Source organism: Erwinia sp. AnSW2-5 (assembly GCF_045107195.1).
GTDB lineage: Bacteria > Pseudomonadota > Gammaproteobacteria > Enterobacterales > Enterobacteriaceae > Erwinia.
This window is the reverse complement of sequence record NZ_JBJGXA010000031.1, coordinates 1-112,872: the sequence shown is the minus strand read 5'-3', so window position 1 is coordinate 112,872 and position 112,872 is coordinate 1. Positions and strand designations below refer to the sequence as shown.

Sequence of the window (112,872 nt, the reverse complement as noted above, 5' to 3'; positions counted from 1 at the left end):
ATTTTTCACTCATTAAAAGAATCCCGACCAATGAAATTGGCTTAAAAATTGTGCAAGGGGAGCGGTTGCGCAAAATTATAGTGATCTGAGGCACTAAAAACCAGCCCGCTGCACCCGGTATCCCCCTTTTTTCCTGGGGCATCGTGAGCATGTGTCAGAAAACGGTGATATTCTTTTGCCATCGCGTCAGATTCGCTGACGGGAATTTTCCAACCGATATCAATGCATGCCTCCTGCCTGCACGGCAGAAAGGTGGTGCTGACACAGGAGAGTTATCGTGTCTGAATTGTCTCAATTATCCCCGCAGCCACTGTGGGATATTTTTGCCAAAATTTGCTCCATTCCCCATCCTTCTTATCATGAGGAACAACTGGCTGCCCATGTGATTGCCTGGGCGACGGAGCAGGGTTTTTGGAATGAGCGCGACCAGGTGGGTAACATCCTGATCCGTAAACCTGCCACACCGGGTTATGAAAACCGTCAACCTGTGGCGCTGCAGGCGCACCTGGATATGGTGCCGCAGAAAAACAACGACACGGTGCATGACTTTACCAAAGACCCGATTCAGCCGTGGATCGATGGCGAGTGGGTGAAAGCACGCGGCACCACGCTGGGTGCCGATAACGGTATTGGTATGGCTTCTGCACTGGCCGTACTGGCCGACAACAGCCTGGAGCATGGCCCGCTGGAAGTGTTGCTGACCATGACCGAAGAGACCGGAATGGTAGGTGCCTTCGGCTTGAAAGCGGGCTGGTTGCAGGCCGATATCTTGATCAACACCGATTCCGAAGAGGAAGGTGAGATCTATATGGGTTGTGCCGGTGGTATCGACTTTACCAGCACACTGCCGCTGACCCGTGAAGCGGTTCCGGCCGGTTATCAGACGGTGAAGCTGACGCTGAAAGGCCTGAAAGGCGGCCACTCCGGTTGTGATATTCACGTCGGCCTGGGCAACGCCAACAAACTGCTGGCGCGTTTCCTGTTCTCCCATGCGGCGGATCTCGACCTGCGTCTGGTGGACTTCAGCGGCGGTACGCTGCGCAATGCGATCCCGCGTGAAGCGTTCGCCACGCTGGCAGTGCCTGTTGCCAGCCTCGATAAGCTGAAGTCGCTGGCAGCCAGCTATCTGTTGACGCTGCAAAATGAGCTGAGCCTGAAAGAGAAGAATATTGCTGTGGTGGTCGAGGATCTGGCCCACGCGGAGCAGGCTCTGAGCACGACCAGCCGTGATACGTTTATTGCCCTGCTGAACAGCACCCCGAACGGCGTGATCCGTCAATCAGACGTGATGAAAGGCGTGGTGGAAACCTCACTGAACGTCGGCGTGGTGACGTTTGAAGGCAATGAAGCGAAGATCAACTCGCTGATCCGTTCACTGATCGACAGCGGTAAAGAGTACGTGGTGGAAATGCTCACTGCGCTCGGCCAGCTGGCCGGGGCGAAAACCCTCGCCAAAGGCAGCTATCCTGGCTGGCAGCCGGACGCCACCTCACCGGTGATGGCGCTGGTGCGTGAAACCTATGAAAAACTGTTCGATAAAACCCCGAACATTCAGGTGATCCACGCTGGTCTGGAGTGCGGTCTGTTTAAAGAACCTTACCCAAAGATGGACATGGTCTCAATTGGGCCGACCATCACCGGGCCACACTCCCCGGATGAGCAGGTGCATATTGCCAGCGTTGGCCTGTACTGGCAGTTGCTGACCGCGCTGTTGAAGGCGATCCCGGTTAAGTAATTTCCGTGATGGCAGACGGGCGGACCGAAACAGAAGGTCCGCCCCTACAACAATCTCGATCCGCCCTGACCATCCCAACAACAATCTCGATCCGCGTAGGGGTCAGGCATGCCTGACCCGCCGTTATAACCCCAACAACAACTGCCGTTCCAGCTGCGGGTCCAGCAGCGTCACATGTAGTCCAACCAACCTTACGCCGCGCCCTGCCCGCCGCTCATCCCAGGTGCTTCGTGCCACGGCAATCAAATCGTCTTTATTCAGCACCGGCCAGACATGCTCCTGCGTGGTCTGCTGGAAATCGGTAAACTTCAGCTTAACCCCCTGACGGGCAATCTGGCGATCCGGTTTAATGTGATCCAGCCGCCGGGCCAGTTCGTCGTACAGCAGGTCGATAATCGCCAGACAGGCTTCCCAGCTGTGAATATCCTCTGATAGCGTGCGCTCCACACCGAGGGATTTACGCTCGCGGGTGGTGATCACTTCCCGGTCATCAATGCCATTACTGCGCTCCCACAGCACGCGGCCAAACTTACCAAATCGCCTCAGCAAGGTGACCAGATCGGTGTTCTGCACATCGGCACAGGTGTTCAACCCCATCTCTTCTAACTTACGTGCCGTGACTTTTCCCACGCCGGGAATTTTTGCCAGCGGCAGGGCAAGCAGGAAGTCAGGCATCTGCTGTGGCGTGATCACAAACTGGCCGTTGGGTTTATTCATATCGGAGGCGATTTTTGCCAGAAACTTAATCGGCGCAATCCCGGCTGACGCGGTGAGATCCAGCTCCTGCTGGATGGTGTCGCGGATCTCACGCGCAATGAGTGTGGCCGATCCCTGACAATGCAGGCTGTCAGTGACATCCAGGTAAGCTTCATCGAGCGACAGCGGTTCAATCAGAGCGGTATAGCGGGAAAAGATATCACGAATATGGATGCTGGCTTCTTTATAGGCGTCATAGCGCCCCCGGATCACCGTCAGGTGCGGGCAGAGCTTAAGCGCCATCGCCGTTGACATCGCACTGTGTACGCCAAATTTTCGCGCCGGGTAGTTCGCCGTGCTGATCACGCCGCGCTGTTTTTCACTGCCGCCAATCGCGATGGGAATATCGCGCAGGCTCGGGTTATCGCGCATCTCCACTGCGGCAAAAAAGCAGTCCATATCCACGTGAATGATTTTGCGCATAGCCCCCTCCGATAACACTGTATAAGTATACAGTCAAATTATCAGAGTTCAATACGTAGCGGGGCACGCATAAATTAAGGTTTTTATTCTTCGCTATCTTGATAAAAAAATAGACAATGCTAAGGTGACGCAGCGATAGCGGAATTATCCGATATTGTCAGTACAGACGCCTTCCGGCGTTGCTTTCAACCCCTACATTTCAAGGGAACCAGAATGGGCAAAATCGCACTGCTGTTTGCGATGATTTTTCTGCCAGCCGTTGTCTTCGCCAGCGTACCGGATTCGGTTACTCCATTGGCGCCGGTAAGCAAAGAGTTAAAGAAACAATTACTGGGTACTCCCGTGTACCTGCAAATATTCAAAGAAGAGCGCACACTTGAACTGTACGGCAAGATCGGCAACGAATTCCGTCTACTGAACAGCTACCGCATCTGCAATTTTTCGGGTGGTTTAGGGCCAAAGCGCGTCCAGGGCGACTTCAAAAGCCCGGAAGGTTTTTACAGCGTGGGGCTTTCCCAGTTAAAACCCGACAGCCGCTTTTATCGCGCAATCAACGTCGGGTTTCCGAACGAATACGATCGCCAGCAGGGTTATCAGGGGAAATATCTGATGATTCACGGCAACTGCGTGTCAATTGGCTGCTATGCCATGACCGATGCCTATATGGACGAAATTTATCACTATGTGGAAGCGGCACTGCGCAACGGCCAGCAACGCGTTGAAGTCAGCATTTACCCGTTCCGCATGACCGATAGCAACATGCAGCGCCATCGCTACTCCACCTACATCAATTTCTGGAAGCAATTGCAGCCGGGTTACGCGCAGTTCGTGCAGACCAAACAGCCTCCGGCAGTCAATGTCAGCGATGGCAAGTACGTACTGAGCCGCCCGATGACAGGCAACTCAGGCGCACAGGAATCAGCGCTCGCGCTCACCCAGGCAAAATAACGCCCATTCACCTGGCTCAATCTTGTGCCAGGTTTCATTCGCCGTCAGCGGCTGAGTGGCAACCACTGTGACCACGTCATTCGGCGTGGTCTGCTTCTGAAAATCAATTTCCACATCCTGATCCAGCAATTTGGCTTTGCCGAACGGCGCACGTCGGGTGATCCAGAACAGATTGGTCGAACAGAACGCCATCAGATAGCGACCGTCCGACAGCAGCATGTTAAACACCCCTTTTTCACGCATCTCCGCCGCCAGTTCCGCAATATAGCGGAAAACGGCTGGCCAGTTGCCCGGCGTACGCGGATAGCGCGTGGTCAGCTTATGCAACAGCCAGCAGAAGGCCAGCTCACTGTCGGTTTCGCCAACGGGACGATAAGGCCCGGTATCGAGGTTTTTATAGCCTTTAAGCTGCCCGTTGTGCGCGTAGGTCCAGTTGCGCCCCCACAGCTCGCGGGTAAACGGGTGGGTATTTTCCAGCGACACTTCACCCCGGTTCGCCTGACGAATATGCGCCACCACCGAACAGGACTTAATCGGATACTCCTGCACCAGTCGGGCAATCGGCGATTGAAAACTGGGCTGGGGATCTTTAAATGTGCGGCAGCCTTTCCCTTCGTAAAAGGTAATGCCCCAGCCATCTTTATGCGGACCCGTTCCGCCGCCGCGCTGCACCAGCCCGGTAAAGCTAAAACAGATATCCGTCGGGACATTCGCGCTCATCCCAAGTAGTTCGCACACAGGATTACCTCGTGAAAATAGATTCTATCCCCAATGGATTTCACGTTGCAGGAAGGCGGCAAACGAGTGAATCCCCGGGAGCTTACACGAGTAAGTGACCGGGGTTCACGAGAGCAGCCAACGCATCTGCGGCGTGAAAGATGAAGGGGATTATTTGACCATTTCTTTTTCGATAAGCAGCATCAGGATATGAATCACTTTGATGTGAATTTCCTGAATACGGTCAGCATAGCCGAAATGCGGCACACGAATTTCCACGTCAGCCACGCCATCCATTTTGCCGCCGTCTTTACCGGTCAGGGTGATCACTTTCATCCCTTTGGCACGCGCCGCTTCAACCGCTTTAATAATGTTGCCGGAGTTGCCAGACGTGGAGATCCCTAACAGCACATCCCCTGCTTTACCCACGGCTTCAATGTAGCGAGAGAAAACAAAATCATAGCCAAAGTCATTGCTGACGCAGGACAGGTGGCTGACATCAGAAATCGCAATCGCCGGATAGCCAGGGCGGTTTTCACGGTAGCGCCCCGTCAGCTCCTCAGCAAAATGCATCGCATCGCAGTGGGAACCGCCATTACCACAGGAGAGCACCTTCCCACCCGCTTTAAATGAATCAGCCAGCAGCACGGCCGCGTGCTGGATCGCCTCGATGTTTGCATCTTCACTAAGAAATTTATTCAGCGTCTCTGCCGCTTCGTTCAGCTCGGCACGAATGATGTCCTGATACATAGGGATGTCCTTTAAGGAAAGAGTTACTGTAGGAGTTTATCAAGTTGCCAGAGAGCCGGGAAGCGATCTCCCCGCCCCCCGGAGGGATTAACGCTTCGTGCCGCCGCTTTGTGAGCCAGGTTGTAATTATTATGTAAACAGATTGCACCTGAAGCCGTGGTAATCTAAACATATACCCAACAGGTCGGACCTCTTACTACTTACGGAGCACATGTTATGATGGTTCTCAGTATTGTGGCGACGATCGTGCTGATTGGCGCCCTGTTTTATCACCGTATCAATCTGCTGGCTGCCAGTGCTGCCTTGCTGTTCTGGACTGCTGTCCTCGGCTTTTCCGGTTTGTGGACGCTTTGGCTGCTGGTCCCGCTGGTGCTGATTCTGCTGCCGTTTACGCTTCTGCCAGTGCGCCAGGCGCTGTTCAGCAAACCGATACTGAACACTTTCCAGAAAGTGATGCCGCCGATGTCACGCACCGAAAAAGAAGCCATCGATGCTGGCACAACCTGGTGGGAAGGCGATCTGTTCCGCGGTACGCCAGACTGGAAAAAACTGCATGCCTACCCGCAGCCGCGACTGACGCCGGAAGAGCAGGCGTTTATTGACGGTCCGGTTGAAGAAGCCTGCCGCATGGCAAATGACTTCCAGATCACCCATGAAATGGCCGATCTGCCGCCGGAGCTGTGGGCGTATCTGAAACAGCACCGCTTCTTCGCCATGATTATCAAGAAAGAGTACGGCGGCCTGGAATTCTCGGCCTACGCTCAGGCAAGCGTGCTGCAAAAACTGTCTGGCGTCTCCGGGATTCTGGCGATCACCGTGGGTGTGCCTAACTCCCTTGGCCCCGGCGAACTGCTCCAGCATTACGGTACGGAAGCGCAGAAAGATCACTATCTGCCCCGCCTGGCACGCGGCCAGGAGATCCCCTGCTTTGCCCTGACCAGCCCGGAAGCGGGTTCCGATGCCGGAGCCATCCCCGATGTCGGCGTGGTATGCATGGGCGAATGGGAGGGTCAGCAGGTGCTGGGTATGCGCCTCACCTGGAACAAACGCTATATCACCCTTGCGCCTATTGCGACCGTGCTCGGCCTGGCGTTTAAGCTTTCCGACCCCGACCATCTGCTGGGTGAAACGGAAGAATTAGGCATCACCTGTGCGCTGATCCCCACCCAGACGCCGGGCGTGGAGATCGGCCAACGTCACTTCCCGCTCAACGTGCCATTCCAGAACGGCCCAACGCGCGGCAAAGACATCTTTGTGCCGATTGATTTTATTATCGGTGGCCCGGAAATGGCCGGACAAGGCTGGCGGATGCTGGTTGAATGTCTGTCAGTTGGCCGGGGTATTACTCTGCCTTCTAACTCTACCGGCAGCCTGAAAAGCATTGCGCTGGCGATTGGCGCATATGCGCATATTCGTCGTCAGTTCCGCCTGCCGATTGGCAAAATGGAGGGGATTGAAGAACCGCTGGCGCGCATCGCCGGTAACACCTGGGTGATGGATGCCGCCGCCACGCTGATCACCAGCGGCATTATGCTCGGTGAAAAACCCGCAGTGCTGTCTGCCATCGTGAAATACCACTGTACCCATCGCGGCCAGCGGGCGATTGTCGATGCCATGGATATTGCGGGCGGTAAAGGCATTATGCTCGGCAGCAGCAACTTCCTTGCCCGTGCTTATCAGGGCGCACCAATTGCCATTACGGTGGAAGGCGCAAACATTCTGACCCGCAGCATGATTATCTTCGGCCAGGGTGCCATTCGTTGCCATCCTTACGTGCTGGAGGAGATGGCGGCAGCGCAGAATAATAATGTAGCTGCCTTTGATAAAGCGCTGTTCAGCCATATTGGCCACGTAGGCAGCAATACGCTGCGCAGCCTGTGGCTGGGGCTTACCGGGGGCCGCACTAGCGCCTCACCAACCCGCGATGCCACCCAGCGTTACTATCAGCACCTGAACCGCGTCAGTGCCAACCTGGCGCTGCTGTCAGATGTCTCAATGTCCGTACTTGGCGGCAGCCTGAAACGCCGTGAACGTATTTCGGCGCGTCTTGGCGATATCCTGAGCCAGCTCTATCTGGCCTCTGCGGCGCTGAAACGCTATGAGGATGAAGGACGTAACGAAGCCGATTTACCGCTGCTGCACTGGGGCGTGCAGGACGCACTGAATCAGGCCGATACCGCCATCGACGACCTGCTGCGCAACTTCCCGAACCGCCTGGTAGCGGGTCTGGTGCGCGCGGTGGTGTTCCCGACTGGCCGCCACAGCCGGGCGCCATCTGACCGACTGGATCATCAACTGGCGCTTATTTTGCAGGTGCCATCGGCCACCCGCAGCCGCCTGGGGCGCGGTCAGTATCTCGCACCAAGCGAACATAACCCGGCAGGCCAGCTGGAAGAAGCGCTGCAGGATGTGATGGCCGCAGAGGTGATCCATGATCGCCTGTGTAAACAGCAGAAAAAACATCTGTCGTTTACCCGGCTGGATGCCCTGGCAGCTCAAGGTCTGGAGGCTGGATGGATCACACAGGAAGAAGCCGACATTCTGATCCGTGCTGAAGTCAGCCGTCTGCGCTCCATTAACGTCGATGAATTCGCCGCTGATGCGCTGGCAACTCAGCCGGTCAAAGCCCCGGCAACTGTGCCGCGTAAGATTGAAGCCGCGTAAAATCAACAGGGTGGCCAGAAATGGGTCACCCTTTTTTTATTCCATCATTAATACCGATATTAAATATTAGCGCGCTATTGATCCGATCCCTCTTTTTATTCCTCCTCCCCCGGTCTTAATTTTAAACTAATAAAACTCGCTTATATTTCCTGCTAAAGCACATCGCTTTCCTCTGGGGGAATAATAATGACTGAAACGCAGCAGAACTTGAGTAAAATCCCGGCGATAACCGCCATCTTCTGGTTAATCAAAATTGCGGCAACCACGCTGGGTGAAACTGGGGGGGATGCAGTGACCATGTCCATGAACCTCGGTTATCTGACAGGTACGCTAATCTTTGCAGTGATCTTTATTGCGGCCGTGATTGTTCAAATTAAATCGCCGCGTTTTAACCCCTACATTTACTGGTTTACTGTTATTGCCACCACCACAGTGGGGACGACGCTGGCCGACTTTGCCGATCGCTCTTTAGGCATAGGTTACCTGGGTGGCTCTATTATTCTCAGCATGCTGCTACTCACCTCGTTATTATGCTGGCGCGCAATGTGTGGCACCGTGTCGGTCTATTCCGTGAATAACCGACAGGCAGAGATCTTTTACTGGGTCACGATTATGTTTTCCCAAACGCTGGGGACGGCGCTGGGCGACTGGACCGCAGATTCGGCCGGAATGGGTTATCTGGGTGGGATCGTGATTTTTGTTGTAGCACTGGTGGCTTTGCTGGGGTGTTATCTGTTTACCCGCTGGTCACGCACGGCGATTTTCTGGGCCGCTTTTATCCTGACGCGTCCACTCGGGGCGGTGGTCGGAGACTTCCTGGATAAACCGCTGGCACACGGTGGGCTGGAGTTAAGCCGTTACGGCGCCTCCCTCACGCTGATGCTGTTTATTGCCGTCTGCCTTCTGCTGCTGCCACAACGCTCTGCGCAGCGCGAAACGGCGTAACAAAACGCGGCGATCTGAAAGGCAAAGGGCCAATCGTAAAAACGGTTGGCCCTTTGCTATTACCCGCCGTATTCTCAGCCGTTCTGGCGGATACGTGCAATCAATGCTTCCACATCCGGCACATGGTCAGCCAGCAGGATCAGGCTGCGTCCCAGAATAATCGCCTGGCGCACGCATTCGATGCGCATCGCTTCATCTTCGATCTTCTTGATATCTGCCACCTGCGACATCCCCACGGTACGGCGGATCAGCTCGGTGCCGCAGTAACCAATGGTATCTCTCCACACCTTACGCAGGAACTCACGGGAGTAGCCTGGCACGGCCAGCGCACGATCACGGCTCTTCTCTGCCGCCAGCGCCAGGAAGCCCTCGGTGAAACTCAGCCACACTTCACGCACATCGTTAAGACGATTTTCACGTGCAGCGGCCGCTTCACGCGGTGGCAGCAGCCCCGGTGCCGCGCAGTAGCTGATCAACAGATTGCCCAGTGCGCTACCGATGTCAAAGCCCATCGGGCCGTAGAAACCGAACTCCGCATCAATCACCTTCAGGCGGCCTTCCTTCACGAAGATCGAACCGCTGTGAACATCCCCATGCAGCAGGGCTTCAGCGTGGCCGTAGAAACGATGCTTCAGGCCGCCAACGGCGACTCTTAAGGCCTCATCATCACGCAGGGACTCCGCCAGCGGCTCCAGCGCACGCGGGTAGGCATTACGCTCATGAACTTCGTAGGGTTCATTGAAGAACAGCTCTTCGGTGATATCGCACAGCTCCGGGTTGGTAAAACGGATCACGTCCGCTTTTTTCTGGTACGGATGCTGGAAGAAATCAGAGGTATGGAACAGGGTTTGCGCGAGATACTCACCCAACTGCCCTGCCGCCTGCGGATATTCAACGCCGTTCACCAGCTCGGTACGCCAGATGGCATGGTCAGAGAGATCTTCCATCACCATCACCGCCAGTTCAGGATCGTAATGCAGGATGTTGACCGTATGCTGCGGGCAAAATTTGCCGTGCTCAATCAGCACTTCGGCTTCCAGCCGCGCACGGTCGAGGGTGAGAGGCCAGGATTCGCCCACGCAGCGCACATAAGGCAGCGCCTGTTTGACGATCACCCGGCTGACGCCTGCCGTATCAAAAATCTTGAACACCAGGTTGAGGTTACCATCGCCCACTTCCTGCGAATCAACCAGCGACTCGGGATTCGCCACGCCGCCAAACTGGCGAGCATATTCCACGGCATCCGCTGCGGTGAACGTACGGTATTGCGACATTGATCTGCCCCTCAAAAATAACCCATGTTTCGTTGTAATAAGCCGTTCAGACGTCTATACATCCGTTAGCCATGTTGGCACAATATGATGCATTAAAGCAACCAGGATTTAACTCATGCAAACACTCAGTACCACCAGCTTACAGGTTCGTGATAATCAGCTTTGGATCCTCGACCAGCAGGCCCTTCCACAGCAGAAAATCTGGTGCCCGACACCGGATGTTGCCGAGCTGGTGGGTCATATTAAAGCCCTGCGTGTGCGCGGCGCTCCGCTGATCGGGCTGTCTGCCAGTCTGTTGCTGGCCCTGCTGGCCGAAAACGGCATGGCAAAACCGCAGCTGGCTGAGGCGCTGGAGGTGCTGCGTGCTTCGCGTCCGACGGCGGTGAACCTGATGAATAACCTCGACCGCATGAAGCTGGCCCTGGCGCAGGACGATTTCGTCAGCGCACTGAGCACGGAAGCCCTGCGTCTGATCGATGAAGATAAAGCGCTCTGTGACAGCATTGCCGTGGCGGGTAGCGCCCTGATTACCCCCGGCAGCCGTTTGCTGACGCACTGCAATACCGGCGGGCTGGCAACCGCAGGCGTTGGCACCGCGTTAGGGGTGATTGCTCGCGGCTGGCAGGAAGGCACCGTTGCCAGCGTCTGGGTCGATGAAACCCGCCCGCTGTTGCAGGGTGGCAGACTGACCGCCTGGGAACTGGGTGAACTGGGTGTTCCTTATCGTCTGATCTGTGACTCGATGGCTGCCAGCCTGATGGCTCAGGGACAAGTTGATGCTATCTGGGTGGGTGCTGACCGCATCGCTGCCAACGGTGACGTGGCGAACAAGATTGGCACTTACAGCCTGGCGGTACTGGCGAAGTATCACAACATTCCGTTCTACGTGGCGGCACCGCATACCACGCTGGATCGCGAATGCCCGAACGGGGATGCCATTCCAATTGAGCAGCGTGCTGCCCGCGAAGTGACCGGTGTGGCCGGAAGTTTTGGGGATGTACAGTGGGCGCCAGAAGATGCGCAGGTATATAACCCGGCGTTTGATGTAACGCCTGCATCACTGATTAGCGGCTGGGTGCTGGATACCGGCGTCGTGACCCCTGCGCAGGTAGAAGCGGGTGAGTTTCAGCCACGACTTTAATGATAAATTTTCGGGCGAGGCATGCCTCGCCCCTACGTTTATGCCGTTACGGTAAACGCGGATACGCATCGGCAATGGTATCGCCGGTAAACTTCGCGACCCAACCTTCCTGATTGTCGAAAATACGGATGGCGGTGAAGTTCGGCGCTGATCCCATATCAAACCAGTGCGGCGTTCCGGCTGGCACCGAGATCAGATCGTTCTTCTCACACAGGATCTGGTAGATGTGGCCATCAAGGTGCAGACAGAACAGCCCCGCCCCTTCCACAAAGAAACGCACTTCATCTTCACCGTGGGTGTGCTCAGAAAGAAACTTGGTGCGCAGCACCTCTTTCTGCGGGTTATCCGCACGCATGCTGATCACATCCCAGCTCTGATAGCCCTTCTCTGCCACCAGACGATCAATGGCATGCTGGTAAGCATTGATCACCGTTGCTGAATCCGGGTTTTCGCCCAGGTCACGGTCCGCTTCCCAGCGCTCAAAGCGCACTTCTTTGCTGTGCAGCTTGTCGGCAATTTCTGCCGCATCGGTACTGTGCCAGACCGGTGTGGTCGCTTCGGTATCGGTAAAAATAGTCAGTGCACTCATGAGTTCAACAGCTCCTGGTTAATCTGATCAAAACCTGCAACCTGACGATGGCGGCTCTCAGTGTCCGCTTCGCCGCGTATTAACTGCACGGTGTTCCAGCCTGCATCCTGTGCGGCATCCAGCTCCTGATGAATATCGGATAAGAACAGCAAATCCTCTGCGGGCAACCCAATCTGGCTGGCGATGTTGCGATAAGAATCGACTTCACGTTTGGCACCCACGTGGGTATCAAAGTATCCGCTAAACAGCCCAGTGATATCACCGGCGTCGCTGTAGCCAAATAACAATTTCTGCGCAGCTACGGAGCCAGATGAATAAACATAGAGCGCCACGCCCTGCTGCTGCCACTGTTTTAATGCAGGCAGCACGTCGGCATACAGATGACCGGTAAAGCTGCCATTCTCATAGCCTGCACGCCAGATCATGCCCTGTAAGGCTTTCAGCGCGGTGGATTTACGATCCTGGTCCATAAAACCGAACAGCACCTGCACCAGTTCATCCGGTGTCGCCTGCGGGTTACCGACTTCAGCACGCAGATCGTCAAGCGCCTGGGCCACCGCCGGTTGCTGCTGATGCTCAGCAATAAAACCGGGAAGATGCTGACGCGCATAAGGGAACAGGACGTTATGCACAAAGCGAATATCGCTGGTGGTGCCTTCAATATCAGTGATGATGGCGCGGATCATGATTTCTCCAGAACGCGACGTTGTAATTCACACTGGAATAAAAACTCCAGCCCTTCAAGATGACGGCGCGCTTCATTGACATCTTTGCCCCAGCAGGTCAGCCCGTGGCCGCGCAGCAGGAAACCATAACGCAGCGGAGTATGGGCCGCAAACTGTTCAATACGCTGTGCCAGCGCGTCTATATCCTGATCGTTATCGAACAGGACAATCGGCACGGCATCAAGATGTGAGCTTTGCCCGGTCAGCGTCTTCTGCATCTCATAACCCTGCAACGTCAGCGCCGCACTTTTCTCCACGCGCGACAGCACGGTGGAATTGACCGTGTGGGTATGCAGCACGGCGCCCGCATCAGGAAACAGGCGGTAGATCAGCGTGTGCAGACCGGTTTCCGCCGAGGGCTTGCGCCCGGAGGGAACAAGATTGGTGGCAATATCGACCTGGATAAAGTCGTCACGCGTCAGGCTGCCTTTGTCTTTGCCGGACTCACTCAGCAGGCAGAACTGTGCGTCCTGGCGTACCGACATATTACCGCCCGTGGCCGGAGCCCAGCCGCGCGCGCCAATCCAGTGACAGGCAGCAACTAATTGATCTAACTGAGAGCGTTGCGTCATCTCTTTCCTTAGTGTGAAAGATGATAAAGGTAGATATAGACGTCTAAGCGTCTTGATTGCCAAATAGTAACATCGTGTTATATTGGCAGCAATACAGGACTCCGACATCATATTTCTGCGTTGCAAAAGGGTTATTACTGATGAGCCAGACGCCGTTCACCCCAGAGAGCAAACTGCCTGCGCTGGGCACCACCATTTTCACTCAGATGAGCGCGCTCGCGCAGCAGTACAATGCCATCAATCTGTCCCAGGGTTTTCCCGACTTTGACGGCCCGCAGTATCTGCAACAGCGCCTGGCGCATCATGTCAGCCAGGGCGCAAATCAGTATGCTCCGATGATTGGCGTTGCCCCGTTACGTGAAGCCATCGCGAAAAAAACCGCCGAGCTGTACGGCTACGCGCCGGATGTGAACACCGAGATCACCGTGACGGCTGGCGCAACCGAAGCCCTGTATGCCGCGATTACCGCGCTGGTGCGCCCGGGTGATGAAGTGATCTGCTTCGATCCGAGCTACGACAGCTATGCGCCCGCGGTGACGCTGGCTGGTGGCGTGATGAAGCGCATCGCCTTGCAGCCTCCGGGTTTCCGCCCTGACTGGCAGGCGTTTTCGGCCCTGCTGTCGCCAAAAACGCGGCTGGTGATCCTTAATACCCCCCACAACCCGTCAGCCACCGTGTGGCAGCAGAGCGACTTTGCCCAGCTGTGGCAGGCCATTCAGCAGCAGGAAATCTACGTTCTCAGCGACGAAGTGTATGAACACATCTGTTTCGATGCGAACGGCCACGCCAGCGTGCTGGCACATCCTGCGCTGCGCGCCCGCGCCATTGCCGTGTCTTCATTTGGTAAAACCTTCCATATGACCGGCTGGAAAGTGGGTTACTGCGTGGCTCCTGCGGCGATCAGCGCTGAAGTGCGCAAAGTCCACCAGTACCTGACTTTCTCCGTGAATACGCCTGCGCAGCTGGCTATCGCGGATATGCTGGAGCAAGAACCGGAACACTACCGCGAGCTGCCGGACTTCTACCGTGCGCGCCGTGACCGCTTTGTCAAAGCGCTGTCGGGCAGTCGTTTTGAACTGCTGCCGTGCGAAGGCACCTATTTCCTGCTGGCCGATTACAGCGCCATCTCCGATCTGGACGATGTGGCATTCTGCCAGTGGCTGACCAAAGAAGTGGGCGTCGCGGCCATACCGCTGTCGGTATTCTGCGCGGACGCCTTCCCCCATAAACTGATCCGCCTGTGCTTCGCTAAACAGGAAGCCACGCTGGACGCTGCTGCGGAGCGCCTGTGTCAACTTTAAACATTACCGTCCTTCAGCAACCGCTGGTATGGATGGATGGCCCGGCTAACCTGGCCTTTTTCGACGATCTGCTGGCCGACATCCAGGACCGTGACCTGATTATCCTGCCGGAGATGTTCACCACTGGCTTTGCAATGGAGGCGGCGGCAAGCTCGCTGCCCGAGAAAGAGGTCATCGCCTGGCTGCAGGCAAAAGCCGCCGCGACCCGTGCGATGGTGGCAGGCAGCGCCGCGATTCAGGTGGAGAAAGGTGCCGTGAACCGCTTCTTCCTCGTTGAGCCTGAGGGCAAGGTGCATTTCTACGACAAGCGCCATCTGTTCCGTATGGCCGGGGAACATGAACACTATCTGGCGGGCGATCGCCGTGAGGTGATCGAGTGGCGTGGCTGGCGTATTCTGCCGCAGGTGTGTTACGACCTGCGCTTCCCGGTATTCTCCCGTAATCAGAACGATTACGACCTGGCGCTGTATGTCGCCAACTGGCCTGCGCCGCGTGCGCTGCACTGGCAGGCGCTGCTACAGGCGCGTGCCATTGAGAACCAGGCGTATATCGCCGGATGCAACCGTGTGGGCACCGACGGCAACGGTCATCAGTACAGCGGCGACAGCCGAATCGTCAGCCCGCAGGGAGACATCTTAGCCCAGGGTGAACCGCACCAGGCTGCCCGTCTGGATGCCACGCTGTCGCTGGAGAACCTGCGCGAGTACCGCGAGAAGTTCCCGGCATGGCGTGATGCGGACAGTTTTAGCTTCTGATAACGCAGCGGGCGGACCGGAAAAGAAGGTCCGCCCCGACAAAAACGATGGGGGAACACTCTTGTTCGGGTTATGAACCGCGATAGGTGGACCACGACCACGGGGTGATCAAAAAGGGTAAATGATAATGACTGCCGGAGGCGGCAATCATGAAGTCGATCTGCGCGTTGACGTACAGGGTTTCGCGCCCGTCGGCGGCAAAATAGCTGCCGATATCTGCCGTCAGGCGATAGTGACCCGGAGCCAGCGGCTGCGGCGTCAGATCGCTAATGCGGCCGTCCGCGTTGGTGACACCAGAGGCCAGCGGCTGCCAGCCTGCCGTGCCCTGATGTTCAAGGGCAATCGTCACACCGGCTGCGGGTTTCCCCAGGGCGGTATCGAGAATATGCGTGGTCACTGTGCTCACCGGAACGTCTCCTCTAAGCGTAATAACGTGATGTCGCGTAGCTGTTGCAGGGCTTCGCGCTGTTCCTGCTGCGCATCGTTATTCAGACGGCGATGCAGTTCCGCGAGGATCTGCTCACCGCTGCGGCCTTTAGCGCGGATCAGAAACACCTGACCGAAGCGCTGTTCATAGGCGGCATTTCCTTCCTGTAATGCCTGCGCCAGCGGCAGGTCCGCAGAGTTAACCTGCCCCTGTTCACGGCTGGACAGGGCCGCCTCTTTGCCAGACCCGGCAGCCCGTTCGCCAATACGCGGATGGGCCGATAACGCCTGGGTTAACGCAAGGCTATCCCAGGTCTGTGTCAGCGACTCTGCGTGCGCCAGTAGCGCTGCCAGCGAAGCGTAAGGCCGGGCATCCACCAGTGCCGCAGCCCAGTCAGGCAGCGCGACACAGTGTTCAATACTGTGCTGCGCATCGGCAGCGCTCACCAGGTTGAACTGCGTCAGGTTCATGTTTATCACTCCACCAAACCGGGTCGGGCATGCCCGCCCCCTACGAAAGCCTGCCCCCTTACGAAGGCCTGGCCGTATGTCCGACCTCTACGACAACCTCTACGTACGCCTGAAGCGCCTGCGCCACATCTTCCACGTTGACGGATTCCGCCGGATGGTGGCTGATACCGCGATCGCAGCGCACAAACAGCATGCCCACCGGCCAGCGTTCAGCGATGGCAATCGCATCATGCCCGGCACCGCTCGGCAGCGACAGCGTGCGCCCCTGCACGGTAGTGACTGCGCGGCTCAGCGCCGCCTGCAAACCTTCATCACAACGCGTGGCCGGGATCTGATAATACTCTTCGGCGCTAAAGCTCAGGCCACGACGCAGGGCAATCGCTTCGCCCTGCACCAGCAGTTCAGACAGCAGTTCCGCCAGCGGCTGATCTTCCGGCCCGCGCACGTCCAGCGTCAGCGCTACCTCACCGGGGATCACATTGACCGCACCCGGATGGCACTGCAAGGTGCCCACGGTCGCCACCAGTTGCGGATTATGCGCCGGGGTGCGTTGCTCAATAAACACCATCCATTCGGCGGCGGCGGCCAGCGCATCTTTGCGGTGGCTCATCGGCACCGTACCAGCATGCCCGGCTTCACCAGTAAAGCGGCAGTTCAGACGACGTGCTCCGTTAATGGCCGTCACCACCCCCAGTGCCAGCTGCTCCTGCTCCAGGCAAGGTCCCTGTTCGATATGCAGTTCCAGGTAGGCAACGAAATCTTCGACGTCACGCGCGGCCTGCCACAGCAGATCCGGGTTAAAACCGATGTCTTTCATCGCCTGCCCGACGGTGATGCTGTTGCCGTCCGGGTGCGTCAGCCAGCTGTCTGGCCAGGTGCCCGTCAGGCCGCGGCTGCCGAGCAGCGTGATGCCAAAACGTGTGCCCTCTTCGTCGGCGAAACCGATGATCTCAATCGCCAGCGGTAAGCGCTCGCCACGCTCGTGCAGATACTGCACGGTTTCAATCGCCGCCAGCACGCCGAGCATGCCGTCGTAGCGCCCGGCATTACGCACGGTATCCAGGTGTGAACCCAGCAGCAGCGCCTGCGCATCCTGCCGCTCGCCTTCGTAGCGCCCGCAGATATTGCCGACGCTGTCCTGCCACACCTGCATCCCGGCGGCCTGCATCCATTTACCCACCATCGCATTGGCACGCAGATGCTCCGGCGAGAGGTAAACGCGAGTCAGATATTCCGGGGTTTCACTGATTTCTGCCAGCGCATCACAGCGGGCCATCACGCGCGCAGCGGCGGCGGCGGCGGCCGTGGCATTCATCAGGCACTCACTCATCCGCGGCTCCCGTTGTAGTGATCCCAGGCCGCCTGCATCGCTGCGCCCTGCGTACTGCGGAAACCAAGGTAATTCAGTACCGATTCCAGTGCGCTCAGGGTTTGCATCACGCAGTCTTTACGCGCGTTGTAGCCCATGGTGCCGATGCGCCAGACCTTGCCAATCAGTGGGCCAAATGAGGTGCCGATCTCAATGCCGAAATCTTCCAGCATCAGCTTACGCACCTGATCGCCATTCACTCCTTTAGGTATCATCACGCCAAGCACGTTATTCATTTTATGTTCGAGGTTGCCGAAGGTGTCCAGCCCCATTCCCTGAATGCCTTTCAGCAGCGCATCGCCGTGCAGCTTGTGGCGGGCAATACCGTTATCCAGCCCCTCTTCCAGGATCAGACGCGCACATTCACGGGCGCCAAACAGCGCCGAGGTGGCTTCCGTATGGTGGTTCAGCCGCTCCGGTCCCCAGTAATCCATGATCATGCCGAGATCGAAATAGTTGGAGTAGATCATCTCGTCGTCGCCGTCCTGGTGGGCATCGGTGCGGATCCCGGCTTCCACGCATTTGCGCTGGCGGATCACCGCTTCCATTGCCGGGCTGAGCGTGATCGGCGAGGTCCCGGACGGACCACCGAGGCATTTCTGCATCCCGGCGGAGACGGCATCTAATCCCCAGGCGTCGGTTTCCAGCACATTGCCCGCGAACGAGGCGGTGGCATCGGTATAGAACAGCACGCCGTGCTGGCGACAGATGGCACCCAGCTCTTCCAGCGGTTGCAGCATGGTGGTGGAGGTATCGCCCTGCACCGTCAGCAGCAGGCGTGGCTTCACTTTTTTGATGGCATCTTCGATCTGGTCCGGGGTGAACACTTCACCCCACGGCACTTCAATGGTGTGGACTTCAGCGCGGCAGCGGCGGGCAATTTCACACAGCAGATGGCCGAAACGACCAAACACCGGCACCAGCACTTTATCGCCAGGGCGGATCGCCGACAGCAGGATCGCTTCAATCCCGGCGCGGGAGGTGCCGTCAATCAGCATCGTCCACTGGTTTTCCGTGCGGAACACGCCACGATACAGCGCCATCACTTCGTTCATGTAGTGCGTCATCGCCGGATCGTACTGGCCCAGCAGCTGGCTGGACATGGCACGCAGCACACGCGGATCGGCGTTGATCGGTCCCGGTCCCATCAGCAAACGCTGCGGCGGGTTAATTTGGGTGAATGTAGATAAATCCATCATCGATTCCTGTATTGATATAACGCTTTAGAGGCCGCGCACCGAGGAGATAAACTGTTTTAATTCGGTACTTTGAGGATGAGCAAAAAGAGTTTTGCTGTCGCCCTGCTCCCACACCCGCCCCTGGTGCATAAACACCACGCGGTCACCGACTTCACGGGCAAAATTCATTTCGTGCGTCACAAGGATCAGCGTCATGCCCTCTTTGGCCAGCTGCTCCAGCACTTTCAGCACTTCGCCCACCAGCTCCGGGTCCAGCGCGGAGGTGATTTCATCACACAGCAACACCTTGGGTGACATCGCCAGTGCGCGGGCGATGGCCACACGCTGCTGCTGCCCTCCGGACAGATTGGCAGGATAGTAATCCATTCGGTCGCCGAGACCGACTTTTTCCAGCATCTGTGCTGCCAGTTCGCGGCACTCGGCTTCTTTCTTCTTCAGTACCCGGCGCGGTGCCAGCATCACATTTTCCAGCGCCGTCATGTGCGGGAACAGGTTGAAGTTCTGGAAGACCATGCCGACTGAGCGGCTGATATCGCGCGCCTGGGTATCCCGGTCGGTAATGGTCATCCCGCCCAGCTTGATGCTGCCTTCCTGGTAACCTTCCAGCCCGTTGATGCAGCGCAGCAGGGTACTTTTCCCCGAGCCGCTGCGGCCGATGATGGAGATCACTTCACCCATTTCGATATCGAGATCCACGCCTTTCAGTACGTGGTTGTCGCCATAATATTTCTGCACCTGATTAATGGTGATGAGCGGCATTGAATTTCTTCTCCAGATACTGGCTGTAGCGTGACAGCGGATAACACATCAGGAAGTAGCCGAGGGCGACTAATCCGAACACTTTGAAAGGCTGATAGGTGACGTTATTCAGAATGGTGCCCGCCTTGGTCAGCTCGATAAAGCCGATAATCGAGGCCAGCGCCGTTCCTTTCACCACCTGTACGGCAAAGCCCACCGTGGGGGCAATACCAATGCGCAGCGCCTGCGGCAGCACCACGCGAAAAAGCGTCTGACCAAAACTCAGACCGAGACAGCGGCAGGCTTCCCACTGCCCTTTTGGCAGGGCTTTGATGCTGCCATGCCAGATATCAACTAAAAAGGCGCTGGTGTAGAACGTCAGGGCCAGCGAGGCTGCCGTCCACGGCGAGACATCAATGCCGAACAGCGCCACGCCGAAGAAGGCAAGGAACAGCTGCATCAGCAACGGCGTGCCCTGGAACAGTTCGATATAGCAACGGATAATGCGGTTCGGCCAGATACGCCCGCTCAGGCGCACCATCACCAGCGGCATCGCCACCAGCGTGCCACCGAAGAAAGCGGTCAGGGAGAGCGCAATCGTCCAGCGCGCCGCCAGCAGCAGGTTGCGCAGGATGTCCCAGTCAGTAAAGGTTGTCATCATGGCTGCTCTCCAAACCACTTACGCCCCGCCGCCAGCAGCAGCTGACGCATGGCAATCGACAGCGCCAGATACATCAGCGTGGTCACCAGGTAGACTTCAAAACTTAAAAAGGTGCGCGACTGGATCAGGTTGGCGGCAAAGGTCAGCTCTTCATAGGAAACCTGCGACACCACCGATGAACCGAGCATCACGATAATGCACTGGCTGACCAGCGCCGGGTAAATGCGCTTCATCGACGGCGGCAGCACCACCTGAATAAAGGTCTGCGTGCGCGTCAGGCCCAGCACCCGCCCCGCTTCCCACTGCCCTTTTGGCGTCACCTGTATTCCGGCACGGATAATTTCCGTGCTGTAAGCGCCCAGGTTAATCAGCATCGCCAGCAGCGCCGCTTCCCCTGCCGTCAGTTTCAGCCCCAGATTGGGCAGGCCAAAAACGATAAAGAACAGCTGGACCACAAACGGCGTATTGCGGATCAGCTCGACATACCACCCCCAGATACGGCTCAACGTCGACGGCTTACCGCTGCGCAGCGCCGCGCCGAAGATGCCCAGCGCCACACCGCCCACCGTTGCCATCACCGTTAGCTGGATCGTCACCCACAGGCCGGAGAGAAGCTCCGGCCAGAAGGGCCACAGTGCAGGAAAATTCAGTTGCCCCATCATCAGTCAGCCCCAACTAGCCCAGGTCGGCTGGCAGCGGTGCTTTCAGCCACTGCTCAGAGAGACCGTTCAGGGTTTTATCCTGAATCGCCTGCTCAATCAGCGCATCGACTTTGGCCTTCAGCGCCGGTTCATTCTTCTTCATGCCGATAAAGCACGGTGAATCTTTCAGCATAAATTTCGCTACGGGGGCTTTGTCCGCGTTCTGGCGGGCAATCGCTGCCACCACCAGGTTGCCGGTCGCCACATACTCCACCTGACCCGACAGATAAGCTGACAGCGTGGTGTTGTTATCTTCATAACGTTTCACCTGCGCTTCTTTCGGGGCGATCTCGGTCAGTACCATATCTTCCACCGCGCCACGGGTCACGCCAATAGATTTGCCGCTCAGCGCTGCCGCATCTTTCAGCGTGCCGTCTTTCGGGCCAAAAACACCGAGGAAGAACGGCGCGTAGGCGCGGCTGAAGTCGATCACTTTCTCACGTTCCGGGTTTTTCCCCAGGCTGGAGATCACCAGATCCACTTTATCGGTTTGCAGATAAGGTACGCGGTTAGCGCTGGTGACGGGCACCAGTTGCAACTTAAGTTTCATCTGTTTCGCCAGGTACTTCGCCATATCGATGTCATAGCCCTGCGGCTGTAAATCAGTACCGACGGAACCAAACGGCGGGAAGTCCTGAGGGACCGCGATGCGGATAACACCTCGTTTTTCAATGTCCTGCAACTGATCGGCATGCGCCGTGATGGCCTGAGAAAACAGCACGGCACCTGCCAGTAATGCGAATAACCCTTTTTTCATCTTCACTTCCCCGGTTAATACATCATGAAACGAAAGATTCTTAAAGAATTTAATTGCAACTAATGTGCCAGCGCGTTATCCGTCTCACATTTTTTACGCGAGGGTAACGTCAGGGGAAATAAAAAGCGTGTTAAATCCACAAATTAAGCGCTACCAGGCATCATAAAACAGATTTTCAGTACAGGGTTCTCGGGCAAGAGAGGGAAACAGCGGCGGGAAAACGGGAGTGAAAAAGGGCGCCCTGCGGCGCCCCAAAATCATGCAATGCACCAGAATAGCGCCCCATTAGCGCTGTTCCAGTTCATCCAGCTGGGTGTAAAGGTCGGCAATCTGATGGATGCGCTGACGACCATCGCTTAACAGTTCGTGCAGTACGGCATTGGCCAGCAGGTTGATCAGACTGTTGGCCGCCGCGTAGCTGTCGAAGGCGGAGACGCTGTCCAGCGGCGCACACAGCTGCCAGCGCGCCAGGGCAATCACCGCCTGCGCCTGAGGTTCACACAGCGCCAGCACCGGAATGCCGTTGTGCTGCAACTGCTGCAACAACGGGCGGATAATGCGCGGGCGACGCCGGAACGCCATCACCACCACAATATCTTCCGGGGTCAGATCCACCAGCTCTTCAGAGAGCGTCTGCCCCGGCTGCGGCAGCACCTGCACCTGAGTTCTGGCCTGCAACAGCTGCTGGCGCAGGTGCAGCGCCACCGGGTAAGCGTTACGCATCCCAATGATAAAGATACGTTTACTGTTCGCCAGCGCCTGAACGACTTCGCCAAAATGCGCCGCATCAATGCCGTTCACCCACTGGGTAAGGTTCGCCATCTCCTGCTTATAGTGGCGGGCCAGCAGCGTGTTGCCCTGCACCGCATCACGGTTGTCGGTGAGCGGCATCCCGCTCTGACGCAGGGTGCGCAGTTCGTCGCGCATATCTTTATATTTTTCATAGCCCAGGCGCTTAAACAGACGGCTTACCGTGGCCTTGGATACACCGCTGAGGCGTGCCAGATCGGCACTGTTGTAGCTGATCAGGTCATCGAAATGATCGAAGGCAAAATCAGCGACACGTTGTTCCTGCGGCGAAAGCTGCGCGTACTGACTGCGCAGGCGTTCATCAAGCTGCATCATGCGATTAACCCTGTAACGTTTGTTTCATCCACAGAATGATATACAAATAACGTGCCTGTCTGTAGCGCACCGCGTTCAGAGATGACAATCGGTCTCTTTTTAGCAAAAAACCGGAGCCATACGACAGATATTCAATTGTTAACATTCTGCCGCTCGACAAACTGGAACGGCTATTGCTTTAGTCACCTATCTGCTATCCGAACGACGAGAATGGAATGAATCAAAGTAACATGGCCCCTTTGGGCATGGCGGTGACGCCACACCATCTGGCCAGTGAAAGCGCACTGGGTATTTTACGTGAAGGTGGCAATGCCATTGAGGCGATGGTGGCCGCTGCCGCGACGGTTGCCGTGGCCTATCCGCATATGAATGGTCTCGGCGGTGATGGCTTCTGGCTGATTGTGCCGCCGAAGGGCGAGCCGGTTGCGATCGATGCCAGCGGTGCCGCAGGATCGCTGGCGACGATCGACTTCTACCAGGGCAGCAGCCGCATTCCCCATCGCGGCCCGAAATCAGCGCTGACGGTGGCCGGTACGGTCAGCGGCTGGTCAGAAGCACTGAACATCTCCCGTGAGATGGGCGGCCAGCAGCTGCCGTTGCCGCGCCTGCTGGCAGATGCGATCCGCTATGCTGCCGACGGCATTCCGGTCACCGCCTCTCAGGCCGCAGCCACCGCCAGTAAACAGGCCGAACTGGTGGATCAACCGGGGTTTGCCGCCACCTTCTTACCTGATGGTGAAGTGCCGCCCTGTGGCAGCCGTTTTACCCAGCCCGACCTGGCAAATACCTTAATTCATCTGGCCGAAGCCGGGCTGGAGAGCTTCTATCGCGGCCCGCTTGCCCGTCAGCTCGCCAGTGAGATGTCCCGGCTGGGAATGCCGGTGACGCTGGAAGATCTGAACCGTCAGCAGGCCAAACGCCGCACGCCATTGCGCATCCGCCATCAGTACGGCGATGTATTTAATATGACGCCGCCCACGCAGGGCCTGGTGTCACTGGCGATCCTTGGCATCACCGACCATCTGAATATGGCCGACGCCGATGAGGCACAAACCATTCACCGCATTGTGGAAGCCACCAAGCTGGCCTTTGGCCTGCGCGACCGTTACATCACCGACCCGCAACATATGCGTGAACAGATGCAGACCCTGCTCGACAGCGATCGCCTGCAACAGATGGCGGCGCAGATCGATGTGAATCAGGCAGCAGCATGGGGCACCGGCAAAGGGCCGGGCGACACGGTGTGGATGGGCGTGATGGACAGCAGCGGGCTGGCAGTCTCCTTTATTCAGAGCATCTATCACGAATTCGGCAGCGGTGTGGTGATCCCCGGCACCGGTATTACCTGGCAGAATCGCGGCGCGGCGTTCAGCCTCGATCCCGATCACCTGCTGGCGCTGATGCCGGGTAAACAGCCGTTCCACACGCTGAATCCTGCGGCTGCGCGGCTGAACGATGGCCGGACGATGGTGTACGGATCGATGGGCGGCGACGGCCAGCCTCAGACTCAGGCGGCCATTTTTACCCGCCATGTGGTACAGGGCATGGGCCTGCAACAGGCGGTGAGTGCGCCACGCTGGCTGCTGGGGCGCACCTGGGGCCAGGCCTCCGATTCACTCAAACTGGAAGGCCGCTTCCCGGCGGAGACCGTTGCCACGCTGCGTGCGCTGGGGCATGAGGTGGAACTGTTGCCTGATTTCAGCGAAGTCGTGGGCCATGCGGGCGCGATTGTGCGCCACAACAACGGGATGCTCGAAGGGGCATTCGATCCGCGTAGCAACGGCAGCGCGGCCGGGTTTTAAAAGAGAGAGAGAGAGAAACGGAGATGAGCATGAAGCAAACTGCGCCCGACTGGGCAGCCTATGTGGCACAGATGGAACAGGTGCTGGCGCTGGAACTCGACGATGCGCGCCGTGCCGAGCTGCTGACCCAGTTCAACCGCATTGCCGGAATGGCCGCGCCGCTGATGGCCTTTCCGCTGGACGATCGCCTGGAAGTGGCGGGAGTGTATAAAGCATGAATCTGGCCGCACTGTCGATTGCCGAACTGACCCAATTGCTGACCAAAGGTGAGCTGAGTGCGCGCGAGATCGCCCTGCATACGCTGGCGGCGATCGCGCAGCATAACCCTGCGCTGAATGCCTGGACCCATATTACGCAGGATCGCATGTTGCAGGAGGCCGATCGGATTGATCGCCTGAAACAGGATAATCAGCCACTGCCCCCGCTGGCGGCGGTGCCTTACGCGGTCAAAAATCTGTTTGATGTCGCCGGGCACGCGACGCTGGCCGGGGCCAGTTTGTTTAGCGACCGTCCGGCTGCACGCCAGGATGCCTGGGCGGTGCAGAAGCTGGCCGCCAGCGGCGGACTGCTGTCCGGGATGCTGAATATGGATGCTTATGCCTACGGGTTCACCACCGAAAACAGCCATTATGGTGCCACGCGTAATCCACACGATCGTACGCGAATTGCTGGCGGATCGTCGGGCGGTTCAGCTGCCGCCGTGGCCGCCGGGCTGGTGAACTTTTCTCTCGGATCGGATACCAACGGATCGATCCGCGTTCCCGCCTCACTGTGCGGTATTTTTGGCCTGAAGCCGACCTTTGGCCGCCTGTCGCGCAGCGGCAGCCATCCGTTTGTCGCCAGCCTCGATCATATTGGTCCCTTTGCCCGCCGGGTCAGCGATCTCACCCACGTCTACGATGTGTTACAGGGGAGCGATCCTGCCGACAGCTTCCAGGCTGAGAAACCCATGCAGGCGGTCAGCCCTCTGCTGGAACGCGGCAGTGAAGGGCTGCGCTTTGGCGTGCTGGGCGGTTACTTCCAGCAATGGTGCGATGAAGACGCCCGCGCGGCGGTGGCGGTGGCTGCCAGCGCACTGAATGCCAGCGAAGAGATTGTGCTACCGGAAGCCGAACTGGCGCGCACATCGGCCTTTATTATCAGCGCCTCTGAGGGCGGCAATCATTACCTGCCCGCGCTGCGCCGTGCGCCTGAGCGTTTCGAGCCGTTATCACGTGAGCGCCTGCTGGCCGGAGCGATGATCCCCGCAGCCTGGTACGTTCAGGCACAGCGCTTCCGCCGCTACTTCCAGCAGCAGGTGCTGCCGCTGTTCGATCATGTCGATGTGCTGATTGCCCCCGCCACGCCCACCAGCGCCACGTTGATCGGGCAGGAGACCATGCACATCAATGGCAGTGACCTGCCCATCCGCGCCAGCATGGGCATGTTAACCCAGCCCATTTCGTTCCTCGGCCTGCCGGTGACCACGGTGCCGTTACGCACCCGCAGTGGGTTGCCCATCGGTCTGCAACTGATTGCCGCCCCGTTTAATGAAGCCGCCTGCCTGCGTGCCGCCAGGGCGCTGGAGCTGATGGGCATTACGCAGGCAGCCCCTGCAAGCATGGAGCGTTAATGATGAAAAGTGAACATATTGACCGCCCGCTGATCCTCGCCGAAGTGACGGCGGCGTTTTATCGTTACGAAGAGGCATTGATCAACAATGACATCGCGGTGCTGGATGAGCTTTTCTGGCACGACGAACGCACGGTGCGCCTCGGTGCCGGAGAGAATTTGTACGGTATTGATGCGATTCGCGAATTTCGTGCTGCGCGCCCTTCAGCCGGGTTATTTCGTCAGTTACAGAATACGGTGATCACCAGCTACGGCGATGATTTTGCCGTGTGCAGTACGGAGTTTACCCGCGAGGGCAGCGATAAAATAGGGCGTCAGCAGCAGACCTGGGTCAGGCTTCCCTACGGCTGGCGCATCGTGGCGGCACAGGTCAGTTTGATGAACTGACGGACTAAGAACAGCGAGGCGCGCCTCGCTGTCTGCATTACGCCTCCGGTGCCGGGTGGGTCTTCACCCAGTGGTCAGCGATTTGCTGGCGGGTACAGATCCACACCCCTTCATGCTGCTGGATATGGTCAAGGAAACGTTGCAAGGCGCGGAAGCGGCCAGGACGGCCCAGCAGGCGACAGTGCATCCCAATCGACAGCATTTTCGGCGCGCTTTCTCCCTCTTCGTACAGCACATCAAAGCTGTCTTTCAGGTAGGTGTAAAACTGCTCGGCGGTGTTAAACCCCTGCGGCGTGGCAAAACGCATGTCATTAGTTTCAAGGGTATAAGGGATGATCAGATGCGGTTTCACCGTGCCATCCTGACAGGTGACCTGCGTCCAGAACGGCAGATCGTCGCCATAATAGTCGCTGTCGTAAGTCAGGCCACCCTGCTCTACCACCAGCCTCCGGGTGTTCGGGCTGTCGCGCCCGGTATACCAGCCCGTTGGCGTCTTGCCAAACAGATCGGTCAGGGTATCCAGCGCCTGCTGCATATGCTGGCGTTCTGTTTTTGCATCCATGCTCTGATAGTGGATCCAGCGCCAGCCGTGGCTGACCACATCGTAGTCGGCAGTTTTGATCGCTTCAACAATCTCCGGGTGCCGTGCCAGCGCCATCGCCACGCCAAAGACGGTCAGCGGCAGGCCACGTTTTTGAAATTCGTTATGGATGCGCCAGAACCCGGCACGTGAGCCATATTCATACAGCGAATCCATCGACATATGGCGCTCAGGATAGCTGGCCGCGCCAATGATATCGGAGAGAAACTGCTCGGAGCCTGCATCACCATGCAGCACGTTATTTTCGGCGCCCTCTTCGTAGTTGAGGACAAATTGCACCGCGATCTTCGCCTTACCCGGCCAGGCCGCATGAGGCGGATTACCCGCGTAACCGCGCAGGTCACGGGGATAGTTTTTGTTGAAGCTGTACTCTTTTTTTTCCGGTGTATTGCTCATCGTCTCAGTCCTTAACGTCGCAAAAAGAAATGGGACCCGACTTTTCAGTTTAGGCGCTCAAACTGTCCCGACAGGTTTTTTCGTATCGGATAGTCAAGATCGCCGTGCTTGCTGGTGTTCAGCCCTAACGCCACCAGCGACTCCACCATTTTCACGGCGGCCGTCACGCCATCGATTACCGGCACGCCCAGTTCACGCGTCAGCGATTGCGCCAGATCGGCCATGCCACCGCAGCCGAGCACGATGGCACCGCAGCCATCTTCGCGGATGGATTGTATACAACGCTGGCGCACTTTCTCCTGCGCCAGACCGCTGCCATCTTCCAGTGCCAGTACCGGCAGGTCGATGGCGTGCAGCGCCGCGCAGTGATGTTCAAAGCCATATTGCTGAAGCAGATGGCGGGCAATAATCAGGGTACGCGGCAGCGTGGTGACAATGGAAAAGCGTGTGGCGACCAGCGTGGCCATATGCATCGCGGCTTCCGCAATCCCGACGACCGGTCCCTGCGCCAGCTCGCGTGCGGCCAGTAATCCCGGATCGCCGAAGCAGGCGATCACATGGCCGCAAACGCCCTGTTCACGGCCGATTTTGATCTGCTCCAGCACGCCAATCGCGGCGATGGCCTCATCAAAGTGCCCTTCAATAGAAGGTACGCCCTGGGACGGGCACACCGCCAGGATCTCGGTATTCCCGGCCGCCACCGCGCGTGCCGCGGCACCGATGGTTTCCGTCATCGCCAGGCTGGTGTTGGGGTTGATCACCTGAATAACCTGTTTGCCACTCATCATCATGCTCCTTTTGACGCAAACAGCCGGGAAAAGTCCGGCAGCGTTTCGCCGCTGCGTTCAAAGCGCAGACTGGCGACGATATGATCGAAATGTTGCCGTAGTGCGTCAGTCAGCTGGGTCAGCGATTTTTCCCGTAGCAGCACCACCAGCCGATCGTGATCGTCACAGCGGCAGCCCTGCTGCCAGGGCGCGCCATACGCCGCCACCACCAGCGAGGAGCGCTGGGTCAGACGCGTCACGATTTCGGTCAGCACCTGGTTGCCGGAAATCGCCTGTAACTGAATATGAAAGGCCGCTGAGAGGCGGATCGCCGCTGCGCCATCGTGATTTTCATGGGCCTGCTGCTCCTGGAGATTGAGCTTCTCCAGTGCGGCAAGATGCGGGGCCTGGCAGTGCATCAGCACCCCGGACAGGTTCGCGCACTCAATCAGGCTGCGAGTACGGAAGATATCCTGCGCCTCCTCAACGGTTGGCGTGGCAACATGCGCACCACGTTTGGGCGTCAGGGTGATCATTTGCACTGCGGCGAGGCGTTGCAGCACCTTACGAATGCCGGTGCGGCTGACGCCAAACACCTCGGAGAGCGCCTCCTCCGGTAATTTACTCCCCGGTGGTAACTGATGTTCCACGATTGCCGTCATCAGCGCCTGGTAGATAGGCTCATCCTTGTCACTCAGGTCGGAGGCCGTTTTCAGCCCGGTTTCACTCTTCATTCCCTACTCCGGTAAACATCATTTCCGTCAAGAATCGTACACAGGAAAACTCACTTTTGTATACATGAAATTACATTCTGGCCTGGATCCTGCAATGTCTCCTGTAACCCGGTTTATTGATAACTGTATTCAGAGGAGCAGGTTTCATGCCAAATAGTCATGGTTCTTCCCCGGCAGCGGCGTCAGACGCCACCGCCAACTACAGCCCACGGCTGTGCAATGAAGATCTGGCGCCAACGCGTGACCAGAACTGGAGTTGGTACAATATCTTTTCTTTCTGGATGTCGGATGTACACAGCATGGGGGGCTATGTGGTGGCCGCCAGCTTCTTCACGCTGGGCCTTGCCAGCTGGCAGGTGCTGCTGTGCCTGCTGGTCGGCATCTGTATTGTGCAGGTCTGTGCCAACCTGGTGGCGAAACCCAGTCAGATGGCGGGCGTGCCTTACGCGGTGATCTGCCGTCAGGCGTTCGGTGTGTTTGGGGCCAATATCCCGGCGGTGATCCGCGGGTTAATCGCCTTTGCCTGGTACGGTATTCAGACCTACCTCGCAGCGAATGCGCTGATGCTGGTCTCGCTGAAGTTCTGGCCTGCGCTGTCGTCGCTGACGCACGCTTCCTGGCTGGGATTATCGCAGCTGGGCTGGATCTGCTTCGGGATTATGTGGCTGTTGCAGGCGATGGTGTTCTGGCACGGGATGAGCGCGATTAAGCGTTTCATTGATGTTGCCGGCCCGGCGGTGTACGTGGTGATGGTGGCGCTCGCGGGATGGATTGTATACAAAACCGGGTTTGACGGGATCTCCTTTACCCTGGCAAGCAAGGCGCTGACGGGCGGCGAGCAGGCGTGGCAGATGCTGACCGCCACCGCGCTGGTGGTATCGTACTTCTCTGGCCCGCTGCTCAACTTCGGTGATTTCTCGCGCTACGGTAAAAGTATGGGTGAAATCCGCCGTGGTAACCGCTGGGGTCTGCCGTTTAACTTCCTGCTGTTCTCCATCGTTACCGTGGTGATTGTTTCGGGGACGCAGTCGCTGTTTGGCCGCATGATCATCGATCCGATTGAAACGGTAAGTATGGTGGGTAGCGATCTGGCGGTGGCGATTGGTCTGCTGACGATGATCACCGCCACTATCGGCATCAACATCGTCGCTAACTTTGTTTCTCCGGCGTTCGACTTCTCCAACTGTTCACCGCAGAAGATCAGCTTCCGTACCGGCGGGATGATCGCAGCCGTCGGTTCCGTGCTGCTGACGCCGTGGAACCTGTTCCAGTCACCGGAGCTGATCCACTACACGCTGGATGTGCTGGGCGCGTTTATCGGGCCACTGTTCGGCATCCTGCTGGCGGACTTCTATCTGATTAAACGCAGCCAGATCTCCGTCGATGATCTGTTTGATGCCACGCCGAAAGGGAAATACTGGTATCGCGGTGGGTTTAACCCGAAAGCGATTGTGGCGCTGCTGCCGTCGGTCGCCATTGGCCTGGTGATCAGCTTTATTCCGTCGCTGCATGCGGTGGCAAACTTTAGCTGGTTTATCGGGGTGGCGCTGGGTGCTGGCAGCTATCGCTGGATTGCCCGTGGCGATGTCGAGAAGAGCACGACACAAAGCTATAACGCGAAAGTGGCGATGCAGAAAGAGTGATATAACGAGGGGGCCAGATAGTATCTGGCCCCGGTGTTTTCCTGTATTACTGCAAGCCTGTAACAGTTACGGAAAAAGGGTATGCAGAATTTTCTCACGATTTAATGTGAACACAGCAAGGTCAGCCTTTGTCATTTTATTAGCGTGAATAAATTTCTCTTTCTCTGCTAAAAAACGTTTATCTTCCGCAAAATACAGTGCGGTAAGATAATCACTGTCCCGGATATTTTTCGCTTCAGCGATCGCAATGACAGACTGGTAACACCCACTCTCTTTCTTACCCACTCTTTCTTTCAGCATACACTCCGGCAGTAATAGCACCGGACGCGGATCTTTTTTATTCAGGATCTCATACTGCGAAATGGCACGATCATATTGCCCGTCAGAGACGAGCAGGTTGGCATACATCCGTCTTACGTTAACATTATCAGGGTGGTCAGCAGATAGCGCCTCCAGCCTGTGCAGCACCTCAACACGCACCGCTCCCGATGATATGACATATTGCTTCATAAGATTCGATGCTTCGCCGGTGGGTTTATCGGCATAAACAGGCGCCGCTTGTAATCCGGATGCCAGCGTAGAGATAAGTAATGCGGTGAAGAGAAAGATCGGCTTTATCATCGTTCATCCTTGAAAGGCTTCAGCTTCATCATTTTTTCAAAATAAAACGAAAAAGGCCGATTCTTTCGAATCGGCCTTTCTCTGAATGTTTGGCGGAACGGACGGGGCTCGAACCCGCGACCCCCTGCGTGACAGGCAGGTATTCTAACCAACTGAACTACCGCTCCACCGATGTTCCCCGTCGAGAACGAGGCGAATATTACGGGGCAGCCTGCGCTGCGTCAACGCTTTTTCTGTGGAATTATCTCAACTGCTCTCTTTTTCACCGAAAGTGCGTTTTCGCCTGCTTTTTAATCACTTATACATCGATGACGTCTTCCGGGCGCCATAAACAACTGCCGCCTTTTTTCTGCACCAGATCAAGGCGCGACTCATGCGCGGCCAGCTCCTGCTCGCTGGCACGTACCACACGCAGACCCGAGGATGGCCGGGTGATGCGGTGAATGGTTTCGCCATCGTCCTGCTCCTCACGATCCCCCTCCATTGAGAAGGTCAGCGAAGTCTGCCCGCCGGTCATGATCAGGAAAACTTCTGCCAGTATTTCGGAGTCAAGCAGTGCGCCGTGCAGCGTACGTTTGCTGTTGTCTATCTCATAGCGTGAGCACAGCGCATCAAGGCTGTTACGCTTGCCGGGGAACATCTTACGCGCCATCGCCAGACTGTCGGTGATCTGACAGAAGGTTTCTGTTTTGGCAATGCCACGCTGCAGTTTGGCAAACTCATAGTCCATAAAGCCGATATCGAACGAGGCGTTATGGATCACCAGCTCTGCGCCATCGATATAGGCCAGGAAGTCATCCGCTACCTGAGCAAAAGTGGGTTTATCCAGCAGGAATTCGTCGGCAATACCGTGTACACCGAAGGCTTCCGGGTCCACCAGCCGATCGGGCTTGAGATACACATGGAAGTTATTGCCCGTTGGACGGCGGTTGATCACCTCAACGGCACCAATTTCAATAATGCGATGCCCTTCATAGTGGACACCGATCATGTTCATACCGGTGGTTTCGGTATCAAGAACGATGATCCTGTCATTAGTACTTTGAAAACTCACTATTCGTTACTCACTATAATTGAATGCGTGCCTGGCTTAAGGATGCTGCGGCGTGCTGAAAGGGATAGACGCGACACAGAATAGCACCTGCCACGCGCTCAAGTCATTCTTCACTGCTCAGAGCAACGCACCAGCGGCATTAAAATACCGCTGGCTTACAGCGTGGGATTGTTCAGATTAGAACCAGGCTTCCCACATCGCCCCGACGTTGAAGGAATCCAGGCGGGTGTCCTGACTGTCCGTGGTACGCGCCGTATGCTGGTTATCCACTTCCCCCCCGGTGACATAGAAACGCAGCATCGGCCTGAAGTCTGGTCCCATCGCAAAGGAGATATTTTGCGAAAGCGTCATCTTCCAGCCTTTGTTGCTCCCTCCCTCTTCGTAGTTAACACGCTGATAGCCGCCTTCAAGCCAGGTCGAATGCACCTCGTTCCAGAAATACATGGGACGGATAATTGCGGCGTAGTTTCTGCGGTTATCCTCACTCAGTTCGCTGTTGCGATAGTCCTGGAAGGCCAACAGATACCTGACGGTGGTCTGCGGGTTAAACGTGTAGACCCCATCGAAGCTGGTATAAATGGAACGCAGCGCGTCCGTTTTGTTGTAGACGCTGTTATCTGCGTTGTCTGAATAGCGGGTGATAAGCTGATTCATCGAGCGATCGGTGGTATGGCTGAGCACAACGGCACCCTGCCAGGCTTTGGTGCGTTCATCGCTTTCTATCGCTTTTGAGTCAAGCCCGTAGTTGGCGTACAGCGCCACATCAAGGGGGCCGACGGTGATGCCGTGGATTTTTGATGTCAGCGCATAATTGCCTTTCTCACCGGTGCCTGCTCCCCCTGTACAGGAAATTCGCGAAGGGTTATCGCCGTCTTCGACCACGCGTGCATCACAGGACTCCACCGCCCCCACAGCAGCCAGATCAAACAGCACACCGTTGAGATCGAGGTTCTTAATCCCTGCCCCCTGCCCGTCATGGCTCATCCACATGTAGTCATTAAGCTCCTGCTGTGGACGTTGATGGAAATCACGCCCGGCCCAGAGATAGGCATCCGGCTGCGATTCAAACAGGTTGGTGACGCCAACATAGGCTTTCTTTAAATTCAGCTCATCACTCCAGTGATCGATCATCACGTTGGCATCCCAGATGGCACCATTTTCCGCTTTGAAGGTTTTGGAGAGCTGATATTCCCCGCCGTAGCCTTCATTGCCCAGGCGGCCAATTCCCGACGAACCATTATACGAACCATCCACCGCGATATATTTTTGGTCACCGCTCTGGAAATGGGCACCATAGCGGGCGTAAGCGGAAAATTTCAGGCCGTAAGGGATCGCCATATCTGCGGAGGGCGTGGCGGCTACCGGGAGTGATTCTGGCGCAACAGGTGTTACGACGGCAGCGGGAGCAACCGCGGGTGCTGGCTGCGTTGCCGCATTCACTCTTGCTTCGCGCTCTGCCAGCGCTTTCTCCACCGCCTGCGCGACAATCTTATCTAACTGCTGCTGACTAATCATTTGCTCCGCAAGAGCAGAAAACGGGCACAGCGCGGCAATGACCGCCACCGTTAAGGGCAGTTTTTTAAATGTGTTCATTATTATCTCTATCTATTATTTTTTTCAGATAATAAGCACCCCTACGGCTTTGCCGGAATGATGCTTATTATCAACAGAGGGTGTTATTTATAAATAAAAAATAACGCGCTTAGTTTCCATTCGAGACAAACGCATAGTGCCCGGAGCCTGCTAACACTTTAACGTAACCACTGCCCTCAGAAATAAACTGAATATCCTTCACCGTATTTAATCTCGCACCACTTTCTTTTATGTCGTCGATATGACTGGCCGGAATATAAATGAAGGCTTGCGTGTTGGCGGGGATCGTCACATTCAGATGCCAGACCTGATTGACCACCTCAAAAGAGGCGCTAATCTCTCCACGAATAGTCGGAATGGTGATGTCAGCCTTTGTCAGACCCTGCAATACCGGTTTGATCTGAAACTGTTCATAAGCGGGTTTGAGGGGTTTCACGCCAAAAACCCCCTGAGAAACGACAATGACTGGTGCCGTCCCCCACGGATGAGAGTGGCTGACGGTAAGGTCGTCAGACTCATTCCAGGCTTCCATGGTAGAGCCTGATCCCTGCTCCATCATGTGCCGCCAGTTATGGCTATTTTGACGGAGCGTTCCATCACTGTTCAGGCCGGTTATCTGATTGATAGCTTCCATTCCCTGGCCGTTTTCTGCCATCGCACTCAGAGCAAACAGCGCGCTATATACACTGCCTTCCAGCATCTTTTTATCTGCCAGGAATGTCGCCGCATGGCGGGCCTCTTCAGGCGTCGCAAGACCGAACGCCACACCAAATGCATTCGCCTGGCTGGAGAGATGATGTTTACCGCCAATATTGTCTTTAAAGGCCTGAGCCCCTGCGTCATAAAAGCCCGAACGGAAGCCACGGGCTGAGGCATCCGCCAGCTGGCGATAATGCTGCTGGTCCTGACGTTCACCTAATGCCCCGGCGATGTCCGCCAGCGTCTGCGTTCCTTTAGAAAAGAACGCATTGGTCACATTGTGCGTATTGGAGAACTGATAACCGGCACGTAATGAGGCAGGCCAGTCCACAATGTCATGATCCGGTCCCGGCGCCCCATCGCCATAATTCGCCGTCACCCGCCCGGTTTTCTCATTAAAACCTGCGGTCAGCTTCGCCGGAATTTTACCTTTGAGCTGCGAATAATACGTGCGGATCAGACGATCATCGCCGGTGTACAGGTAATCATTCCAGGCATTGAGGATGTTGTAGACCTTCCATTCCATCGGCCAGGTCGAGTGGTCGATCAGCCATTCGGTGGAAAAACGCGCCAGCGGGTAACCCTTGTCGAGTTGGTAATTGCTCAACTGCTGGATGTAAGTATCCGCTTCGTAAGGCGCACGTTCGCGGTTAGGAGAATCAACGTAGAGATCGTGATTCAGTAGCTTGATTGACGCTTTTGAAAATGCCCAGATATCATTTAACGTTTTATTCGATGAGCTGAATGTGGCCGCACCGTCATCAAACGGATAACGTAACGCCTGCGTTGTTAGCATTTCACCCAACTGACTGGCAGTCAGTGCATCCGGCAATCCAGAAATTTCCGCATAACGGAAGACGCGGAAACCAAAATGTTCAAGCGTCTGTTTGCCGGGTTTTAGCTGCCATTTATCGAGGTTGTTAATTAACGCGGCAGTCTGCCATTTTACGGCGCCATCGGCGGTCAGTATCTCCCCCGTTTTGATCGTGACGTTGTTAGCGATCGACTGTCGGTTATCCAGGGTCAGCGTCATGCCACCGACGACAGTCGTTCCATAATCCAGCAGGAAGTGGCCTTTACCCAGTGATGTTACCTTACGCGGCTTCACCTCTGTCTGTGTCAGATTCTCTGCCGGGTAACCCGTCAGATTATCAATCGGTGACTGTACACGCGGTGCTGACCAGCTGGTGTCGTCAAAACCCGTGACGTCGAAACCGGCTGGGTAATTTTTGGCGACGATATTTTCATGGGGATAGCGGAAACCCACCCAGGATAACGCCTCCTGAGCATGAACGTCGCCTGCATAAGGGAATGCCGCTGTGCCATCCAGCACTTTCCAACGCTCATCAGTGGCAATCGTCTGCACCTCTCCATCCTGATAATGGATGCGCAGTTCCGCCATAAAGCTTTTCTTTTTACCATAGGTAAACGCCAGTGCACCCAGCGCATTCTCTTGCCCCTGGCGCAACAGTGCCGTGACATCAAAGGCGTTATAGAAGTGCTGGTTGTTGTAGCCCCTGACCGGCCCCAGCCCGGCAAACGTGCCGTTCACATTGACTTTATAGACATACTGCCGGGTATCTTCAGGTGTCTGACCTGTCGCGTAGAGGATCGCGCGGCTGATGGGTTTATTTTTTGCCCGGAAACTGTGGCGGAAGAAGGCCCAGTTGGGCTGCGCTTCAGACCAGATGGGTTTTGCCTGCCAGGCCGCTTTCAATGCGGTATCAAAGCGTGAGAGAGGGGCAAACGCCGATGCCTGCCCGTGCCGATCCCACACCTGCACCGACCAGTAATAACGGGTGGCACTGTTGAGCTGCGGCCCGCCATACGGCACCGCTGAGGATTGTGCAGACGGTGTTTTACCTGAATCCCAGACGATATTTTTTTCTGTGATCAGGCGGCCCGCCGAATCAATCACCGCGTCACGGCTCGCCACGATAATGCGATAAGCCGTTTGCTTTTCATTACGACCACTGCCTGACAGTACCCAGCTAAATGCCGGATGGGCTAAGTCCTCAACCAGCAAGGGCTTTTGTTGCAGTTCGGTCAGTAAACTGTTTTGCACGACGGATAAATCCGCCAGTGCGTGATGCGTGGTAACACAGAGGCTAATAAACAGAGTCAGGGACAGAGAGGTTCTTGTTTTCATCTTCCAACCTTTATTATTGAGCGACCTCCCTGTCGCGCATAATGTCATCGTTTAATACGACTCAGAGCGTCTCGCCGTTGCTGGCAATCACCTTCTTATACCAGTCAAAACTTTTCTTTTTCGACCGGGCAAAGGTGCCGCTGCCGTCATCGTTTTTATCAACATAGATAAAGCCGTAGCGTTTGCTGTATTGCCCTGTAGTAAAGGAAACACAGTCGATGCAGCCCCAGGGGGTGTACCCCATAACGTCAACGCCATCCTCAAGAACGGCTTTTTTCATTTGCTCAATGTGAGAACGAAGATAAGCGATACGATAGTCATCGTTGACCTCGCCGTTTTCATCTTTTACATCCACCGAACCGAAGCCGTTTTCAACAATAAACAGTGGCTTCTGATAACGCTCATACAGAATATTGAGCACATAGCGCAGACCCACCGGATCGATCTGCCATCCCCAGTCTGAGGCTTTGACATGCGGGTTAGGCACGCTGCCTTCGAACCCCGACAGGGCAGAGCCGCTGCCAGCCTGTTCACTGCTGACGGCATTGCTCATGTAATAACTCAAGCCGATATAATCGGCGCAACCCTCACGCAGGATTTGCGCGTCGCCAGGCTCCATCGCAATGTCATACCCTTTGCGCTGCCACTCTTTTAAGATGTATGACGGGTAATAGCCACGCATATGCACATCACCAAACAGGAAACGCTCCCGCATGGCTTCCTGGGCATACATCACATCATCGGGATGGCAGGAGAAGGGATACAGCGGCACCATGGCGATCATGCAGCCAATGTGTAATTCCGGGTTAATCTCATGCCCGAGTTTCACCACCTGTGCACTGGCAACAAACTGGTGGTGCAACACCTGGTACATGCACGCTTCCGGGTTCGGCTCCTGGGTGAAGATCACCCCCGAGCAGCAGTAGCCAAACAACGGGGTTTTCCAGTTGCGCTGATTGTTAATCTCATTGAACGTCATCCAGTATTTCACTTTATGCTGGTAACGCTTGATCACTGCCGCACTGAATCTGACAAACAGATCCACCACTTTGCGGTTTTTCCAGCCACCATATTCGGTGACCAGATGGTTGGGCATCTCGAAGTGTGAGAGCGTAATAACGGGTTGAATGCCATGCTTCAGCAGCTCATCGAACAGCGCATCGTAGAAACGCAGCCCTTCCTCATTCGGCTTCAGCTCATCGCCGCGAGGGAAAATACGTGACCAGGCAATCGAGGTGCGGAAACATTTGAATCCCATCTCGGCAAACAACGCGATGTCACCAGGGTACTGATGATAAAAATCCACCGCGTCATGATTGGCGTACAAAAGCCCCTCTTTTATGCCGTCGGTAATCACACGGTCCACGCCGTGTGCCCCGCTGGTCAGGACATCAACAATGCTCGGGCCTTTGCCACCTTTGTCCCATCCACCTTCAACCTGGTGTGCAGCAACCGCGCCACCCCACATAAACTCTTTTGGTAATTTATTGTTCATCATTCACTTCTTTTTCAGTCATTCAGACAGCGTTGACGTTAGCCATCACACGTTTTTCTGTTGGGATTTCTTCTTTAAATCCACCGAGCCAGGCGAACACCACGCCCAGGACGAAGGCGACGCTCACTGACAGCAGGAAGCCGAGGAATTGCGTCATATGCCCTTCTTTGAAGAACACCGGTAACACCGCAATACCCGGTATGCAGTAGCTCCATGACACCGCATTGAATGCACCAGCGATGGCGCCACCTATAGCTCCGGCCAGGCATCCGCAAATCATCGGGCGCTTAAGACGCAGTGCCACACCATAGATAGCCGGTTCCGTAATACCAAACAGAGCGGTGATCCCGGCAGAGAGTGCGACGCGTTTCAGTTCATCGTCTTTAGCTTTCAGATAGACACCAAAAACGGCGCCAGCCATGCCAAAGACCGCTGAAGCCTGTAACCCGGTAAAGGTGTCGTAGCCCAGCGTGGCATAGTTACCGACGGTGACCGGAGTAATACCCCAGTGAACGCCCAGGGTGACCAGTGGCATCCAGACGGCACCGACAACAAAACCGGCAATGGACGGGCTGAGATGGTACAGCGAGTTGTAAACACCACCGATGGCACCGCCTATCATGTTGCCGACAGGGCCAAATGCCAGCAGCGTTAAGGGCACCATAATCGCCAGGCAGAACATTGGGGTGAACATATTGCGGATGACGATGGGCAGGATGCGTTCAAAGAAGCGCTGCACATAAGACATGATCCATACCATCAGAATGACAGGGATCACCGAGGAGGTGTAGCTGAGGTACTGCACCGGCAAACCAAGGAAGGTTAGCGGATCAGCTGTCAGGGGAATACCTGCCACCTCGACCAGTACTTTCGCAATCTCCGGGTTATCCACTGCCGCTTTCATCAATGCCTGCAAGGCAGGATCGGCAGAATTAGCCAGTAAGATCTTGTTGGCCGTCAGCATATTGATGTAATCAGGTGAAACCAGGGCACAGGCGGCAATCACCGCCGTGAAAGGGTTCACATTGAATTTTTTCGCCGCGGTGAAGGCCACCATCACGGGCAGGAAGGTAAAGCCGGTCCAGGAAACAAAGTTAAGAATACGGTAGGTACCGCTGGCAGGATCCATCCACCCCAGTGCGGCGAACAGTGAAATCAGCCCCTGTAATACGCCACATGCCGCCAGTGGATAAAGAAAGGGCGCAAAGATGCTGGAAATAATATCCATCAAACGATTAACGACACCGACATTAGGTGCGCTGACCGCCACGCTTTCGTCAATATGCAGCAGGTTCTGTACTTCACGATAGGCATCGCCCACGTGATTGCCGATGACGACCTGCAACTGACCACTGGATTCAACTGCGGTAATCACACCTTTAACGCGCTTTAAGGTGTCTTTATCTACCTGCGAATAATCTTTGAGAACGAATCGTAATCTCGTGGCACAATGCGTGACACTGATCACATTATCATCACCACCAATCAGAACGACGATCTCTTTCGCCGATTCAGCATAGTTAATTGCCATCACGTGTCTTCCGTTGCCATTAGTTTAATTTAAGTCGTTAGCGCTTAAATATTTCGAAATTAATGGTAAAAAAAGACACTGTTAAAGTCACGTTATAACAAAAATACAGACTCGTCATTTGTCACAAGAAAGAAACACCCTGTGACATCTCCGGCGTCATTTTATTCGCCAGCTGGCGACCAATAGACTCAAGGATATAAATCACCGGAACCTGTGTCGTAATGTCATATTCATTCGCGATCAAGACTCTGGATACATGATAGGAAACATTGAAGTCAGCCATCAAAGCAAGAGTGGATTTGTTATTACTGGTTATGCTGACAATCTTGCATTGATGAATAAGAAACTGTTTGGCTAATTTAATAATTTCAGGGGTTTCACCCGACACTGATAAAACGATAGCCACCGCATTTTTATACATATCGGTGCTAACGGGATAGTAAGGATCGTCAATGTGGTTGCTAAACTTACCAATGTTGGAGAAGAAGCGTGCCCCGTACTTACCCAGCGTGCCTGAGCTGCCTGCGCCAACGAAGATTACACGCTCCGCTGCGACTATATGTTCTGCTGCGCTGATAATTAATTCATCGAAGTCATCATTATTAATACTTTTAAAGAAGCTGAGTATTTCATCAGCGCCATGTGGTAACAGTATTTTTTTATCCTGCTCCAGATACATTCTCAGGTAGGCTTTGAATTCAGAATATCCATTGAAGTTTATCTTCTTGCAAAAACGCAATACCGTTGCCGTCGACACCTCAGAACTGTTTGCCAGTTCTCTGATCGTCATATACATAACAGTATTCAAATTTTTAATCACAAAATTATAAACTCTATTCTCCAGCGCGTTTAAAGTGGATATCGTCTTGTTGGTAAACATTCATCAATCTCTTTATAGATGGCGAAAGAAACAGCAATTAACCCTGTAACAGGGTGTGACACACTAGTTTTTTTGGCGCTTTGTTCCCAATAGAAACCGTAATCAATATTCAATTTTGTGATTCAGAGCACAATTGGAGCAGGCCCGGTATTCATCGTTGATCCCATTTCACGGTGGTGCAGGCATTTTTTATACAGACCACAACCCGTTGAAGGCGTGAAGGCCGATCGCGCGAACGGGTCAACGGTATTTACGGTGCTCATCAGGCGCATTTATGGCAGACTTGGCGTTTTTCTACAGGGAGTCTACCAGAGATGCTTAAGCAGGTAGAAATTTTCACCGACGGTTCGTGCCTTGGCAACCCTGGCCCCGGGGGATATGGCGCGATTATGCGTTATGGCAAGCATGAGAAAACGTACAGCGCGGGTTTCCACCTGACCACCAATAACCGCATGGAAATGATGGCGGCGATTGTCGCACTGGAGGCGCTGACGCAGCCTTGTGCTGTGGTACTGAGTACCGACAGTCAGTATGTTCGCCAGGGGATTACCACCTGGATTCATAACTGGAAAAAACGCGGCTGGAAAACCACCGATAAGAAGCCGGTTAAGAATGTCGACCTGTGGAAACGCCTGGATGCCGCCCTCAGCCACCATGAGATCACCTGGAAGTGGGTTAAAGGTCATGCGGGTCACGTTGAGAATGAACGCTGCGATGAGCTGGCACGCACAGCGGCCGGTCATCCTACGGCCGACGATGTCGGCTATATTTCCGAGCTTTAACCGGTTTGATACGGGCGGGCAGGAAATGCGATCAACGGCCGCCCGCCGCATCAATAAACGTTCCGGTAATGTATGACGCCTCATCGCTGAGCAACCAGGCAATCGCGCGGGCGATCTCTTCCGGCTGCCCACCGCGCTGCATCGGAATGCCGGGTGCCACCCGGTCTACCCGCTGCGGTTCACCGCCGTCTGCGTGCATCTCGGTGTAAATAAAGCCCGGGCGCACGCTGTTCACTCTGATGCCCTGCGCCGCCACTTCCAGCGATAACCCTTTCGTCAGCGCATCCATCGCCCCTTTGGATGCTGCGTAATCAACGTATTCACCCGGTGCTCCCGTTCTGGCCGCCGCCGAGGAGACATTCACAATCGCCCCGCCGCTGCCGCCATGATGGTGCCCCATGCGCTTCACCGCTTCGCGGCAGCAAAGAAAACTGCCCGTGACGTTGGTGGCAAACACCCGATTGATACGCTCTGCCGTGAGCTGCTCCAGCGTGGCCTGCTGAAACAGAATGCCGGCATTATTGACCAGCGCGGTCAGTTGCCCTGGCTGGCGGTCGATGTCGGCAAACATCGCCATCACCTGCGCTTCCTCAGCGATATCGGCCTGAATGGCAAAGGCACTGCCGCCCTGCTGCTCAATCAGATCGACCACTTCAAGTGCGGCATCGGTGCGCCGGGCGTAGTTGACGGCGACCCGCCAGCCCATTTGTGCCAGCAGAATGGCGGTAGCCCGGCCAATGCCGCGACTGGCGCCTGTCACTAATGCGATTTTCATAAGGTGTTCCCATAGAAACAGAAAAGGGCTGACCGGAAAAGAAGGTCAGCCCCAACAGATTATCCGCCAGTGATAACGCTGCGGTTATTCGTATTCGCTCATTGGTACGCAGGAGCAGAACAGGTTACGGTCACCGTAAACATCATCCAGACGCTTCACCGTTGGCCAGTATTTATTCGCGCTCCCGGCCGGGAATACCGCCAGTTCACGCGTATAAGGATGGCTCCACTCGCCGACAATTTCCATCTGGGTATGCGGTGCATTCACCAGTGGGTTATCTTCCAGCGGCCATTCCCCCCCTGCCACCCGGTCAATCTCCATGCGGATCGCCAGCATCGCATCGATAAAGCGGTCCAGCTCGGTTTTGCTTTCTGATTCGGTCGGTTCCACCATTAACGTGCCTGCCACCGGGAAGGACATGGTCGGTGCGTGGAAACCGTAGTCGATCAGGCGCTTAGCAATATCCAGCTCGCTGATGCCGGTCTGCTCTTTCAGTGGGCGGATATCCAGAATACATTCGTGCGCCACGCGGCCATCACGTCCAGCGTAGAGGATCGGGTAAGCCGATTGCAGACGGTGAGCAATGTAGTTGGCATTGAGGATCGCCACCGAACTCGCCTGCTTCAGGCCTTCCGCGCCCATCATGCGGATATACATCCAGCTGATGGGCAAAATGGAGGCGCTGCCAAACGGTGCCGCAGAAACCGCGCCCTGCCCGGTCAGCATCCCGTCAATCTGCACCACGCTGTGGCCCGGCACAAACGGTGCCAGGTGCGCCTTAACGCCAATCGGTCCCATACCTGGCCCGCCGCCGCCGTGCGGAATGCAGAAGGTTTTATGCAGGTTAAGGTGCGAAACATCAGCGCCGATATAACCCGGCGTGGTGATCCCCACCTGAGCATTCATGTTCGCGCCGTCGAGATAAACCTGCCCACCAAACTGATGAACGATCTGACAGACTTCACGGATCGTCTCTTCATACACACCGTGGGTCGATGGATACGTCACCATAATGCAGGAAAGCGCTTCGCCCGCCTGTTCTGCTTTCACACGCAGATCGTGAAGATCGATATTGCCCTGTTTATCACACGCGACGACGACCACTTCCATGCCCGCCATCTGTGCTGAGGCTGGGTTAGTGCCGTGTGCTGAGCTTGGGATCAGACAGATATGACGGCCCGCTTCGTTACGGCTTTCATGGTAACGGCGGATCGCCAGCAGACCCGCGTATTCACCCTGCGCGCCCGAGTTTGGCTGCATACAGAGCGCATCATAGCCTGTCAGCTGTACCAGCCAGCGGGAAAGCTGGCCGATCATTTGCAGGTAGCCGCCTGCCTGTTCTGCCGGGCAGAACGGGTGCAGTTCGGCAAATTCAGGCCAGGTGATGGGGATCATCTCAGCCGCTGCATTCAACTTCATGGTGCAGGAGCCGAGCGGGATCATCGCCTGGTTCAGCGCCAGATCTTTACGCTCCAGGCTGTGCATGTAACGCATCATCTCGGTTTCACTGTGATGACGGTTAAATACCGGGTGGGTCAGGATCGCTTCCTGGCGGATCATCGCCGCCGGGATAGCCTGCGCGTCGGTATCCAGCGCGTCGATATCCAGCCCATGTTCATTCCCCAGCAGCACGGAGAACAGCGCCACCACATCTTCGCGGGTGGTGGTTTCATCCAGCGTGATACCCACGGCATTCAAAATGTCGCTACGCAGGTTCATGCCAAAGCTCAGCGCCCGATCCAGTACCGCCGCTTTGTCGCTGACTTCGACCGTCAGGGTATCGAACCAGGTCGCATGACGCAGTTTCAGACCGCGCTGCTGCAAGCCCTGCGCGAGGATATCGGTCAGACGGTGAATACGGCTGGCAATGCGCTTCAGGCCGACAGGACCGTGGAAAACAGCATACAAGCTGGCAATATTCGCCAGCAGAACCTGCGAGGTACAGATGTTGGAGTTGGCTTTCTCACGGCGGATATGCTGTTCGCGGGTCTGCATCGCCATACGCAATGCGGTGTTACCGGCGGCATCACGGGATACGCCGATAATGCGTCCCGGCATCGAGCGTTTATGCTCATCACGCGCCGCAAAGAAGGCAGCATGTGGGCCGCCGTAACCCATTGGCACGCCAAAACGCTGGGCAGAACCGAAAACAATGTCGGCACCCTGTTTACCCGGTGCCTGCAACAGCACCAGCGTCATCATGTCGGCCGCCACGCTCACAACCACTTTGCGGCTTTTCAGCTCGGTAATCAGGTCAGCATAATCATGCACTTCCCCGCCAGTACCGACCTGCTGCAGCAGCACGCCGAACACATCGTCCAGCTCCAGCACTTTTTCTGCTTTGTCCACCAGCACGTCAAACCCGAAGGTTTCGGCACGGGTGCGCACCACATCCAGCGTCTGCGGGTGAATATCGTCCGCGACGAAGAAACGGTTGGCGTGTTTCAGTTTGCTGACCCGCTTCGCCATCGCCATCGCTTCAGCAGCGGCAGTGGCTTCATCCAGCAAAGAAGCGGAAGCAATATCCAGCCCGGTCAGGTCCAGCGTCAGTTGCTGGAAGTTCAGCAGCGCTTCCAGGCGGCCCTGCGACACTTCCGGCTGATAAGGGGTGTAGGCGGTGTACCAGCCTGGGTTTTCCAGCATATTGCGCAGGATCACCGGCGGGGTCAGTACCGGGGTGTAACCCATGCCGATATACGATTTATAGCGTTGGTTCTGTGCAGCAATCGCTTTCAACTCGGCCAGCGCCAGATGTTCCGTCAGCGCATCACCCACAGCGGGCGGGCTGGGAAGCTGGATGTCGGCGGGCACAATCGAGGTAATCAGATCGGTCAGTGAGGCCGCGCCAATCGCATTAAGCATCGCGCCCTGCTGTTCCTGCGAAGGTCCAATATGGCGCTCGATAAATGCACCGTGATGTTCAAGCTGGCTGAGTTTCTGGGTCATGATCGGTCAATCCTGCATCGGGCATAGGGGGTAGGTAACAATGGCCGATTCGCTAAATGGCTTAGCGTTATCGGCGCATTGAGATAGCTATGGGATCGCTTATTCAATCAGTCCCTGATAGGCGGCCGCATCCAACAACGTCTCAAACTCGGTCTCATCAACCGCTTTGATACGGAACAACCAGCCATCGGTATACGGGGAGCTGTTGACCAGTTCTGGCTCTGAATCCAGACCGCTGTTCACTTCCACAATTTCACCACTTAACGGCGCATAAATATCTGAGGCCGCTTTCACTGACTCTGCCACGGCGCAGTCTTCGCCCTGGCTGTAGGTGTTGCCTACATCCGGCAGGTCAACAAACACCATGTCACCCAACAGCTCCTGCGCATGTTCGGTAATCCCAACGGTATAAGTGCCATCGGCTTCTTTACGCACCCATTCATGGCTGTCACGGTATTTCAGTTCTGCTGGTACATTGCTCATCAACATGCTCTCCAAAAATCGTCTTATCTTTATACGCCGCAGAGGTACTGCGGCGTGGAATCGCTATTTTGTTACCGGTTTACCGGCACGAACAAAAACAGGTTTGGTGACGCGCACCGGCATTTCGCGGTTGCGGATGTGTACCACGGCATGTTCACCAATGCCCGCTGGAACACGCGCCAGGGCGATGCTACAGCCCAGCGTCGGGGAAAATGAACCGCTGGTGATAATCCCTTCCTGCAGGTTGCCCTCAGCGTCGGTAAAGTGCACGGGTAATTCGTTACGCAGCACACCTTTCTCCGTCATGATCAGACCTACCAGCTGCTCCGTTCCCTTCTCGCGCTGAAACTCCAGCGCTTCGCGGCCAATAAACTGGCGGTCTGTGGGTTCCCAACAGAGGGTCCAGCCCATATTGGCGGCCAGCGGAGAAACCCCTTCATCCATCTCCTGGCCGTAAAGGTTCATTCCGGCTTCCAGACGCAGGGTATCACGCGCGCCCAGTCCAGCAGGCTTTACGCCCGCCGCCAGCAGCTGTTGCCAGAAGCCAACCACCTGCTCATTAGGCAGGGCAATTTCATAGCCAGATTCCCCGGTATAACCGGTGGTGGCAATAAACAGATCGCCGGACTGAACACCGAAGAAGGGCTTCATGCCGCTGACCGCCGCACGCTGTTCTTCCGTGAATAAGGTTTGGGCCTTTAGCTGGGCTTGCGGTCCCTGCACGGCCACCAGCGACAGGTCATCACGCTCTGTCAGCAGCACGCCGAAGGCCGCTGCATGTTCACCGATCCACGCCAGATCCTTTTCACGGGTGGAGGAGTTCACCACCAGTCGGAAAAAGTCTTCGCTCATAAAGTAAACAATCAGATCGTCTATTACGCCAGCGGACGCATTGAGCATCGCGGTGTAGAGGGCTTTGCCGGGCTGAGTCAGCCGCGCGACATCATTGGCCAGCAGATGGCGCAGGAATTCGCGGGTACGCACACCGTGCAGATCGACGATGGTCATATGGGAAACGTCAAACATCCCGGCATCAGTGCGCACCGCGTGATGTTCATCCATTTGAGAGCCGTAGTGGAGCGGCATCATCCAGCCGTGAAAATCGACCATGCGGGCACCACTTGCGTGATGCTGTTCGAATAACGGAGTCTGCTGAATCGGGGTTTGCTGAGTCATAGTTTTCCTGTGCCATCCGGTTGCTGACGAGTGTTTTTTACCGCCTGCTGCGGCCAACGCAATCGTTACCTTCGCTACGAACTTACCACTGAACCTGTCAATTAACCATAAGATAAACGAGGTCGAATTCGCTCTGAGCCAAAAAGGAGCAGCACCGATTTTCTGGTTTTTTTGGCTGAGAAAATGCGTTATCGCACACAAAAATGGCAACTGATGGGCAATAAGACAGTTCAAAGACAAAGTAATGACATTTTTCGCCCAAAAAATCACTTCAGGAAAACGGCGTTGTCATTAGTAAAAATAATGCGAAGTTGTGGGTGAAATTAGAATTTTTCAAACGATGTACAAAAAAGGGGCAACCGTTGCACTCTGATTGCGCAGCAGGAGAAACAGGGAATGACAGGCGTAAAAAAGGGGAGCCTCAGCTCCCCTGCTATTTCACTCAGCTTAACGCAACCACTCAGGCAGGTCGTGTAGCCCCATCGCCTGTTTGAGCAGACGCGGCTTCACGCCGGGCAGGTTATCCGCCAGCGCCAGACCGACATCACGCAGCAGTTTCTTCGCCGGGTTGTTGCCATCAAACAACTCGCGGAAGCCCTGCATACTGGCCAGCATCACGGCGGCACTGTGCTTGCGAGTACGCTCATAGCGACGCAGATAGAGGTGCTGACCGATATCTTTGCCCTGCTGTTGCAGGCGCTTAACCTCACCGATCAATTCAGCGGCATCCATAAAGCCGAGGTTAACGCCCTGCCCGGCCAGCGGATGAATGGTATGTGCCGCATCGCCCACCAGAGCAAGACGATGTGCCGCGAAGTTGCGCGCATAGCGCCCCATCAGCGGGAAGGTTTTACGCTCGCTTTCAAGCGTACACAAGCCCAGTTTCATATCGAACGCCACCGATAGCTGCTGGTTAAACACCGCTTCAGGCATCGCCTGTAACCGTGAAGCCTCCTGCGGCGACAGCGACCAGACAATGGAACAAAGATGTGGATCGCTCAGCGGTAAGAAGGCCAGAATGCCGTCACCGTGAAACACCTGGCGGGCGAGCGACTCGTGGGGCTGCGCCGTGCGGATATTGGCGACCAGCGCATGATGCTGATAATCCCAGAAGGTCAGCGGGATATCGGCTTTGTTGCGCAGCCAGGAGTTAGCACCGTCTGCCGCTACCAGCAGGCGGGCAGTCATCATGCTGCCATCCTGCAATGTGACAAAGGCTTCGTTATCACCAAACGCCACCTGCTGTAATTCAGCAGGGGCAACCAGCGTGATATCGCTGAGGCTTTCTGCCCGCTGCCACAGTGCCTGGTGGACCACCCGGTTCTCAATAATATGCCCAAGGTGCGCCAGCCCTTGCTGCTCATCATCAAAAGTAATATGACCAAAACTGTCACGGTCCCACACTTCCATGCCGTGATAGGCACTGGCACCTGAACTGAGGATCGCATCCCAGACGCCAAGATGCTGCAACAGGCGTTCGCTGGCGGCATTAATCGCAGAAACACGTAATGCCGGAGGAGCGGTATTGTCCAGCGGCGGCGGTATTTCACGCTCCAGTACCGCAACGCGCAATCCGCTGCCCTGTAAGCCACAGGCCACGGCCAGCCCGACCATTCCGCCACCGGCGATGATCACATCATAGGTTTGCATGACTGCTTTCTCCTCAACGCTTAACCCAGCCTAACGTGCGCTCGGCCAGCAAATTACGTAATGGCGGCAGATGATCCATCGCCATCAGCCCCAGGTTGCGCCCTGCAACCAGCGGCGTATATCGGTTTGCAAACAGTCGAACCAGCCCATCGGTAATGCCAATCGTGGCCTGCACGTCCGGCTGGCGTCGTTGCTGATAGTGGTGCAGCGTGGCATACGCCCCCACGCCATGCCCGGCACGCCATGCCGCCGCCAGCGTTTCTGCCAGCGACATCACATCACGGATGCCGAGGTTAAACCCCTGACCGGCTATCGGGTGCAGCGTTTGCGCCGCATTGCCGACCAGCGCCAGCCGATGGGAAATATGCTGTGTCGCGGTTTGCAGCTTCAGCGGGTAACTGTCACGCTGACCGACCTGGGTAATGCGCCCCAGCCGCCAGCCAAAGGCTTTCTGTAATTCCGCGAGGAAGTGCGTATCGCTCCAGCGATCCACCACGTCTTTCTGCGCCAGCGGATGGCACCAGACCAGTGAGCTGCGCCCCCCCGACATGGGCAATAATGCCAGCGGCCCATATTCGGTAAAGCGTTCAAACGCCTGTCCCTGATGCGGTAACTGGGTAGTGACGTTAGCGATCACCGCCACCTGCTGGTAATCCTCACTTTGCCACTGTACTCCGCAGGCTGCGGCCACGCGTGAGCGCGAACCATCAGCCGCCACCAGCAGCTCACCCGTCAGCCGCTCACCGCTTTCCAGTAATACGCTAACGCTCTCCAGGGTACGTTCCACCCCAGTGACTTTGTCCGGGCAGCGCAGCGTGATGCCTGGCGCCTTTTTCAGGCGGGCAAACATCCGCTGCCCCACTTCATGCAGCTCAACCACCTGCCCCAGCGCCGACACAGCATAGTCAGCCGCCGCCAGAGAGACAAAACTGGCATGCCCGCGATCGCTGACATGCACATCGGTGATCGCGGTAGCAGCCGATGCCAGCACCGGCCAGAGACCAATGGCGGCCAACTGCTGGCAGGTGCCTTCGGCCAGGGCAATCGCCCGTCCATCAAAGCCGGGATGCGCCCGGCTGGCAGGCTCCGTCCCTTCGACCAGCGTCACCGCCAGTTTTCCTTGCGTCAGGTGTGAGATCGCCAGTGCCAGCGTGGCGCCAGCCATCCCGCCCCCTGCGATAATTATGCTCATGAACGCTTCGCTGCCGCCATCAGTGCTTCAATATCATCGGCATCTTTCACCACCGTGTCCGTCAGGTTTTCGTTACCGTCGGCGGTAATAATGATGTCATCTTCAATGCGAATACCAATACCGCGATACTCTGCGGGCACATCAGCATCCGGTGCGATATACAAGCCAGGCTCGATAGTCAGCACCATGCCCACTTCCAGAATGCGGTCCCGGTCCACGCCGTAGTGACCCACATCATGCACATCCAGCCCCAGCCAGTGGCTCAGCCCGTGCATAAAGAACTGACGATGGGCATTTTCAGCAATCAGCGTGTCGACATCGCCGTGCAGGATCCCCAGCTTCACCAGCCCGCTGACCATCACGCTGACTGCCGCCGCTGTGACATCACGAATGCTGGTGCCGGGACGATACAGCTCAAGTGAGCGGTAAAGCGCCGCCAGCACGATGTCGTAGATGGCGCGCTGCGGTGCGGTAAATTTCCCCCCGACCGGGAAGGTTCGGGTGATATCGCCTGCGTAGCCCTGGAGTTCACATCCGGCGTCAATCAGCACCAGCTGTCCGTCACGCATCTGACTTTCGTTTTCGGTGTAGTGCAGAATGCAGCCGTTATCGCCCGCGCCAACAATGGTGTTGTAGGACGGGAAGCGGGCACCGTGGCGGTTAAATTCGTGATGAATTTCCCCTTCCAGCTGGTATTCATACATCCCCGGACGCGACTTTTGCATGGCGCGAGTATGAGCCAGTGCGCTGATGCGCCCGGCTTCACGCAGCACCGCCTGCTCTTCAGGGGATTTAATCAGACGCTGCTCATGCACCCACGGACGCCAGTCGGTCAGCGTGGCGGGCGCAGAGAGGTTCTGCCGTGAGCCACGGCGCAATGTCTCCAGCGCCTTGAAAACGATGGCGTCAGCAAAGTCATACTGGCCCTGAGCATGGTAAATCACATCCAGGCCGTTCAGCAGCAGATGCAGCTGATCGTCGATGTCATTCCACGGCAGAGCACGGTCAACCGCCAGGGCACCTGGTGCAGCATCCTGTCCCAGGCGACGACCAAACCAGATTTCTGCCGTCAGATCCCGTACACGGTTGAACAGGACACTGTGATTATGATTGTCGGCGCTTTTAATCAGCAGCAGCGCAGCTTCCGGTTCGTTAAACCCGGTGAAGTACCAAAAATCACTGTTCTGTCGGTAGGGATACTCGCTGTCATTACTGCGCGTTGCTTCCGGTGCGGCAAAGATCACCGCTGCGCTGGCCGGAGCCATCTTCGCTAACAGCGCCTGACGGCGGCGCAAAAATTCTTGCTGGGTCATTTGACCTCCTGAATGCTGTTCCGTTAAATCACCACTGGCTGACGGGATGGCACAGCCCTAGTGCAGCGTCGGCTTTTTCATCACGACATTGGTCGGTATCGCGCGGGTAAAGGTATCGTGACACAGCAGTACGGCGACGCGCACATACTCGATCACCTCTTCCAGCGATTGTTCGAGTTCTTCCTGATCTTCATCTTCATCATAACCGAGCTGCGCGATGGTACGCAGATCGTCGATGGCTTCACCGGTTTCCCCTTTGACCTGGCCAATTTTGGGCTGTGCAACGCCCAGGCCCAGCAGGAAATGGTTCACCCAACCGGCCAGTGCATCAGCACGGTCAAATACGGTGATATCGTCATCTTCAGGCAGATAAAGCTGGAACAGGAAGCCTTCATCTTCCAGTGAATTTCCGATCGCATCGTGCATCTCTTGCAACGGTTGCGTCAGCGTTTGTGAGAACGCCATGCCTTCGTTTGTCAGGTCGTGCACCAGCGTTTGCCAGCTGCTGGCATGGCTGCCGCCACAGATCAATCCACTGATCAGGCCATGCATTTCTGCAGGGGTCATTCCTACGCCCTGCTGCGTCAGTACTGAGGCCAGCGTGTTGTAGCCCGGCATTATGTTGGTTAGTGACATGAGTTTTGATCGTCGTTGGCTGGATAAGTTCGTGATATGCTACCACCAGGTGCCTCAACGATTCCAGAAAGGGGTTGTTTCTTATATTAGGCGTAGTTATAGTGGCGCCCCTCCCAAGCCCTTGAGCGGTAAGGGTGATTGCGGGCGCAGTAATCAGTCAGGATGGTGGCATGTCTGCACAACCGGTAGATATTCAAATTTTTGGCCGTTCATTAAGAGTAAATTGTCCGCCAGAACAGCAAGATGCGCTGAATCTGGCTGCCGAAGACCTCAATCAACGGTTGCAAGACTTAAAAGTTCGCACTAGAGTCACAAATACAGAGCAACTGGTATTCATTGCAGCACTGAACATTTGCCATGAACTTGCGCAGGAAAAAGTCAAAACCCGTGACTATGCGTCGAACATGGAACAACGAATTCGGATGCTACAACAGACCATTGAACAAGCATTGCTTGAGCAAGGTCGCATAACTGAACGTACCGGTGCGAAGTTCGAATAACACTTTAGCGTTACCTGTGATACAGTGACGGTGAAGTAAAAAATTCTCTGAGATGTTTGCAAGCGGGCCCGTCCCCTGAGCCGATAATTAATACCAAACAGAGTGTGACGCTCTGTAACCTGTGCGCAAGCTCGGTCCGTCCGAGAAGCCTGATGGTTACGACGGCATACTCACCTTGAACCATGGGTTCAAGGGTTACAGCCTGCGGCGGCATCTCGGAGAACCTCCCTTTTTTTGTGTTCCCCCCTCCCGAACGATTCGATTTTTCTCTAAGCTATCTGGCACGCTTCTGTACGATTTCATGGAGTCAGCCACGTGATGAACCCCACATTGATGCTCCGTCAGGATATCCGTAAGCACGTTCGCAATTTGCGGCGTGAGATTAGCGATGAACAGCAACAACTCGCCGCCGTGCAGGTTGCCGATCATGCCCTGAATTTTGCCCCGGTCCAGCAGGCGAAGAATATCGCGCTGTTTCTGTCCGTCGATGGCGAAATCAATACCCGACCGTTAATCGCCAAACTGTGGCAGCGAAAGCAGCAGGTTTACCTGCCGGTGCTTCATCCCTTCTCGGCGGGCCAGTTACTGTTTCTGCGTTACGACGAGCACACCGAGCTGAAGATAAACCGTCTGCGTATTCCTGAGCCGCCGCTGGATATCCGTAATCTGCTGCCATTAAGCGAACTGGATGTGCTGATCGTGCCACTGGTGGCGTTTGATGCAGGGGGGCAACGTTTGGGGATGGGGGGCGGATTTTACGATCGGACGCTACAGAACTGGCAGCAGCACGGCTTTATGCCGGTAGGTCTGGCGCATGATTGTCAGCAGGTGGACACCTTGCCGGTAGAGCAGTGGGATATCCCGCTTCCCGCACTCATTACACCTTCAAAGATATGGCAGTGGTAATACCCTTTATCTTACACACCACAGGTGTGTTGCCTGACCTCACAAACCCCGGTCACTGACTTCAGTCAGCTCCCGGGGATGTGTTCAGTTGTCGCCTTCCTGCGGCGCGAAATCTTGCGGGTACTCATTATCCATCTGGCTGAATCAATGCCTCAAAATTGAGGCATGAACAACACGATAATCAGTACAGCAGACGTGCGCGGACGGTGCCAGGAATGGCCTTCATCAGTTGCAGTGCTTTATCAGCCACATCCTGCGGGGCATCAACGTCGATGACCACGTAGCCCATCTGCGGCGTTGTTTGCAGATACTGAGCGGAGATGTTGATGCCCTGGTCTGCAAAGATCAGGTTGATCGCCGTCAGTACACCCGGACGGTTCTCATGGATGTGCATCAGCCGGCTGGCATTGGCACCGTGCATTGGCAGCGAGGCTTCCGGGAAGTTAACCGCTGACAGCGTAGAACCATTGTCAGAGTACTTCGCCAGTTTACCCGCTACTTCAATACCGATGTTCTCCTGAGCTTCCTGGGTCGACCCACCGATATGCGGTGTCAGGATCACGTTATCGAACTCACACAGTGGTGAATTAAACGGATCGCTGTTGGTCGCAGGTTCTTCCGGGAAGACGTCAATCGCCGCGCCCGCCAGGTGCTTAGTGGCCAGCACGTGGCACAGCGCAGGAATATCCACCACGGTGCCGCGTGAGGCGTTGATCAGCAGCGCGCCGGGCTTCATCAGCGCCAGCTCGTCCGGGCCCATCATATTCTGGGTGGACTGGGTTTCAGGCACATGCAGGCTTACCACATCGCTCATATTCAGCAGATCAGAGAGATGCTGTACCTGCGTGGCATTACCCAGCGGCAGTTTGCTCTCAATATCGTAGAAGAACACGTGCATGCCCAGGCTCTCAGCCAGCACGCCCAGTTGCATACCGATATGGCCGTAACCAATGATGCCCAGCTTTTTGCCGCGTGCTTCATAGGAGCCGACAGCCAGCTTATGCCACACACCGCGGTGTGCTCTCGCATTAGCAGCAGGAACACCGCGCAGCATCAGCAGCAGCTCACCGATAACCAGTTCAGCGACGGATCGGGTATTGGAGAAAGGTGCGTTAAACACCGGAATACCACGCTTCGCTGCCGCATTCAGATCAACCTGGTTCGTCCCGATGCAGAAACAGCCAACGGCGACCAGTTTTTCTGCCGCAGCAAAGATCTCTTCGGTGAGGTTGGTGCGCGAACGCAGCCCGATAAAGTGCGCATCACGGATGGATTCTTTCAGTGTTTCGCTATCCAATGCGCCCTTGTGAAATTCAATGTTGGTGTAGCCAGCAGAGCGCAGATTATCAACTGCACTCTGGTGAACGCCTTCCACCAGCAGGAATTTAATCTTGTCTTTCTCCAGTGATACTTTTGCCATTTCCCGACCCTATTTAGCAGACTTCAGATGTGGCTTAATCCCTATCATTGTTCCCGTTGACCGGCGTAATCGCTGTCGGCTGCAATGGGAAAACTGTGGGGATATAAGATAGCCTTCTGTCAAAATAACAAAATCTACGCTGGCGGCAATACAAACGATTGCCTGGCCTCTAGCATGGTGCCCCCGGCTCACAGAACATTGCGACAGAAAATCATGGTGCAACGTGAACCTTCAGGAGGATCGCGCCTCAGGCAGCCACTATGTGACATAAGTCACTAAATTTCGCCTGCAAAAGAAAAGATGTTTTTCGCATAAAAATAACCGGCATCCCTGGGATGCCAGACAGATCATTTCTGAATAGTTTGCACGCCGTTGGCTGTACCGATCAGCGCTACATCCGCACCACGGGCACCAAACAGGCCCACAGTCACGACGCCTGGCAGCGCGTTAATCGCGGCTTCCAGCCGGATTGCGTCAATGATCTTGAGATTATGGACGTCGAGAATAATGTTTCCATTGTCGGTTACCACGTTCTGACGGTACTCCGGCTGACCACCAAGCTTCACCAGTTCACGAGCAACGTACGCACGCGCCATCGGGATAACTTCGACCGGCAGAGGGAAACGCCCCAGCACATCGACCTGCTTGGATGCATCCGCAATACAGATAAAGCGATCGGCCACGGCGGCAATAATTTTCTCGCGCGTCAGCGCTGCTCCACCGCCCTTGATCATCTGCATCTGCCCGTTAATCTCATCGGCACCGTCAACATAGACTGCCAACTGGTCGACCTCGTTAAGGTCGAAGACATGAATGCCGTAGCCTTTCAGCTTCGCCGTGGAGGCTTCTGAGCTGGAGACAGCCCCTTCAATCTGATGTTTAATCGACGCCAGTGCATCAATGAAATGGGCAGCAGTCGAACCGGTGCCGACACCAACAATAGTGCCCGGAGTAACGTAATCCAGAGCTGCCCAGCCGACAGCTTTTTTCAGTTCATCTTGTGTCATGGTATGTTTAAAACCTGTGAGCCACTGTGTGCGCGTAGTATAAAGCAAGGCGGGGGAAAATCACCGCCCTGCACGGGGTTTGATTCACAGGATTGGAACACACCCCACAAAGTGGTTGATTCGTAAAGTGGCGTAAGCTATACCCCCAATCTATGGCATAGTGCATAACCACACCTGAAAGAGAGTAGAACGATTAATGAAACGCCCGGATTATCGAACGCTTCAGGCGCTGGATGCAGTGATCCGCGAGCGCGGCTTTGAACGTGCCGCGCAAAAGCTCTGTATTACCCAGTCTGCGGTCTCACAGCGCATTAAGCAGCTTGAGAATATGTTTGGTCAGCCTTTGCTGGTGCGAACCGTACCGCCACGCCCAACGGAACAGGGTCAGAAACTGCTGGCGTTATTGCACCAGGTAGAGCTGCTGGAAGAAGAGTGGTTAGGTGACGATAATAGCGGCACCACGCCGTTACTGCTGTCGCTGGCGGTGAACGCCGACAGTCTCGCCACCTGGCTGCTTCCTGCCCTAAAAACCGTGCTGACGGATTCGCCAGTACGACTGAATCTTCAGGTGGAAGATGAAACCCGCACCCAGGAACGTCTGCGTCGCGGTGAAGTGGTGGGTGCCGTCAGTATCCAGCCGCAACCGTTGCCCAGCTGTCTGGTCGATCAGCTCGGTGCGCTCGACTATCTGTTTGTCGGCTCAAAAGAGTTTGCAGCCCGCTACTTCCCGAATGGCGTAACGCGCTCTGCACTGCTGAAAGCACCCGCCGTGGCGTTTGACCATCTGGATGATATGCACCAGGCGTTTTTACAGCAGAACTTTGATCTGTCACCGGGCAGCGTGCCCTGCCATATCGTCAACTCGTCAGAAGCGTTTGTGCAACTGGCTCGTCAGGGAACCACCTGCTGTATGATCCCGCATTTGCAGATTGAGCGCGAACTGGCAGAAGGGGAATTGATTGATTTAACGCCGGGCCTGTTGCAGCGCCGGATGCTGTACTGGCACCGTTTTGCCCCGGAAAGCCGACTGATGCGTAAGGTGACCGATGCCCTGCTCGCGCATGGTCATCGTGTGCTGCGCCAGGATACAGAGTAAAAACTAAGGGCGACCGCTGGGTCGCCCTTGATGTATGTTCAGCCCGCAAAGATTACTGATTGCGCTGCAATTCAAATACCACATCAACCTGGTCGTCGAAATGGATACTCTGCTGCTCATAAGTCTGGGCGGCGGAGGTCATTGGTGCGGAATCAGCGGCCTTGTACATCCGCGCCATCGGCATTGGCTGATAGTTAGCCACGTGATAACGAATGCTGTAAACCGACCCCAGCTTAGTGCCGAAGCCCTGCGCCAGATCGCCCGCCTGCTTTGTAGCATCATCAATGGCTGCTTTGCGCGCTTTCGCTTTGTACTCTTCAGGATTAGCCACACCCAGCTCAACCGAACGGATTTCGTTCAGGCCTGACTTCAGCGCACCGTCCAGCAGTTCATTCAACTTGTCCAGCTGACGTAATGTGACCTGAACCTGACGCACCGCACGGTAACCTTTCAGCACCGATTTACCGTCTTTCAGGTAGTCATATTCCGGTTGCGTACGCAGGTTGGCAGCATTGATATCTTTCTTCTCAATGCCGTTTGTATTCAGAAAATCAAAATATTGCTGTACGCGAGTATCAGCCTGCTTTTTCGCTTCACCGGCATCTTTAGCCGAAACATTCACTTCAATGGCGAGTGTTGCGATATCCGGCGTAGCATCAACGCTCGACTGCCCGGAGGTCACCACGTGCGGGCCATTTGGTAATTCATCAGCCTGCACTGCTAAGGGTAAAGTACTCAATCCAATCATTGCGGCCAGGGCCAGTTTCGTTAGCTTCACTGCTTCCTCCATGAGGTCTGTCATTATCTTTATCGATAGTGCTACCATGATTCGGTAGCGAATTGTTCCGCCAAAATGCGGCGGTACAACATATTTTAGGGCATATTAGCACATTACACTATGACATCGATTATAGCAGTGAGTTCCCGTTACAAAAATGAGAAAGCCTGCAGCGCCAGTTTTAGGGCAATCGCCCACATCACCAGCCCCACCAGCAGATTGATAATCCGCTGGGCACGCGTGGTATTCAGCAGCGGAGCCAGCCAGGCGGCTAACAGCGCGAGGCCGAAGAACCACAACACAGAGGCGCTGGCGGAACCTAACGCGAACCAGCGACGTGCCTCTTCCGGCAGCTGCCCACCCAGGCTGCCCAGCACCACAAAGGTATCCAGATAAACGTGCGGATTCAGCCAGGTCACCGCCATCATGGTCGCCACAATGCGCCAGCGTCCCTGCTTTAAAACGGCGGCAGACGCCAGATTGATATCGCCACTGAATGCGGTTCTCAGCGATCCCCAGCCATACCACAGCAGGAAAGCCACCCCGCCCCATGTCACCAGATTGAGTAACAGTTCAGATTGGTTAAGTAGCGCACTGCCGCCAAATATTCCGCCGCAGATCAACACGATATCACTTAGCGTGCAGAGTGCCGCAGTCATCAGATGATACTGGCGACGGATGCCCTGATTCATCACAAATGCATTCTGCGGGCCCAGCGGAAGAATAAGGGCTGCGCCCATGGCAACCCCCTGAAAATAAACGGATAACATCATAACCACCTCACCAGTCAAGATTTTCGGCAAGTGTATAGCGACAGTATCATTAGGGGAAATTGAAAGATTTAATGGTTAATAAGAAAGGCTAATGAGGGGATATTCGAAGCAAGGTAAGGGCCGACCAGCAAAGAAGGTCGGCCACGACAGGATTATTCCGCTTTCGCCACTTCTGCTTCTGGCGCTTTTACCTGGTGCAGATGAACATCCATCTGCGGGTAAGGAATACCGATATTATTGGCATCCAGCGTGCGTTTGAAGTTTCTCATCAGGTCCCAGTACACCTCCTGCAAGTCACCCGCCTTGCTCCAGCAACGCACCACAAAGTTAACGGAAGAGGCAGCCAGCTCATTCAGGCCAATCTGCACACCGCGCTCCTGCAACACACGAGGATCAGCATCCACGACTTCACGCAGCAGCTTGATCACCAGGTCAACGTCCGCGTCATAAGCCACACCGATGATAAATTCATTACGGCGCTCTGGCTCACGCGAGAAGTTAATGATGTTACCCGCGATAATTTTACCGTTAGGTACCACCACGATTTTGCCATCGGCGCTTCTCAATGTGGTGGAGAAGATCTGCACGTTAAGCACGGTGCCGGTCACGCCGCCCAGGTCAACAAACTCCCCTGCGCGGAACGGGCGGAAGGTCACCAGCAGTACACCCGCCGCCAGGTTCGAGAGCGAACCTTGCAAGGCCAGTGCAAAGGCGAAGCCTGCCGCTGCCAGCGCAGCAATCACCGAGGCCGTCTGCACGCCTACGCGCCCCAGAGCAGCAATCAGCGTAAAGGCAATGATGCCGTAGCGCACCAGCCCTGACAGGAAGTCCGCAACGGTAGGATCAATTTTTCGCGCCACCAGCAGTTTGTTCACTGTCCCGGAGATCAACCGGGCGGCAATCATACCGATGATAATAATGGCAATGGCTGCGACGATATTCACCGCATAGCTCAGGAGTAGCGCCTGGTTGCGTACCAGCCATCCACTCGCGCTGTTAATGCCACCGACCACATTTAGATCATCCATTTCCCTTTCCTTATTTTTGCCTAAAAGAGGCGTTCGAATTTCTGCTGTTAAATCAGCAGCCGATGCCGTTAATGGTAAACAAGAAAAGGGGTTGTGCCAAATAAGCAGTGAAATTACCTGAAAATTGAGAATTAAAGGCATAAAAAAAGGCCCCTAAGGGCCTTTTTTAAACAGAACGGAAACTTACAGTACGTCGACTGCGTTCAGCTCTTTGAATGCCTGCTCCAGGCGCACGATCATGGATGCCTGTGAAGAACGCAGCCATACGCGTGGATCATAGTATTTTTTGTTTGGCTTATCAGCGCCTTCCGGGTTACCCAGCTGCGCCTGCAGATAGCCTTCGTTCTTTTTGTAGTACTGCAGAATACCGTCCCATGTTGCCCACTGGGTATCGGTATCGATGTTCATTTTGATCACGCCGTAACCGATAGATTCTTCGATCTCAGCCGCTGATGAACCGGAACCACCGTGGAATACGAAGTCCAGGGCGTTCTCTGGCAGACCGTGTTTTTCGCTAACGTATTTCTGAGAATCACGCAGGATAGTCGGGGTCAGTTTCACGTTGCCTGGCTTGTACACGCCGTGCACGTTACCGAATGAAGCAGCGATAGTGAAACGCGGGCTGATAGCGTTCAGCTTGGTATACGCGTAATCAACGTCTTCTGGCTGAGTGTACAGGGCAGAAGCATCCATGTGGCTGTTGTCCACGCCGTCTTCTTCACCACCGGTGCAACCCAGTTCAATTTCCAGGGTCATGTCGATTTTCGCCATGCGCGCCAGGTATTTGCTGGAGATCTCGATGTTCTCTTCCAGAGACTCTTCAGACAGGTCGATCATGTGAGAAGAGAACAGGGGTTTACCGGTTTTGGCGAAGTGAGCTTCACCCGCATCCAGCAGACCGTCGATCCACGGCAGCAGTTTCTTCGCGCAGTGGTCAGTATGCAGAATGACTGGCACGCCGTAGTGTTCAGCCATCAGGTGAACGTGGTGTGCGCCAGAGATGGCACCAAAAATCGCAGCAGCCTGTGGCTTGTCAGATTTCAGGCCTTTACCCGCGATGAAACCAGCACCACCGTTGGAGAACTGAATGATAACCGGCGCTTTAACTTTCGCTGCGGTTTCCAGAACGGCGTTGATGGAGTCAGTGCCCACGCAGTTAACTGCTGGCAGAGCGAATTTGTTCTCTTTCGCTACCTGGAAGATCTTCTGCACGTCGTCACCGGTGACAACGCCTGGTTTTACGAAATCAAAAATTTTAGACATGTTAGCTTGTCCTGTTTCTTCGGTCGTATTAAAGGATTCAGTTCTCATGCGGGGTGCTTACACCCCGCGCTGAGGTTTAATTACTTCTGCTTTGCACGCTCTTCCAGCATGGCAACCGCAGGCAAGGTTTTGCCTTCCACGAACTCAAGGAATGCACCGCCACCGGTAGAGATATAAGAGATTTTATCTTCGATACCAAACAGGTCGATAGCGGCCAGCGTATCACCGCCGCCTGCAATGGAGAATGCGTCACTGTCTGCAATCGCGTTCGCGATGATTTCGGTGCCTTTACGGAAGTTCGGGAATTCGAACACGCCTACCGGGCCGTTCCACAGAATAGTTTTGGCTTCTTTCAACAACTTAGCCATTGCCAGTGCGGTTTCGTCGCCGAAGTCCATGATCTCTTCGTTGTCCTGAACCTCAGACACTTTCTTCACGGTAGAAGGTGCAGTTTCAGAGAATTCCGTGCCTACGCGGGAGTCAGTAGGAACCGGAATTTTGTATTCGTCGCGCAGTTTCTTAGCCGCAGCAACGAAGTCAGGTTCGTACAGAGATTTACCAACGTTGTTGTCGATAGCCACGAAGGTGTTCGCGATGCCACCACCAACAATCACGGTGTCAGCAATGTTCACCAGCGAGTTAAGCACATCGAATTTGGTAGAAACTTTAGAACCACCGACCACAGCAACCATTGGGCGAGCCGGGGTTTTCAGGGCTTTGCCCAGCGCTTCCAGTTCACCTGACAGCAGCGGACCCGCACAGGCGATTGGCGCGAACTTGCCCACGCCATGAGTAGACGCCTGAGCACGGTGAGCCGTACCGAAAGCATCCATCACGAAGATGTCGCACAGGGCTGCATATTTTTTAGAGAGGGTTTCGTCGTCTTTTTTCTCGCCTTTGTTAAAGCGCACGTTTTCCAGCACAACCAGTTTACCTGCGGTCAGCTCAACGCCGTCCAGGTAATCTTTGGCCAGTGAAACATTATCTGCACCCAACTTGTCTTTCAGGTAGTTCACTACCGGCAGCAGAGAAAACTCTTCGTTGTATTCACCTTCGGTCGGGCGACCCAGGTGAGAGGTAACCATCACTTTTGCGCCCTGCTTCAGTGCCGCCTCAATGGTCGGCAGGGAAGCGCGAATACGTGCATCCGACGTCACTTTCCCTTCTTTAACTGGCACGTTCAGATCCGCACGGATCAGAACACGTTTACCAGCCAGATCCAGATCGGTCATCTTAATTACAGACATGGTGAACCCTCTCGTTGATTCTCAAAGTTTTACAGACGCTGTACGCGCCTTACCTGAAACCGCTGGCGGCCATCGCTAACGTCGTATCGATCATACGATTAGCAAAGCCCCATTCGTTATCGCACCAGACTAATGTCTTGATAAGGTGCTGACCACTGACCCGCGTTTGGGTGCCGTCGACAATAGCACTGTGCGGATCATGGTTAAAATCAATGGAGACTAACGGCAATTCCGTGTAGTCCACTATACCACTAAATGCCCCTTCTGACGCACTTTGCAACAGGGCGTTAACCTCGCAGGCGCTGACGGGATCCCGCACACTCACGCTAAGGTCAATGGCCGTTACGTTGATGGTCGGAACACGTACAGCAATCGCTTCAAAACGATCATTAAATTTTGGGAAGAAGCGCGTAATCCCTGCGGCCAGGCGAGTGTCGACAGGAATAATCGACTGACTGGCCGCACGTGTACGACGTAAATCCGGGTGATATGCGTCAATCACCTGCTGGTCATGCATGGCAGAGTGGATGGTTGTCACCGTACCCGACTCAATCCCCCACGCATCATCCAACAGCTTGATAATAGGGATGATGCAGTTCGTGGTGCATGAAGCATTCGACACCAGTAAATGCTCCGGCAGCAGATCTTTTTCATTCACGCCAAAGACCACTGTGGCATCAAGATCGTTGCCGCCGGGATGTGAGAACAGAACCTTTTTGGCCCCTGCCTGCAAATGGGCTTCACCATCCGCACGACTGCCATAAACGCCGGTACAGTCCAGCACGATATCCACATTCAGCTCGCGCCACGGCAGTGCCGCAATCTCAGTATGGTGCAGCAAACGGATCGTGTCATCGCCAACAGAGAGCAGCTCGCGCTCCTGACGCACATCCCAGGCGAAGCGCCCGTGGCTGGTGTCATACTTTAACAGATGCGCCATTCCGGCTGCCTCTGCCAGCTCATTGATGGCAACCACCGTAATCTCGGCACGGCGACCGGTTTCATACAGTGCACGCAACACGTTGCGTCCTATACGACCAAATCCGTTAATGGCAATGCGAACCGTCATATCACTCCTGCTTCAGAATTCACTATGAAATCGGAGGATTAGCCTGAGCCAGCCACCGCGATTTGTACAGGATATTCTTGCATCATAACAAGGCTCAGTCTGAATGGTGATCCTTGTGTGACATAGCACTGAAACGCTTCAGCTAGAATAATAGAAGTAAGGAATAATAGGAATGATCGGGATCAATTGCGCCTTTCAACTTTCGATCTACGTCACAAAATCAGACAAAAGTTAGCGACCAGAGACAAATTTATCGGAAGAAATTTCGTCGACAGATGCACCAGCATCTCACCGCATAAAAAAGGCACCGCGATGCGGTGCCTGTTTATCACTGACCTGCCCGGTGCCGGGCAGGTCATGGCCGATTACAGCAGGCCTTTTGCTTTAGCAACAACGTTATCCACGGTGAAGCCAAACAGTTCAAACAGCTTCTCCGCTGGCGCTGACTCACCAAAGCTGGTCATACCGACGATAGCGCCGTTCAGACCAACGTATTTGAACCAGTAATCTGCGATACCCGCTTCAATCGCCACACGTGCGCTGACTGCTTTCGGCAGCACGGCTTCACGGTAGGCCGCATCCTGCTTGTCGAAAGCATCGGTAGATGGCATGGAAACCACACGCACCTTGCGACCTTCAGCGGTCAGTTTGTCATACGCGCCGACTGCCAGCTCAACTTCTGAGCCGGTTGCAATCAGGATCACTTCAGGCGTACCTGCGCAGTCCTTCAGCACATAAGCACCACGTGCCACGTTTGCCAGCTGCTCAGCAGTACGGTCCTGCTGTGCCAGATTCTGACGTGACAGGATCAGGGCCGTCGGGCCATCGTTACGCTCAATCGCATATTTCCATGCAATGGCTGATTCTACCTGGTCACATGGACGCCACAGGCTCATGTTCGGCGTGACTCGCAGGCTGGCGATCTGCTCAACCGGCTGGTGAGTCGGGCCGTCTTCGCCCAGACCGATAGAGTCATGGGTGTAGACCATCACCTGGCGGATCTTCATCAGTGCCGCCATACGCGCCGCATTACGGGCATATTCAACAAACATCAGGAAGGTCGCGGTGTACGGCAGGAAACCGCCGTGCAGGGTGATGCCGTTGGCAATCGCGGTCATACCGAATTCGCGCACACCGTAATGGATGTAGTTACCCGCTGCATCTTCGTTGATTGGCTTAGAACCAGACCACATTGTCAGGTTGCTTGGTGCCAGATCAGCGGAACCGCCCAGGTATTCCGGCAGCAGTTTACCAAAGGCTTCAATGGCATTCTGTGACGCTTTACGGCTGGCGATTTTAGACGGGTTAGCCTGCAGCTCTTCAACAAACTTCTGCGACTCGGTTGCCCAGTTCGCTGGCAGTTCGTTCTTCACGCGGCGTGTGAACTCTTCCGCCAGTTCAGGGAAGGCTTTCGCATAGGCAGCAAACTTCTCATTCCATGCCGCTTCTTTCGCCTTGCCTGCTTCTTTCGCATCCCACTGAGCATAGATGTCTGAAGGAATTTCAAACGGCGCATAGTTCCAACCCAGTTGCTTACGGGTCAGTGCGATCTCATCATCACCCAGCGGCGCGCCGTGGGAATCATGCGTACCGGCTTTGTTCGGTGAACCGAAGCCGATAACAGTTTTGCACATCAGCAATGAAGGCTTGTCGCTAACCGCTTTCGCTTCTTCAACGGCTTTTTTGATGGCATCAGCATCGTGACCGTCTACGCCGCGCACTACGTGCCAGCCGTAAGACTCGAAGCGTTTCGCCGTATCATCGGTGAACCAGCCTTCAATGTGGCCGTCAATGGAGATCCCGTTGTCATCATAGAACGCCACCAGTTTGCCCAACTTCAGCGTTCCCGCCAGTGAACACACTTCGTGGGAGATACCTTCCATCATGCAGCCATCACCCAGGAACACGTAGGTGTTATGGTCAACAACATCATGGCCTGGACGGTTGAACTGCGCTGACAGCGTACGTTCAGCAATCGCCATACCTACGGCGTTCGCGATACCCTGGCCCAGTGGACCGGTGGTGGTTTCCACGCCTGCGGTATAGCCGTATTCAGGGTGACCTGGGGTTTTGGAGTGCAGCTGACGGAAGTTAGCCAGTTCACCGATTGGCAGGTCATAACCGCTGAGATGCAACAGGCTGTAGATCAGCATAGAGCCGTGACCATTAGACAGCACAAAGCGGTCGCGGTCGGCCCACAGAGGATTTGTAGGGTTGTGATTCAGGAAGTCACGCCACAGGACTTCGGCGATATCGGCCATACCCATTGGGGCACCCGGGTGGCCGGATTTGGCTTTTTGCACCGCATCCATACTTAATGCGCGAATGGCGTTGGCAAGCTCTTTACGAGAAGACATTTTCTACTCCAGGTCGGATTTAACGCTTCGCCGTCCTTAACCTATTGTAATGAATGAGTTATCAGGCAAAGCCGAAGGAAAGTCGACCATCAATGTACATGAAATACGGGTAACATGTACATGCCGCAGGATGTAAAAAAAATCACAGAAGTTACGGGTTGAGATCACGGCGACTAGGCAATCGCCTTTACACGCGCTATAACACCTCTTCTGTCGGCTTTTTTTTTCCGACATTTTTTTTCAACTTAATGATTTTCCTACCTTGTTACCTAAATGGATGAACTGGAATGAAGAAACGTATTGCTTTTGCAGCACTCGCACTGGCGACCACTCTCACTGGCTGTCAGAATTTTGACACCAATACGCTGATGCAATCCGGTGCGCAGGCTTTTCAGGCTGCCACGTTGAGTGATGCGCAGGTTAAAGAATTGAGTGAGCAATCCTGCCAGCAAATGGACAGCCAGGCTCAAATTGCCCCTGCCACCAGCACCTACGCTAAACGCCTGAGTAAAATCTCAGCGGCACTGGGCGACAATATCAACGGCACCCCGGCAAACTATAAAGTTTATCTGACCAAAGACGTTAACGCCTGGGCAATGGCCAATGGTTGCATCCGCGTTTACAGTGGCCTGATGGACATGATGACCGATAACGAAGTCGAAGGCGTGCTGGGCCATGAAATGGGCCACGTAGCGCTGGGTCACTCACGTAAAGCGATGCAGCTGGCCTATGCCACCACCGCCGCACGTACTGCCGCGGCTTCTGCGGGTGGCATTGCCGCATCGCTGTCGCAGTCTCAGCTAGGTGCACTGGGCGAGAAACTGGTGAATGCGCAGTTCTCCCAGAGTCAGGAGTCCCAGGCGGACGACTACTCCTTCGATTTGCTGAAGAAACGTAACATCAATCCGCAGGGCCTGGTGACCAGTTTTGAGAAGTTAGCGAAGATGGAAGGCACGCACGAAAGCAGCATGTTTGATTCACACCCGGCCTCACAGGCGCGTGCTGACCATATCAAACAGCGTATCGCCGCCGGTAAATAATATCCCAGACTAACCTGGGCTGACCTTGTGTTTGGGTCAGCCCGTCTGGTCGACGATATCAATACAGCGTTTTTTGCGGCGGCCCGGCAAAGTGCAGCGGGCCAATCTCCTCCATTCTGACCTCCACCAGCGCCGGCCCCGGCAGGGAAACAGCTTCAGCCAGCACCGATTCAAACCGCGCCGCATCACTGATCGTCCACGCGGGTAGCCCCATCGATGTCGCCAGCAGGGTGAAATCAGGGGAGTGCAGCTGGTTGTAATATTGCCGACCGCCAAAATACTTGTCCTGAATCCCGCGCATCACGCCATAGCCACCATCATTCATCACCAATACCACCACATTGGCGCGTTCCTGCACCAGCGTAGCCAGTTCACCTAAGCCCAGCGCCAGCCCGCCATCGCCTACCAGAGCGACCACCTTACGCTGCGGGTTTGCCAGCGCGCTGCCAATCGACATCGCCAGCCCCATACCAATCGCCCCGGCCAGCGAATGAATATTTGCCAGCGGTCCGTTAGCCCGCAGCAGGCGGCTGCCCCAGACGCTGCCGGAAACCGTAATATCACGCACCAGAATACCGTCAGACGGCAGCGCCGCAGCTACCGCATCATTCAGTGCCGCATAGGCTCCGCACTGCTGACGCAGCGTGCTTTCAGCCTCAGACACGGCGGCGGAAACCTGCCGATCCAGCGCCTCATCCTCTACTGGCAGCAGCCGATCGGCCAGTGCATTCAGCAGCAGGCGACAGTCATAGTTCAGCACCTCATCCGCCAGATAGTTACGACTGCCAGCGGCAGGATCAAGATCGATCTGAATTCGCGGCGCTGGCAGCGTCAGCGTCCAGCTGCGCGTTTCATTACTGCGCAGACGCGATCCAACAATCAGTGTTAAGTCACACTGCGCCATCAATGCCTCCACCGATGGCGAGTTGTGGAAAGCCCGCAGGCTGCGCGGGTGGGCATCGGGCAGAATACCGCGCCCGTGGGCGCTGGATATCACCATCACCCCCGCATCCGCCAGCCGTCTGACTGCATCAGCACAGCCCAGCGCCCCGCCGCCAACCCAGAGTAGAGGACGGCGTGCGCGCATCACCCTCTCTGCCAGCGTGCAAATCACGCTTTCTGGCGGAGCCGGAGGTGACAACGGCCCGACAGGTGCAGTCACCAGCGTGACAGGGATCGGGCTGTTCTGAATATCAATCGGGATCTCAACGGAAACAGGGCCGCAGGGTGGAGTCTGCGCCAGCTGAATGGCACGGTGCATGACCGCCACGGCCTGCTGCGGCGAATGCACGCGTAAGGCTGCTTTACTGCTGGCGCGCAGGAAACCCAGCTGATCGCGCGCTTCATGGATAAAACCACTGTCGGCATCAAGCCAGGCTTTCTCTACCTGCCCGGTAATATGCAGCAGCGGTGTTCCGGCATTCAGCGCCTCCAGCAGGGCGCCTACCGCGTTACCGGCACCTGCGCCAGTGCTGGTCAGAGCCACACCCAGCCCACTGAAACGTCCGTGTGCATCCGCCATTGTGACGGCACCGGCCTCGCCGCGAGCCGGAACAAAGTGCAACCTGTCACGCTGGCCGATGGCATCAGCAATCGGTAAATTATGAATAGAAATAATGCCATACAGCGTAGTCACGCCATACTGCTCCAGCGTTCGTGCCAGGGCTTCGCCTACCGTAATTGTTTTGCTCATGTCCGTTTTCCGTCCGAAGTTAGTCGCTCCAGCCATTCACAGCTGGGGTGGTCGCCAGATAGATACTTTTCTGCTGCATCCAGGCTTTGATTCCCTGTAGCCCCTTTTCGCGCCCCAACCCACTCTCTTTCACGCCACCAAAGGGGGTGGAAATAGAAAACACTTTGTAGGTATTGATCCACACGGTGCCGGTCTCCAGTTTTTCGGCCAACCGCAGTGCACGGGTGATGTCCCGCGTCCAGATCCCCGCTGCCAGGCCATAGAGCGAATCATTGGCCTGCGCGATCAGTTCAGCCTCGTCATCGAATGGCATGACCACCAGAACCGGGCCAAAAATTTCCTCCTGACACACCCGGGCGCGGTTGTTCAGCCCGGTAATGATCGTCGGCAAGAACCAGCTGCCCTGCGCCAGGGTAGGATCGGCGGGCGCTTCGCCACCGCACAGGATCTCGCCCCCCTCTTCCCGAGCCAGCGCCACATATCCGGCCACCGACTGGTAATGCGCGGCGTTAATCAGCGGGCCAATATGGATACCCGGCTGTAAGGGATCGCCAATGCGTAATTCCTGCGTCAACGTTAGCAAGCGATCAAGTAACGGCTGATACAGTCTGCGGTGAACGAACAGGCGCGATCCGGCGATACAGGCCTGCCCCGCTGAGCTGAAAATGCCGTAGCAGATCCCACGAGCCGCCTGTTCAGGATCGGCATCATCCAGTACGATGGTCGGGGATTTTCCGCCCAGCTCCAGTGAGGTAGAAATCAGCTTATCTGCTGCCACATGCGCCAGCATGCGGCCGGTGCGGGTGCCACCAGTAAACGAAATCTTTTTCACCAGCGGATGCCGGGCCAGTGCTTCACCGACGATGGAACCTTTCCCTGGCAGTACGCTAAACAAACCTGGCGGTAGCCCCGCTTCCTCAAACAACGCGGCCAGTTCCAGCGCCATCAACGGCGTGGCTTCGGCAGGTTTCAGTACCACTGCGTTACCGGCTGCCAGTGCCGGAGCCACTTTCTGCATCTCACTGGCAATCGGTGAGTTCCACGGTGTAATGGCCGCGACCACGCCGATCGGTTCGTAACCACTTAAGGTGATAAAATCTGGGCTACGTTGCGGCGGTAGCTCCCCCTCCATCACTTCGCAGACGGCGGCGAAATAGTGTGCGGTGGCCGCCGCACTGGCGACCAGCCCCCGCGATTCAGCCAGCGGTTTACCGTTATCCCGCGTCTGACGCTGAGCCAGTGGTTCCAGCCGCGCACTGATGAGATCGCCCACGCGATGCAGGATCGCCGCCCGCTGGTGCGGCAACATATTGCGCCATTCCGGCTCGCGCCACGCGCGTTCGGCCGCACTGACAGCCAGCTCCACGTCATCGAGGCTGGCAGCATGCAACCAGGCATTAACTGTTCCGTCAGCAGGGTACGTGCTGCAAAACCGCTCGCCACGTCCTTGCCGCCACTCACCCGCCACATACAGCTTTAACGTTTCCATCAATTTTTCCTTTTTGTTAATCGTCAGTCAGTTGACGGCAGGCATGAACAGCACTGAGCACCGCCAGCAGTGAGGTTTTCGGGTTACGGGCTAACGGATAGCCGCACAGTTCCAGGGTCAGTTCACCGAAAGCGCCCACTGCATGAAGGGTGTGCGTATTACGCTGCGTTGCCGGGTCCACCACCAGCTCCACGCTCGTGTGATCCATGCCTATCCCTGCCAGCGCGATAGTGGCCGCCACGTTGGCATTGGCCGGGAACTGCTGTGCCGCCTGGCGGGCGCTGCCATGGAAAAACACCTGCCGGGTGGTAATGGCATCCAGGTCGAGCAGTGTTTCAGCGAGGCTTCCGCGCCAGCTGTCCGGGCTTTTACAGGACTGGTACATCACGCTGGTCAATCCCCCCTCACGTGCAACACTCAGCCCGTCCAGCCCGGCAACGGCACCAGAAAGCGGCATCAACTGGCCGCCCTCCCGACAGGCATCCTGCAACCGCTGATACAACCGCTCATCTGCCAGCGCCCCGGTAGATATCACCGCCAGCCGCCAGCCGCGCCGCAGGATCGATTCGGCATAGTCCGCCACCGCCTGCTGACTAGCACACTCAAGTACCAGATCGGGTAGCGCATGACACTGCACCGGCGAAACAATCGGCATCACCTGTTCGCCAAAACGTGCGCGTATGGCCGGATGATGATGTTCACGCGCCAGGATCCAGCCAGGCACAACCCCCTCCGGCAGACGCGCCAGCACCTCCTGCGCCATTGCGCCAAAGCCGATTAACATGATCTTTTTCATCCGTCCTCCTTTAGAGCTGACGCGAAAATCCACCGGAAACATCCAGTGCCGCACCGGTGGTAAAAGAAGCCATCGGCGATGCAAGGAACAGTAATGCTCGTGCTGCTTCCTCTGGTTTACCCAGACGACCCAGTGGAATACCGCGTCGCACGGCCAGCTCAGTGGCCCATTGATCCCAGTTCTGCTCAGGATCTTCACGCTGTTCAAAACGCCGCTGCCACTGCCCGGACTCCACCATGCCCAGCAGGATCGCATTAACGCGGATCCCCTTGCTTACCAGTGATTTGGACAGCGTTAGCGTCAGGTTCAGCAGCGCCGCACGTGCCGCCGACGTGGCAATCATGTGTTCCTCTGGCTGCCGTGCCAGCAGCGAGTTAACGCAGGTCACAGAGGCAATCTCCGACTGCTCCAGTAAAGGCAAAAACGCTTCCAGCGGGTTGATCACGCCGAACAGTTTCAGTTCAGCCTCCTGCAACCATGCGGATCGCGGCGTGTCGGCAAAGTGGGCCACATAGCCCTGCCCGGCGTTATTGATCAGCATATCTACCGTGCCAAAACGTCGACTAACCGCCTGCGCAAAGCGCTCCACCTCCAGCTGATTCAGCACATCGCAGTGTTGAGCCAGAATATCTGCATCGGGAAACGCCTCCCGTAGTAGTGTCTGTGCAGCGGCGAGCCGGGTGGTGTTACGCCCGCAGAACGCCACTTTGGCGCCTTCCGCCAGCAGCAGCTTCAGGGTGGCAAAGCCGATACCAGACGACCCCCCGGTCACCACGGCTACCCGTCCTTTAATGTGTAGATCCATCACCCTCTCCTGTGATCACCCGCCGCAGCTGTCGGTTAAAAAAGGCGGCATTGTCGAGATAGCTGGCATGTCCTGCCCCCGGGATTGGCAGGTAAGGCACCCCGCGACTTCGGGCCAGCGCCGAAGACTGTTGCGGAGGAGTAATGACATCCTGATCGCCACACCACACTTCCGCCGGGCAGGAATTTTTCGCCAGCCAGCGAGAGATATCTTCATGCACCAACAGCGATACGGCCTGTAAAAACCCCTCCGGGTTGAGCTGCCGCATACCGGCAGCGACGGTCGCAATATCGCGCTCATCCGCCTCCGGGCGCAGCAGCCTCACGGCGCGTGTAGCGGCCAGTTTTTCCAGCCCGCCGGCCAACTGCTGCTGACGCTGTACCAGCACCTGCTGCTGCTTTTCCAGCGGCGCGCTACCGTAGCCCTGCGCCGGATCGGCCAGCACCAGGTGACTCACCCGCTGCGGATAACGCGCAGCAAACGCGCTGGCAATCAGAGCGCCCAGTGAGTGGCCCACCAGTACCACCTCCCATTCATCTGCTTCATCCAGCATCTGCGCCAGCGCATCGGCATAGAGATCAGCAGAAGGCTGCGCGTGATTTAGCACGCCGCTCATGCCATAGCCTGGGGCATCCCAGGCAATCATCCGACAACAGCGCTGCAGTACCGGGTCGTTCAACTGCTTATGCCAGCTTGTGCTGCTGGAACTGATGCCGTGTAGCAACACCAGTGCCGGACCGCTTCCAGCCTCATGCCACGCAATCATGACGAAACCGGGTTACGTTTCACCTGTGACAGCGGATGGTCTGCAGGATAGGTAGGAATATGCGGTTTCGCCGTACCGAGCATCACGCACATCAGCGCTTCCTCTTCGCCATGATTAAAGAGGCCACGATAGATACCGGCCGGCACCGAAATAAGGTCACGTTCGTTAAGCACGGTTTCGTAATACCCTTCACCGTCTTTTATCATCAGCGTGATGCAGCCTTTCAGCATGAAAAACACCTCTTCCACATCGTCATGTAGATGCAGTGGGCCTTCACATTTGGCCGGCAGTACCATGGTTGAGAAGGTGAAATTGTCCGCCGCAACGGTGTTGCCGTCTGCCGCAACGCCCGTCGCCCCGGTGCCGATATAGCGCATCTGCGCCCGGCGGTATTTCGGATCAAAATCAGCCTGAAACTTCAGTGCACTCCAGTCATATTTACGCCCGGCAAAACGTGCAATGCGCGATTCCACCCACTCATCCATCGACAGGTTGTCCGGTTTCACCGTCGTTTTAGCGATATGTTCTGACATGTTCTACTCCTTAGTAACGTTTCAGAATCGGTAGTAACAGCACGCAACCCAGCCCCGCCATCACCACCAGAAAGAGCAGGCCGCTGTCCATGCTGTGGGTCCCGGCAATCATTGCCCCCATCAGCAGTGGCGCCAGCGCCCCGGCAAAATTACCCAGTCCGTTAAAAATTCCCCCCGCCGTGGCGCTGATACCCGAGGGCGTCACTTTCGCCAGCAGCACAAAGATGTTCGGCGCACCAGCGCCCCACATAAAGGTGCTGAAACTCATGGCGGCCATCACCAGCCAGGTTTGTTGCAGATGCAGCACTGCCAGCAGGCCAAGTGCTGCGCCGCCCAGCGAAATAAAGCAGGCCAGCGCGCGGCGATCAACGCGGTCAGAAAGCCAGGCACCCAGGCCTTCTCCCAGCAACATGGCGATAAACGGTAACGAAGACAGCCAGCCGACATCACTGAGGTGGATACCGCGCCCCTCAACCAGGTAGCTGGGCAGCCAGCCGTTGATACCCCAGAGGTAGGTCAGAAAGGCAATATTAAACAGACAGATAATCCAGAAATGCCCGCTGCGATACAGCTGTCTGCGCGCCAATTTACGTGGCTGACGGGCCTTGTCTGATAGCGGTGCCCCCTGTCGAACATGACGCAGCGCCACCCATACCCAGCCCAGCACCGGTAACGTCAGCAGCGCCATCACCCAGAAGGTGCTCTGCCAGCCAAAATGGGTAAGAAGATACAAAGAAAGTGGAAAGCCAATGGCCGCCCCGATGGGGGTGCCCAGCAGCCACAGCATGGTGGCGCGTGCGTGGAGATGCTGCGGAAAATTGTGGCGTACCACGGCAAAAGCCAGCGGGAACAGCGGACCTTCTGCCACCCCCAGCGCCACGCGCAATATCAGCATGGTGTTATAGGAATGGCACAGGCCCATCGCAACCATCAGCAGGCACCACAGCATCATCATGCCCGTCAGCAAATACAGCGGTTTAATGCGGTCCCCCAGCCCGCTTAACAGCACCGAAGAACAACCGTAACTAAGCAGAAATGCGCTCATTAGCAACCCCAGCCGGGTGGTATCAAAACTCAGTCCCATCGCCTGCTGGAAGTCCGGGTCGGAAAACAGTGCCGCAACACTGACCTTGTCAAAAAAGGCCAGCAGTACGCAGGCAAACAACGCGAATGGAATCGACCAGCGAACCACTTCGCTGCTTTGCGGCTGAGTCGCATCGGTTGCGACAGGCTGAGATTCAAATGTGCTCATCGACAGGGCCTCCGGTTAGCGCAGCGACATCAGCGAGAAATGGGGATCGGCAAGCTGTGCGGCATCCAGCGGACGGCGGGAGGCCATCCAACGTTTCGCCAGCTTGATGCTGCGCGCGTCGTTAAACGCCACCAACTGTTGTAAACAGCGGTCTTCACCAAGACGGAACCACAGGGGACCACCCGGCTGCGTGCGCATGACCGTGGTTCCACCCGCTGCAGGTAGCCCGAGTATCTGTATGTTGACGTCATATTGATCCGACCACAGCCACGGGAGGTCCTGGTAAGGTGCAGCCTGCGAATCGAGCATGGCCTGCGCCGTGGCAATGGCCTGATTTTGCGCAAAAGCCCAGGACTGAAGAGAGAAGCCCCACTGCGGATGACAGGCAACATCCCCGGCGGCAAAAATGGCCGGATCGCTGGTACGGCCCTGTTCATCCACTACGATGCCGTTGCTCACAGCCAACCCAGCCTGCTGCGCGAGTTCAAGGTTAAGCTCAATGCCAATGCCGACCACCACATGGTCAAACGGCTGTGCCGCAGTGTGGGTGCTGCCGATCTGCGGCAGCGCCTGCTGCTGACTGAGCTGGATATCACCGCAGTCGAGATGTAGCTCAACACCATGCTGCTGATGCAGCGCCAGCAATGCCGCAGAGACAGCCGGGTCAACGCTGCGCTGACACAGCGCAGGCTGACGTTCAAAGACGGTCACCGCGATGCCGTTCTGACGTGCCGATGCGGCAATTTCCAATCCGATCCAGCCCCCCCCCACCACCGCCAGCCGCCGACAATCGGCGAATGCCGCGCGGAGGGCCAGTGCATCATCCCAGCTGCGCAAGGCATGAATACGCGGCTGATGTTGCCACGCGCCCCCCGGCAGGCGCGGACGGCTGCCGGTAGCTATCAGCAATTGATCATAAGGCAGCCTCTGACCATTACTGAGCATGACGCACTGCTGTGAGCGCATAATCTGTTCGGCACGCAGTGGGCGATACCAGGTCAGATCCAGCGCTGCCTGCGCCTCTTCACTAAACAGGCGTGTCAGTGACGGAGCCGACCCCGACAACACGCTTTTCGACAGCGGCGGACGTTCATAGAAGTCCCAAGGTTCGTCGGCCACCACACTGATAGGTCGATCGTAACCTCCCTCACGCAGAGTTTTCGCCGCCCAGCCCGCCGCCTGGCCTCCGCCGATAATCACAATACCGCTGCTCACAGAACCTCCGGCTGCTGCTGGCGGCGGGTGGTGTAGTCAATTCCACCCTCCACTGCCCATTCGGTAAAGGAGACCAGCGAATGCTCAAGCTCACGTGGCTGCCAGCGCTCAGTCAGCCAGTCATCGTTGGTGTAATACTCGAATGCCCCCCCGGTTGGGCTGTTGACGTACCAGAAATAGGCCGACGAGACCGGATGGCGGCCAGGACCGATAAAGGTGCTCCAGTGCTGTTTGTTCATCGCCAGCCCACCGCCGATCACCTCATGAATATCGCGCACATTAAACGCCACATGATTAAGGCCACGCTTGCCGGAGGGCAGCTGCAACAGGAACAGAGAGTGATGGCCACCACGCTGCTCAGCGCGCAGGAATACCGCGCGGTTGATATAGCGATCGGAGACGTGGAACCCCAACACCTCGCGATAGAAGCGTTCGGTTGCCGCCAGATCGTTTACAAAGAACACCACATGACCAATATTGATCGGCGTGGCATACGAGTAGACCGGACTGGGTTGATCGATCCGGCGCATATCGCCCCACTGGTTAAGAGGCAGGACGGGCAGAGAGACCTCCTGCTGACGGCTGACTTCAATACGCAACGCCATGCCGTTTGGATCGCAGCAGTAGAGCGCGTCGTTCAACTGCTGAAAGGAAGTATGCCCCTGCAGTTTCTCTGCGATCCTGGCCAGCGCCGCACTGTCGCGAACACCCCATGTCACCCGCCGCAGGGTTGATCCTGATTCAAAAGCCTCAGGCAATTCCCCACAGTCCAAGGGATAAAGCGCAATCTGTGCACCGCTTAACGTATGGAAATGATGGCGCTGGCCACTTAACGGCGACAGCCCAAAATCCGTCATAAACTTGCTGCACAGCGCCAGATCCTCAACGCCAAACTCCAGTTTCTCAATTCCGCAAACGCTCATGATTTTTGCCTCTTTTTTGGTCAATTTTCTGAATTTCGGCGAGCAGACACCCCGTCGCGCTTCGCGCAACGTCACAGGTCAAGGTCATAACGGGTTAACCGGCCCGGGAAAGATGCCCTAAAAGGCCGGAGATTTTCGCGGCGGCCTCCGCCACCATCTGCTGTAAACGCACGCGGTCAGTGAGCGGGATTTCTCCCATCGGCACCATAATGCTGACCACCGCACTCACCCGGCCACTGCGGTTGAAAATGGGATACACAATTGACGAAATGCCCCCACGGAAGAAAGATTCGCCAATAACATATCCGCATTTTTTATCCTGTTGCACCATCTCCCACAGCGCGTCACGAGCCTGCAACGTGCCGCGTTCTCCACCCGGCAACAGCACTTCAGGATAGAGCAGGTCAAAGCTGCTGCGGTCGAGGTCGGTCAACAGCATCCTGCCAAGGGAGGTGCGGTGTACCGGAAGCCGGGTGCCTACGCTAACCTGGTTAATTTGTGCTCCTGCGGCACTCACGCGGGCGATGTAGATCAGATCCCTCCCGTCGCGGATCGCCAGATGGCTGCTGCACTGGCTGCAGTCGCGCAGTTGCTCAATGACCGGCTGCCCGGCCCGGGCCACATCCAGCGAAGCGATATACTCAAATCCCAGCCGCAACACCATCATGCCGAGGCTGAAGGTGTTGGTGCGCGGATTACGCTCCAGAAAACCAAGATGCTCCAGGGTCTGCACCACGCGATACGCGGTGGCTTTAGGCATCGGGACCAGGCGATGCAGCTCCGTGAAGGTCATTTCACGCTGCTGTTCCCCAAAGGCCAGCAGCAGCTGTAAACCGCGATCCAGCCCAGGCATCAGGTAGCGACAGCCCACTTCTTCAGACATAGTGCTCCCCGCCTATCAATTAAAGACAAAACCACCATTTACCGGCAGCAGTTGCCCGGTCACGAAGTCGGCCAGCGACGAGAGCAGCCATATCACACTGCCACTGACATCCTGCGGATGCTGTACCCCACTCAGCGCCCGGCCCTGCTCATAGAGCTGATGGCGGGCGGCAGGCACAGAGTCTGTCGCTGTCACCCGCGTCAAACCGGGTGCGATGGCGTTGACACACAGCCCACGTTCACCCAATTCGCGCGCCATTGAGCGGGTCATCGCGATAACAGCCCCCTTGCTGGCCACATAGGCCATCAGATTCGGCGCCCCCCACAGGGGGGTATCCGACGCCACGTTGACGATTTTTCCCCCTCGCGGCATCAGTGGCACCGCGGCTTTCGACACCAGCCAGCTTCCGCGCACGTTGACCTGCATCACCCGGTCCCAGAGTGCAATGTCATACTCCAGCATGTTTTTACCGCCCACGCCGGTTGCCAGCGCCGCGTTGTTGACCAGGCCATCTATCGGTCCCTGCTGACCCAGAGTACTGAAAACCTGCTCAATGGCCTGCGGGTCAGCAATATCCAAAACAGCATGTTCGACCTCTCGCCCCTGCAGACGTAAACGTTCTGCACTTTCAGCCAGCTCATCGGCAAGAATATCGAGCATCACCACCCGTGCCCCCTGTGCGGCGAGATCCTGGGCGAACTGCCAGCCCAGCCCACGCGCAGCACCAGTGACGACAATTCGCCGCCCTGTCAGCAAACCGGTCATTACTGCGCCTCCGGCGTAGCGGCAAGCTGCGACAGCTGCTGTTTCGCCGCTTTTTGCATGATGCGGCGCAGACGCGACAGACCGACGTCGTGTTGATAGAGGTATTCATGCTCGCGGGCTGCCGGGGCCATTGATTCAAGGATCACCCGATCCTGTTCCAGCACGTCCCAGTGCAATTTTTCCAGGCGATTGCGATAGAAAAAGCGCCACATATCACGCTGCCAGCCCTCAACCTGGCGAATACGCCAGAAGAACACCCGGCAGTGGTCGCGATCTTCTGGCACCACCATGCCAACGATCCAGAAGGGCCCACCCGGCCCGAAGCGCTTCTGATAGGGAATCGACAACCGCATCCACTGCGCACCGCTTTCACCAAACTCCACCCAGTCGAAGTTGACCCCTTTCTGCCCCTCTTTCTGGAACAGGAAGCCGGTGTCAGTGGCCTGTAGCGCCATATCTGCCTTGCGATCGCCTTCCGCCATTGAATGCGATGAAGAGTGGAGGTAAGTGCCATGCATTGGATCCATGACATTTTCCAGCGCGTACTGATAATTACAGTCCCAGGAAGCAGTACAGAGAAAGTGGCTGTAACTGTCGCTATCGGCCAACTCCTGAGGAAACACCAACTCCTGCGCGGGGTCGTCACGGGTCACACCAAACCAGATAAAGATTGCTCCGTGGGCTTCCTGCACGTTGTAAGTGCGTACACACTGCTCGCCCACCAGCGGACAACGATCCACCGCCGGAACATCTTTCACCGTACCGCTGCCGGCCACTTCCACTCCGTGATACCAGCAGGCAATGCGATCCCCCAGGTTCCAGCCCATCGACAGACGCGCGCCGCGATGGGGGCAGCGGTCTTCCAGCGCCTGAAGTTGGCCTTCCGCATCACGCCACACCACAATCTGCTGCCCGAGTCGCGTAATGCCCACCGGTGCCGAATGCACCTCCCAGCTTGCCAGCACCGGATACCACAGACCGCGCAATCCTTCGTCGAGATACTGCTGTACGTTCGTCATAGGTCACTCCCTGTTCAGTCGCCGTTTACCCGTAAAAAATCGCGGAAGCTGTCTTCCGTCCACGGATTGCCGCGGCGGTCAAATACCCGCTGCTGGTTAAGTGCCGGAATCAGATGTTCCAGCGTGTTGATACCCTGATCGAACAGGGTTTCCAGCGCGGTAATTAACGTGAATTCAAAAGGTTCAGGCTCTCGTCTTCGTGTCTGCCAGATAATATTGCGGTACTGGCCGGGACGATGAATCGCACCGTTCCCGCCCTCTTTCGGCGGAATAAACTGCCAGCTTTCAGGAAGCTGCGGGTTATATTCAGGTTGATGGCTCATTGCGATTCCTCCTCTGTCATCCAGCTAATTTGCAGCTGGGTATCGACCATGCGCAGCGGGTAACGTTTCAGGTCACGCCCGCCGGGTTCGCGCAGGCAGCGACCTGTTTTAATATCAAATACCGCTTCATGCAGTGGACACTCGACCTTTCCATCCTCGACAAAGCCCTGGCTCAGCAAGGCGTAGGCATGCGGGCAGACATCCTCCAGCGCGTAATACTCACCGTCGACCAGATAAACACCGATCTCCCGTCCATCGATATTGCCCGCGAAGGGAAAGTCAGCCTGTACCTGCGAAATATCACAGATGTAGTTCCAGCTCATTGCTATTGCTCCTGCCAGTTGTTTCAAGTGCGAAACATTATTTCTTATCTAATGCGATCAATATAGAATGGCAAGCTAATGCGTCAATAGGCGATATTTGCGGAATAGGATTTTCATGGGGTTTATTTAATACAACTGTGAAAAGGATCGCAAAATATAGTCATTAAAATAAAACCACGGAATCTCACTCATGAAACTTTATGATAAAAACACATAAAAATCATAAACATAAAAAAATAATGCAATTATTAAAATATCATTGGTTACGTTCAAATAATCATCTTTAAACGTCAAAAAAATTATCGTAACTTCACCAATGGAATAACCAGATAATACTATTATTGGATTCTTTTGAATATTCTTAGAAGGGGGTTAATCACCCGGAGGAATCGCTGACTCCTCCGGAAAAACAGATATTAGCCTTTATTGGCAGCCTGTACGTGAAGCATATCCAGCGCCAGGCTGGCAGCCGCCAGCGCCGTGATATCGGACTGATCGTAACCCGGTGCGACTTCCACCAGATCCATCCCGACGATATTCATCCCCTGTAAACCGCGCACCAGCTTGCTGGCTTTATCGCTGGTCAAGCCGCCAATCACTGGTGTTCCGGTGCCAGGGGCATGTGCCGGGTCCAGGCAGTCGATATCGAACGTCAGATAAATTGGCAGATCGCCGACAATCGCCTTCACCTGCGCCAGAATATCATCCACGCTGCGATCATTGACCTGAGCAGCATCCAGCACATTGAAGCCCAGAGACTTATCAAACTCGGTACGAATACCAATCTGTACAGAATGCTCAGGCGAGATCAGCCCTTCTTTCGGCGCCGTATAGAACATAGTGCCGTGGTCAAACGTCGGACCATTAGAATAGGTGTCGGTGTGCGCATCAAAATGAACCAGCGCCATCTTACCGAACGTTTTCGCATGCGCGCGCAGCAGTGGCAGCGTGATGTAGTGGTCGCCGCCGAAGGTCAGCATACGTTTGCCGTTGGCCAGCAGTTTTTCCGCATGCGCCTGCAATTTGTCGCTCAGATCCTGAGAATCGCCGAAAGCGTAAACCAGATCACCGCAGTCAATCACATTCAGGCGCTGACGCAGGTCGAACTCCCACGGCCAGCGACAGCCTTCCCACGCCAGATTGGTAGAGATCTGACGGATAGCGCCAGGGCCAAGGCGGCTACCAGGACGGCCCGAGGTGGCTGCATCAAATGGAATACCGGTAATCACCCACTCAGCATCGCTGTCGTAAGGCTGGAAATTGACCGGAAAACGCATAAAACCGAAGGCATTAGAAACCAGCGAGTTATCGTACTGATTACCCAGGGTGTTATTCATAGCAACTCCTTTAATGATAAAAAAATCCCTGCCCCGTCGTTGACCCGACGGAGAAGGGATTCATTAATTCAACAGATTAGCTGGCATGATCGGGCCAGACTTACTCGTCTTCTAAATACGTGTAGCCATACAGGCCTGCTTCAAACTCTTCCAGGAACTGCGCACGCAGCTCTTCATCCAGATCGCTTTGCTTGATCTGGTTACGGAAGTGCGTCAGCAACTCTGCCGGGTTCAACTGCACATACTCCAGCATATCGGCCACGGTATCGCCTTCGTCGGAGAGCTGCACTTCCACCGAACCGTCGGCAAAAGCAAACACGTCTACCGCTTCGGTATCCCCGAACAGGTTGTGCATGTTGCCCAGAATCTCCTGGTAGGCACCGACCATAAAGAAGCCCAGCATCGGCGGATTATCAATATCGTATTCCGGCATTGGCATGGTGGTGGCAATGCCATCACCGTCAATGTAGTGATCGATAGTCCCGTCCGAGTCACAGGTAATGTCCAGCAGCACCGCGCGGCGTTCAGGCACCTGATTCAGCCCTTCCAGCGGCATCACCGGGAACAGCTGATCGATACCCCAGGCATCCGGCATCGACTGGAACAGCGAGAAGTTGACGTAGATCTTATCCGCCATACGTTCCTGCAGCTCATCGATAATCGGACGGTGCGCGCGGTTGCTAGGGTCAAGGTGCTGCTGAATATAGTGGCAGATGCTGAGGTACAACTGCTCGGCCCAGGCGCGCTGAGTCAGATCGTAAGTCCCCTGCGAATAGCCGGTGTGGATATCGAACAGATCCATCTGACTGTCATGCAGCCATTCACGCAATGAGCGGCGGTTGCTCGGCTCATGCATCTCCTGCCAGGTGTCCCACATACTGACAATCGGGCGCGGGGAGTCTTCCAGCGGCGGCTGAGGCTCGCTGAATTCGTTACGTTCCACACCGATAATGTTGGAGACCAGCACCGTATGGTGCGCAGTTACCGCTCGGCCAGATTCCGTAATCACCGTTGGGTGCGGCAAGTCGTGTTCTTCACAGGCATCACCGATAGCCCAGATCACGTTGTTGGCGTATTCATTCAGACCATAGTTAACGGAACAGTCACTCTGCGAGCGCGTGCCTTCATAATCCACACCGAGACCGCCACCCACGTCAAAGCACTGGATGTTAACGCCAAGTTTCGCCAGCTCGACGTAGAAGCGCGCCGACTCGCGCACACCTGTCGCAATATCACGAATGTTTGCCATCTGAGAACCCAGATGGAAATGCAGCAGTTGCAGGCTTTCCATACGGCCCGCTTCGCGCATAATCTCGACCAGCTTCAGCACCTGGGTCGCGGACAAACCAAACTTGGATTTCTCTCCGCCGCTCGACTGCCATTTGCCGGAACCCTGCGAAGCCAGACGCGCACGAATCCCCAAACGTGGTACCACGTTCAGGCGCTCGGCTTCTTCCAGAACCAGCTTCACTTCGGTCATCTTTTCCAGTACCAGATAGACCTTGTGGCCCATCTTCTCGCCAATCAACGCGAGGCGGATATATTCACGGTCTTTATAGCCGTTACAGACGATCACCGAACGCGTCATCCCGGCATGGGCCAGTACTGCCATCAGCTCGGCTTTGGAACCCGCTTCCAGCCCCAGTGGTTCACCGGAGTTGATCAGGGATTCGATCACGCGTTTATGCTGGTTAACCTTGATCGGATACACCAGGAAGTAATCACCGCGATAGCCGTAAGATTCACGCGCACGTTTAAAGGCGGCGTTAATCGAGCGCAGGCGATGCTGTAAAATTTGTGGGAAGCAGAACAAGGCTGGCAAGCGCTGGCCTTCGGCCTCACGCTCTTTCACCAGTTTGGCGAGATCGACACGTGCTTCCGGCACATCAGGATCGGGGCAAACACTGATATGGCCCAGTTCGTTCACGTCGTAGTAGTTATTACCCCACCAGGCAATATTGTAAGTCCGCAGCATTTTGCTGGCGTCCAGGTCGCTCATGGCAACCTCCTGCATGGAACGGAGTCCGCCCTGTTCGCCTGCTGACGAACCCTTAATTGTCTTCATGTCGTCAGACATTTCGATCCTCGAATTTCATTGATGCGAAACAGAAAACTACTATCGCAGGGAAAACCCGCGACAACAAGCCATCGACTGGCGGGTTAGTCAGCACAAAACGCTGAAATTCCGCACCGAACAACCCCTTAAGTATAACATTATGCAAAATCTTAATGTGCACAATGCGCCCTCTGTCATGAAAATTTGACACGTTGAACATTAATTGAAAATTTCATTAAAGAAAAAACGCTGGCAATCCGATTAATGAGTAACCTAGAATAGCCGTCCAGATGTTAATCCGTCTAAACTGGTTAACTTCTATACCCTAAATAACTCGAGTTGCAGCAAAGCGACAAACGAGTGAAGCCCGATGAGCTTACGCTGGTAAGTGATTCGGGTGAACGAGAGCAGTTAACGTAGCTGCAACTTGAAGTATGACGGGTATAAGTGTCTTGTTTGTACTGCTCATGGCTTTGCCTGTGGGGGCGTCAAGTCTGAGTTTCCAGACTGGTTTCCGGTCCTGGCGCATGCAGTCGATTTTCAACCCGTTAGAGTCAAGGTAAAGAATAAAATGGCTAAACACCTTTTTACATCCGAGTCCGTATCAGAAGGACATCCTGATAAAATCGCCGACCAGATTTCTGATGCTGTGCTCGATGCCATCCTCGAGCAAGATCCGAAAGCTCGCGTGGCCTGCGAAACCTATGTGAAAACCGGAATGGTTCTGGTTGGCGGTGAAATCACCACCAGCGCATGGGTCGATATTGAAGAGATCACTCGTCAGACCGTGCGTGATATCGGCTATGTCCATTCCGATATGGGCTTTGATGCCAACTCTTGTGCCGTACTGAGCGCGATTGGCAAGCAGTCTCCCGACATCAACCAGGGCGTTGACCGTACCGACCCACTGGAACAGGGTGCTGGCGACCAGGGCCTGATGTTTGGCTACGCCACCAACGAAACCGATGTCCTGATGCCTGCGCCGATTACTTACGCACACCGTCTGGTACAGCGTCAGGCTGAAGTGCGTAAAAGCGGCAGCCTGCCGTGGTTGCGCCCGGACGCGAAAAGCCAGATCACCTTCCAGTATGACAATGGCAAAATCGTGGGTATTGACGCGGTAGTCCTGTCGACTCAGCACTCCGAAGACGTTTCGCAGAAAGATCTGCAGGAAGCGGTAATGGAAGAGATCATCAAGCCGGTTCTGCCTGCTGAGTGGATCAACGCCAACACCAAATACCATATCAACCCAACAGGCCGTTTTGTTATCGGTGGCCCAATGGGCGACTGCGGTCTGACCGGGCGTAAAATCATCGTTGATACCTACGGCGGCATGGCCCGTCATGGCGGCGGTGCGTTCTCAGGTAAAGATCCGTCAAAAGTTGACCGCTCTGCCGCCTACGCAGCACGTTACGTGGCGAAAAACATCGTGGCGGCTGGCCTGGCCGATCGTTGCGAAATCCAGGTTTCCTACGCTATCGGCGTAGCAGAACCGACCTCCATCATGGTTGAAACTTTCGGCACAGAGAAAATCTCTACCGAACAACTGACCCTGCTGGTGCGTGAGTTCTTCGACCTGCGTCCCTACGGTCTGATACAGATGCTGGACCTGCTGCACCCGATTTACCGTGAAACTGCAGCATACGGTCACTTTGGTCGCGAACATTTCCCGTGGGAAAAAACCGACAAAGCTGAACTGCTGCGTGATGCTGCTGGCCTGAAATAAACGCAAGCCTGAAGTATCAGGGGCACCTTAGGGTGCCCTTTTTCATTCCTGCAAGACCCTCGCACACGATCGTCAGTGATAACGATTACACTAAATAACTTGTTATTTTTCTTAGTTTTATAATAAACAACATCTTCAAACAAATCCTAAAATGCGCTATTTTCAGCGCTATCCGATAGCCGTTCATTATAAAAACGGTTAAAGCTATAAAGTGCTATGACTTACTGGTTACAAAGGGTTACAGCGGGATAAAAAGTGTTTTCCAGAAATTTCCCAAGTGTAAGCGATTACACCAATGTGATCTGGAGCACAGTCTGCTGCACCAGGGTTTCCTAACATCTATAACAACAACATACGGTACTACTTAATGGAGGCGACCATGCCTGATAATAAAAAACGCAGCAGGACATCGAACAAGGCCATGACCCTGTTTGTCTGTTTCCTCGCAGCACTGGCAGGCCTGCTGTTCGGCCTGGACATCGGTGTTATCGCCGGCGCATTACCCTTCATCGCGAAAGACTTTAGCGTTACCCCTCATCAACAGGAGTGGATTGTCAGCTCAATGATGTTTGGTGCCGCCATCGGTGCCGTCGGCAGCGGCTGGATGTCGTCCTACCTCGGGCGTAAAAAAAGCCTGATGATCGGGGCCGTGCTGTTCGTGATGGGTTCCCTGTGGTCGGCCTTCTCCCCTAACCCGGAAATGCTGATTGTCGCCCGCGTACTGCTGGGCCTGGCGGTGGGTGTCGCATCGTATACGGCTCCACTTTACCTGTCTGAGATTGCCCCGGAGAAAATCCGTGGCAGCATGATCTCGCTGTATCAGCTGATGATCACCATCGGTATTCTCGGTGCTTATCTGTCAGATACCGCGTTCAGCTATACCGGCGAATGGCGCTGGATGCTCGGCGTGATCACTATCCCGGCACTGCTGCTGCTGGTCGGTGTGTTCTTCCTGCCGAACAGCCCGCGCTGGCTGGCGGCGAAAGGTGACTTCCGCAGCGCACAGCGGGTACTGGACCGCCTGCGCGATACCAGCGAACAGGCAAAACGTGAGCTGGATGAAATTCGCGAAAGCCTGAAGATCAAGCAGTCTGGCTGGTCGCTGTTCAAAGACAACAGCAACTTCCGTCGCGCAGTCTATCTGGGGGTGTTGTTGCAGGTGATGCAGCAGTTCACTGGCATGAACGTCATCATGTACTACGCACCAAAAATCTTCGAAATTGCCGGGTTCACCAACACCACCCAGCAGATGTGGGGAACGGTGATTGTCGGTCTGATTAACGTGCTGGCCACCTTCATCGCAATTGGCCTGGTGGATCGCTGGGGCCGTAAGCCAACGCTGATCCTTGGCTTTACCGTGATGGCTGCCGGTATGGGCGTGCTGGGCACCATGCTGCACGTGGGGATCCACTCAGAAGGCGCGCAATACTTCGCGATTGCGATGCTGCTGATGTTTATCGTTGGTTTTGCCATGAGTGCCGGTCCGCTGATCTGGGTTCTGTGTTCAGAAATCCAGCCGCTGAAAGGACGTGATTTTGGCATCACAGTGTCGACCGCGACCAACTGGATTGCCAACATGATCGTCGGGGCCACCTTCCTGACCATGCTGAACAACCTTGGTAACGCGAACACCTTCTGGGTGTACGGCGCACTGAACCTGTTCTTCATTGTTCTGACGCTGTGGCTGATCCCGGAGACCAAAAACGTCTCGCTGGAGCACATTGAGCGCAATCTGTTAGGCGGTAAAAAACTGCGTAATATTGGTCAGCGCAACTGAAGCTTCAGTAACGAGTCAGACCTGCCATAACAAGCGGGCCAGCGATGATGCTGGCCCGTTTTCTTTAATAGCGCCAGAAGATGCCAGCTACCGCTTGAATTGCCCGGTGTCGGCCCGTATTCTTGCCATCATGAAATCCCACAGACTCCCCATCGCCCTGCAACAGGCCGTTATGCGTCAGCTGCGTGAAAAATTACAGCAGGCCAATGTTCGGCTGGAGCGCAACTATCCCGAGCCTGCACTGGTCTATCAGCAGCGCGGAACCGCAGCCGGAACGGCCTGGCTACAGCACTGGGAAATCCGCCTCAATCCGGTGCTGCTGCTGGAAAACCAGCAGGCGTTTGTTGATGAAGTCGTTCCCCATGAGCTGGCCCATCTGCTGGTATGGAAATACTTCGGTCGCGTTGCCCCACACGGTAAAGAGTGGAAGTGGATGATGGAAAGCGTCCTCGGCGTTCCCGCCCGCCGTACCCATCAGTTCGAAGTGGAATCTGTGCGCAGTCGGGCTTTCCCCTATTTCTGTCGTTGTCAGCAGCATCAGCTGACGGTCAGACGCCACAATCGGGTAGTGCGCGGTGAAAGCGAATACCGCTGCCTGCATTGCGGCGACCTCCTCAAATCCGGTGACTTCCAGAAATCTTAAAAACAGTCTGATGTGACTGAAAACCAGGCAATTTAAGACGCATATCTCTACCACTTATTCGTAATATCCCGCATATCTGTTACTCTCCCTGCCTCTTTCATGGATTACAGATTTTCTGGAATATGTCTCGCAAAATTTTGGCCTCGGTGGCCTTTTCCCTGCTGTTAACCACCTTCTTTTCCCACGCCCTCAGCCTGGATAACTATCACCAGAACAGCTTCAGCCAGGCGAAAGCCTATGCTGCACAGATTAATAACGGTGCGCCCGGCACCTTCTACTGCGGCTGTAAAATTCGCTGGCAGGGGAAAAAAGGGGAGCCTGACCTCGCATCCTGCGGATACCAGGCACGCAAAAATGCCAGCCGCGCCAGCAGAATCGAGTGGGAGCATGTGGTTCCGGCCTGGAGCTTCGGCCATCAGCGTCAGTGCTGGCAAAACGGCGGCCGTAAAAACTGCGCCAAAGATGAGGGTTACCGCCGCATGGAAACAGACCTGCACAACCTGCAACCGTCGATCGGCGAAGTGAACGGCGATCGCGGTAACTTTATGTACAGTCAGTGGAACGGTGGTGAATCACAGTACGGTCAGTGCGCAATGAAAATCGATTTCAAAAATAAACTGGCCGAGCCTCCGGCACGCGCCCGTGGCGCGATTGCCCGCACCTGGTTCTATATGCGTGACCAGTACCAGCTGCAAATGTCAAAGCAGCAAACCCAGCTGATGACGGCATGGAATAAGCAGTACCCAGCCACGCCGTGGGAGTGCGAACGCGACCGCCGTATTGCCCGCGTGCAGGGGAATCACAACCCTTATGTACAGCAGGCTTGCCAGCAGTAAAATCACTGACCTACACTGCACAGCATTCGTGTATTAATTTTTTGACAGGATTTCCATGCGTATACCCCGCATTTACCACCCTGAATCGTTAGAGACAGGAAGCGAAACCGCCCTCAGCGAAGAAGCCGCTAACCACGTTGGCCGCGTACTGCGTATGGTGCCAGGCCAGGCCCTGGAATTGTTCGATGGCACAAATCTGACTTTTGCCGCCGAGATTATCCAGTCGGATAAAAAAAATGTGCGTGTCAAAATCACCGCAAGCCGCGCCGACAGCCGTGAGTCCCCCCTTCATCTGCACCTTGGACAGGTGATGTCACGCGGTGAAAAGATGGAATTTACGATTCAGAAAGCCGTCGAACTGGGCGTAAATGTGGTTACCCCCTTGTTTTCTGAACGCTGCGGCGTAAAGCTGGACGCAGAACGTCTGGCGAAAAAAATCCAGCAGTGGCAAAAAATCGCCATTGCCGCCTGCGAACAGTGTGGACGCAACAGCATCCCCGAAGTACGTTCAGCAATGGCACTTGACGCCTGGTGTGCCGAGCAGGATCACGGGTTAAGATTAAATCTCCATCCACGAGCTGAACACAGCATCAACACGCTGCCGCTGCCCGTTGAGCGCGTGAGGTTGCTGATTGGCCCGGAAGGAGGACTCACGTCCGATGAAATCAGTATGACTGCACAGCATGGGTTTACCGATATTTTGCTGGGGCCGCGCGTACTGCGTACCGAAACCACCGCCCTGACGGCGATTACCGCCCTGCAGGTGCGTTTTGGCGACCTGGGCTAAAACTAATAAACATACTTGAGCTTAATCGTCGCAGGCAGTTTGGATGCAGCCAGCGCGCAATAACCGCAGCGTACATGTAGTACGTGAGGATTATGAGCACTGCCTGCATCCAAAATGGCAAGTAAGATAGCTCTAAGTGGAGAAATAAAGAATGATTAAGCTTGGCATCGTGATGGACCCGATAACTTCCATCAATATTAAAAAAGACACCAGCTTCGCCATGTTGCTGGAAGCACAACGCCGTGGTTACGAAATTCACTACATGGAGATGAACGATCTCTATCTGCGTGGGGGCGAAGGCCGTGCCCGCACCCGCCTGCTGAGCGTAGAGCAGAACGATGACAAATGGTTCGAGTTCGGCAGTGAGCAGGACATTGCGTTGGCCGATCTTAACGTGGTACTGATGCGTAAAGATCCTCCGTTCGATACCGAGTTTATCTACGCCACCTACATCCTTGAGCGTGCGGAAGAGAAAGGCACGCTGATTGTTAACAAGCCGCAGAGCCTGCGTGACTGTAACGAAAAGCTGTTCACCGCCTGGTTCGCCGAACTGACCCCGGATACGCTGGTTACGCGTAATGCCAGCCAGATCCGCGAGTTCTGGCAGGAGCACGGCGACATCATCCTCAAACCACTGGACGGCATGGGCGGCGCGTCTATCTTCCGCGTCAAGAAAGACGATCCAAACCTGTCAGTCATCATCGAAACCCTGACCAGCCACGGTGAGTTCTACTGCATGGCGCAAAACTTTATTCCTGGCATTAAAGACGGTGATAAACGCGTGCTGGTGGTGGACGGTGAGCCGGTGCCTTACTGCCTGGCGCGTATTCCAAAAGCCGGTGAAACACGCGGCAACCTGGCCGCCGGTGGCCGTGGCGAAGCTCGCCCACTGACCGAAAGCGACTGGGAAATTGCCCGCCGCGTTGGTCCAATCCTGAAAGAGAAAGGACTGATCTTTGTCGGCCTGGATATTATCGGTGACAAGCTGACTGAAATTAATGTGACCAGCCCAACCTGCGTTCGTGAGATCGAAGCCGCATTCCCGATTTCTATCACCGGTATGCTGATGGATGCGATTGAAAAACGCCTGGCCTGATTGTTGCGGCGGGGCCGGATTGCCCCCCGCTCACCCATTAACGCCCGTGGTTATTTGCCGGGGCGTTAACCAGACTACAGAACACTAAGTATGAATTTACAGCATCACTTTTTAATTGCCATGCCAACGCTACAGGACCCGCTGTTCAAACGTTCAGTGGTCTATATTTGCGAACACAATGATGATGGTGCGATGGGGCTGATCGTGAATAAACCGATGGAAAACCTGACGGTTGACGGCATTCTCACCAAGCTGAAAATTTCACCGACACCACGTCAACCTGATGCAAGGCTGGATAAGCCGGTGTTCTCCGGTGGCCCGCTGGCAGAGGATCGCGGTTTTATTCTGCATTCGGCACAACGGACATTTGCCTCCAGCATTCGCGTATCTGACAACACGGTGATCACGACCTCCCGTGACGTACTGGAAACGCTGGGTACGCCGGATCAGCCCGAACAGGTGCTGGTTGCGCTAGGCTACTGCGCCTGGGAAAAAGACCAGTTGGAAAACGAAGTGCTGGAAAATGCCTGGCTGACGACCTCTGCCAACAGCAATATTCTGTTCCATACACCGATTGCCGAGCGCTGGCGCGAAGCGGCAAAAAGTATCGGTGTTGATATCCATAATATCGCCAGTGAAGCAGGACACGCCTGATGAGCAGTATGACCATGTTGTCCTTCGATTTTGGGACGAAAAGTATTGGCGTGGCGATTGGTCAGCAGCTGACCGGCACGGCCCGCCCGTTGACGGCGCTGAAGGCCAATGATGGCGTACCGGACTGGAATAAGATTGAAGCGCTACTGAAAGAGTGGCAGCCGGACCGCGTGGTGGTGGGATTGCCGCTGAATATGGATGGTACAGAACAACCGCTGACCGTGCGGGCGCGTAAATTTGCCAACCGTCTGCATGGTCGTTTTGGCGTACAGATTGAGCTGCACGATGAGCGCCTGAGCACCGTCGAAGCCCGTGCGGAACTGTTTGAACGCGGTGGTTTTCGCGCCCTGACTAAAGGCAGCGTCGATTCGCTCTCTGCGGTTATCATTCTGGAAAGCTGGTTCGAAAATCATTACACCTGAACCCTGTGACCGGAAAAATGCCTCGCCCAATCTCGTCACGGCTGACCTTCTGTTTCGGTCGGCCAGCATGGCTTGTGCAGACACCCATCTCTCATAGTGGCCGCCCCTCTGTTTCGGTCGGCCAGTTGCCAATTCAGTCAGCCAGCCTCCAGCAACCCCATTTTCTGGCGCTCGGCCAGGCTCTGCTCAAACGTCTGCATTCCCAGCTGGCTTCCCGTCTGTAACAGCCCCGGGAGCTGATGGGTTTTCCCCTCACGGATTAGATTCGCCACCGCCGGGCTGTTAACCAGCACCTCGAATAAAGCGACCCTGCCCGTTTTTGCCGCTACCAGACGCTGAGCAATCACTGCCTGTAAACTCCCGGCCAGCTGGCTACGTACCAGGTTCTTTTCATTGCCGGGAAACACATCCACCAGCCGCTCTACCGCCTGCGCTGCGCCGCGTGTATGCAGCGTCGCCAGCACCAGATGCCCGGTTTCAGCAGCAGTCAGCGCCAGTTGAATGGTTTCTGCATCACGCAACTCGCCCAGCAGGATCACATCCGGGTCTTCGCGCAGCGCCGCACGCAGCCCCGAGCCAAAGCAGTTGAAGTGCAGCCCCTTCTCGCGTTGCTGGATCAGCGACTGTTCGCTGCCGTGCAGATATTCCACCGGGTCTTCCAGCGTCAGGATATGCCGTTGCTGCTGCTGATTAATTTCGCCAATCAGCGCCGCCAGCGTGGTGGACTTGCCGCTGCCCGTCGCACCTGTAATCAGGATTAATCCCTCTTTATGCTGTAATAGCGAACGGCTAACCCCCGGCAGATGCAGCGCGTCCATTGCCGGGCAGTGGCTGGCGATCAAACGTAATGCCAGCGACAGACCGTGACGCTGGCGGAAAAGATTGCCCCTGAGGCGCACGCCATCCGGCATTGTCAGGGCAAAGTCCACCTGCCCCTGTTGTGCCAGTTCCTGCTGCTGAGTCGCTGACAGCCAGTGCTGTGCCACGCTTTCCAGCCAGGTATTTTGCACCTCAGGCTGGTCTTCGATCGGTGTCAGACGGCCATCGCAGCGCCAGAATGGAGAATGACCACTGCAAAGGTGCAGATCCCCGGCATTATGCTTTACACTAAGGGCCACAATTTCCTCAATATCCATATTTTATCCCTGACTATGACTTCGATTGAGCACAACTTACAGCAAGTCCACCAGCGGATCTCAGCAGCAGCGGCACAATGCGGGCGTGATCCACAAGAGATCGAGCTGCTTGCAGTGAGCAAAACCAAACCTGCAAGCGCGGTCGAAGAAGCGGTGGCTGCCGGGCAGCGTAGCTTTGGCGAGAACTATGTGCAGGAAGGCGTGGATAAAATCCAGCTACTGGCTAATTCTGCCCTGACCTGGCACTTTATCGGCCCGCTGCAATCTAACAAAAGCCGTCTGGTTGCCGAGCATTTTGACTGGTGCCATACGGTTGATCGCCTGCGCATTGCCAGCCGCCTTAACGAGCAGCGCCCTGACGATTTGGCTCCGCTCAACGTCCTGATCCAGGTCAATATCAGCGATGAGCAGAGCAAATCCGGTATCAGGCTGGCCGACCTTCCCGCACTGGCACAGCAGATCGCCGATCTGCCGCGTCTCAGACTGCGTGGGTTGATGGCTATCCCGGCACCCGAAGCCGACTACGCGCGCCAGTTGGCGGTGTGTCAGCTGATGGCAGAGGCGTTTAAACAGCTGCAACAAGATTATCCCGGCGTGGATACACTCTCGCTGGGAATGAGTGACGATATGGACGCCGCTATCGCGGCAGGCAGTACCATGGTGCGTATCGGCACCGCAATTTTCGGCGCGCGCGACTACGGTCACGCCGCCGTTCATCACAACAACTGAGGAACCTCATGCTAGCGTTGATTTTTCTGGTCACAACGGTGATTGCGATTTACATCAAAGTGTTGTTACTGCGTGTCTGGATGCAGTGGGCACGGTGTGACTTCTACAACCCATTCTCACAGTTTGTGGTGAAAATCACCCAACCGATCGTTAAACCTGTACGCCGCATCATTCCGTCCATTGGACCGCTTGATACCGCTTCACTGCTGCTGGCTTATATCGTCAGCGTGCTGCTGGGACCGGTGACGTTGCGCCTGTTCGTGCCGGATCCGATTTTCCTCTACCTGGGTCTGGTGATCCTGGTGAAGGCAGCGGGTGTGCTGGTGTTCTGGATGATTATCGTGCGTTCACTGATGAGCTGGGTCAGCCAGGGGCGTAACCCGGTTGATTACGTGCTGATTCAGTTAACGGAGCCGCTAATGGCACCTGTGCGCCGTATTATTCCGGCGATGGGCGGCATCGACTTCTCGGCGATGGCAGTGATTCTGATCCTGTATATGCTGAATTTCCTGGGTCTGGAATACATCCCCGGCTGGGCCCAGTTTTAAATAGCCTTCATACTTGAAACTGCCGCTGCGTTGGCTGCGTACATTCGCCCCGGTCACTTACTACAGTAAGCTCCCGGGGTCTCATGTCCTTGCCGCCTTGCGGCAGCTCCAATTATTTTGGCTATTGGGTTAACCGTCCTTCTTTCCCTTAAGGGCAAAATTGCCGGTTATATCTCCCTGTCTATTTCTAAAGCTGTTTCTAAAAATTATCGTCTGGAATGATTATGCAAAAAGTTGTACTCGCCACCGGCAACCCCGGAAAGGTTCGTGAGCTGGCTGACCTGTTAGCCGCGTTTGGGCTGGATATCGTGGCGCAGACGGAACTGGGCGTGGAGTCTGCCGAAGAGACCGGGCTGACCTTTATTGAAAACGCCATTCTTAAGGCGCGCCATGCTGCAGCCATCACCGGATTACCGGCCATCGCCGATGACTCCGGGCTGGCTGTCGATGCACTTGGCGGCGCACCGGGGATCTACTCAGCGCGCTATGCCGGGCTTGATGCCAGCGACCAGCAGAATCTGGAAAAGCTGCTGACGGCGCTGGAATCAGTGCCAGACGGGCAACGTCAGGCGCAGTTTCACTGCGTGCTGGTCTATCTGCGCCATGCTGAAGATCCTACCCCGCTGGTGTTTCACGGCAGCTGGGCAGGTGAGATCACCCGCGCTTCAGCAGGCGTAGGTGGCTTCGGTTATGATCCGATCTTCTTCGTCCCTGCGCTGGGTAAAACCGCAGCAGAGCTGAGCAAGGCAGAAAAACTCGCGGTATCACATCGTGGGCAGGCGCTAGAGCTGCTGTTGAGTGCCATGAAACATGGTTAATCTGCCTCCGTTAAGCCTGTACATCCATATTCCCTGGTGTGTGCAGAAGTGCCCGTACTGCGATTTCAATTCCCACGCATTAAAAGGTGAGGTGCCGCACGAAGAGTATGTGCAGCACCTGCTGAACGATCTGGATATTGATTTGCCGCTAACCTCCGGGCGCGAAGTCAGTACCATTTTTATCGGCGGTGGTACGCCAAGCCTGTTGAGCAGTGAAGCGATGCAGATGCTGCTGGACGGCGTTCGCGCACGCCTGCCGCTGTCACCCACGGCTGAGATCACGATGGAAGCCAATCCGGGTGCCGTCGAAGCAGAGCGTTTCAGCGGCTACCAGCGCGCCGGTATCAACCGTATCTCCATTGGCGTGCAGAGTTTCAGTGCGGCCAAACTGGAGCGTCTGGGGCGCATTCACGGGCCTGAAGAAGCGAAGCGGGCCGCGCAGCTGACCGAGAACCTTGGATTACGCAGTTTTAATCTCGATCTGATGCACGGCCTGCCGGATCAATCGCTGGAAGAAGCGCTGGACGATCTGCGCCAGGCGATTGCTCTCAATCCGCCGCACCTGTCGTGGTATCAGCTGACCATCGAGCCAAACACGCTGTTTGCCTCACGGCCGCCGCGCCTGCCAGATGAAGATGACCTGTGGGATATTTTCGAGCAGGGCGATGCGTTGCTGACGGCGGCGGGTTATCAGCAGTATGAGACCTCAGCCTATGCCAAACCCGGCTACCGCTGTGAGCACAACCTCAACTACTGGCGCTTTGGTGATTACCTCGGCATTGGCTGCGGCGCTCACGGTAAGCTGACCCAGCCGGACGGCACCATTATCCGCACCGCTAAAACCAAACATCCGCGCGGTTTTATGACGGGTAAATATCTCGATAAGCGCCACAATGTGGCCGATAGCGAGAAGCCGTTCGAATTCTTTATGAACCGTTTTCGCCTGCTGGAAGCGGCACCGCGTGAGGAATATACGCGCTATACCGGATTGCCGGAAAGCACCATTCGCGCGCAGATCGATGAAGCCCTCGCCAAAGGTTATCTGACGGAAACGGCTGAAGAGTGGCAGATTACGGAGAAGGGAAAACTGTTCCTGAATTCGCTGCTGGAGCTGTTTTTAGCGGAATGATGCTGTTTGGGTCAGGCATGCCTGACCCCTACGGAATAACGCGGACTTTCGTAGGGACGAGGCATGCCTCGCCCGGCATCAAACGCTTATTTCAACCCGGCAATCAACGCCTTGCGTTGCTCTTCGAGGCTGGTCACACGATTACAGACATCATGACCGAAGTTCTGGAAATCCTGCTCCTGATTGCTCCATTCGGCCTGAATCGCCTGCTGTAAGCCCCCGAGATTGCCCATAATCGCCTGCAACGGATTATCGCCGTTCCCTGCCTGCTTGCTGCCCATTTCGTTCAGACTGTCCTGCACCACGCCGCCCATCGCATTCTGCACCAGACGTTCACCGTCCTGGCGCACCTGCTCAACCGCTTTATGATGGAAGGTTAAGCCGTCGCTGCGTTGCTCAATGATACGGTTCATCTGCTGTTTAAGCTGCCCGTCCAGCGTGGTCAGACGCTGACGCACATTGCTGTTCTGTCCCAGCTTCTGAACAATGACGCGGTCCAGTGCGATGCGGCCTTTTTCCAGCCGCTGTTTCGCACCGCTATCAATCCACGGCAAATCACGGCGTAACGCGGTCTGATAATCGATAGCTTTCTGACGCGTGGCATCATCAATATTCGCTAATTTGCCATTGCGCTGTACGTCGCCTACCGGGGAAATGCTCAGATTGCCACTGGCACCGACCACCTGGACATCCATCGGGCTGATGATGATATCGTCCTGAGGGTTAACGCTGCACTGGTAATCCGCCTGCGCCTGACCGGCGGCCAGCAGCAGCAATGCACCACTCAAAAATGCCTTACGCATAGATCGTCTCCTTGATATGAAAAAGGGGCAACCAAAAACATGGCCGCCCCTTGTGTGGTCATCCCGGAGGGCCGATCGAAAAAATGATCGGCCCCTGCAGGCGATGACTTCACCTCCGTAGGGTCTGACCTTCTGTTTCGGTCAGACCGTCAATCCCACCAAACGTCGAAAAGTTCGGTCACTTTCACATCGTTCAGCTTACGTGCTTCCAGCCAGTTTTTAACCAGTTCACGATGTTCATCGGTGCATTTGCCGATTTTCTGCAGGCAGATCAGACCTTCCCACTGCAGATAACCGCTGCCATCGAAGGCCAGGCCGTTAGCATCGATGACTTCATTGATCAGCGCATCAACGGTACTGTCGATAGTCTCTTCGCTGGTCCCTTCCGGGAAAGTAAAGCCCACGGAGAAACCTAACTCCTGAAACTCATCAATGTGCATTTTTTTACGAAGACGACGACTGCGTTGTGTAGCCATTATTTAACCCTCTCAAACATCAGATCCCATACACCGTGGCCAAGACGCTGGCCACGCTGCTCAAATTTCGTTAATGGCCGCGATTCAGGGCGCGGCACCCAGCTACCTTCCTGCGACTGGTTTTGATAACCGTCGATACTGCTCATGACTTCCAGCATATGCTCAGCATAGGCTTCCCAGTCGGTCGCCATATGGAACACGCCGCCCAGCTTCAGCTTACGCAACACCAGATCGGCAAACGGCACCTGCACGATGCGGCGTTTGTTATGGCGCGCCTTGTGCCACGGGTCCGGGAAGAACAACTGCACCATTCGCAGCGAGTTATCCGGGATCATCAGATTCAGCACTTCCACTGCATCATGGCACATCACACGCAGATTGCTGATGCCAGCCTCTTCCGCCGTCGCCAGGCAGGCACCCACGCCCGGTGAATGCACTTCAATACCCAGGAAGTTCTGATGCGGATTGCTCGCAGCCATCGCCACCAGCGAAGCGCCCATACCGAAGCCAATCTCCAGCACCAGCGGTGCTTCACGACCAAACAGAGCGGTTAAATCGACCGGTTCCGGCTGATACTCAACGCCCATCACCGGCCACAGTGTATCCAGCGCCTGCTGCTGACCTTTGGTCAGACGGCCCTGGCGACGTACAAAGCTACGGATCCGGCGCATAGCGCGGCCATTTTCGTCAAATTCCGGTGAGATAACATCGTTTTTCATGATTCTGCCTGCGGCTGTGCACTGTAGAAAGCGGGCATTATGCCTTCAGGAAGTGAAAACATAAAGACTGCCTGTTGCGGAGCGGTCGTGACTACAGAGTGAGGACTATAGTAGAGGGTAATATCGGTTGCCAAAAAGAAAAGGAAATTGCGTGCTTTTATTCAGCGAGTTGGGCGAAGCTTCACGCCACAGCCCCCGCGGGCAAAACGGTAAATGACCTCATCCCTGGCGACAGATAGCTGTCTGAAACTGCTAATACAGTGGATGTTGCTATAGTGGTCATTATTAATCGCAAGACAGTGTGTACCTGCCGCCAGTGCCGCGCGTATCCCATTATCTGAGTCTTCGAACACCAGCGTACTGGCAGGGGTTGCCTGCATCTTTTCCATTGCCAGCAGGTAAGGCTGCGGATCGGGCTTTCCTTTCACCACATCATGACGCGAGATGATGCACTGAAAATAATCCAGCCGGTGCTGCCTGAGAACATGATGGATTTTTTCTGGCCAGCTGCTCGTCACCATTCCAATATTGACCGGGCAACAATGAAGTGCCGATAAAAACGCACTCACACCAGCAATCAGATGACAGTCGGCCTGTTCCTCGCGGCGGTCGACCAGACTGTGAATGGTTTTTTTATCCTCCTCGCTGAATCCGGGGAATATTTTCTCAAGGGTATATTTGTGCGACGCACCAATAATAAACTGGTCAATCTGCTCCTGAGTAATATCAACACCGTACTCCTTAGCCGTTCTACTCCATGCATCAATAATGGCCGGGTTAGAGTCAATAATAACGCCATCGAGATCGAACAGGATGGTGGTAATTCCTTCTACATTCATTTTATTCATCACCTGTCCTTTGTAACAATAAATCTGTCGTTGATAATAACTGCTTTTACCGCCCCTTCTCTCAGGACCGAGATCGCTTCTAATGGTGTGTTAATAATGGGTTCTTCATGACGATTAAATGACGTATTAACAAGGCAGGGCTGCCCTGTTATCTCATACCATTTATTAAGTAGCGCATACATAAATGGGTCACTACTTTCTCTCACTATCTGTGGTCTCGCTGTGTTATCGACATGTACAACCGCAGGACAGAGCGATACCATAATGGGTTTACAGCGATAAGTCATTGTCATGAATTCGGCACTGATATCACGCGAAGACCAGTTATAAAAGCAAAGATCGCCAAGGTTTTCAGGCACAACTGGAGCAAGCGGCATAAACTCCGTACGATTCAAATTCTTATTTAGCCAGATATTTATTTCTTTAGAATGCGCATGATATATAATACTTCGTTTGCATAGCGCTCTCGGACCAAATTCCATCCGACCACGAAGCAGTGCGATAACAGTATCTGAACGGAGAAGTTCAATAACAGAACAATGCACATCATCGGATTCTACGATTTTAATTCCGTGTTGTTGAGAAATGATCTTCCTCACGTTCTGGTCTGAAAAATCAGGACCCAGCGCCATAGTTTTTAAAGAGCAACGCATCCCTGCCTCACGCCATTCAGCGGTAACCGCCGCAGCCAAAGGTAAGCCTTCATCTCCCATGCAAGGAAGAACAAAGACATTATTAATACCTGGCATTTCTTTTAAAACCTGATTGAGTTTCACATTACCAAAGAGACCACCCGCCAGACAAATATTACCTGATTTAGATTTCTTAATGTAAGGGGAAATAATTTCCACCATGATATTTTCAAGGTGTTTTTGTGCAGCTGCAGCAATATCTTCAGGTAAAAACAACTTTACCTCATTGACTAATTTATCAGAGTAATAATTATAGGAGGGCAAGTAATAGTCACCACAGTTTGATCTGAGATTACGATGACATACATTTATCATTTTTTTCATTAAACCCATGGCATTATCTGGGTTACCAAAAGCAGCCAGCCCTGTGACTTTACCTTCATGGCGATTTGGGGTAAAACCCAGAAGATGAGTTATTCTTCCATAAAAATATCCCAAACTATCAATCGTTGTTTCCCGTTGTAGCACCGTTTCACATCCACGATCAATATAACGAATAGTCAGAGATATAAAATCCCCCCGTCCGTCGCATGTCACAACCAAAGCATCATCGTAAGGCGAGCACAACCAGGATCCCCAGGCATGACTATCATGGTGATCGATATATCTGACTTTGTTCGTTAAATTTTTCTTTAAAATAAATCGGTCAAACTCCGATCTTTTTTCCTTATCATTAACCAACTCGTCAGAAACTCTTTTTTTAAGAATATAAATATGTTCTGAGTTATTAAAACATTCGTATATTACACGCTCAACATACAGATTAAGACAATGTTCTTCGTTAAACCCAGCCTTCCATCCATAGGCAATAAAATCAATGTCGTCCAATGTTTTTCCATTACTGGAAAGAACATAATTGATTGACTTCTCTGGCCATATTTTATGAGCTTTCACTCGGGAGAATCTTTCCTCATGAACAGCAGAAAGTATGTTCACCCCCTCAACCAGGCAGGCACCTGCCGTGTCATTATTCGTAACACCAAGAATTAACATACGGTAACCTCCGTTATGTTTTTACCTATAGCGCTCTCCATGATTTTCTCAAACTTATCCAAAGCTGACCTGTTATCAACAGCCATAATGTGCAGAGGAGAAATATTAAACCCCTGAAATAAAACGGAGCAGATTATTTTACCGACGTCATCTTCATTCAGAGATTGAGGAATAACCATCCCTTCTTTCGTGAAGAAGATGAAATGTTCATATTGCATACTCACTCCCATCGTAATGGCATTGTCTGTTGATATTAAAATTCAGTGATAAGAAAAAATATAATGAAAATTAAATTGAGAGTGATAACGAAACAGAATGGATACCCGACTCTTACAGGCTTTTATTGTGCTGGCAGAGAGCCGCAGTTATCGCCATGCGGCTCAGCGGTTGTTTATCACGCAGCCTGCGCTGACTAAACAGATTCAGGCCCTGGAGCATGAGGTCGGGCTGAAGCTGTTTGCTCGCGGGCGGCGCGGTGCGCAGTTGACTCATGCAGGCGAGCAGTTACTGGATAAAGCAAAATCCATTGTCCTTGAAACGACCGATTTCCGCCAAATGGCGACAGATATGGCGGCGGGAAAAGCAGGTCGTCTGGCGGTGGGGTTTGGAATTTCAGGGTTTCATGATGTCCCTGAACTGGTCGCAAAATTTAGTCAGCATTACCCCAAAATCTGCATCAGCCTCGAAGATATGCCCTCATCAGAGCAAACTCGCTTACTGCTGGAGGGGCAGCTTCAGCTGGCGTTTATGCGTATGCCCGTAGAACCGCCTCTTGTCGGGGTATCCCTGAGAACAGAATCAATTGCGCTGGCCGTATCACAACACAAAAAAGCCACATTACGTGAAAGACTCAGTCGCCCGCACTGTTACAGCCTGCTGTCAGAACTTCCGCTGCTGGCACTTCACGATAATCGGGGGCCGGGGCTTAACCGCCAGATAGCACGCTTTCTGGCATTCAATCAGGTTGAACCGCACATCCAGCAAACGTCCGGTGATATTCAAACACTGATGGCGCTTGTCGCAGCGGATATTGGCATGGCGATTGTCCCTCTCAGTACCATCAATATTTCTCCGGCCAGCATCGGCATCATCCCGCTGGAAGGGCCTTATGCCTCCTGGGATGTCGGGATGATTTGGAATCCTGTTCTGGAGGATCCGTTACGCGATTTATTTATTGCCCTGGTGAGAAAAGAAGGGGCTAAGCAGACATAACATCCATCAACGTTAATAAAATACAGCGATTATCCGGTTTACAGCCCTTAGTGACTGTGCTGGAATCCCTGCCTGGTTTTCAGATTGGCAGAACGGGGATTCACATCATGCAGGCAGCGCAGTTTTCACATCAGGTACTGGAGTGGTATCAGCGCTATGGGCGTAAAACCCTGCCGTGGCAGCTAGAGAAAACCCCTTATAAGGTCTGGCTCTCCGAAGTGATGCTGCAACAGACGCAGGTCGCGACCGTTATCCCCTATTTTGAGCGTTTTATGGCGCGCTTCCCCACCGTCAGCGACCTTGCTGCCGCCCCGCTTGATGAAGTGCTGCATCTGTGGACCGGCCTCGGTTATTACGCCCGTGCGCGTAATCTGCATAAAGCAGCGAAAACCGTGGTGGAAAAACATGGCGGTGTTTTTCCGGAAACGATAGAAGAGGTTGAAGCCCTGCCGGGTATCGGCCGTTCTACTGCGGGTGCAGTGCTCTCTCTGGCGCTGGGCAAGCATTTCCCGATTCTGGATGGCAACGTCAAACGCGTGCTAGCCCGCTGCTATGCAGTAGAGGGCTGGCCGGGTAAGAAAGAGGTGGAAAAGCGCCTGTGGAAAATCAGTGAAGAGGTCACCCCCGCTGAAGGCGTCAGCCAGTTTAACCAGGCAATGATGGACCTCGGCGCGATAGTCTGTACCCGCTCGAAGCCTAAATGTGAAATTTGCCCGCTGAATCTCGGCTGTATTGCTTATGCACATAATAGCTGGGCGCAGTACCCTGGAAAAAAACCGAAGCAGACCATCCCGGAACGTACCGGCTTCTTACTGCTGATGCAGCAAGGGCCGGATGTCTGGCTGGAGCAGCGCCCGCCGGTTGGGTTGTGGGGTGGGCTGTTCTGTTTTCCGCAGTACGGCACGGAGTCAGAACTGCGCCAGGCCCTACGGCTACGCGGGGTGGATGACAGCAAACTGCAACAGATGATCGCCTTCCGTCATACCTTCAGCCATTTCCACCTGGACATTGTGCCAATGTGGCTTGATCTGCCTTCTGCCCGTGCGGCAATGGATGATGTGCCGGGTCTCTGGTATAACTTAGCGCAGCCGCCCGCCGTGGGGCTGGCCGCGCCGGTAGAGCGCCTGCTACAGCAGTTACGCCAGCCACAGCAGTTGCCGTTAAGCGCTCGCGTAACAGAAGAGGAAGAGTAATGAGCCGAACCATTTTTTGTACGTTCCTGCAACGTGATGCCGAAGGGCAGGATTTCCAGTTATACCCTGGGGATACAGGCAAACGCATTTATAACGAGATTTCAAAAGAAGCCTGGTCAAAATGGATGGCAAAACAGACCATGCTGATCAACGAAAAGAAACTCAGTATGATGAACCCTGATGACCGCAAGCTGTTGGAACAAGAGATGATTAAATTCCTGTTCGAAGGCCATGAGGTTCATATCGAAGGTTATACCCCGCCGGAAGAATAAGTCGTTGGGCCTCACTGATGAGGCCCTCTCAAATTGTGGGCGATGCACGAGAAAATGAAGAAAAAACTAATAAGTTTGCTGATTATTGCGCCGTTGTTGGTTTCCTGCTCAGGCAAGAAGCAAAGCGCCTCTCATGAAGAGTGGATTAAAGACACCAACGGTTTTGATATTTTGATGGGACAGTTTGCCCACAACATCGAAAATATCTGGGGAATGAATGAAGTTCTGATCGCTGGTCCAAAAGACTATGTGAAGTACAGCGATCAATACTATACCCGCAGCCACATTAACTTCGATGCCGGTAGCATCACCATCGAAACCATCGCCGGAACCGATCCGTCGGCCAGCCTGCGTCAGGCGATTATCACCACGCTGTTGATCGGTGAAGATCCGGGTAATGTCGATCTCTATTCCGATGCCAAAGATATTCAGATCAGCAAAGAGCCGCTGCTTTATGGTCAGGTCATGGATAACACCGGTCAGCCGATCCGCTGGCAGGGCCGTGCCGCCAGCTTTGCTGACTATCTGATCCAGAATAAGCTGCAACGCCGTAATTCCGGTCTGCATGTGATCTGGTCGGTCACCATTCCGATGGTGCCAAACCACCTCGACAAGCGTGCACATAAATATCTGCCGATGGTGCGTAAAGCTGCCGAACGTTATGGCGTCGATCAGTCACTGATCCTGGCGATCATGCAGATTGAATCCAGCTTCAACCCTTATGCGGTCAGCCATGCTGATGCTCTGGGCCTGATGCAGGTGGTGCAGCATACTGCCGGGGTGGATGTCTTCCGCATGAAAGGGAAATGGGGCAAACCAAGCCGCAGCTACCTGCTCGACCCGGAAAACAACATCGACGCGGGTACCGCCTATCTGTCTCTGTTGCAGGGTAACTATCTGTCAGGTATTAACAACGCAACTTCCCGTCGCTATGCGGTGATCACCGCGTATAACGGCGGCGCAGGAAGCGTGCTGCGGGTGTTCTCCAGCGATAAAGACCGCGCCTTCAGCGCGATTAACAACCTGTCGCCTGCTGAGGTCTACCAGAAGCTCACCACCAGCCACCCGTCTGCGGAATCACGCCGTTACCTGTCTAAGGTCAACAACGCGCAGAAGGGCTACCACCGCTACTGATGGAACAACGGGCGGCCAGAAATCACGGCCGCCCCTTCACCCTGTTTACCGATCAACCCGACTGATATTCTTAAACTTACGCGTAGTTTCAGTGAGTGCCACTTCGGTTGGCAGGCGCTCCATCGAGCTGGCGCCGTAGAAACCATCGCACTGCGGGCAATTGTCCATAATGTACTGCGCATCTTCCGGGCTGGAGATCGGCCCGCCGTGGCACAACACAATCACGTCCTCGCGCACTGCCTTCGCGGCGGCGGCCCAGGCATTCACCAGCGGCACACAGTCCTGTAACTGCAACGCCGTCGACGCACCAATATTCCCTCCGGTGGTCAGCCCCATATGCGGCACAATAATATCCGCACCTGCGGCGGTCATCGCCACTGCATCGGCTTCGCTGAATACATAAGGCGTGGTCAGCATCTCTTTCTGATGGGCCAAAGCGATCATCTCCACTTCCAGGCCATAGCCCATCCCGGTCTCTTCCAGATTGGCACGGAAGTTACCGTCAATCAGCCCGACGGTCGGAAAGTTCTGTACGCCGGAAAAACCAAGGGCTTTCAGATCATCCAGGAATTTATCGAAATGGCAGAAAGGATCGGTGCCGTTCACGCCAGCCAGTACCGGGGTGTGTTTCACCACGGGCAGCACCTCTTTGGCCATATCAACCACGATCTCATTGGCATTACCGTAAGCCAGTAGCCCGGCCAGTGAGCCGCGCCCGGCCATGCGATAGCGCCCGGAGTTATAGATGACGATCAGATCGATCCCCCCGGCTTCTTCGCATTTTGCCGACAGCCCGGTCCCTGCACCACCGCCGATAATCGGTTCACGGCGGGCAATCATCTCTCTGAATTTAGTCAGCATCTGCTGACGGGTAAAAGCAGGCATGGTTATCTTCCTTTCGACGCCAGTTGGCGAAATTGAGCCACGGCTTCAGCCGCGAACTGCCGATCGTTGATGTTCCAGGGCAGGCGAATAATCTGGCGCTGTGCGGTCTGTATGCAGCACGCCTCCAGCGTGGAGATAAATGCCTGGTTAGCCTCTGGCGACCAGAACGGCTGGCCCGGCGCATCCAGTGCAGAAAAGCCGCCCTCAGGAATGAGAAAACGCACTTCCCCTTCGCAACGGTTCAGCTTATCGGCGATCCAGCGTGCCATCTCAATGTTCTCCTCCACGGTGGTCCGCATCAGCGTCACCTGGGCATTATGGTGGTAGAACAGGCGCGAGGCGTATTTCTCCGGTACGCTGGCAGGATGACCAAAGTTCACCATATCCAGCGCCCCGCAGGAGAGCACGCAAGGCAACTGGCTGCGGGCCAGCGCATCGAAGCGATCTTCACCGCAGGCCAGCACACCGTCAAACAGCCAATCGCAGACTTCGGTGGTTGTCAGGTCAAGCATTCCCGCCAGCATATTGCTGTCTGCCAGCTTCTCCATTGCCTTACCACCGCTGCCAGTAGCATGGAACACCAGACAGTCATAATCCGCTTCCAGCGCCGCACAGGCCGCCTCTATGCACGGCGTGGTAACGCCAAACATCGTCAGGCCGATGGCGGGTTTATCATTGGCATAAGGGGGGAGCGCGAAGCGAACTGCACCAGCGATCTGGTGGGCGGCGTTACCCAGCACACGGCGGGAAATCCGGTTCAGCCCGGCAACATCAGTTACCGAATAGAGCATGGCGATATCGCTGGCACCGACATAGCCCGAGACATCGCCGGAAGCCATCGTGGAAACCATCAGCTTTGGCACGCCAATCGGCAGCGCCTGCATTGCTGGCGTGATCAGCGCCGTACCGCCTGAGCCACCCAACCCGATTATCCCCGCGACATCATCACGCTGGCTAAGGAAAATCTCAAAAGCTTGTGCCATGGCGTTAATCGCCTTACCGCGATCGCCACAGAAGACAATATCACGTCCCTGAGGGTGATAGTCCGCCACCATCGCGGCCGGGATATTCCCCTCGAAAGCACGGCTAAGTGGTTGAGTAGACAGGTCAACTGTCACCACTGGCACGCCGATCTGAGCAATCAGATCGCGCACATAAAACAGTTCCCTTCCTTTAGTATCCGCTGTAGCAACAACGTAGATAGATCCAGTATCATTTTTCATTGGCGTTACGATAACCTGTTATTTAGATCAATAAAGAGTTGATATTCTTGATATAAAAACGTAAATAACTGTGAATCAATGAAGACATTGCGTGTGAAAAACACACAGTAGCACCTTCAAGATTGATAAATCAATTGAATGGAATATGAGTCTCGTCAAGTTTTGACTACGCTTATAACAGCGGGGAATGGCGCAGGCCGCGCCTCGTTGTCAACGCCGGTGACCATGATGTCTCGCTCACCGGCCCGATAAAGAAACAGGTTTAACCGGAAAATGAGGTTATTGTGGAGCAAAGGGATCCCGCTAGCGTTTTGGGGCTAACATCAACACGAGCCAGAACGCGCCGCTTACTAATTGATACTGCGATGAAAATGTTTGATAACGGGGCATTTCCATCGATTACCGAAGTTGCGCAGGAGGCACAGCTTTCACGCGCCACTGCTTATCGCTACTTCCCAACGCAGAGTGCTCTGGTTTCGGCCATTGTTTCTGAAACACTCAGCCCCATCAAAAACTGGCAGCCCACTCAGCAGGATGCCAACGCCCGCATTGATGAGCTGCTGAATTTCGCCTTCCCGCGCATGCTAAAACACGAGGGAACGTTGCGTGCGGCGTTGCATCTGTCACTCACGCAGTGGGCGCAGTCGCAGGCGATTGATGCCGTGCCATTGAAAGAGAAGCTGGTGCGGGGAAATCGCAAAGCGATGCTGGTGCAGGTGGTCGAACCGCTCAGCAAAGAGCTGACACCGGATTTGATGGAGCGCGTGGTGCGATCGCTGTCGCTGGTTTACGGTTCGGAGATTTTTCTGGTGATGAAAGATATCTGGGGCTGCGATAACGACGAATTGCAGGATATTGGCAAATGGATCGCGAAAGCGATTGTGCGCCAGGCTCGGGAGGAAGCGCTCAATACCTGAGGTCGGGCAGACACCAGGGCGAGGCATGCCTCGCCCCTACGATGCTCGCCGCATTACGTAGGGGTCGGGCACGCCCGACCCGGTTTTTTACACCAAAACGTACCCCTGCAAACGTTTAATCCCCTGCTCGTCGGTTTCGGCATACACGCCCTGCAACTCCGGCGAAAAGCCCGGCAGCAGGTTAATGCCCTCCTCCAGCGCGAGGAAATATTGCTGCACGGCTCCGCCCCACTCTTCACCCGGCACCACGCACAGCACGCCTGGTGGATACGGTAACGCACCTTCAGCCGCAATACGCCCGGCCGCCTGTGAAATCGGCACCAGCTCCACATTGCCACGAATAAATTCGATATTGGCATCCTGCGGGTTCATCACCATTTTCGGCAGGCTCTGCTGGCGGAACATCGCCTTTTGCAGATCCTTCACATCATGGCTGACATACAGATCGTGCATCTCCTGGCACAGGCGCTTCAGCGTGTAACCTTCGTAACGTGCCGCATTCTTCCGGTAGATGGTGGGTAGCACATCGCGCAGCAGCGCATCTTCTTTGATGTGCTGTTCGAACTGAGCCAGCTTCGCCACCAGCTTTGCCATCTTCTCCATGCTCTCTGCCGGTGTCAGCAGGAACAGAATGGAGTTCAGATCGCACTTCTCCGGCACTACGCCATTTTCACGCAGATAGTTCGCAAGAATCGTTGCCGGAATACCGAAAGAGGCATATTTCCCACTCGCGGCATCAATGCCCGGCGTGGTGAGCAGCAGCTTGCACGGATCGACCAGATACTGATCTTTCTCATAACCATCAAATCCATGCCACGATGCGCCCGGTGCAAAGCTGAAGTAGCGCGCATCCGAAGCGATCGTCGCCGTCGGCGCATCCTGCCAGGGCTTGCCGTCAACCTCGTCGGGAATAAATGGCTTAATCATCTCGCAGCGCGCCAGAATCGCTTTACGTGCGTCAATGCCCAGCACCACGCATTCATGCCACAGACGTCGCCCCGCTTCGCCCTGGTGCATTTTGGCGTTGATATCCAGTGCAGCAAACAGCGGGTAGAACGGGCTGGTTGAGGCATGCAGCATAAACGCATTGTTCAGCCGCTTATGGCTGCAAAAACGCTGCTGGCCGCGGATATGGTTATCTTTCTTGTGGATCTGCGAAGTCTGTGAGAACCCGGCCTGCTGCTTATGCACGGACTGCGTCACAAAAATACCGGGATCGGAAGGTTTCAGATCCAGCAGTAGCGGCGAACAGGCTTCCATCACCGGAATAAACTGCTCATAACCGACCCAGGCGGAGTCAAACAGGATGTAGTCACACAGGTGGCCGATGCTGTCGAGCACCTTACGCGCGTTGTACACCGTGCCATCGTAGGTGCCGAGCTGGATCACCGCCAGACGGAACGGACGCTCATCCCCGGCACGTTCCGGCGCGACCTGTTTAATCAGGTCACGCACATACGCTTCATCAAAACAGTGCGCATCAATGCCACCAATAAAACCAAACGGGTTGCGCGCAGTTTCCAGATACACAGGCGTTGCGCCAGCCTGAATCAGCGCACCATGATGGTTAGATTTATGGTTATTGCGGTCGAACAGCACCAGATCGCCGCGCGTCAGCAGCGCATTGGTCACCACTTTATTGGCGCTGGAGGTGCCATTCAGCACAAAGTAGGTTTTATCCGCGTTGAAGACTTTCGCCGCAAACTTTTGCGCATGTTTGGCAGAGCCTTCGTGGATCAGCAAATCACCGAGTTTCACGTCGGCGTTGCACATATCGGCGCGAAACACGTTCTCGCCGAAGAAGTCAAAGAACTGGCGTCCGGCGGGATGCTTTTTAAAGAACGCACCGCCCTGATGGCCTGGGCAGGCAAAGGTGGTGTTATCCATCGCCACGTATTTGGTCAGCGTCTGGAAAAAGGGCGGCAGCAATCGGGCCTGATACCCGGCTGCGGCGGTTTCCAGCAGCGACGCATCGCCCTCTTCACCCGTCAGCACGCCATCAACCTCAGGCAGATCAACCGCCTGCGCGGCATCGTCGAGGGCAATAAATACCGGCAGGTTAAAGCCGGTATGGCGCAGCAGCGCCAGCACGCCAGAGCGTGAGTCAGAAACGGACAGAACCACCGCTGCCACATCGGTAAAATCAGTGTTATCCAGCGTAACGACTTCGCGCCCGGTCTGGAGATGGATTGCCACAGTGGTGCTGGCTGCAATTTTAAGAGGAGTCATGCACAAATCCCTAACGGTCAAGGATGAGTGGGTGCCAATGGCACACAATAGGAACGGCAGCACATCGCACGCGTTCCCGGCGAACAGTCATGTTGGGTTTTCAGCAGAATGACTTCAGCTTCAACCGATAGACATCAGTAAAATCAGATCTCGTCTGTTTTTACGCATGGCCAACAGTTAAGCGTAGAAAGACCTCACCGCATGGTGAGAGAATTTATCGACAAGGTATGACAGCAAAAAGATCGACCACGCTGCATCAACAGATGCGGGTTACAGATGCTGAAATACAGCAGTGAACCTCTCATGGCGGTGACCTCAATGTGCAGGGATGACGGGGTTGTCAAAATTTGCGCAATAATGGCATTTTTTAGTAACGGGTTCAATGCCAGTGGCCCATCAGAATAGCCGATTTTTACAGAAAAAAATGTCGGATTTATCTCTGGGCGACACGCTGGCGGGCATAGTGAATCCGGTTACGTCCGGCTCGTTTCGCCTCATACAATGCGGCATCCGCCTCAGCATAAAGCGTGTCAAAACTACTGCGCGAAGCGCCCCAGCTCACGCCCAGGCTGACGGTCACCAGCCGATCCGGCAAAGAGTTCAGCACGGAGGCATTCAGCGATGCATGAATATAACCGGCCACCACCGCCGCCTGACCGATGCTGGTCCCCGGCAGCAGGATGGTAAACTCCTCCCCCCCGACGCGCCCGACGCTGCCGCTTTCCGGCACCGAGTTCTCAATCCGTTTGATCAGTTCACTGATCACCGCATCGCCGGTGGGATGACCGTACTGGTCGTTAATGGCTTTAAAATGGTCGATATCCAGCAGGATCAGGGAGGCTTCGTCCTGATGCAGTGCGCTGCCAATCTGGTTGATGATGGCGCTGCGGTTATACACGCCGGTCAGCGGATCGTGCGTGGCTTCGTACTCCAGCCGTAACGCCAGCTGGCGCAACTGCTCGTTGAGCAGCGTCAGCTCACGTTCTGCACGATCGCTGCGGGAGATCAGGCGCCAGGACTCACGCATCATGCGCTGATAGTGGCCGCTGAGGGTCAATAACGCCGCACGACAGGTTTCCGCCTCAAGATGCTCGCGTGCGGCAATATCCCGCGCCTGCTCAAGAATGGCATTTTCGTGCGTGAACAGATCCTCGATGCTCATCATTCCGCGCCACCCGGATGCATATGGAAGGTTATTGCTGAAAAATCGATACTCAGCTCCTGACCGAACTCTTCAGAAATATCGTCTTCGCTGTCGTAATACCAGTGCAGCTCGGTGCGGGTTCCGTTGGCTGCCGCTTCATTCAACACCCCAAACAGGCCAAACAACATTTTGGTGCTGGAGCTGTTGAAATAGCTGAGTGCCACATGAATGCTCACCAGGCTGAGACTGCGGGAAAAAGCGCTGCCCTGCCACTCTTCCACCGCGGCCATCAGCGGGCGGTAAAACGCAGCGGCATTTTCCGGCCAGGATTCTCCGCTGAGCGACAGCCTGCCGCTGGCGAAATCGAAGTCCACGGCGGGAGTGCTGCTGGTTGCAGGCATGGAGATGTTGTTCATAGCTAAGGTGTGCCCTGTCAGATAGTCGCTTTCAGGTAGAACGCCGAGAGATCCGTCGATGCAACCTGGTGAAAAGTAAATTCCAGCGGTTCGCTGGCATCCCGCGCCAGAGTCAGCAGGCCGATATTCGCCCCTTTGCTCCAGGCCGGACTTTCTGTACGCAGTGACTGCTTATAGGTCACTTTAATTTCTTCAGCGCTCATATTGCGCAGCGCCAGCAGGCATTCACTCAGGCGCACCGATTCATCCGGCCGCACCAGGTTAGCGCTTTCCAGCACATACTTGCCTTCATGCAGACCAAAACAGATCGCGCCAAAGCGCATTTCGTCATTATCTTTGCATAACGCCCGGCTGTCTGAGGAGTAGCGCAGGATATTTTGCACCATCTCAACAAAGGTCGAGAACAGCTTACGCCGGGTGACGAACGATGCCTCATTCTGCTCAAGATAAAGGCGGATCACCTCCCCCATCGCCGTAATATTGTGCTGAGAGAAAAAACCGGTATAACGCAGCGCCACCACATCGTGCGGCGTGTCCGCCAGCAGCCCGCTTATCATCGGATCAGTATTCATAATGCTCTTTTGCCCGTTTCCCCGGTTCATCAGTAACGAAACCCTAAAAATGTCATATCATCGCGCCGTAGCTGCTGCCCCTGCCAGGCGAGATACGCCTGCTGAAGCCCTTCCGCCAGCTCGCTCATCGGCCGCGTGCGGTAGCGTTCCAGCTCGGCCTGAATACGCTTGCGGCCAAACATAATGTGGCGCTCGCCGCCGATCTGATCGGTCAGACCATCGGTAAAGGTTAAGAACAGATCCTGGGGTTTCAGCGGCAGTTCATGACGCGCCCAGGCGTAGTCCACCGGGGTATCGGTGTAACCCACGCCCATGCGATCGCAGCTCAGCAGAATGGCCTGCTCGCTGACCGTCGAGAGCAGAAAACCGGAGATACGCGCACCGGCCCAGATCATGCGGTCTTCGCGGGTATCCACAAACAGCGCCAGCGCATCACAGCCGTCGTTCGACAACGAAGTCTGCTCCGACTGCTGCAACTGCCCCAGCGTCTGTTTGATGTAGCGATTGATATGCTGGAGTAACTGCTCCGGCTGGTCCGGTTCGCACTGCGTCAGCGCCTTTTCCAGCGCCGAAGAGAGGATCACAGTCATAAACGCGCCCGGCACGCCGTGCCCGGTGCAATCTGCCATTAACAGCAGCCAGCCGTGAGGAAAGGTGTGAAAGGCGTAAAAGTCACCGCCAACGCAGTCACGCGGCTGCCAGCACAGGCAGCTATCGCGCAGCTGCTGCACCAGTGAGCGCTGCGACTGGTCGAGCATCGCCTCCTGGATCACCCGCGCGTATTCAATGCTCTGCATAATTTGCTGATGCTGGCGCGCCTGCTGATCCGAGACGGTTCTGATCAGATCAATACCCAGCCCGATGCCAATATATTCACCCGCACTGGTGAGAATAAAGCCATCTGTCAGGGACTTATCGCCCGATGCCACCATCTGCTGCGCCACGCTATCCAGCGTGCTGGCCGCATCGATCACCAGCGGCATTTTATCCATAAAGGCGATGCAGCTTTTGCGGTCATACAGTTCACGGAAGAACGGCCGCGACATCTGCGATAAAAACAGATGACGATTAATCAGCCCCAGCGGATGGCGTTGCTCCACCACCGGCAGGCTGGTCAGCGACGGTTGTTTGGTAAACAGCGCCATCACAGCCAGATTATCGGCATCCGGTGTGACAAAAGGCACCTCAATACAGAGATCGCGCGCGGTAAGATGCGGCGATGGCAGACTTTGCGGTGTTAAAGGCGGTAAGTCTAAGTCCATGATACACGGCCAGTAATCCTCAGTTGGCCACAGCCTGACAGCCAATTGTGACAGTTTCATGCCAGCATTGAGAATAATCCTAACAACCCGGTTTTATCGCGTATAAAGCGAAAAACCCAGCATAAATCAGGGCATAAAATGCAATCAGGATGGGTGATAAAACAGGCTGAAAAGAGTCATTCCGAGGCTAACTGGTGGAAAAGAGTGCAATCAGTCGGCTTTTCGCGATAAAGCCGTTGACGCTGGCAGTGGCATACGGTTTAATGCGCCCCGTTGCCCGGATAGCTCAGTCGGTAGAGCAGGGGATTGAAAATCCCCGTGTCCTTGGTTCGATTCCGAGTCCGGGCACCATCTTCAGAGCCTGTCCGTTAAGAAGTGAGATTCTTAACGGGCAAGACATAAAGTACCCGAAACAGCGTCATGTGATAAAAATGCTATCGCATCGATTGTTGAACACTCGGGACTAAGAAGCCGGAGAGTGTTCTCGCACTCTCTGGCTTTCTCTCGTCCTTCCAATAAGAATTCTTACAGTTTCCAGACCATTGTGTCAATCTTATGTAAACGAAAGCGCTACTTTTTTGCTTTCAGTCACTTAGATTTGACTTAAGATTATTCTTAGGTCGCAAAAACTTCCTCAACAGCCATTCTCATCGCATCCAGATTTCCCTCAACATACTCCAGCGTCACGTTAACCGTTGAATGTCCAAGCAATGCCTGAACCGTTCGCAGATTCCTGTCAGGGGATTTCATCATATTGGTCGCAATCGTGTGCCGGAAACGGTGAGGCGATATTTCTGATCGACATTCTCGCGACAACCGGCGGAAAAAGGCCCTCAATGGCTGAGGATCCATATCGCCAGGTAATGGCTCTTTTCTGCCAGAAAAACGGGATACGTGAAAGAGTGGATCTTCAGGCTTCGCCTCCAGCTGAAGTGACCGGTCATATAACGTCTGCAGACCGGAATAAAGCGCGCGGGCAATAGGTACAGCATGTTCACGATGATTCTTTGCCGTCTCAGCACGAAGCGTAATGGTTCCGGCCTCGAGGTTAACGTCTGACAGTTTCAAATTCAGAAGCTGGTTTTGTCTCATCCCCGTATATTTCAGGGTGTCAATTACCGTTAGCCAGTACCAGGCTGGCAGTAAGGCACATCTCCTCGGATGTTGAACGGTGCCAAGCCGTTCGGCCTCTTCGTAAGATTTCATCACCAGGTACATACTGCTCATTTGATTCGGTGTTGTAATGGTCAACTAAAACCGG

At 55.1% G+C, this 112,872-nt stretch carries 110 protein-coding genes, 2 tRNA genes and 1 other RNA gene (1 of these 113 only partly in view); 36 read left to right on the top strand and 77 right to left on the bottom strand.

Features of this window, described 5'->3' with window-relative positions; translation table 11 throughout:
* Positions 1 to 13 carry the beginning of a xanthine phosphoribosyltransferase gene (gene gpt / locus ACFL9S_RS18705; RefSeq protein ID WP_405263362.1) on the bottom strand. The gene continues 446 nt to the left of window position 1, outside the view, so 13 of the gene's 459 nt are visible here — the first part of the coding sequence; its start codon is at positions 11 to 13; its stop codon lies off the left edge, out of view.
* A 264-nt stretch (positions 14 to 277) separates the two neighbouring features.
* Here gpt and pepD point away from each other — a divergent pair, with 264 nt between their 5' ends.
* Entirely contained in the window at positions 278 to 1,735 is a 1,458-nt protein-coding gene (gene pepD / locus ACFL9S_RS18700) for a beta-Ala-His dipeptidase (protein WP_405263361.1), read from the top strand.
* Positions 1,736 to 1,858: 123 nt separating this feature from the next.
* Here the strand turns inward: pepD and dinB are convergent, their stop codons facing one another.
* The gene (gene dinB / locus ACFL9S_RS18695) at positions 1,859 to 2,914 is read right to left on the bottom strand and encodes a DNA polymerase IV (protein WP_405263360.1); all 1,056 of its coding nucleotides are present in this window, start codon (positions 2,912 to 2,914) and stop codon (positions 1,859 to 1,861) included.
* 213 nt (positions 2,915 to 3,127) lie between these two features.
* On the opposite strand from dinB, the gene dpaA reads away from it, so the two are divergent.
* Complete coding sequence (gene dpaA / locus ACFL9S_RS18690; protein WP_405263359.1) at positions 3,128 to 3,862, top strand: peptidoglycan meso-diaminopimelic acid protein amidase; 735 nt, start codon at positions 3,128 to 3,130, stop codon at positions 3,860 to 3,862.
* Here the strand turns inward: dpaA and ACFL9S_RS18685 are convergent.
* Positions 3,833 to 4,600 (bottom strand): class II glutamine amidotransferase, encoded by a 768-nt coding sequence (locus tag ACFL9S_RS18685; RefSeq protein WP_405263358.1) that lies wholly within the window; start codon positions 4,598 to 4,600, stop codon positions 3,833 to 3,835. The two genes, dpaA and ACFL9S_RS18685, sit on opposite strands and share 30 nt — an antisense overlap.
* 150 nt (positions 4,601 to 4,750) lie before the next feature.
* On the bottom strand, positions 4,751 to 5,329 hold the full coding sequence (gene lpcA / locus ACFL9S_RS18680) for a D-sedoheptulose 7-phosphate isomerase (RefSeq protein WP_405263357.1): 579 nt from the start codon (positions 5,327 to 5,329) through the stop codon (positions 4,751 to 4,753).
* A gap of 216 nt (positions 5,330 to 5,545) precedes the next feature.
* Here lpcA and fadE point away from each other — a divergent pair, with 216 nt between their 5' ends.
* Entirely contained in the window at positions 5,546 to 7,993 is a 2,448-nt protein-coding gene (gene fadE / locus ACFL9S_RS18675) for an acyl-CoA dehydrogenase FadE (protein WP_405263356.1), read from the top strand.
* Between the two features lie 186 nt (positions 7,994 to 8,179).
* Positions 8,180 to 8,938: a hypothetical protein gene (locus ACFL9S_RS18670; RefSeq protein WP_405263355.1), complete on the top strand. Its 759-nt coding sequence runs from the start codon at positions 8,180 to 8,182 to the stop codon at positions 8,936 to 8,938.
* Positions 8,939 to 9,012: 74 nt separating this feature from the next.
* Here the strand turns inward: ACFL9S_RS18670 and mtnK are convergent, their stop codons facing one another.
* Positions 9,013 to 10,212 carry an S-methyl-5-thioribose kinase gene (mtnK, locus tag ACFL9S_RS18665; protein ID WP_405263354.1) on the bottom strand — a complete coding sequence of 400 codons (1,200 nt, stop codon included), beginning with the start codon at positions 10,210 to 10,212 and terminating at the stop codon, positions 9,013 to 9,015.
* A gap of 115 nt (positions 10,213 to 10,327) precedes the next feature.
* Between mtnK and mtnA the strand changes: the two genes are divergently transcribed.
* A complete protein-coding gene (gene mtnA, locus ACFL9S_RS18660) occupies positions 10,328 to 11,353 on the top strand; it encodes an S-methyl-5-thioribose-1-phosphate isomerase (RefSeq protein WP_405263353.1) in 1,026 nt (341 codons plus the stop codon).
* A gap of 46 nt (positions 11,354 to 11,399) precedes the next feature.
* Here the strand turns inward: mtnA and ACFL9S_RS18655 are convergent, their stop codons facing one another.
* Genes ACFL9S_RS18655 through ACFL9S_RS18645 form a run of 3 tightly spaced genes read right to left on the bottom strand, consistent with a single transcriptional unit; the run spans position 11,400 to position 13,239 of the window.
* The gene (locus ACFL9S_RS18655) at positions 11,400 to 11,942 is read right to left on the bottom strand and encodes a 1,2-dihydroxy-3-keto-5-methylthiopentene dioxygenase (protein WP_405263352.1); all 543 of its coding nucleotides are present in this window, start codon (positions 11,940 to 11,942) and stop codon (positions 11,400 to 11,402) included.
* On the bottom strand, positions 11,939 to 12,628 hold the full coding sequence (gene mtnC / locus ACFL9S_RS18650; RefSeq protein WP_405263351.1) for an acireductone synthase: 690 nt from the start codon (positions 12,626 to 12,628) through the stop codon (positions 11,939 to 11,941). Before mtnC ends, ACFL9S_RS18655 begins: the two co-directional genes overlap by 4 nt.
* The gene (locus tag ACFL9S_RS18645; RefSeq protein WP_405263350.1) at positions 12,625 to 13,239 is read right to left on the bottom strand and encodes a methylthioribulose 1-phosphate dehydratase; all 615 of its coding nucleotides are present in this window, start codon (positions 13,237 to 13,239) and stop codon (positions 12,625 to 12,627) included. The genes mtnC and ACFL9S_RS18645 overlap by 4 nt, the downstream gene beginning before the upstream one ends.
* Positions 13,240 to 13,379: 140 nt before the next feature.
* Here ACFL9S_RS18645 and ACFL9S_RS18640 point away from each other — a divergent pair, with 140 nt between their 5' ends.
* Positions 13,380 to 14,540 (top strand): pyridoxal phosphate-dependent aminotransferase, encoded by a 1,161-nt coding sequence (locus tag ACFL9S_RS18640; protein WP_405263349.1) that lies wholly within the window; start codon positions 13,380 to 13,382, stop codon positions 14,538 to 14,540.
* Positions 14,528 to 15,295, top strand: coding sequence for an amidohydrolase (locus ACFL9S_RS18635; RefSeq protein WP_405263348.1), 768 nt, complete (start codon positions 14,528 to 14,530; stop codon positions 15,293 to 15,295). The genes ACFL9S_RS18640 and ACFL9S_RS18635 overlap by 13 nt, the downstream gene beginning before the upstream one ends.
* A gap of 70 nt (positions 15,296 to 15,365) precedes the next feature.
* On the opposite strand, the gene uraH is transcribed toward ACFL9S_RS18635, so the two are convergent.
* From uraH to hpxU, 9 genes are all read right to left on the bottom strand, one after another.
* Positions 15,366 to 15,701 carry a hydroxyisourate hydrolase gene (gene uraH, locus ACFL9S_RS18630; RefSeq protein WP_405263347.1) on the bottom strand — a complete coding sequence of 112 codons (336 nt, stop codon included), beginning with the start codon at positions 15,699 to 15,701 and terminating at the stop codon, positions 15,366 to 15,368.
* Positions 15,698 to 16,192, bottom strand: coding sequence for a 2-oxo-4-hydroxy-4-carboxy-5-ureidoimidazoline decarboxylase (gene uraD / locus ACFL9S_RS18625; RefSeq protein WP_405263346.1), 495 nt, complete (start codon positions 16,190 to 16,192; stop codon positions 15,698 to 15,700). The genes uraH and uraD overlap by 4 nt, the downstream gene beginning before the upstream one ends.
* Positions 16,193 to 16,250: 58 nt before the next feature.
* A complete protein-coding gene (hpxK, locus tag ACFL9S_RS18620; protein WP_405263345.1) occupies positions 16,251 to 17,522 on the bottom strand; it encodes an allantoate amidohydrolase in 1,272 nt (423 codons plus the stop codon).
* Positions 17,519 to 18,757 (bottom strand): pyridoxal-phosphate-dependent aminotransferase family protein, encoded by a 1,239-nt coding sequence (locus tag ACFL9S_RS18615; RefSeq protein ID WP_405263450.1) that lies wholly within the window; start codon positions 18,755 to 18,757, stop codon positions 17,519 to 17,521. Before ACFL9S_RS18615 ends, hpxK begins: the two co-directional genes overlap by 4 nt.
* Positions 18,758 to 18,784: 27 nt before the next feature.
* Positions 18,785 to 19,519: an amino acid ABC transporter ATP-binding protein gene (locus tag ACFL9S_RS18610; RefSeq protein WP_405263344.1), complete on the bottom strand. Its 735-nt coding sequence runs from the start codon at positions 19,517 to 19,519 to the stop codon at positions 18,785 to 18,787.
* Positions 19,500 to 20,156 (bottom strand): amino acid ABC transporter permease, encoded by a 657-nt coding sequence (locus ACFL9S_RS18605; RefSeq protein WP_405263449.1) that lies wholly within the window; start codon positions 20,154 to 20,156, stop codon positions 19,500 to 19,502. The genes ACFL9S_RS18610 and ACFL9S_RS18605 overlap by 20 nt, the downstream gene beginning before the upstream one ends.
* The gene (locus ACFL9S_RS18600) at positions 20,156 to 20,821 is read right to left on the bottom strand and encodes an amino acid ABC transporter permease (RefSeq protein ID WP_405263343.1); all 666 of its coding nucleotides are present in this window, start codon (positions 20,819 to 20,821) and stop codon (positions 20,156 to 20,158) included. Before ACFL9S_RS18600 ends, ACFL9S_RS18605 begins: the two co-directional genes overlap by 1 nt.
* 13 nt (positions 20,822 to 20,834) lie before the next feature.
* Complete coding sequence (locus ACFL9S_RS18595; RefSeq protein ID WP_405263342.1) at positions 20,835 to 21,617, bottom strand: transporter substrate-binding domain-containing protein; 783 nt, start codon at positions 21,615 to 21,617, stop codon at positions 20,835 to 20,837.
* Between the two features lie 285 nt (positions 21,618 to 21,902).
* A complete protein-coding gene (gene hpxU, locus ACFL9S_RS18590; protein WP_405263341.1) occupies positions 21,903 to 22,742 on the bottom strand; it encodes a MurR/RpiR family transcriptional regulator HpxU in 840 nt (279 codons plus the stop codon).
* A 215-nt stretch (positions 22,743 to 22,957) separates the two neighbouring features.
* Between hpxU and ACFL9S_RS18585 the strand changes: the two genes are divergently transcribed.
* Genes ACFL9S_RS18585 through hpxZ form a run of 4 tightly spaced genes read left to right on the top strand, consistent with a single transcriptional unit; the run spans position 22,958 to position 26,542 of the window.
* Positions 22,958 to 24,544, top strand: coding sequence for a gamma-glutamyltransferase family protein (locus ACFL9S_RS18585; RefSeq protein ID WP_405263340.1), 1,587 nt, complete (start codon positions 22,958 to 22,960; stop codon positions 24,542 to 24,544).
* Positions 24,545 to 24,573: 29 nt separating this feature from the next.
* The gene (hpxX, locus tag ACFL9S_RS18580; protein WP_405263339.1) at positions 24,574 to 24,762 is read left to right on the top strand and encodes an oxalurate catabolism protein HpxX; all 189 of its coding nucleotides are present in this window, start codon (positions 24,574 to 24,576) and stop codon (positions 24,760 to 24,762) included.
* A complete protein-coding gene (locus tag ACFL9S_RS18575) occupies positions 24,759 to 26,156 on the top strand; it encodes an AtzE family amidohydrolase (protein ID WP_405263338.1) in 1,398 nt (465 codons plus the stop codon). The genes hpxX and ACFL9S_RS18575 overlap by 4 nt, the downstream gene beginning before the upstream one ends.
* 2 nt (positions 26,157 to 26,158) lie before the next feature.
* Positions 26,159 to 26,542: an oxalurate catabolism protein HpxZ gene (gene hpxZ / locus ACFL9S_RS18570; RefSeq protein WP_405263448.1), complete on the top strand. Its 384-nt coding sequence runs from the start codon at positions 26,159 to 26,161 to the stop codon at positions 26,540 to 26,542.
* A gap of 37 nt (positions 26,543 to 26,579) precedes the next feature.
* Here the strand turns inward: hpxZ and puuE are convergent, their stop codons facing one another.
* The 3 genes from puuE to ACFL9S_RS18555 are packed head-to-tail and all read right to left on the bottom strand — an operon-like array spanning position 26,580 to position 29,040.
* Entirely contained in the window at positions 26,580 to 27,539 is a 960-nt protein-coding gene (gene puuE, locus ACFL9S_RS18565) for an allantoinase PuuE (RefSeq protein ID WP_405263337.1), read from the bottom strand.
* A 44-nt stretch (positions 27,540 to 27,583) separates the two neighbouring features.
* Complete coding sequence (hpxA, locus tag ACFL9S_RS18560; protein ID WP_405263336.1) at positions 27,584 to 28,327, bottom strand: allantoin racemase; 744 nt, start codon at positions 28,325 to 28,327, stop codon at positions 27,584 to 27,586.
* Positions 28,327 to 29,040, bottom strand: coding sequence for a GntR family transcriptional regulator (locus tag ACFL9S_RS18555; RefSeq protein ID WP_405263335.1), 714 nt, complete (start codon positions 29,038 to 29,040; stop codon positions 28,327 to 28,329). Before ACFL9S_RS18555 ends, hpxA begins: the two co-directional genes overlap by 1 nt.
* Before the next feature lie 146 nt (positions 29,041 to 29,186).
* On the opposite strand from ACFL9S_RS18555, the gene ACFL9S_RS18550 reads away from it, so the two are divergent.
* Positions 29,187 to 30,683 carry an NCS1 family nucleobase:cation symporter-1 gene (locus ACFL9S_RS18550; RefSeq protein WP_405263334.1) on the top strand — a complete coding sequence of 499 codons (1,497 nt, stop codon included), beginning with the start codon at positions 29,187 to 29,189 and terminating at the stop codon, positions 30,681 to 30,683.
* A 66-nt stretch (positions 30,684 to 30,749) separates the two neighbouring features.
* On the opposite strand, the gene ACFL9S_RS18545 is transcribed toward ACFL9S_RS18550, so the two are convergent.
* From ACFL9S_RS18545 to ACFL9S_RS18510, 8 genes are all read right to left on the bottom strand, one after another.
* Positions 30,750 to 31,304: a hypothetical protein gene (locus ACFL9S_RS18545; RefSeq protein ID WP_405263333.1), complete on the bottom strand. Its 555-nt coding sequence runs from the start codon at positions 31,302 to 31,304 to the stop codon at positions 30,750 to 30,752.
* Between the two features lie 90 nt (positions 31,305 to 31,394).
* A tRNA-Asp gene (locus ACFL9S_RS18540) sits at positions 31,395 to 31,471 on the bottom strand.
* A 131-nt stretch (positions 31,472 to 31,602) separates the two neighbouring features.
* The gene (gene dnaQ, locus ACFL9S_RS18535) at positions 31,603 to 32,358 is read right to left on the bottom strand and encodes a DNA polymerase III subunit epsilon (protein WP_405263332.1); all 756 of its coding nucleotides are present in this window, start codon (positions 32,356 to 32,358) and stop codon (positions 31,603 to 31,605) included.
* Between the two features lie 177 nt (positions 32,359 to 32,535).
* Complete coding sequence (locus ACFL9S_RS18530; RefSeq protein WP_405263331.1) at positions 32,536 to 33,951, bottom strand: carbohydrate porin; 1,416 nt, start codon at positions 33,949 to 33,951, stop codon at positions 32,536 to 32,538.
* 109 nt (positions 33,952 to 34,060) lie between these two features.
* Entirely contained in the window at positions 34,061 to 36,799 is a 2,739-nt protein-coding gene (locus tag ACFL9S_RS18525) for a family 78 glycoside hydrolase catalytic domain (RefSeq protein WP_405263330.1), read from the bottom strand.
* Positions 36,800 to 36,860: 61 nt separating this feature from the next.
* Positions 36,861 to 38,297, bottom strand: coding sequence for a 6-phospho-beta-glucosidase (locus ACFL9S_RS18520; RefSeq protein WP_405263329.1), 1,437 nt, complete (start codon positions 38,295 to 38,297; stop codon positions 36,861 to 36,863).
* 19 nt (positions 38,298 to 38,316) lie between these two features.
* Positions 38,317 to 39,825 (bottom strand): PTS transporter subunit EIIC, encoded by a 1,509-nt coding sequence (locus ACFL9S_RS18515; protein WP_405263328.1) that lies wholly within the window; start codon positions 39,823 to 39,825, stop codon positions 38,317 to 38,319.
* 121 nt (positions 39,826 to 39,946) lie between these two features.
* Positions 39,947 to 40,705 (bottom strand): MurR/RpiR family transcriptional regulator, encoded by a 759-nt coding sequence (locus ACFL9S_RS18510; protein WP_405263327.1) that lies wholly within the window; start codon positions 40,703 to 40,705, stop codon positions 39,947 to 39,949.
* A gap of 314 nt (positions 40,706 to 41,019) precedes the next feature.
* On the opposite strand from ACFL9S_RS18510, the gene rnhA reads away from it, so the two are divergent.
* Positions 41,020 to 41,487, top strand: a complete 468-nt coding sequence (rnhA, locus tag ACFL9S_RS18505; protein WP_405263326.1) for a ribonuclease HI — start codon at positions 41,020 to 41,022, stop codon at positions 41,485 to 41,487.
* A 31-nt stretch (positions 41,488 to 41,518) separates the two neighbouring features.
* Here rnhA and ACFL9S_RS18500 read toward each other — a convergent pair whose 3' ends face one another.
* From ACFL9S_RS18500 to ACFL9S_RS18465, 8 genes are all read right to left on the bottom strand, one after another.
* The gene (locus ACFL9S_RS18500) at positions 41,519 to 42,262 is read right to left on the bottom strand and encodes an SDR family oxidoreductase (RefSeq protein WP_405263325.1); all 744 of its coding nucleotides are present in this window, start codon (positions 42,260 to 42,262) and stop codon (positions 41,519 to 41,521) included.
* A gap of 84 nt (positions 42,263 to 42,346) precedes the next feature.
* The gene (gene gcvP / locus ACFL9S_RS18495; protein WP_405263324.1) at positions 42,347 to 45,208 is read right to left on the bottom strand and encodes an aminomethyl-transferring glycine dehydrogenase; all 2,862 of its coding nucleotides are present in this window, start codon (positions 45,206 to 45,208) and stop codon (positions 42,347 to 42,349) included.
* Between the two features lie 99 nt (positions 45,209 to 45,307).
* Positions 45,308 to 45,691: a glycine cleavage system protein GcvH gene (gene gcvH / locus ACFL9S_RS18490; protein WP_405263323.1), complete on the bottom strand. Its 384-nt coding sequence runs from the start codon at positions 45,689 to 45,691 to the stop codon at positions 45,308 to 45,310.
* 63 nt (positions 45,692 to 45,754) lie between these two features.
* A complete protein-coding gene (gcvT, locus tag ACFL9S_RS18485; protein WP_405263322.1) occupies positions 45,755 to 46,867 on the bottom strand; it encodes a glycine cleavage system aminomethyltransferase GcvT in 1,113 nt (370 codons plus the stop codon).
* A 447-nt stretch (positions 46,868 to 47,314) separates the two neighbouring features.
* On the bottom strand, positions 47,315 to 48,517 hold the full coding sequence (ubiI, locus tag ACFL9S_RS18480; protein WP_405263321.1) for an FAD-dependent 2-octaprenylphenol hydroxylase: 1,203 nt from the start codon (positions 48,515 to 48,517) through the stop codon (positions 47,315 to 47,317).
* Between the two features lie 13 nt (positions 48,518 to 48,530).
* Positions 48,531 to 49,709 (bottom strand): 2-octaprenyl-6-methoxyphenyl hydroxylase, encoded by a 1,179-nt coding sequence (gene ubiH, locus ACFL9S_RS18475; protein WP_405263320.1) that lies wholly within the window; start codon positions 49,707 to 49,709, stop codon positions 48,531 to 48,533.
* Complete coding sequence (gene pepP, locus ACFL9S_RS18470) at positions 49,706 to 51,022, bottom strand: Xaa-Pro aminopeptidase (RefSeq protein ID WP_405263319.1); 1,317 nt, start codon at positions 51,020 to 51,022, stop codon at positions 49,706 to 49,708. Before pepP ends, ubiH begins: the two co-directional genes overlap by 4 nt.
* 57 nt (positions 51,023 to 51,079) lie before the next feature.
* Positions 51,080 to 51,658, bottom strand: coding sequence for a YecA family protein (locus ACFL9S_RS18465; RefSeq protein ID WP_405263318.1), 579 nt, complete (start codon positions 51,656 to 51,658; stop codon positions 51,080 to 51,082).
* A 170-nt stretch (positions 51,659 to 51,828) separates the two neighbouring features.
* Here ACFL9S_RS18465 and zapA point away from each other — a divergent pair, with 170 nt between their 5' ends.
* From zapA to ACFL9S_RS18450, 3 genes are all read left to right on the top strand, one after another.
* Positions 51,829 to 52,158: a cell division protein ZapA gene (gene zapA / locus ACFL9S_RS18460; protein ID WP_062744299.1), complete on the top strand. Its 330-nt coding sequence runs from the start codon at positions 51,829 to 51,831 to the stop codon at positions 52,156 to 52,158.
* 41 nt (positions 52,159 to 52,199) lie between these two features.
* Positions 52,200 to 52,384: non-coding RNA, 6S RNA (gene ssrS, locus ACFL9S_RS18455), on the top strand.
* Positions 52,385 to 52,476: 92 nt separating this feature from the next.
* The gene (locus tag ACFL9S_RS18450) at positions 52,477 to 53,064 is read left to right on the top strand and encodes a 5-formyltetrahydrofolate cyclo-ligase (RefSeq protein WP_405263447.1); all 588 of its coding nucleotides are present in this window, start codon (positions 52,477 to 52,479) and stop codon (positions 53,062 to 53,064) included.
* Positions 53,065 to 53,245: 181 nt separating this feature from the next.
* On the opposite strand, the gene serA is transcribed toward ACFL9S_RS18450, so the two are convergent.
* Together serA and rpiA are read right to left on the bottom strand one after the other, a co-directional pair.
* Positions 53,246 to 54,484, bottom strand: a complete 1,239-nt coding sequence (serA, locus tag ACFL9S_RS18445; protein WP_405263317.1) for a phosphoglycerate dehydrogenase — start codon at positions 54,482 to 54,484, stop codon at positions 53,246 to 53,248.
* 347 nt (positions 54,485 to 54,831) lie between these two features.
* Entirely contained in the window at positions 54,832 to 55,491 is a 660-nt protein-coding gene (gene rpiA, locus ACFL9S_RS18440; RefSeq protein WP_405263316.1) for a ribose-5-phosphate isomerase RpiA, read from the bottom strand.
* Between the two features lie 196 nt (positions 55,492 to 55,687).
* Here rpiA and ACFL9S_RS18435 point away from each other — a divergent pair, with 196 nt between their 5' ends.
* Positions 55,688 to 56,587 (top strand): LysR family transcriptional regulator ArgP, encoded by a 900-nt coding sequence (locus tag ACFL9S_RS18435; protein WP_133846178.1) that lies wholly within the window; start codon positions 55,688 to 55,690, stop codon positions 56,585 to 56,587.
* Between the two features lie 52 nt (positions 56,588 to 56,639).
* Here ACFL9S_RS18435 and ACFL9S_RS18430 read toward each other — a convergent pair whose 3' ends face one another.
* The 7 genes from ACFL9S_RS18430 to tkt form a co-directional block, all read right to left on the bottom strand.
* Positions 56,640 to 57,377, bottom strand: coding sequence for an oxidative stress defense protein (locus tag ACFL9S_RS18430; RefSeq protein WP_405263446.1), 738 nt, complete (start codon positions 57,375 to 57,377; stop codon positions 56,640 to 56,642).
* A 137-nt stretch (positions 57,378 to 57,514) separates the two neighbouring features.
* Positions 57,515 to 58,135: an arginine exporter ArgO gene (argO, locus tag ACFL9S_RS18425; RefSeq protein WP_405263445.1), complete on the bottom strand. Its 621-nt coding sequence runs from the start codon at positions 58,133 to 58,135 to the stop codon at positions 57,515 to 57,517.
* 155 nt (positions 58,136 to 58,290) lie between these two features.
* Positions 58,291 to 59,166, bottom strand: coding sequence for a small-conductance mechanosensitive channel MscS (gene mscS / locus ACFL9S_RS18420; RefSeq protein WP_405263315.1), 876 nt, complete (start codon positions 59,164 to 59,166; stop codon positions 58,291 to 58,293).
* 183 nt (positions 59,167 to 59,349) lie between these two features.
* Entirely contained in the window at positions 59,350 to 60,429 is a 1,080-nt protein-coding gene (gene fbaA, locus ACFL9S_RS18415) for a class II fructose-bisphosphate aldolase (protein ID WP_405263314.1), read from the bottom strand.
* Between the two features lie 80 nt (positions 60,430 to 60,509).
* Positions 60,510 to 61,676, bottom strand: coding sequence for a phosphoglycerate kinase (pgk, locus tag ACFL9S_RS18410; protein WP_133846174.1), 1,167 nt, complete (start codon positions 61,674 to 61,676; stop codon positions 60,510 to 60,512).
* Positions 61,677 to 61,725: 49 nt separating this feature from the next.
* Positions 61,726 to 62,745, bottom strand: a complete 1,020-nt coding sequence (epd, locus tag ACFL9S_RS18405; protein WP_405263313.1) for an erythrose-4-phosphate dehydrogenase — start codon at positions 62,743 to 62,745, stop codon at positions 61,726 to 61,728.
* A 365-nt stretch (positions 62,746 to 63,110) separates the two neighbouring features.
* Complete coding sequence (gene tkt / locus ACFL9S_RS18400) at positions 63,111 to 65,102, bottom strand: transketolase (RefSeq protein ID WP_405263312.1); 1,992 nt, start codon at positions 65,100 to 65,102, stop codon at positions 63,111 to 63,113.
* A 287-nt stretch (positions 65,103 to 65,389) separates the two neighbouring features.
* Here tkt and ACFL9S_RS18395 point away from each other — a divergent pair, with 287 nt between their 5' ends.
* Positions 65,390 to 66,142 carry a M48 family metallopeptidase gene (locus tag ACFL9S_RS18395; protein ID WP_405263311.1) on the top strand — a complete coding sequence of 251 codons (753 nt, stop codon included), beginning with the start codon at positions 65,390 to 65,392 and terminating at the stop codon, positions 66,140 to 66,142.
* 58 nt (positions 66,143 to 66,200) lie between these two features.
* Here ACFL9S_RS18395 and ACFL9S_RS18390 read toward each other — a convergent pair whose 3' ends face one another.
* The 17 genes from ACFL9S_RS18390 to ACFL9S_RS18310 form a co-directional block, all read right to left on the bottom strand.
* On the bottom strand, positions 66,201 to 67,835 hold the full coding sequence (locus ACFL9S_RS18390) for a thiamine pyrophosphate-binding protein (RefSeq protein WP_405263310.1): 1,635 nt from the start codon (positions 67,833 to 67,835) through the stop codon (positions 66,201 to 66,203).
* A gap of 19 nt (positions 67,836 to 67,854) precedes the next feature.
* The gene (locus ACFL9S_RS18385; protein ID WP_405263309.1) at positions 67,855 to 69,324 is read right to left on the bottom strand and encodes an aldehyde dehydrogenase; all 1,470 of its coding nucleotides are present in this window, start codon (positions 69,322 to 69,324) and stop codon (positions 67,855 to 67,857) included.
* A 16-nt stretch (positions 69,325 to 69,340) separates the two neighbouring features.
* A complete protein-coding gene (locus tag ACFL9S_RS18380) occupies positions 69,341 to 70,120 on the bottom strand; it encodes an aspartate dehydrogenase (protein ID WP_405263308.1) in 780 nt (259 codons plus the stop codon).
* Between the two features lie 10 nt (positions 70,121 to 70,130).
* Positions 70,131 to 70,925, bottom strand: a complete 795-nt coding sequence (locus ACFL9S_RS18375; RefSeq protein ID WP_405263307.1) for an SDR family oxidoreductase — start codon at positions 70,923 to 70,925, stop codon at positions 70,131 to 70,133.
* On the bottom strand, positions 70,909 to 71,691 hold the full coding sequence (locus ACFL9S_RS18370; protein WP_405263306.1) for an alpha/beta fold hydrolase: 783 nt from the start codon (positions 71,689 to 71,691) through the stop codon (positions 70,909 to 70,911). Before ACFL9S_RS18370 ends, ACFL9S_RS18375 begins: the two co-directional genes overlap by 17 nt.
* A complete protein-coding gene (locus tag ACFL9S_RS18365) occupies positions 71,688 to 72,224 on the bottom strand; it encodes a cupin domain-containing protein (RefSeq protein WP_405263305.1) in 537 nt (178 codons plus the stop codon). The genes ACFL9S_RS18370 and ACFL9S_RS18365 overlap by 4 nt, the downstream gene beginning before the upstream one ends.
* A gap of 10 nt (positions 72,225 to 72,234) precedes the next feature.
* Entirely contained in the window at positions 72,235 to 73,476 is a 1,242-nt protein-coding gene (locus ACFL9S_RS18360) for an MFS transporter (protein ID WP_405263304.1), read from the bottom strand.
* 15 nt (positions 73,477 to 73,491) lie between these two features.
* Positions 73,492 to 74,691, bottom strand: a complete 1,200-nt coding sequence (locus ACFL9S_RS18355) for an NAD(P)/FAD-dependent oxidoreductase (RefSeq protein ID WP_405263303.1) — start codon at positions 74,689 to 74,691, stop codon at positions 73,492 to 73,494.
* Positions 74,688 to 75,614 (bottom strand): VOC family protein, encoded by a 927-nt coding sequence (locus tag ACFL9S_RS18350; RefSeq protein WP_405263302.1) that lies wholly within the window; start codon positions 75,612 to 75,614, stop codon positions 74,688 to 74,690. Before ACFL9S_RS18350 ends, ACFL9S_RS18355 begins: the two co-directional genes overlap by 4 nt.
* 94 nt (positions 75,615 to 75,708) lie before the next feature.
* Positions 75,709 to 76,497: an IclR family transcriptional regulator gene (locus ACFL9S_RS18345; protein WP_405263301.1), complete on the bottom strand. Its 789-nt coding sequence runs from the start codon at positions 76,495 to 76,497 to the stop codon at positions 75,709 to 75,711.
* Between the two features lie 15 nt (positions 76,498 to 76,512).
* Positions 76,513 to 77,262 carry an SDR family oxidoreductase gene (locus tag ACFL9S_RS18340; protein ID WP_405263300.1) on the bottom strand — a complete coding sequence of 250 codons (750 nt, stop codon included), beginning with the start codon at positions 77,260 to 77,262 and terminating at the stop codon, positions 76,513 to 76,515.
* Entirely contained in the window at positions 77,262 to 78,281 is a 1,020-nt protein-coding gene (locus ACFL9S_RS18335; protein ID WP_405263299.1) for a Rieske 2Fe-2S domain-containing protein, read from the bottom strand. The genes ACFL9S_RS18340 and ACFL9S_RS18335 overlap by 1 nt, the downstream gene beginning before the upstream one ends.
* 14 nt (positions 78,282 to 78,295) lie before the next feature.
* Positions 78,296 to 78,604, bottom strand: coding sequence for a recombinase-like helix-turn-helix domain-containing protein (locus ACFL9S_RS18330; RefSeq protein WP_405263298.1), 309 nt, complete (start codon positions 78,602 to 78,604; stop codon positions 78,296 to 78,298).
* Positions 78,601 to 78,927: a non-heme iron oxygenase ferredoxin subunit gene (locus ACFL9S_RS18325; RefSeq protein WP_405263297.1), complete on the bottom strand. Its 327-nt coding sequence runs from the start codon at positions 78,925 to 78,927 to the stop codon at positions 78,601 to 78,603. The genes ACFL9S_RS18330 and ACFL9S_RS18325 overlap by 4 nt, the downstream gene beginning before the upstream one ends.
* Positions 78,928 to 79,343: 416 nt before the next feature.
* Positions 79,344 to 80,264 carry an agmatinase gene (gene speB, locus ACFL9S_RS18320; protein ID WP_133846170.1) on the bottom strand — a complete coding sequence of 307 codons (921 nt, stop codon included), beginning with the start codon at positions 80,262 to 80,264 and terminating at the stop codon, positions 79,344 to 79,346.
* Between the two features lie 100 nt (positions 80,265 to 80,364).
* A complete protein-coding gene (gene speA, locus ACFL9S_RS18315) occupies positions 80,365 to 82,341 on the bottom strand; it encodes a biosynthetic arginine decarboxylase (protein WP_405263296.1) in 1,977 nt (658 codons plus the stop codon).
* The gene (locus ACFL9S_RS18310; protein ID WP_405263295.1) at positions 82,334 to 82,540 is read right to left on the bottom strand and encodes a virulence promoting factor; all 207 of its coding nucleotides are present in this window, start codon (positions 82,538 to 82,540) and stop codon (positions 82,334 to 82,336) included. Before ACFL9S_RS18310 ends, speA begins: the two co-directional genes overlap by 8 nt.
* 351 nt (positions 82,541 to 82,891) lie before the next feature.
* Between ACFL9S_RS18310 and metK the strand changes: the two genes are divergently transcribed.
* From metK to ruvX, 8 genes are all read left to right on the top strand, one after another.
* A complete protein-coding gene (metK, locus tag ACFL9S_RS18305) occupies positions 82,892 to 84,046 on the top strand; it encodes a methionine adenosyltransferase (RefSeq protein WP_405263294.1) in 1,155 nt (384 codons plus the stop codon).
* Between the two features lie 379 nt (positions 84,047 to 84,425).
* Positions 84,426 to 85,823 (top strand): sugar porter family MFS transporter, encoded by a 1,398-nt coding sequence (locus ACFL9S_RS18300; protein ID WP_405263293.1) that lies wholly within the window; start codon positions 84,426 to 84,428, stop codon positions 85,821 to 85,823.
* 130 nt (positions 85,824 to 85,953) lie between these two features.
* Entirely contained in the window at positions 85,954 to 86,466 is a 513-nt protein-coding gene (locus ACFL9S_RS18295; RefSeq protein WP_405263444.1) for a SprT family zinc-dependent metalloprotease, read from the top strand.
* Positions 86,467 to 86,588: 122 nt separating this feature from the next.
* On the top strand, positions 86,589 to 87,302 hold the full coding sequence (gene endA / locus ACFL9S_RS18290; protein ID WP_405263292.1) for a deoxyribonuclease I: 714 nt from the start codon (positions 86,589 to 86,591) through the stop codon (positions 87,300 to 87,302).
* 55 nt (positions 87,303 to 87,357) lie between these two features.
* Positions 87,358 to 88,089 (top strand): 16S rRNA (uracil(1498)-N(3))-methyltransferase, encoded by a 732-nt coding sequence (rsmE, locus tag ACFL9S_RS18285; protein WP_405263291.1) that lies wholly within the window; start codon positions 87,358 to 87,360, stop codon positions 88,087 to 88,089.
* A 151-nt stretch (positions 88,090 to 88,240) separates the two neighbouring features.
* Complete coding sequence (gshB, locus tag ACFL9S_RS18280; RefSeq protein ID WP_405263290.1) at positions 88,241 to 89,185, top strand: glutathione synthase; 945 nt, start codon at positions 88,241 to 88,243, stop codon at positions 89,183 to 89,185.
* A gap of 90 nt (positions 89,186 to 89,275) precedes the next feature.
* Positions 89,276 to 89,839 (top strand): YqgE/AlgH family protein, encoded by a 564-nt coding sequence (locus tag ACFL9S_RS18275; RefSeq protein WP_405263289.1) that lies wholly within the window; start codon positions 89,276 to 89,278, stop codon positions 89,837 to 89,839.
* Complete coding sequence (ruvX, locus tag ACFL9S_RS18270) at positions 89,839 to 90,261, top strand: Holliday junction resolvase RuvX (protein ID WP_405263288.1); 423 nt, start codon at positions 89,839 to 89,841, stop codon at positions 90,259 to 90,261. Before ACFL9S_RS18275 ends, ruvX begins: the two co-directional genes overlap by 1 nt.
* Positions 90,262 to 90,398: 137 nt before the next feature.
* Here the strand turns inward: ruvX and ACFL9S_RS18265 are convergent, their stop codons facing one another.
* Positions 90,399 to 91,397, bottom strand: a complete 999-nt coding sequence (locus ACFL9S_RS18265; RefSeq protein WP_405263287.1) for a type IV pilus twitching motility protein PilT — start codon at positions 91,395 to 91,397, stop codon at positions 90,399 to 90,401.
* Positions 91,398 to 91,412: 15 nt separating this feature from the next.
* Here ACFL9S_RS18265 and ACFL9S_RS18260 point away from each other — a divergent pair, with 15 nt between their 5' ends.
* From ACFL9S_RS18260 to hemW, 4 genes are all read left to right on the top strand, one after another.
* Complete coding sequence (locus tag ACFL9S_RS18260; RefSeq protein WP_405263286.1) at positions 91,413 to 92,126, top strand: YggS family pyridoxal phosphate-dependent enzyme; 714 nt, start codon at positions 91,413 to 91,415, stop codon at positions 92,124 to 92,126.
* 8 nt (positions 92,127 to 92,134) lie between these two features.
* Complete coding sequence (locus tag ACFL9S_RS18255) at positions 92,135 to 92,674, top strand: YggT family protein (RefSeq protein WP_405263285.1); 540 nt, start codon at positions 92,135 to 92,137, stop codon at positions 92,672 to 92,674.
* A 224-nt stretch (positions 92,675 to 92,898) separates the two neighbouring features.
* Positions 92,899 to 93,492, top strand: coding sequence for an RdgB/HAM1 family non-canonical purine NTP pyrophosphatase (gene rdgB, locus ACFL9S_RS18250; RefSeq protein ID WP_405263284.1), 594 nt, complete (start codon positions 92,899 to 92,901; stop codon positions 93,490 to 93,492).
* Positions 93,485 to 94,621 carry a radical SAM family heme chaperone HemW gene (gene hemW / locus ACFL9S_RS18245; RefSeq protein ID WP_405263283.1) on the top strand — a complete coding sequence of 379 codons (1,137 nt, stop codon included), beginning with the start codon at positions 93,485 to 93,487 and terminating at the stop codon, positions 94,619 to 94,621. Before rdgB ends, hemW begins: the two co-directional genes overlap by 8 nt.
* A gap of 86 nt (positions 94,622 to 94,707) precedes the next feature.
* Here the strand turns inward: hemW and ACFL9S_RS18240 are convergent, their stop codons facing one another.
* The 6 genes from ACFL9S_RS18240 to ACFL9S_RS18215 all read right to left on the bottom strand — a co-directional run bounded on the left by ACFL9S_RS18240 (position 94,708) and on the right by ACFL9S_RS18215 (position 99,370).
* Positions 94,708 to 95,424 carry a DUF2884 domain-containing protein gene (locus ACFL9S_RS18240; RefSeq protein ID WP_405263282.1) on the bottom strand — a complete coding sequence of 239 codons (717 nt, stop codon included), beginning with the start codon at positions 95,422 to 95,424 and terminating at the stop codon, positions 94,708 to 94,710.
* A 149-nt stretch (positions 95,425 to 95,573) separates the two neighbouring features.
* Entirely contained in the window at positions 95,574 to 95,900 is a 327-nt protein-coding gene (locus tag ACFL9S_RS18235) for a YggL family protein (RefSeq protein ID WP_133846154.1), read from the bottom strand.
* Positions 95,900 to 96,619: a tRNA (guanosine(46)-N7)-methyltransferase TrmB gene (gene trmB, locus ACFL9S_RS18230; RefSeq protein WP_405263281.1), complete on the bottom strand. Its 720-nt coding sequence runs from the start codon at positions 96,617 to 96,619 to the stop codon at positions 95,900 to 95,902. The genes ACFL9S_RS18235 and trmB overlap by 1 nt, the downstream gene beginning before the upstream one ends.
* A gap of 161 nt (positions 96,620 to 96,780) precedes the next feature.
* Entirely contained in the window at positions 96,781 to 97,467 is a 687-nt protein-coding gene (locus tag ACFL9S_RS18225; RefSeq protein WP_405263280.1) for an HAD family hydrolase, read from the bottom strand.
* Positions 97,467 to 99,152 (bottom strand): carbamoyltransferase C-terminal domain-containing protein, encoded by a 1,686-nt coding sequence (locus ACFL9S_RS18220; protein WP_405263279.1) that lies wholly within the window; start codon positions 99,150 to 99,152, stop codon positions 97,467 to 97,469. The genes ACFL9S_RS18225 and ACFL9S_RS18220 overlap by 1 nt, the downstream gene beginning before the upstream one ends.
* Positions 99,146 to 99,370 carry a hypothetical protein gene (locus ACFL9S_RS18215; protein ID WP_405263278.1) on the bottom strand — a complete coding sequence of 75 codons (225 nt, stop codon included), beginning with the start codon at positions 99,368 to 99,370 and terminating at the stop codon, positions 99,146 to 99,148. Before ACFL9S_RS18215 ends, ACFL9S_RS18220 begins: the two co-directional genes overlap by 7 nt.
* 97 nt (positions 99,371 to 99,467) lie before the next feature.
* On the opposite strand from ACFL9S_RS18215, the gene ACFL9S_RS18210 reads away from it, so the two are divergent.
* The 4 genes from ACFL9S_RS18210 to mltC all read left to right on the top strand — a co-directional run bounded on the left by ACFL9S_RS18210 (position 99,468) and on the right by mltC (position 102,963).
* A complete protein-coding gene (locus ACFL9S_RS18210; protein WP_405263277.1) occupies positions 99,468 to 100,364 on the top strand; it encodes a LysR family transcriptional regulator in 897 nt (298 codons plus the stop codon).
* Positions 100,365 to 100,471: 107 nt separating this feature from the next.
* Complete coding sequence (mutY, locus tag ACFL9S_RS18205) at positions 100,472 to 101,557, top strand: A/G-specific adenine glycosylase (protein WP_405263276.1); 1,086 nt, start codon at positions 100,472 to 100,474, stop codon at positions 101,555 to 101,557.
* A complete protein-coding gene (locus ACFL9S_RS18200) occupies positions 101,557 to 101,829 on the top strand; it encodes an oxidative damage protection protein (RefSeq protein WP_133846151.1) in 273 nt (90 codons plus the stop codon). The genes mutY and ACFL9S_RS18200 overlap by 1 nt, the downstream gene beginning before the upstream one ends.
* A 54-nt stretch (positions 101,830 to 101,883) precedes the next feature.
* A complete protein-coding gene (gene mltC / locus ACFL9S_RS18195; protein WP_405263275.1) occupies positions 101,884 to 102,963 on the top strand; it encodes a membrane-bound lytic murein transglycosylase MltC in 1,080 nt (359 codons plus the stop codon).
* A 45-nt stretch (positions 102,964 to 103,008) separates the two neighbouring features.
* Here the strand turns inward: mltC and ACFL9S_RS18190 are convergent, their stop codons facing one another.
* A complete protein-coding gene (locus ACFL9S_RS18190; protein WP_405263274.1) occupies positions 103,009 to 103,848 on the bottom strand; it encodes a phosphoenolpyruvate hydrolase family protein in 840 nt (279 codons plus the stop codon).
* 2 nt (positions 103,849 to 103,850) lie between these two features.
* Complete coding sequence (locus ACFL9S_RS18185) at positions 103,851 to 105,071, bottom strand: Tm-1-like ATP-binding domain-containing protein (protein WP_405263273.1); 1,221 nt, start codon at positions 105,069 to 105,071, stop codon at positions 103,851 to 103,853.
* A gap of 284 nt (positions 105,072 to 105,355) precedes the next feature.
* Between ACFL9S_RS18185 and ACFL9S_RS18180 the strand changes: the two genes are divergently transcribed.
* Positions 105,356 to 105,988: a TetR/AcrR family transcriptional regulator gene (locus ACFL9S_RS18180; RefSeq protein WP_405263272.1), complete on the top strand. Its 633-nt coding sequence runs from the start codon at positions 105,356 to 105,358 to the stop codon at positions 105,986 to 105,988.
* 87 nt (positions 105,989 to 106,075) lie between these two features.
* Here ACFL9S_RS18180 and ACFL9S_RS18175 read toward each other — a convergent pair whose 3' ends face one another.
* From ACFL9S_RS18175 to ACFL9S_RS18155, 5 genes are all read right to left on the bottom strand, one after another.
* Positions 106,076 to 108,217, bottom strand: coding sequence for an ornithine decarboxylase (locus ACFL9S_RS18175; protein ID WP_405263271.1), 2,142 nt, complete (start codon positions 108,215 to 108,217; stop codon positions 106,076 to 106,078).
* 433 nt (positions 108,218 to 108,650) lie between these two features.
* Positions 108,651 to 109,382 carry a GGDEF domain-containing protein gene (locus ACFL9S_RS18170; protein WP_405263270.1) on the bottom strand — a complete coding sequence of 244 codons (732 nt, stop codon included), beginning with the start codon at positions 109,380 to 109,382 and terminating at the stop codon, positions 108,651 to 108,653.
* A complete protein-coding gene (locus ACFL9S_RS18165) occupies positions 109,379 to 109,777 on the bottom strand; it encodes a DUF1987 domain-containing protein (protein WP_405263269.1) in 399 nt (132 codons plus the stop codon). Before ACFL9S_RS18165 ends, ACFL9S_RS18170 begins: the two co-directional genes overlap by 4 nt.
* A gap of 17 nt (positions 109,778 to 109,794) precedes the next feature.
* Positions 109,795 to 110,349: a SiaB family protein kinase gene (locus ACFL9S_RS18160; protein WP_405263268.1), complete on the bottom strand. Its 555-nt coding sequence runs from the start codon at positions 110,347 to 110,349 to the stop codon at positions 109,795 to 109,797.
* Between the two features lie 29 nt (positions 110,350 to 110,378).
* The gene (locus tag ACFL9S_RS18155; protein WP_405263267.1) at positions 110,379 to 111,611 is read right to left on the bottom strand and encodes a PP2C family protein-serine/threonine phosphatase; all 1,233 of its coding nucleotides are present in this window, start codon (positions 111,609 to 111,611) and stop codon (positions 110,379 to 110,381) included.
* Positions 111,612 to 111,886: 275 nt separating this feature from the next.
* Between ACFL9S_RS18155 and ACFL9S_RS18150 the strand changes: the two genes are divergently transcribed.
* Positions 111,887 to 111,962, top strand: a tRNA-Phe gene (locus ACFL9S_RS18150).
* Between the two features lie 264 nt (positions 111,963 to 112,226).
* On the opposite strand, the gene ACFL9S_RS18145 is transcribed toward ACFL9S_RS18150, so the two are convergent.
* Positions 112,227 to 112,829, bottom strand: coding sequence for a tyrosine-type recombinase/integrase (locus ACFL9S_RS18145; protein ID WP_405263266.1), 603 nt, complete (start codon positions 112,827 to 112,829; stop codon positions 112,227 to 112,229).
* Between the last annotated feature and the right edge of the window lie 43 nt (positions 112,830 to 112,872).

Bases quoted from the DNA above. Each gene is read 5' to 3' on its own strand.
- puuE (WP_405263337.1), bottom strand. From the start codon at position 27,539: ATGAGCAATACACCGGAAAAAAAAGAGTACAGCTTCAACAAAAACTAT.
- ACFL9S_RS18640 (WP_405263349.1), top strand. From the start codon at position 13,380: ATGAGCCAGACGCCGTTCACCCCAGAGAGCAAACTGCCTGCGCTGGGC.
- rpiA (WP_405263316.1), bottom strand. From the start codon at position 55,491: ATGACACAAGATGAACTGAAAAAAGCTGTCGGCTGGGCAGCTCTGGAT.
- pepP (WP_405263319.1), bottom strand. From the start codon at position 51,022: ATGACCCAGCAAGAATTTTTGCGCCGCCGTCAGGCGCTGTTAGCGAAG.
- ACFL9S_RS18345 (WP_405263301.1), bottom strand. From the start codon at position 76,497: ATGTCTGAAGAAGTGGGCTGTCGCTACCTGATGCCTGGGCTGGATCGC.
- rsmE (WP_405263291.1), top strand. From the start codon at position 87,358: ATGCGTATACCCCGCATTTACCACCCTGAATCGTTAGAGACAGGAAGC.
- ACFL9S_RS18340 (WP_405263300.1), bottom strand. From the start codon at position 77,262: ATGACCGGTTTGCTGACAGGGCGGCGAATTGTCGTCACTGGTGCTGCG.
- ACFL9S_RS18670 (WP_405263355.1), top strand. From the start codon at position 8,180: ATGACTGAAACGCAGCAGAACTTGAGTAAAATCCCGGCGATAACCGCC.
- ACFL9S_RS18385 (WP_405263309.1), bottom strand. From the start codon at position 69,324: ATGGAAACGTTAAAGCTGTATGTGGCGGGTGAGTGGCGGCAAGGACGT.
- hpxX (WP_405263339.1), top strand. From the start codon at position 24,574: ATGAAGCAAACTGCGCCCGACTGGGCAGCCTATGTGGCACAGATGGAA.
- ACFL9S_RS18595 (WP_405263342.1), bottom strand. From the start codon at position 21,617: ATGAAAAAAGGGTTATTCGCATTACTGGCAGGTGCCGTGCTGTTTTCT.
- ACFL9S_RS18435 (WP_133846178.1), top strand. From the start codon at position 55,688: ATGAAACGCCCGGATTATCGAACGCTTCAGGCGCTGGATGCAGTGATC.
- uraD (WP_405263346.1), bottom strand. From the start codon at position 16,192: ATGAACCTGACGCAGTTCAACCTGGTGAGCGCTGCCGATGCGCAGCAC.
- ACFL9S_RS18330 (WP_405263298.1), bottom strand. From the start codon at position 78,604: ATGAGCCATCAACCTGAATATAACCCGCAGCTTCCTGAAAGCTGGCAG.
- ACFL9S_RS18545 (WP_405263333.1), bottom strand. From the start codon at position 31,304: ATGATAAAGCCGATCTTTCTCTTCACCGCATTACTTATCTCTACGCTG.
- ubiH (WP_405263320.1), bottom strand. From the start codon at position 49,709: ATGAGCATAATTATCGCAGGGGGCGGGATGGCTGGCGCCACGCTGGCA.
- mutY (WP_405263276.1), top strand. From the start codon at position 100,472: ATGCAGGCAGCGCAGTTTTCACATCAGGTACTGGAGTGGTATCAGCGC.
- zapA (WP_062744299.1), top strand. From the start codon at position 51,829: ATGTCTGCACAACCGGTAGATATTCAAATTTTTGGCCGTTCATTAAGA.
- ACFL9S_RS18600 (WP_405263343.1), bottom strand. From the start codon at position 20,821: ATGATGGGGCAACTGAATTTTCCTGCACTGTGGCCCTTCTGGCCGGAG.
- ACFL9S_RS18555 (WP_405263335.1), bottom strand. From the start codon at position 29,040: ATGAAGAGTGAAACCGGGCTGAAAACGGCCTCCGACCTGAGTGACAAG.
- mscS (WP_405263315.1), bottom strand. From the start codon at position 59,166: ATGGATGATCTAAATGTGGTCGGTGGCATTAACAGCGCGAGTGGATGG.
- gcvT (WP_405263322.1), bottom strand. From the start codon at position 46,867: ATGACTCAGCAAACCCCGATTCAGCAGACTCCGTTATTCGAACAGCAT.
- ACFL9S_RS18390 (WP_405263310.1), bottom strand. From the start codon at position 67,835: ATGAGCAAAACAATTACGGTAGGCGAAGCCCTGGCACGAACGCTGGAG.
- hpxK (WP_405263345.1), bottom strand. From the start codon at position 17,522: ATGAGTGAGTGCCTGATGAATGCCACGGCCGCCGCCGCCGCCGCTGCG.
- ACFL9S_RS18465 (WP_405263318.1), bottom strand. From the start codon at position 51,658: ATGTCACTAACCAACATAATGCCGGGCTACAACACGCTGGCCTCAGTA.
- mtnC (WP_405263351.1), bottom strand. From the start codon at position 12,628: ATGATCCGCGCCATCATCACTGATATTGAAGGCACCACCAGCGATATT.
- ACFL9S_RS18375 (WP_405263307.1), bottom strand. From the start codon at position 70,925: ATGGATCTACACATTAAAGGACGGGTAGCCGTGGTGACCGGGGGGTCG.
- fadE (WP_405263356.1), top strand. From the start codon at position 5,546: ATGATGGTTCTCAGTATTGTGGCGACGATCGTGCTGATTGGCGCCCTG.
- ACFL9S_RS18240 (WP_405263282.1), bottom strand. From the start codon at position 95,424: ATGCGTAAGGCATTTTTGAGTGGTGCATTGCTGCTGCTGGCCGCCGGT.
- ACFL9S_RS18275 (WP_405263289.1), top strand. From the start codon at position 89,276: ATGAATTTACAGCATCACTTTTTAATTGCCATGCCAACGCTACAGGAC.
- ACFL9S_RS18200 (WP_133846151.1), top strand. From the start codon at position 101,557: ATGAGCCGAACCATTTTTTGTACGTTCCTGCAACGTGATGCCGAAGGG.
- rnhA (WP_405263326.1), top strand. From the start codon at position 41,020: ATGCTTAAGCAGGTAGAAATTTTCACCGACGGTTCGTGCCTTGGCAAC.
- ACFL9S_RS18585 (WP_405263340.1), top strand. From the start codon at position 22,958: ATGAATCAAAGTAACATGGCCCCTTTGGGCATGGCGGTGACGCCACAC.
- hpxA (WP_405263336.1), bottom strand. From the start codon at position 28,327: ATGATGAGTGGCAAACAGGTTATTCAGGTGATCAACCCCAACACCAGC.
- ACFL9S_RS18185 (WP_405263273.1), bottom strand. From the start codon at position 105,071: ATGAAAAATGATACTGGATCTATCTACGTTGTTGCTACAGCGGATACT.
- ACFL9S_RS18575 (WP_405263338.1), top strand. From the start codon at position 24,759: ATGAATCTGGCCGCACTGTCGATTGCCGAACTGACCCAATTGCTGACC.
- ACFL9S_RS18225 (WP_405263280.1), bottom strand. From the start codon at position 97,467: ATGAATAAAATGAATGTAGAAGGAATTACCACCATCCTGTTCGATCTC.
- mltC (WP_405263275.1), top strand. From the start codon at position 101,884: ATGAAGAAAAAACTAATAAGTTTGCTGATTATTGCGCCGTTGTTGGTT.
- ACFL9S_RS18550 (WP_405263334.1), top strand. From the start codon at position 29,187: ATGCCAAATAGTCATGGTTCTTCCCCGGCAGCGGCGTCAGACGCCACC.
- ACFL9S_RS18365 (WP_405263305.1), bottom strand. From the start codon at position 72,224: ATGTCAGAACATATCGCTAAAACGACGGTGAAACCGGACAACCTGTCG.
- rdgB (WP_405263284.1), top strand. From the start codon at position 92,899: ATGCAAAAAGTTGTACTCGCCACCGGCAACCCCGGAAAGGTTCGTGAG.
- ACFL9S_RS18515 (WP_405263328.1), bottom strand. From the start codon at position 39,825: ATGGCAATTAACTATGCTGAATCGGCGAAAGAGATCGTCGTTCTGATT.
- ACFL9S_RS18145 (WP_405263266.1), bottom strand. From the start codon at position 112,829: ATGTACCTGGTGATGAAATCTTACGAAGAGGCCGAACGGCTTGGCACC.
- hpxZ (WP_405263448.1), top strand. From the start codon at position 26,159: ATGAAAAGTGAACATATTGACCGCCCGCTGATCCTCGCCGAAGTGACG.
- ACFL9S_RS18350 (WP_405263302.1), bottom strand. From the start codon at position 75,614: ATGAGCGTTTGCGGAATTGAGAAACTGGAGTTTGGCGTTGAGGATCTG.
- ACFL9S_RS18160 (WP_405263268.1), bottom strand. From the start codon at position 110,349: ATGAATACTGATCCGATGATAAGCGGGCTGCTGGCGGACACGCCGCAC.
- ACFL9S_RS18655 (WP_405263352.1), bottom strand. From the start codon at position 11,942: ATGAGTGCACTGACTATTTTTACCGATACCGAAGCGACCACACCGGTC.
- serA (WP_405263317.1), bottom strand. From the start codon at position 54,484: ATGGCAAAAGTATCACTGGAGAAAGACAAGATTAAATTCCTGCTGGTG.
- epd (WP_405263313.1), bottom strand. From the start codon at position 62,745: ATGACGGTTCGCATTGCCATTAACGGATTTGGTCGTATAGGACGCAAC.
- ACFL9S_RS18430 (WP_405263446.1), bottom strand. From the start codon at position 57,377: ATGGAGGAAGCAGTGAAGCTAACGAAACTGGCCCTGGCCGCAATGATT.
- ubiI (WP_405263321.1), bottom strand. From the start codon at position 48,517: ATGCAAACCTATGATGTGATCATCGCCGGTGGCGGAATGGTCGGGCTG.
- ACFL9S_RS18295 (WP_405263444.1), top strand. From the start codon at position 85,954: ATGAAATCCCACAGACTCCCCATCGCCCTGCAACAGGCCGTTATGCGT.
- gcvP (WP_405263324.1), bottom strand. From the start codon at position 45,208: ATGACCCAGAAACTCAGCCAGCTTGAACATCACGGTGCATTTATCGAG.
- ACFL9S_RS18190 (WP_405263274.1), bottom strand. From the start codon at position 103,848: ATGCCTGCTTTTACCCGTCAGCAGATGCTGACTAAATTCAGAGAGATG.
- ACFL9S_RS18265 (WP_405263287.1), bottom strand. From the start codon at position 91,397: ATGGATATTGAGGAAATTGTGGCCCTTAGTGTAAAGCATAATGCCGGG.
- lpcA (WP_405263357.1), bottom strand. From the start codon at position 5,329: ATGTATCAGGACATCATTCGTGCCGAGCTGAACGAAGCGGCAGAGACG.
- ACFL9S_RS18155 (WP_405263267.1), bottom strand. From the start codon at position 111,611: ATGGACTTAGACTTACCGCCTTTAACACCGCAAAGTCTGCCATCGCCG.
- ACFL9S_RS18170 (WP_405263270.1), bottom strand. From the start codon at position 109,382: ATGATGAGCATCGAGGATCTGTTCACGCACGAAAATGCCATTCTTGAG.
- endA (WP_405263292.1), top strand. From the start codon at position 86,589: ATGTCTCGCAAAATTTTGGCCTCGGTGGCCTTTTCCCTGCTGTTAACC.
- ACFL9S_RS18310 (WP_405263295.1), bottom strand. From the start codon at position 82,540: ATGTTCAACGTGTCAAATTTTCATGACAGAGGGCGCATTGTGCACATT.
- dpaA (WP_405263359.1), top strand. From the start codon at position 3,128: ATGGGCAAAATCGCACTGCTGTTTGCGATGATTTTTCTGCCAGCCGTT.
- ACFL9S_RS18530 (WP_405263331.1), bottom strand. From the start codon at position 33,951: ATGAACACATTTAAAAAACTGCCCTTAACGGTGGCGGTCATTGCCGCG.
- ACFL9S_RS18525 (WP_405263330.1), bottom strand. From the start codon at position 36,799: ATGAAAACAAGAACCTCTCTGTCCCTGACTCTGTTTATTAGCCTCTGT.
- hpxU (WP_405263341.1), bottom strand. From the start codon at position 22,742: ATGATGCAGCTTGATGAACGCCTGCGCAGTCAGTACGCGCAGCTTTCG.
- ACFL9S_RS18360 (WP_405263304.1), bottom strand. From the start codon at position 73,476: ATGAGCACATTTGAATCTCAGCCTGTCGCAACCGATGCGACTCAGCCG.
- speB (WP_133846170.1), bottom strand. From the start codon at position 80,264: ATGAATAACACCCTGGGTAATCAGTACGATAACTCGCTGGTTTCTAAT.
- ACFL9S_RS18255 (WP_405263285.1), top strand. From the start codon at position 92,135: ATGCTAGCGTTGATTTTTCTGGTCACAACGGTGATTGCGATTTACATC.
- argO (WP_405263445.1), bottom strand. From the start codon at position 58,135: ATGTTATCCGTTTATTTTCAGGGGGTTGCCATGGGCGCAGCCCTTATT.
- ACFL9S_RS18165 (WP_405263269.1), bottom strand. From the start codon at position 109,777: ATGAACAACATCTCCATGCCTGCAACCAGCAGCACTCCCGCCGTGGAC.
- trmB (WP_405263281.1), bottom strand. From the start codon at position 96,619: ATGAAAAACGATGTTATCTCACCGGAATTTGACGAAAATGGCCGCGCT.
- ACFL9S_RS18380 (WP_405263308.1), bottom strand. From the start codon at position 70,120: ATGAAAAAGATCATGTTAATCGGCTTTGGCGCAATGGCGCAGGAGGTG.
- ACFL9S_RS18500 (WP_405263325.1), bottom strand. From the start codon at position 42,262: ATGAAAATCGCATTAGTGACAGGCGCCAGTCGCGGCATTGGCCGGGCT.
- mtnA (WP_405263353.1), top strand. From the start codon at position 10,328: ATGCAAACACTCAGTACCACCAGCTTACAGGTTCGTGATAATCAGCTT.
- ACFL9S_RS18645 (WP_405263350.1), bottom strand. From the start codon at position 13,239: ATGACGCAACGCTCTCAGTTAGATCAATTAGTTGCTGCCTGTCACTGG.
- gcvH (WP_405263323.1), bottom strand. From the start codon at position 45,691: ATGAGCAATGTACCAGCAGAACTGAAATACCGTGACAGCCATGAATGG.
- ACFL9S_RS18260 (WP_405263286.1), top strand. From the start codon at position 91,413: ATGACTTCGATTGAGCACAACTTACAGCAAGTCCACCAGCGGATCTCA.
- speA (WP_405263296.1), bottom strand. From the start codon at position 82,341: ATGTCTGACGACATGAAGACAATTAAGGGTTCGTCAGCAGGCGAACAG.
- gshB (WP_405263290.1), top strand. From the start codon at position 88,241: ATGATTAAGCTTGGCATCGTGATGGACCCGATAACTTCCATCAATATT.
- ruvX (WP_405263288.1), top strand. From the start codon at position 89,839: ATGAGCAGTATGACCATGTTGTCCTTCGATTTTGGGACGAAAAGTATT.
- ACFL9S_RS18335 (WP_405263299.1), bottom strand. From the start codon at position 78,281: ATGACGAACGTACAGCAGTATCTCGACGAAGGATTGCGCGGTCTGTGG.
- mtnK (WP_405263354.1), bottom strand. From the start codon at position 10,212: ATGTCGCAATACCGTACGTTCACCGCAGCGGATGCCGTGGAATATGCT.
- ACFL9S_RS18605 (WP_405263449.1), bottom strand. From the start codon at position 20,156: ATGACAACCTTTACTGACTGGGACATCCTGCGCAACCTGCTGCTGGCG.
- ACFL9S_RS18210 (WP_405263277.1), top strand. From the start codon at position 99,468: ATGGATACCCGACTCTTACAGGCTTTTATTGTGCTGGCAGAGAGCCGC.
- tkt (WP_405263312.1), bottom strand. From the start codon at position 65,102: ATGTCTTCTCGTAAAGAGCTTGCCAACGCCATTCGCGCATTAAGTATG.
- metK (WP_405263294.1), top strand. From the start codon at position 82,892: ATGGCTAAACACCTTTTTACATCCGAGTCCGTATCAGAAGGACATCCT.
- pgk (WP_133846174.1), bottom strand. From the start codon at position 61,676: ATGTCTGTAATTAAGATGACCGATCTGGATCTGGCTGGTAAACGTGTT.
- ACFL9S_RS18370 (WP_405263306.1), bottom strand. From the start codon at position 71,691: ATGATTGCGTGGCATGAGGCTGGAAGCGGTCCGGCACTGGTGTTGCTA.
- hemW (WP_405263283.1), top strand. From the start codon at position 93,485: ATGGTTAATCTGCCTCCGTTAAGCCTGTACATCCATATTCCCTGGTGT.
- dinB (WP_405263360.1), bottom strand. From the start codon at position 2,914: ATGCGCAAAATCATTCACGTGGATATGGACTGCTTTTTTGCCGCAGTG.
- ACFL9S_RS18450 (WP_405263447.1), top strand. From the start codon at position 52,477: ATGAACCCCACATTGATGCTCCGTCAGGATATCCGTAAGCACGTTCGC.
- ACFL9S_RS18175 (WP_405263271.1), bottom strand. From the start codon at position 108,217: ATGACTCCTCTTAAAATTGCAGCCAGCACCACTGTGGCAATCCATCTC.
- ACFL9S_RS18520 (WP_405263329.1), bottom strand. From the start codon at position 38,297: ATGATGAACAATAAATTACCAAAAGAGTTTATGTGGGGTGGCGCGGTT.
- ACFL9S_RS18235 (WP_133846154.1), bottom strand. From the start codon at position 95,900: ATGGCTACACAACGCAGTCGTCGTCTTCGTAAAAAAATGCACATTGAT.
- ACFL9S_RS18615 (WP_405263450.1), bottom strand. From the start codon at position 18,757: ATGGATTTATCTACATTCACCCAAATTAACCCGCCGCAGCGTTTGCTG.
- ACFL9S_RS18395 (WP_405263311.1), top strand. From the start codon at position 65,390: ATGAAGAAACGTATTGCTTTTGCAGCACTCGCACTGGCGACCACTCTC.
- fbaA (WP_405263314.1), bottom strand. From the start codon at position 60,429: ATGTCTAAAATTTTTGATTTCGTAAAACCAGGCGTTGTCACCGGTGAC.
- ACFL9S_RS18215 (WP_405263278.1), bottom strand. From the start codon at position 99,370: ATGCAATATGAACATTTCATCTTCTTCACGAAAGAAGGGATGGTTATT.
- ACFL9S_RS18510 (WP_405263327.1), bottom strand. From the start codon at position 40,705: ATGTTTACCAACAAGACGATATCCACTTTAAACGCGCTGGAGAATAGA.
- ACFL9S_RS18610 (WP_405263344.1), bottom strand. From the start codon at position 19,519: ATGCCGCTCATCACCATTAATCAGGTGCAGAAATATTATGGCGACAAC.
- ACFL9S_RS18300 (WP_405263293.1), top strand. From the start codon at position 84,426: ATGCCTGATAATAAAAAACGCAGCAGGACATCGAACAAGGCCATGACC.
- ACFL9S_RS18220 (WP_405263279.1), bottom strand. From the start codon at position 99,152: ATGTTAATTCTTGGTGTTACGAATAATGACACGGCAGGTGCCTGCCTG.
- ACFL9S_RS18325 (WP_405263297.1), bottom strand. From the start codon at position 78,927: ATGAGCTGGAACTACATCTGTGATATTTCGCAGGTACAGGCTGACTTT.